Here is a 112,502-nt window from a genome sequence, read left to right as displayed (position 1 = left end):
CGACGTGGTCGGAGAGTTCCTCGGCCGCCGGAGGCTCGCCCGAGGGCACGATCCACGCGACGATCCGCTCGCCGAGGTCGTCGTCCGGCTCGCCGGTGACCGCCGCTTCGGCGACGCCGGGGTGCTCGAGCAGCGCGTTCTCGATCTCGCCCGCGCCGATCTTGTAGCCACCGCTCTTGATCAGGTCGGTGGCCTTGCGCCCGACGATCTTCACGTACCCGTCGGCGTCGCGCGTGGCCATGTCGCCGGTGCGGAACCAGCCGCCGTCGAACGCGGCCGCGGTCGCGTCCGGCCGGTTGAGGTACCCGGTGAACAGGTTCGGGCCGCGGACCTGGATCTCGCCGACGCTCTCGACGTCGTCGAGCACCTCGCCGGCGTCGCCGACCAGCCGCAGCTCGACCCCCCGCAGCGGCACGCCGACGGTGCCGGGCTTGCGCTCGCCGTCCGCGCGGACGCTGGTGTTCATCAGCGTCTCGGTCATGCCGTAGCGCTCGACGACCTGCTGGCCGGTCGCCGCGGTGATCCGCTGGTGGTCGTGCACCGGCAGCGCCGCGGACCCGGAAACCAGGAGCCGCGCCTTCCGGAGCGCTTCGGCCAGCGCGGCGTCGGAGCCGACCTCGCCGGCGATCCGGTGGTACATGGTCGGGACGCCGAACATCATCGTGGCGCCGTTCGCCAGCTCGCGTGCGACGCCCTCGGTGGAGAACCGGCCGAGGTGGCGCACCGAACCGCCGCGGCGCAGCGGGCCGAGGATGCCGAGGATCAGCCCGTGCACGTGGAAGAGGGGAAGCGCGTGCACGAGGACGTCGTCGGCCGTCCAGCCCCAGGCGTCCTCCAGGGCGTCCAACGTTGTCGCGAGCGCGCGCCGGGGGAGCACGACGCCCTTCGGCGGCCCGGTGGTGCCCGAGGTGTAGACGATCAGCGCGGGCGACTCGGCGTCCGGTTCGTCCGCGATCGGCGCTTCCCCGCCGGTCAGCGGGATGTCCTGCCGGGGCAGTGCGGACAGGCCGGACGGCAGCTCCACGCCGGGTTCGGCCAGGACGAGCGCCGGTTCGCTGTCGGCGAGGATGTGGGCGAGCTCGCGTTCGCCGATCTTCGGGTTGAGCGGCACCGCCGGCACCCCGGCGAGCAGCGCGGCGACGACCGCGACACTCGTGTGGAGGGTCGGCGTCGCCCACACCGCGACCCGGCCGTCCGGCAGGTCGCGGGCGAGACCGCCGGCGATGGCGGCGAGATCGTCGTAGGTCAGGGCGTGGTCGCCGAAGCGCAAGGCTTCCTTCGCGGCACCGGCGACGAGCGTGGGGAACAACGGGTCGGGCACCGCGGGGACCTCCCAGTGTCGGACTCCATCCGCACGTTACCGTGCCGATCCGTCCCCTGCAGCAAGCGGCCGAAGGCGCTGGTCGTAGGCTGGGACACCGTGTTGGTACTGGCGATCGATACCTCGACCCCGGCGGTCACCGCGGGCGTCGTCGCGCTGGACGGCGGCTTGGTCGAGACGCGCGGTGACCGTGTCACGGTCGACCCCCGCGCCCACGGAGAGCTGATCACGCCGCACGCGCTGGCTGCCGCCGAAGCCGCGGGCGTCACCCTCAAGGACCTCGACGCGATCGTCTCCGGCGTCGGGCCGGGGCCGTTCACCGGCCTGCGCGCCGGCATGGCCACCGCCGCCGCGCTCGGCTACGCGCTCGGCATCCCGGTGTACCCGGTCTGCAGCCTGGACGCGCTGGCCGCCGACGTCCCGCCGGGGGACAACGCTTTCCTCGTGCTGACCGACGCCCGGCGCCGCGAGGTCTACTGGGCCGCCTACGACGCGCAGGGGCGCCGCACCGACGGCCCGCACGTCCAGCGGCCCGCCGACCTCGGCACGGACATCGAGGTGGCGGCCGGCGACGGTGCTCTGCTGTACGCGGACGCGCTCGGCGTCCGGCCGGTCGAGCCGCGCTTCCCGTCGCCCGCCGGGCTGGTGAAGGTCGCGCAGGCCGCGTTGCTGGCGAAGGAGCCGCCGGGCCCGCTGACGCCGTTGTACCTGCGGCGCCCCGACGCCGCCGAGCCCGCGGCGCCGAAACGGGTGACCGCTCCGTGAGACTCGAGCCGCTGCGCCGCATGGACATCGCCCGGTGCGTGGAGATCGAGAAGATCCTGTTCCCCGGCGACGACCCGTGGAGCGCCCGCGCCTTCCACTCGGAGCTGGACGCGGGCAACTTCTACCTGGCCGCCCGCCCGGACGAGGGCGACGAGCTGCTCGGGTACGCCGGGCTGGCCGTCGTCGGGCGCCGCCGCGGCGAATACGAGGCGACCGTGCACACCATCGGCGTCGCGCCCGAGCACCAGGGCCAGGGCATCGGCAAGGCGCTGCTGCAGGCGCTGCTGGCGCGGGCCGACGAGTTCGAGGCACCGGTGTTCCTCGAGGTCCGCACGGACAACACGACCGCGCTCGGCCTGTACGAGCGCCACGGCTTCGAACGGCTCGGCATCCGGAAGCGCTACTACCAGCCTTCCGGCGCCGACGCGTACACGATGGTCCGCCCGGCGCGGACGCGAGACGGGGTGGCGGGCTGATGGCACGCATCATCATGGGCATCGAGAGCTCGTGCGACGAGACCGGCGTCGGCCTGGTCCGCCTGCACGACGACGGCACGGTCGAGCTGCTGGCCGACGAGGTGGCCTCCAGCGTGGAGCAGCACGCGCGGTTCGGTGGCGTGGTGCCCGAGGTCGCCAGCCGCGCGCACCTGGAGGCGATGGTCCCGACGACCGAGCGGGCGTTCGCCACGGCCGGGCTGTCGATGTCCGATGTGGACGCGATCGCGGTGACGGCCGGGCCGGGCCTGGCGGGCGCGCTGCTGGTCGGCGTCTCGGCGGCCAAGGCGTACGCGACGGCGCTGGACGTGCCGCTGTACGGCGTCAACCACCTCGCCGGGCACATCGCGGTGGACACGCTGCAGCACGGCCCGTTGCCGACGCCGTGCCTGGCGTTGCTGGTTTCCGGTGGGCACACGCAGTTGTTGCGCGTCGACGACATCGCGTCGTCGATCACCGAGCTCGGGTCCACTGTGGACGACGCGGCGGGGGAGGCGTACGACAAGGTCGCGCGGGTGCTGGGCCTGCCGTACCCGGGTGGGCCGCCGATCGACAAGGCGGCCAAGAACGGGAATCCGGCGGCGATCGCGTTCCCGCGTGGGATGACCGGCCCGCGGGATGCTGCGTTCGACTTTTCCTTCTCCGGTTTGAAGACCGCGGTGGCGCGTTGGGTGGAGGGTGCCGCGCGGCGGGGCGAGGAGATCCCCGTGGACGACGTCGCGGCGTCGTTCCAGGAGGCTGTCGCGGACGTGCTGACGGCCAAGGCGATTCGCGCGGCCGAGGAGCAGGGGATCGACACCATGGTGATCTCCGGTGGCGTGGCGGCGAATTCGCGTCTCAAGGAGTTGGCGGCGGAGCGGTGCGCGGCGGCGGGGATCTCGTTGCGGGTGCCTCGGCCGCGGTTGTGCACGGACAACGGTGCGATGATCGCGGCGTTGGGCGCGCATGTGGTGGCGGCGAAGCGCCCGACGGCGCCGTTGGAGTTCAGCGCCAACCCGGCGTTGCCGGTGAACGTGGTGTCGCTGTAGTTACTGGGAGGCCGAGGGTGAGCCGGCTTTCCCCGCCACCCCGAAGCCTGATTGTGACTACGGCCGACGGCGCCGCGTCAAGGCGGGAAAGCGTGCCTTGACCCGGCGCCGTCGGCCGTGTTGTGGCTTCGGATCGGGGTTGCGGGGGGTGTGGGTGTCGTGGTCCGGTTGGCGAGGCTGCCGCGGGCGGGTTGCCGTGCGGGGTATTGCCGTGGGGCGGGTTCGCGCTACGAAGCCGTCGCCGGGGCCACGGCCCGTACGCCCAGCAGTTCCTCGATCGCCGCCACCGCCAGCGCCGCCGCATTCCCCTGCCCGTAAGGGTTGCCCACCTGGGCCGGGCGCAACTCTCCGCTCAGCAGGCGCGCCGCCAGGTCCACGATCCGGGGCGTGTCCGTGCCCGCCAGCCACGCGCAGCCCGCCTCCACCACCTCCGCGCGCTCGGTCACGTCGCGCAGCACGACCACCGGGGTGCCGAACGTCGGGGCCTCCTCCTGGATGCCGCCCGAATCCGTCAGGACCAGGGAAGCCAGCCTCAGCGCCCGGACCAGGTCCGGGTACTCCAGCGGGTCCGTCACCGTCACCCGGGGGAGGCCGGCCAGCGCCGCCTCCACCTGGGCGCGGACCTGGGGGTTCGGGTGCGCCGGGAACAGCACCTGGACGTCCGGGTGCTCGGCCACGATCAGCTGGACCGCCGCCAGGGTGCGCTCCAACGGCTCGCCCCAGGACTCCCGGCGGTGGGACGTCACCAGCACCAGCCGCTCGCCGGCCTCCGCGAGTTCCATCTCCAGCAGCGCCAGGGCGGTGTCGCGGGCCGGCAGGTCGCGGGCCGCGATCTCCAGCACCGCGTCGACCACCGTGTTGCCTGTGACCGCGATCTGTTGCCGCGCAACGCCTTCCGAGCGCAACGCCGCCGCCGCGCCGAGGGTCGGGGCCAGGTGCAGCGCCGCGATGCGGGACACCATCTGCCGTGCGCCCTCCTCCGGGAACGGCGCCGCGAGGTCGTGCGTGCGCAGCCCCGCTTCCAAGTGGACCACCGGGATGCCCAGCCAGAACGCCGCCAGGGCGCCGGCGAGCGTCGTCGTCGTGTCGCCCTGGACGACCAGCGCCGCCGGGGAGTGGCGGCGCAGCGCGTCGTCGAGCGCCGGCAACAGGCCCGCCACCAGCTCGGCCTGGCTGCCCGTCACCCGCGGTGGCACGTCGAGCCACGCGTCCACGGCCAGCCCGAACGGCTCCAGGGCCTGCTCGACCATGCCCGGGTGCTGCCCGCTGTGGACCACCACCGGGCGCAGCACCGGATGCGCCGCCAGCGCCAGGGCCAGCGGCGCGAGCTTGACGGCTTCCGGCCGCGTCCCGGCCAGCAACATCACGTCCACCCCGCGTCGCCCCTTCTCCACATCACTCAGTGTCCAGCAAATTTCGACCCGCGGGGCCGCCGGCGTGCGAGGGGCACACGCCGGCGGCCCGCTTCCTCAATCCCGCGCCCGGGAGAGACGGCGGTTGCGGCGGTGGACGGCGATCAGCGCGACGGTCCCGAGCAGGACCAGCAGCACGCCGACGGCCAGCCACCACCCGATGTCGGCACCGGTGGCGGCGAGGGTCCCGACCCCGCCACCGGCCACGCCGACTCCGGCGCCCGGCATCTTGTACATCCGGACCTCGCTCAGGCCTGCGCGGAACGACGGCGGAAGATGCGCGTCCCGACCGGCACCGCGACGGCGCCGAGCAGGCCGAGCCCGATCCAGAGCCCGGCGCCGGACGCCAGCGGCATCGGCGGCGCGGCCGGGCCGCAGGTCGCCGACGACACGACCACGTCACCCGAGCCGAGCGCCTTGAGCCCGCCGCCGAGCAGCTTCACGTGGACGGCGTTCACGGTGAGGCTGCCGTCGGAGTTCTTCACCTGCTCGTTGAGGATGATCGTCGCGACGTTGAGGTCGCCGAGACCGACCTTGATCTGCGTGTTCGCCGCCGGGGCCGCGTCGACCGCGCCGACGCTGCCGAGGTTCGCGCCGACCAATTTCGTGCTGCCTTCGACACCCTTCTGCGTCGCGGTGCAGACGGCCTCGACGAGCTTGATGCCGACGTTGCCGAGCGCCGCCTTCAGCAGCGGCAGCCCGACGTCGGCGGTGCTCGCTTTCGCCGTCACCGCACCGGAATTCTCGTCGCGCTCGGCCTCGGTGTTGATCGCGCCGGCGGTGAGGACGCCCTTCAGGTCGACCTTCGCCAGGCTGCTGCTGGCCGGCCCCGCGGTGCTCGCGGCCGCGAACGGACCCGCCTTCACCGCTTCCTGGCCGAGCAGCTTGACGTCGACCTTGACGCCGTACGCGGACCCGTCGCCGGGGGCCGCCGAAGCGGGGGCCGCGCCGGCGAGCACGACGCTCGCCACGACCGCGGCGAGCAGGCCGCCGCGGCGCACGAGGGAGCTCTTCATCAAGTGGTCCTCCGAATTCGCTGGATTTATCCGGGGTGCGTGACGGCGGCGCGGATCGAACTCGCTGGCCTCGACTCGGCACGCGGATCGACTATCGCGAAGACCGCGCCGAATAGCACACATAATTTCCCGAATCACCGGATCGGGTAAGGCTTGCCGCTGTTTCCGCTGGTCGTTTTCGGCATCACTCGATCGGCGGAACAAGTTCGGCGAAGGTCCAGCCGATTGGGGCGGCGTTTCCACCCCTCCGGGTGGAAACGGGCGGCACACATGTCCTACGCTCGCCGGTGCCCGCAACTTGATCGGGAAATCGACACCGAGAGGAACGTCGTGGCGGTAGCGAGCGCTCCGAACTCAGGAATGGCACGGTTTCCGCTGGTCGCGGCGCTGGGTGCGCTGGCCGCCGCGGGGGTCGTGGTGGTGCTGGCCGAGCGGTTCTACCGCGAACTGGAAGTGCGGCTCGCCGGCGCCATCCTCGATCTGTTCACTACATCGGGTGGCTATGTGGTACCCGATCGGGAATCTGTTTACTTTGGGTTGACGAGCGCTGCTCCGTTCGGGTTGAGAATGACGCCGGAATGTTCGTCGGCGTTCCTTTTGCTCCCGCTGCTCGTTGTGACGATGGTCATGCTGTACTTCCGGCCGTCGAATGCGCGGCGCCTGTTCTTTTCGCTCGGCATTTCGGCGCTCGTCGTCGTACTGGTGAACCAGCTCCGCATTCTGACGATCGTCGGGCTCGTGCACGCCTTCGGCACCGACGAGGGCTACTACTGGGGCCACACGCTGCTCGGTTCGATGGTCAGCGTGTTCGGCGGCGCCGTTTCGATCGTCCTGTTCGTCTGGCTGGCCACGCGGAAGAAGAAGGCATGAGCGTCAAGGTCCTGCTGGCGATCACGCAGGCGTTCGCGCTGACCATGAGCGTGGCGTTCCTCGTCTACGTCGTGGTGATCGTGGTGCCGTACCTGCGCCGCAAGCCCGGCCCGGCCGGCGACCCGGACGGCTTCACCTGGCACTTCTTCGTGCCGTGCCGCGACGAGCAGACCGTGATCCGCGAAACCGTCCGCTACCTGCGGACGAACTTCCGCCGGGCGCACGTCTGGGTCGTCGACGACGACTCGGAGGACCGCACCGCCCGCGTGGTCCGGATGCTGTGGCGGCGCCACGGCGGCTACGACCCGTACCTGCACCTGGTCCCGCGCGTGCGCCCCGAAGCCCGGACCGGCAAAGGCGACGCGCTCAACGCGGCCTACCGCGCCCTCAACGACTGGATGGGCCCGGACGCGAGCCGCGACGACGTCGTCGTGGTGGTCGTCGACGCCGACGGCCGCCCGGCCCCGAACTGCCTCGAGGTCTGCGCGGCGGACCACCTCTTCGGCGACCCGGGGATCGGCGCGGTGCAGCTCGACGTGTGGATGGGCAACGCCGACACCCCGCCGCCGGGCCGCAACCCGGTGGGCCGCTGGTTCGGCCTGAAGCTCGCGCAGCTGCAGGACCTGGAGTTCCGCACGGCGATCGCGGCGATCCAGACGTCCCGCGGGTTCACCGGCACGATCTCCATGGGCGGCAACGGCCAGTTCACCCGCCTCACCGCGCTGGATTCGATCGCCGGCGACGCCGGGGAGCCGTGGCGTGGCTCGCTGCTGGAGGACTTCGAGCTCGGCGTCCACCTGCTCACCGCGGGCTGGCGCACCGGGTTCACCCCGGATTCCCACGTGTCGCAGGAAGGTCTGTACAGCCTGCGGCGGTTCCTCGTGCAGCGCACGCGGTGGGGCCAGGGCACCATGCAGTGCGCCCGGTACCTCCGGCGGATCTGGGATTCCCCGCACGTCAGCACGCTCGGCGCGGCGGAGATGATGTACTACCTGGCCCAGCCGTGGCTGCAGCTGCTCGGCTCGCTGCTGTACCCGATCCCGTTCGTCCTGCTGGTGGTGGGCACCGCGGGCGACCCGGCGCAGATGTGGACGTGGTTCACCGGCGGCGCCTGGATCCTGTTCGCCATCTACGGCTCGTTCGGGCTGCTGCCGTTCCTCGTCTGGGGCCCGATCTACCAGCTGAAGTGCTTGCGCAGCAAGAATATCCTGCGCGGGCTGGGGATGGGCTTCGCCTACGCCGCGTACATCTACACGTTCTACGTGACGTCGTGGCGCGCGTTGTTCCGGCTCGTCCGCGGGCGCAACGGCTGGGCGAAGACGCGCCGCAACACCGAGCAGGCGGCCGGGGTGAAGGTCGCGCTCGACGCGTGAGCGCGACCTCCACCGGAGCGGTCAGAACGCCGGGACGATCCGGACGTCGTCGGCCTTGACGAAGGCGATCCGGTGCCCGAACTGGATCTGGACGTACTTGAGCTTGCCCTTCACCACCACGTGGCCGGCCGGGTCGAAGGTGGTCGCCCAGTAGTACTCGGAGCCGACCGTCCCGCCCGAGGAGTACTTCTGGCCCGCGGAAAGCGTGTACGGCAGCGGCGTGATGGCCTGCACGGTGACGCCGGCCGGGTACGCCTCCGGCTCGGGGTAGGCGCGGCCGTACACCGGCACGGTCGCGAGGCCGGGCTTCGGCGTCACGACCCAGCCGATCGCGGGCTTCGCGACCCGGGCGTTGCGCGGGTTGTGGAACCAGCCCTTCTGGCCGAGGTACCAGATCGCCGTCCAGTCACCGCGGACCTCGGCGACGGCGTACCGCTGCCCGGTCGCGACCCGGCTGCCGACGTCGGAGACGTCCATGGTCGACGGCGTCCCCTTCGGGTGCAGGCCGACGTCGACCAGCAGCGGCGAGGACTCACTCGGCTCCGAGTGCAGCACGACGGCCTCCGAGCCGCGCGGGGTGCACGGCGTCCCGGGGCTGTCGCACCCGGTGAACGCGGGCTGGTTCTTCGCGAAGTCCGGGTCGATGGTGACCAGCGACGAGCCGGGCAGGCCGAACCCGCCGAGCGGCGCGCCCAGCAGGTCGAAGTAGTGCGACCAGTCCCAGTAGGGGCCCGGGTCCCAGTGCATGCCCGCGATCGTCGACGGGACCGTGCCCGGCACGTTGTCGTGCCCGATGATGTGTGCGCGGTCGAGCGGGATGCCGTACTTGCGCGCGAGGTAGCCGACGAGCTTCGCGCTCGCGCGGTACATGGCCTCGGTGTACCAGGTGCCCTTCGCGGCGAAGCCCTCGTGCTCGATGCCGATGGACTTCGCGTTGACGTACCAGTTCCCGGCGTGCCAGGCGACGTCCTTGGTCGGCACGTGCTGGGCGATCAGGCCGTCGGCCGACCGGATGGTGTAGTGCCAGCTGACGTACGTCGGGTCCCGGACGAGGTCGAGGACGTTGGCCCAGTAGCCCTCGGTGTCGTGGATGACGATGTGGTCGATCTTCTGGCTCTCGGGCCGGTTCGCGAGGTCGTGGTTGCCGTAGTCGTCCTTCGGCAGCTCCTGGTACGGCGCCGGGACGGACTCGCAGGTGACCCGGCGCGGGCACTCGACGCCGGCCGGCGTCCGGTCGGCGTGCTGCGGGACGACGACGTCGGGCGTCGGGGCCAGCGTGACCTGCTGGCCGTCGTCCGTGGTCCGGGTGGTGCCGGCCTTGATCGTGTCGAAGACCTCGTCGGCGAAGGTCTGCGCCGCGGCTTGGTCCGTGGAGCCGCTGTAGCGCGCGACGGCGGTGTACCAGTTGCCGTCGGTATTGTACTTCGCGAGGAGGGCCGCGCCGCCGCGGATGTTCTGGGCGGGGTTCGTGCGCAGCGTTTGTGCGTCGGTTCGGAGCAGCCGCGCGGCCTCGTCGACGGTCTGCAGCGTGGGCGGCGGGGCAGCGGGCCCGGCCTGCGGGCGCACGGCCGGGCGGGCGTCGTCGCCTCGGGCGTCTTCGGTGCCCTCGTCGTGGTGCGTGCCGGCGACGCCGGCCGCGCGGAGGTCGGTGAGGTGCATGGGGCCGTAGCCGGCCGAGGTGCTGGGCGTCCCGGCGTTGGTGTCCCACCGCGACTCGAGGTAGGAGACGCCGAGGAGGACGTTCTCCGGGACGTTGAACTCCTTCGCGGCGGCGGCGAAGTCGCGTTGGCGTTGGCCGGCGGGATCGGCGTGCGCCGGAGCCGCGGCCAGGCCGGCGAGGAGGGCGACGGCGGCCGCGACGGCCGCGGTTCTCGGGACGGGGTGGGACATGGGCATGAACCCCCAGGGTGCAGGTGCCAGAGGTGAGAACTTAACCAGAAACTCACCCCGGGAGGTAAGAGGCCGCGGGTGCGTCACGCGCCGATCGTGGGTGGCGCGGTGGGTCTTTCGTCGGAGAAACGTGCTGGGCCGCGGCGACCGCGTGGTCGGTGCCCGGGCGGGCGGCGGGTCCCGCGTCACCGATGCCGGTCCCAACGGGGGTGGGAATCGGGAGGTTCCTGCGGACGGGTCGGGTCACCCGCCCGCACGAGGGGGCGGGGCGGGTCGGTTCGGCCCGCGCATAACCGCCGGTCAGGTGGTCGGCGGGGGCTATCGTGCCCGTCGGGTGGACCCTCCTTGCGGAGCTGGCACTCACGTGGCTAGAGTGCTAAATGCACGGCCCGACAGCCCCGGCACCCGCGACGGCGGGGGTGGTAGAGCCGTAACCACATCCTGCCAACGCTTTCGACGACCGTGGAGGTCAACCCGGTGAGCGTGAACATCAAGCCGCTCGAGGACAAGATCGTCGTCCAGACGAGCGAGGCCGAGGAGACGACCGCTTCCGGCCTCGTCATCCCCGACACCGCCAAGGAGAAGCCCCAGGAGGGCAAGGTTCTGGCCGTGGGCCCGGGCCGGATCGACGACAAGGGCAACCGCGTCCCGCTCGACGTGAACGTCGGCGACGTCGTCATCTACTCCAAGTACGGCGGCACCGAGGTCAAGTACAACGGTGAGGACTACCTGATCCTGTCCGCCCGCGACGTGCTGGCCGTCATCAACTGACGTCCGCTCGCAGCGCATGACGCCCCGGGCCCCGCAGAACACCGGGGAGCGGGGCGTTTTTGCGTCCAGAGAAAGGTAAGCGGAACACGCTATGCCCAAGCAGATCAACTTCGACGAGGACGCTCGTCGCGCGCTGGAGCGCGGGGTGAACAAGCTCGCCGACGCGGTCAAGGTCACCCTCGGCCCGCGCGGCCGGCACGTCGTGCTCGACAAGAAGTTCGGCGGCCCGACCATCACCCTCGACGGCGTGACCGTCGCCCGTGAGGTCGAGCTCGACGACCCGTTCGAGAACCTCGGCGCGCAGCTCGCCAAGAGCGTCGCCACCAAGACCAACGACGTCGCCGGCGACGGCACCACCACCGCGACCGTGCTCGCGCAGTCGCTGGTGAAGGTCGGCCTGCGCAACGTCGCGGCCGGCGCCAACCCGACCTCGATCGGCCGCGGCATCGAGGCCGCCGCGGAGAAGGTCATCGAGGTCCTCAAGGCCAAGGCCACCCCGGTCAAGGGCCGCGAGAACATCGCCCAGGTCGGCACCGTGACCTCCCGCGACGCCAACATCGGCGCCCTGCTCGGCGAAGCCGTCGAGAAGGTCGGCGAGGACGGCGTCATCACCATCGAGGAGTCGTCGACCCTGGCGACCGAGCTGGTGATCACCGAGGGCGTCCAGTTCGACAAGGGCTTCCTCTCGGCGCACTTCGCGACCAACCCGGAGGAGCAGAAGGCGATCCTCGAGGACGCCTACGTCCTGCTGCACCGCGAGAAGATCTCGGCGCTGGCCGACCTGCTGCCGGTGCTGGAGAAGGTCGTCGAGGCCAAGAAGCCGCTGCTGATCATCGCCGAGGACGTCGACGGCGAGGCGCTGTCCACCCTCGTGGTGAACTCGCTGCGCAAGACGATCACCGCCGTCGCGGTCAAGGCGCCGTTCTTCGGCGACCGCCGCAAGGCGTTCCTGGACGACCTCGCGGTCGTCACCGGCGGCGAGGTGATCTCCGCGGAGATCGGCCGCAAGCTGTCCGACGTCGACCTCGGCGCGCTGGGCAAGGCCCGCCGCATCGTCGTCACCAAGGACGACACCACGATCGTCGACGGCGCCGGCTCCAAGGACGCCATCGCGGGGCGGGTCGCGCAGATCCGCAAGGAGATCGAGACGACCGACTCCGACTGGGACCGCGAGAAGCTGCAGGAGCGGCTCGCGAAGCTCGGCGGCGGCGTCGCGGTCATCAAGGTCGGCGCGGCCACCGAGACCGAGCTGAACGAGCGCAAGCACCGCATCGAGGACGCCGTGGCTTCGACCAAGGCGGCCGTCGAGGAGGGCATCCTGCCCGGCGGCGGTTCGGCGCTGGTCCACGCGGTCAAGGAGCTCGAGGGCGGCCTGGGCCTCTCCGGTGACGAAGCCACCGGCGTGCGGATCGTCAAGGACGCGCTGGTCGCGCCGCTGTTCTGGATCGCGACCAACGCGGGCCACGAGGGTGCGGTCATCGTCAACAAGGTGCAGGAGCAGGGCTGGGGCCAGGGCTTCAACGCCGCCACCGGCGAGCTCACCGACCTGCTGGCCGCCGGCATCGTCGACCCGGTCAAGGTGACCCGGTCCGCGGTGGCGAACGCCGCCTCGATCGCGCGTCTCGTGCTGACGACGGAGTCGTCGGTCGTCGAGAAGCCGGCCGAGGAAGAGCCCGCCGCGGCGGGCCACGGCCACTCGCACTGATTTTCCGGCGAAGCGGGGCGGCACTCCCTCCGGAGTGCCGCCCCGCTTTCGTGCTTCGAAGGGCACGGAGGGCGGCACCCCACCCGGTGCCGCCCTCCGATGTCTGTGGCGCGCTCAGCCGCCGGACATGCTGAGCGCGCGTTTGTCCGATTTGATGATGTGCTCCCGTTCGGACTCCGAGAGCCCGCCCCAGATGCCGTACGGCTCGTGCACCGCCAGCGCGTGGCTGCGGCACATCTCCAAGACCGGGCAGCTCAGGCAGACGGCTTTCGCTCTGGCCTCCCGCCGTGCCCGCGCCGGGCCGCGCTCGCCGTCCGGGTGAAAGAAGGACGCGCTGTCCATCCCCCGGCACGACCCCTCGAGCTGCCAGTCCCACATGTCGGCGTTGGGTCCTGGGAGCCTGCGCGTGTCTGCCATCCTGACCGCCTCCGTCATCCGGTCGATGCCGCTAGCTGCTCTGCTGTGGTGCCAATACTCCATTCGGTGCAACGGCGGTAACGTTAGAAGCGCGCCAATAGTTGTTCAAGCGATCCGGCCCGATTCAGCCGTTAGGCATCCCCCGGATGTGTGAGCAGGGCTTTCGCCTCCGGTTGCCGACCGCGCTGGGTGCCTGGATATTGAGGCTCGTGGGAGCTGGGTCGGGCACCGAAGAACCCACCCTGCCGGTGGCCTCGGTCGCCCGCCGGCTCGGGGTCGCGCCGTCCACCCTCCGAACCTGGGACCGCCGCTACGGGCTGGGGCCCAGCCGGCACACCGACGGCCGCCACCGCCGCTACGGCACCTCCGACATCGGCCGCCTCGAACTGATGCAGCGAGCGCTGCTGAGCGGCGCGTCCACGGCCGAGGCGGCGCGCTACGCCCTCGAGCAGATCCCCCGCTCCGGACCCCCGCAGCCGGAGGAGCCCGGCGAACTGCCGGGGTCTTCGGTCGAGGACGACGGTCACGAGGTCCGCTCCCGCCTCGCGCGGAGGCTGAGCACGGCGGCGCTGGCCATGGACGTCGGCGCGGTCCAGCGGATGCTCGCGGACACCATCGCCGAGCTCGGCGTCCTCCCGGCGTGGACCGGCGTGATCGAGCCGGTGCTGTCGGCGCTCGGGGCGCGCTGGCGCGGCGCGAGCGCGGGGGCGGAGGTGGAGTACCTGCTCGCGGAGTGCGTGTTCGCGGCCCTGGTCCGCGCGACCCCGGTGCTCGACGAGCCCCGCAACACCCGCCCGGTCCTCCTCGGCTGCGTCCCGGACGAGCGCGACTCGATGCCGATGTACGCGCTGGCGGCGTCTCTGGCGGGGCGGCGGATCGGCGCGCAGCTGTTCGGGGTCCCGCTGCCGGCCGAGGTGCTGGCGGTGGCGGTCCGCCGCAGCGCGCCGGCCGCGGTGGTGCTGTGGGCCCACGGCCGCGGGGTGGCGGACGCACGCCTGTTCGCCCGGGTTTCGCGGGGCCGTCAGCGGAGCCGGTTGTTCGCGTGCGGCCCGGGCTGGGACCCGGCGGGCCTGCCGGACAAGGTGGAGCTGCTGACGGACCTCCCGAGCGCGGCGGACCGCATCGAGCACGTGCTGGTCGGCGGGCGCCGGTGAGTTTTGTCGGTGGGAACCGCTAGAAAGGACGGGTGCACGAACCCGCCCTGAGGGCCGCCGCGTTCGGGAGCGACCCGCTGCCCGACCCCGCGATCGTGCGCGGGTCCGCAAGCCCGCGAGAGCAATTGCTGGCGGCCATCGTCCTCGGAGCCCAGGGAAGGTACGCGGCGGCGGCGACGCTCCTCGGCGAGCTGAGGCGAGAGGGTGACCCGGTGCTGGCATCGCTCGCCGCCAGCACCCTCGCATCGCACCGCCGCCAGCTGGGCGGCCACCGCCTGGCCCGCACCCTCGACGGCGAGGCTTTGGCCAAGGTGGCCCACCTGGAGACCAAGCCCGACCCCGCCGGCCGTGCGCTCGGCCGCGATCTCGAGGGCTCGGACGCGACGGCCGCCGCCCGCCGCCCCGGGAGCTGGGCCGCCTTCGGCGCAAAGGCGGCAGCCCGCGGTCCGGAAGCCGCCATCAGCCGCGACCCCGGTGCCTCGGATGCGGAGGCCGCAGCCCTTCGTCTCGGCGCCGCAACCGGCCGCGACCCCGACGGCTCGAACGCGGAGGCCGCCGCCCACCGCCCCGAAGCCGCCACCGGCCGCGAAGGCGAGACCGCCCCCGGCGCAAAACCCACCCCCCGCCGTCCCGAAGCCGCGACAAGCTCCGACCCCGACGGCCTCGACGCCGCCGGCGCCAAAGCCGATGCCCTCCTCGGCCTGGCCGCCGACAACCTCGCCCTCGGCCGCCTCACCGCCGCCCGCCGGCTCGCCGAGCTCGCCGCCGCCGAAGACACCAGGTGGCGGGCCACCGTCCGCGGCGGCTGGGTGGGCGCCGAAATCGCACTCGCCGCAGGTCAGGGCGCCGATGCTGTCCCGCACGCCCGGCGCGCTTTCGAAACCGCGCAAGCCCGCGGCGCGCGGCGGCACGTCGTGAAATCCGGGATTGTGCTGGCCGTCGCCCTGAGCGCGGCCGGCGCTCCCGATCACCGGAAGATTTCGGACGACCTTGTCGGAAATGCAATGGCGACGGCGGAGGAATGCGAACTCCTTTCACTTTCGTGGCCGGCGGCGCTCGTCGCGGCCGACCTGCGCCCAGGACACGCCGAGGAGTATCGATTCAGAGTGGCGCAGGTGTTGCACGCAGTGTTACGAAGCGCAGATCCTTGCGGGAGGAGGGTTGCGGGGGAATCACCATGGGTCCCCGTCCCGGGTGGTTGAGCCGTCGGAATGGGGTGTTCCGGCATCCGGGCTAAGAAACTTCAAAAAAAGCCACCGGATCGTGTCAAGGTTCGGGCTAAAGCGTCCGATAGGGGAAGAGGAATGTCACCCGGCTGCAGGAAGGAAACCCCGTGACGACGGTCTTGATCTGCGACGACCGACGCAGTGTCCGTGAAGGGCTCACCCGAGTGATGTCCGCGGTCCCTGGGGTCAGTCGCATCGACTGCGTAGCGCACGGTGACGAGCTGCTGGCCCGGTACTCCCGTCAGCCCGTCGACGTCGTGCTGGTCGGGACGCAACGCGCGGTCCCGACGGGTGTCGAAGCCACCCGGCGGCTCGTCTCGGCCAACCCCCAGGCGAACGTCATCGTCTTCGGCGCCCCGGACGACGCGGGCAGCATCGCCGCCGCGATCGCCGGCGGTGCCCGCGGCTACCTCCGCTGGGACGCGTCCCGGCCGGAGCTGGTCGCCGCGCTGGCCCACACCCTGGCGAGCACCTCGGTGCCCGCGCCCCGTCAGCCGTCCGACCCGGGCGTCCAGCTGACCGAGCGCGAGCTTCAGGTGCTCCGCGGGATGAGCCAGGGCAAGAGCAACGGCCAGATCGGCCGCGAGCTCTACCTGTCCGAGGACACGGTCAAAACGCACGCCCGGCGGCTGTTCCGCAAGCTCGGCGTGCGCGACCGCGCGCAGGCCGTCGCCCACGGCTTCCGCCGCGGCCTGGTCAGCTGACCTGCCGCTCTCCCCGTTCCTGACACGGCCGGTTCACAGGTGACGACGGGCCAGGGCGCACCGCCCTGGCCCGCACCTATGTGGTCCCCATCACGCTCCGGCGCTCGATCCGGCGGATTCCCGCCCCGCCACTCCGCCCCTCCGGCGGATCTCGTACCCGCAGGCCCGTTCGCTCGTTGAATCGGCGACCTCGACCGCGGGTTCGCAGGACGACCCGTACTTTCGCTGCTCCGGCAGCCGCGGCGCGCCCGGGCACACCGCGCGCGCCGGTCCGGAGCGAGCCGACGGTACGGTAGCGGTCACCGGTGCGCGGTGGAGGCGACCACGGGCCGGGTTCTTTGCCCACCTACACGTAACACTGGGACTGTTGTCTGCGATGGCCAATGTGGGGGATGGACTGGATGAGCCGGTCGCCGCTGCTGTCGAGGGAGATCCCCAGGCAGTGGAGCGGCTGCTGGCTGCTATCCGTCCACTGGTAGTGCGGTATTGCCGCGCCCGGGTTGGCAGGCAGGAGCGATCGTTCGCTTCGGCGGACGACGTTGCGCAGGAGGTGTGTCTCGCGGTGCTAACGGCATTGCCCTCGTACCGCGATCAAGGCCGCCCTTTTCTGGCCTTCGTCTACGGGATCGCCCAGCACAAGGTGGCCGACGCGCACCGCGCGGCGGCGCGGAACCGGGCCGAGCCGGTGGCCGAGATCCCCGACGAGGTCGAGGGCGGGGTCGGCCCCGAGCAGCGGGCGCTGCAAGGTGAGCTGAACGAGCGGATGTCCCAGTTGTTGCAGGTGCTGCCGGACAAGCAGCGGGAGATCGTGGTGTTGCGCGTGGTCGTCGGCCTGTCGGCGGAGGAGACCGCGGACGCGGTCGGCTCCACGCCCGGCGCCGTCCGCGTCGCCCAGCACCGCGCCCTCGCGCGGCTGAGAAAGGTCCTGGCCGCGGAGGAGGTGATCTGAGTGACCGGTCACGAGAAGAGATTCGAGCCGGACGACGTCTTCGGCAGTGGCCTGACGGCGTCGGAGGCGGAGTTCGCCGCCGACCTGTCGGCCGTCCAGGCCGACGACGCGCTGCTCGACGCGCTCGGCGGGTCCGACCCGGCACTGGCCGACGGTCTCGGCGACCAGGAGCTCAACGCGTTGCTGGTGGCGTGGCGAAGAGACATCGACAGCGAGCCGCTGGCCGAGCTGGTCGACGTCGACACCGCCGTGCGCACCGTCAGTACTGCCGCTCTCGCGAAGCGGCACGCTTCGAGCGGACGCCGCCGCAGGCTGCTCGTCCCGGTCGCCGTCGCCGCCGCCGTGCTGGCGATCGCGTTCACCGGCACCGGGCTGGCCGCGCGCTCCGCACAACCCGGCGACACGCTGTGGGGCCTCGCGAAGGTCCTGTACGCCGATCACACCCGTTCCGTCGAGGCGGCCGCGACTGCGAAGCTCGACCTCGAAAAGGCCAACCTCGCCATCGCCGGTGGCAACCTCGACGCCGCCCGCCAGGCCCTCCAGGACGCCCAGGCCGCCCTGTCGCAGGTCACCGACGAGGAGAACCGCGACCAGCTGATGGAGCAGCACCGGCAGCTCGCCGCTCAGCTGACGAACCCGGACGCGCCGGTCCAGGGCCCGATCCAGACGTCCCTGCCGTCGGCCACGCCAGGCGCACCGACGAGCCAGGCCCCGCCGGCCGGCTCGGCCTCGTCCCTCCCCGGCAGCGGCAGCGGAACCACGAGCCTGCCGGGCAGCGCAACCCCGACGCCGACCCCGCCACCGCCGACCACGACCCCGCCGCCGACAACGACTCCGCCGCCGCCGACCACCACCGGCGCCACCGGCAACGAGCCGGGCACGCCGCGCAGCGAGTCCGCGGGCGGCCAGTCGCAGGGCGTCGGCGAGACGCCGTAACAGCAGCCCAACCCGGCAGCGGTCAGTGACACCACGACCGCTGCCGGTCAGCACGCCCTGGCCGCAGCGCAAGGCGCCGAGCTGCGAGCCCGCCGCCGACCCCGCCAGCGTGGCGAGTCCGCGGGCGGGCCACGCTCAGCGCGAGCCCGGCGCCGACCGCGGCTCCCACTCCGCCGACCAGCACCGGCGCGACCGGCAACGGGCCGGGTTCGCCGCGCGGCGAGCGCCGCCCCCGCCCGCGCGGCGAGCGCCGCCCCCCGCCCGCGCGGCGTGCCCGCGTCGGGCAGCGGGAAGCGCAGCCCCGCCGCCGAGCTGCGAGTCCGCCGCCGACCATGACCGCTGCCGAGCAGCGCGCCCCGGCCGCGCCCGCGGGCGGGCAGCGCAACGAGCGGCCCCCGCTCGCGCGGCGGCCAGAGGCCGCAGCAAAAAGCCCTGGTGAGGAACCTCACCAGGGCTTTCCCGCAGCCAGCCGAAGGACCGCTCAGTACGCGCTTTCGTTGGCCGTCACGCCGTCCGCGAACCCGCGGCAGTAGTCCCAGCTCACGTAGTCGCCCGGGTTCGGGTCGTAGGCCGGCTCGTGGGGGCGCATCCGGCCGTCCGCCAGCAGCTGCTCGAGGCTGGCTCGGAGCAGGTGCCAGTCGTGGTAGTGGGGTTCGTCGCACTCGCCGCAGTCGACCACGATCCCGCGGACCCCGCGGGGTTCGAGGAGGGCCTGGTACACGGCCAGATCCGAGAGATCGGCCAGCAGTTCGGTGCGTTCGGAGTCGCTGATCGGCTCGTCCAGCCGGTCCTCGGGGTCTCCGAATGCGCGGGCCGGGTCGTCCGGGTCGTCCGCGAACGGGTCTGGAGGCAGGACATCGTGCGCCACGGCCTGCACGGTACCGGGCCGCCCACCGCCCGGGGCGGGCGGGGAGCGGCGGATATCATGAGGGGAAGGCTCCGAGTCGCCACAGCGACACGCTCATCCCGCGCCAGGAAGGCCCTTCACCCGCTATGACCAGCGACGGCACCACCGCCCCCGTTCCGGCCAAGTTCGCCATGCTCGGCCTGACCTTCGACGACGTGCTGCTGCTGCCGGCCGAATCCGACGTCGTCCCCAGCACCGTCGACACGAGCTCCCGGCTGACCCGGAACATCACCCTCGGCGTGCCGCTGGTGTCCGCGGCGATGGACACCGTCACCGAGGCGCGGATGGCCATCGCCATGGCCCGCCAGGGCGGCATCGGCGTCCTCCAGCGCAACCTGCCGATCGACGAGCAGGCCGCCGCGGTCGAGGTCGTCAAGCGGTCCGAGGCCGGCATGGTCACCGACCCGGTCACCTGCGCGCCGGACGCGACGCTGGCCGAGGTCGACGCCCTGTGCGCCAAGTTCCGCATCTCCGGCGTGCCGGTGACCGACGCGGCCGGCACGCTGGTGGGCATCATCACCAACCGCGACATGCGGTTCGAGGTCGACCACAGCCGCCCGGTGTCCGAGGTCATGACGAAGGCGCCGCTGGTCACCGCCCAGGTCGGGGTGTCGGCGGACGCCGCGCTCGGCCTGCTGCGCCGGCACAAGATCGAGAAGCTGCCGATCGTCGACGGCGCGGGCAAGCTCCGCGGCCTGATCACGGTCAAGGACTTCGTGAAGACCGAGCAGTACCCGAAGGCGACCAAGGACCCGGACGGCCGGCTCATCGTCGGCGCCGCGGTCGGCGTGGGGGTAGACGGCCACAAGCGCGCGATGACGCTGGCCGAGGCCGGCGTCGACGTGCTGATGGTCGACACCGCGCACGGGCACTCCCGCGCGGTCGTCGACACGGTTTCGCTGCTGAAGAAGGAGCTGGGCGAGTCGGTCGACATCGTCGGCGGCAACGTCGCCACCCGCGCGGGCGCGCAGGCGCTGGTCGACGCGGGCGCGGACGGCATCAAGGTCGGCGTCGGCCCGGGCTCCATCTGCACCACCCGGATCGTGGCCGGCGTCGGCGTGCCGCAGATCTCGGCGATCTACGAGGCCGACCAGGCCGCGCGCCCGGCGGGCATCCCGGTGATCGGCGACGGCGGCATCCAGTACTCCGGCGACATCGCGAAGGCCATCGCGGCCGGCGCGTCCACGGTCATGCTGGGCAGCCTGCTCGCCGGCACCGCCGAGTCCCCGGGCGACCTGATCCTGGTCAACGGCAAGCAGTTCAAGGTCTACCGCGGCATGGGCTCGCTCGGCGCGATGCAGTCCCGCGGCCAGGGCAAGTCCTACTCGAAGGACCGCTACGCCCAGGACGACGTGCTCAACGAAGACAAGCTGGTTCCCGAGGGCATCGAGGGCCGGATCCCGTTCCGCGGCCCGCTGGCCAACGTCGTGCACCAACTGGTCGGCGGCCTGCGCGCCGGCATGGGGTACGCGGGGGCCGAGACGATCGCGCAGCTGCAAGAAGCGCAGCTGGTCCGGATCACCGCGGCCGGGCTCAAGGAAAGCCACCCGCACGACATCACGATGACCGTCGAGGCCCCGAACTACACGACCCGCTGAGTCACGGCCGGCAGCGCGGCCCGCACTCGGAACCGATCCGAAGTGCGGGCTTCTCGCTGTGTCACCGTGACCTAGCGTGCTTACCGTAATCGGCCTATCGCCTGGCGTGGTCGCCGTGGTGTGCACTAGGACGCATGACGGCCGGCCGGTTCACCCGCGTGCTGCGCAAGGTGTTCTTCACGGCCGTCGCCCTGGTGTCCCTCTTCCTGGGCGGCGTGGTGTGCCTGATGTGCCAGGCCCTGGCCGGCCGGGACGCGCCGACCTACCGCGTCGAAGGGCACGTGGTGTCCCACACGCGCGGCGCGCTCCCCGTCGGCGGGTACGCGGACGCGGAGAGCCACACCGTCGAGGTCGACGCCGCGGGCGGCCGGCACTACCGCGTCACGGCGGTGGATTCCGGCCTCGACCTGCCGGCCGGCCAGCCGGTGACGCTCGACGTGTCCACCGCGGACGGCAGCATCGCCTACCTGCGCGCGGGCGGCGGCGTGGTCGACCTGCGGTCCGGCGTGGTCCGGCCGGTCCTGTTGATCGTCGCCAGCCTGCTGGCCCTGGGCGCGGTGTACTTCGGCGCGGTCCGGCTCAACGTCTACCCGCCGGTGGCCACCTGGCTGGCCCTCGCGCTGGGGGCGCTGCTGGCGCCGATCGCGGTGTTCGTCCGGGTGTGAGCGTGTCCGGAAAATTCCTGCTGGCGGCCGCGCTGTGCCTGGAGATCTCCGAAGTCGGGCGGGCGGTGCGCGCGATCGAGGTCCGGCGGCACCGCGTGCCGGCCGACACCGAAGACCTCCGGATCTTCTTCGCCGCGCTGTTCGGGGCCGGGCTGCTGGGCGGTGTTCTGGTCTTCGTGTCCGGCAGCGGCCGTCCCGTGGTCGCGGCGGTGCTCGCGGCGGCGGCCGTGGTGGTGGGCGTCCTGCTGGTGGTCCCGCTGTTCTAACCCCCGTGCGCAGGTCACCCACGCGGCCTAGCGACAATGGGGCACGGCAGATTGTCGTCGTCGGAGGAGGCTTCACGTGCGGGACCTGGTCGAGATCGGGATGGGCCGCACCGCGCGGCGGGCGTATGACCTCGACGACGTCGAGATCGTGCCGTCGCGGCGGACCCGGTCGTCTTCGGTGGTGTCCACCTCCTGGCAGATCGACGCCTACCGCTTCGACCTGCCGCTCGTCACGCACCCGACGGACGCGATCGTCTCGCCCGGCACCGCGGTCGCCGTCGGCGAGCTCGGCGGGCTGGGCGTGCTCAACGCCGAAGGGCTCTGGGCGCGGCACGCGAACGTCGAGGACGCCATCTTCCAGCTCGTCCGCGCGGCCGAGGACCTCGAAGACCCGACCGCCGTCGGCCGCGTGCTGCAGGAGCTGCACGCCGCGCCGATCCGGCTCGACCTGCTGACCGAGGCGATCAAGACGGTCCGCGAGTCCGGTGTCACGGTGGCCGCGCGCGTCAGCCCGCAGCACGCCGCCGAGCTGACCCCGGACCTGATCGCGGCCGGCGTCGAAATCCTCGTCGTCCAGGGCACGATCATCTCCGCCGAGCACGTCCAGCGCGACGCCGAGCCGCTCAACCTCAAGGAGTTCATCGGCCGCCTCGACGTGCCGGTGATCGCCGGCGGCGTCAGCGACTACCGCACGGCGATGCACCTCATGCGCACCGGCGCGGCCGGTGTCATCGTCGGCCACGGCTACACGCCGGGCGTGACGAGCACCGACCGCGTCCTCGGCATCGGCGTCCCGATGGCCACCGCGATCATCGACGCCGCGGCCGCCCGCCGCGACTACCTCGACGAGACCGGCGGCCGGTACGTGCACGTGCTCGCCGACGGCGGCATGACGGTGTCGGGCGACATCGCCAAGGCCATCGCGTGCGGCGCGGACGCCGTCATGCTCGGCTCCCCGCTGGCCGCCGCCTCGGACGCGCCCGGTCAGGGCCTGTACTGGACGGCGGCCGCGGCGCACCCGTCCCTGCCGCGCTCGCGCGTGGCGGCCGGCCCCGACTACGCCGTCGACCTCAAGACCCTGCTGTTCGGGCCCTCATCGGACGCGGAAGGTGTGGTGAACCTGTTCGGGGCGCTGCGCCGCGCGATGGCGAAGACGGGTTACTCGGACCTCAAGGAGTTCCAGCGGGTGGGCCTCACCGTCCGGCGGTGAGGTGGCCGAGGAACGCGGCGAAAGCCGCCGCGGAGTAGACGAGGACCGGCCGGGGCGCCGCTTGCTTGGTGTCCCGGACCCCGACGACGCCGGGACCGGTGCCGATCTCGACGCAGGCGTTCTCTTCGAAGTGGCTGTGGCTCGACTTGCGCCAACCGGTGAGCGTTCGTGGGCTCATCGTGGTGTCTCCCGCCCTTGTGCCCCGACCGGCGGTGATTCGCCGACGTGGACATCGACCATTGTTGAGATTACCCACTGTTGTCGTCAGACAACCATAACCGGCGAGTAACTTACCTCTGGTCAGAACGCGGAGCCGGAGTTACGCTCCAGGTGTGACTGCCAGTAACACCACCACCAGTGCGGGTGGCCCCGACTACGACGTCGTCGTGGTGGGGTCGGGGTTCGGCGGCAGCGTCGCGGCGCTGCGGCTCACGGAGAAGGGCTACCGGGTGGCCGTCGTCGAGGCGGGCCGCCGGTTCGCCGACGACGAGTTCGCGAAGACGTCGTGGGACCTCAAGCGCTACCTGTGGGCGCCGCAGGTCGGCTGCTACGGCATCCAGCGCATCCACATGCTCAACGACGTGATGGTGCTGGCGGGCGCCGGTGTCGGCGGCGGGTCGCTGGTCTACGCGAACACGCTGTACCGGCCGCTCAAGCCGTTCTACCGCGACCGGCAGTGGGCGCACATCACCGACTGGGAATCCGAGCTCGCGCCGCACTACGACCAGGCGAGCCGCATGCTCGGCGTCGTCACGAACCCGACCATCACACCGTCGGACGTCGTGATGCGCGAGGTCGCGAAGGACATGGGCGTCGCCGATTCGTTCCACGCGACGCCGGTGGGTGTCTACTTCGGAAAGCCGGGCGAGAAGGCGGCGGACCCGTACTTCGGCGGCGCCGGCCCCGAGCGCGTCGGCTGCACCGAGTGCGGCTCGTGCATGACGGGCTGCCGCGTCGGGGCGAAGAACACGCTGGTCAAGAACTACCTCTACCTGGCCGAGCAGGACGGCGCCCATGTCATCCCGCTGACCACGGTGACGTCGGTGAAGCCGATCGACGGCGGGTACGAGGTGTCGTTGAAGAAGACCGGAACGACCTCGAAGCGGTTCCGGACGACGATCACGGCCGAGAAGGTCGTCTTCGCCGCGGGGACCTGGGGCACGCAGAACCTGCTGCACAAGATGAAGGACACGGGCACGCTGCCGCGGCTGTCGCGCCGGCTCGGCGAGCTGACCCGCACGAACTCCGAGGCGATCATCGGCGCGGCCCGCACCGACGTCGACGAGAGCCGGAACTTCAGCCGCGGCGTCGCGATCACGTCGTCGATCCACCCGGACGACAACACCCACATCGAGCCGGTTCGGTACGGCAAGGGCAGCAACGCGATGAGCCTGCTGCAGACGATCGCGACGGACGGCGCCTCGCCGGTGCCGCGCTGGCGGCAGGCCGTCACGTTCATGGCGAAGCACCCGATCCAGGCGGCGAAGCTGCTCAACGGCTACCGCTGGAGCGAGCGCACGGTGATCCTGCTGGTGATGCAGAGCCTGGACAACTCGATCACGACGTACACCCGCCGCGGCCTGTTCGGGCGGCGCAAGTACACGTCCAAGCAGGGCCACGGAGAGCCGAACCCGAGCTTCATCCCGGCGGGCCACGAAGCCAACGAGCGCACGGCCGAGCACATCGGCGGCATCGCGGGCGGCACGTGGGGCGAGATCTTCGACATCCCGCTGACGGCCCACTTCATCGGCGGCGTCCCGATCGGAGCGTCGGCCGACGAGGGCGTGATCGACCCGTACCACCGGGTGTTCGGCTACCCGGGCCTGTCGGTGGTCGACGGCGCGGCGATCACGGCCAACCTGGGCGTGAACCCGTCGCTGACGATCACGGCCCAGGCGGAGCGCGCGTTCTCGTTCTGGCCGAACAAGGGCGAGGAGGACCTGCGGCCGGCCCAGGACGCGCCTTACGCGCGGCTGGAGCCGATCGCGCCGAAGAACCCGGCCGTCCCGGCGGACGCACCCGCCGCTCTGCGCCGGTCCTAGACTCGGGGCCGTGACGGCATCCGAGAAGGCACACGCCCTGCTCGACGGGGTCAGGAAGCTCGACGACGAGTGGGCGCGGGCCATCGGTGGCCTCGGCGAGCCCGAGCTGCGCGCCCCCAGCGCGTTGCCCGGCTGGTCGCGGGCCCACGTCCTCGCGCACGTCGCCCGCAACGCCGATGGTCTGCAGAACCTCCTGACCTGGGCGAACACCGGCGTCGAGACCCCGATGTACGCCAGCCCGGAAGCCCGCGAGCGGGACATCGAAACCAGTGCCCAGCACGGGGCCGCCGACCTGCTCGCCGACTTCGTCGCCTCCGCCGGGCGCTTCGAGCAGTACGCCGCCGCCATGCCGGATGACGCCTGGGCGCGCGAAGCCCGCAACCGGCAGGGGTTGCCCGTCACCGGGGCCGTTGTGGCGCGGATGCGGCTGTCCGAATTGGCCATCCACCTCGCCGACCTCGACCGCGGATACGACCTGGACCGGGTGCTCGGGCTGCTCGGGCCGCTCACCGAGGACGTCGTCCAGCACGCCATCGCCTCCCGCGGTGCCCACCTGCCCTCGCTCCGCCTGGTCGCCGACGGGTTCGAATGGACGATGGGCGCCGCCCCGAAGGCGACCGTACGCGGGTCGGCCGGGGCGCTGCTGGCCTGGCTCAGCGGGCGCTCCGACGGCGCCGGCCTCGAAGGGGACGTGCCGCGGATTCCCGCCTGGGCGTGATCGGTCCGCTCCGTCCGGTGAACGCCTTGCGCCCGCTCTACACTGGGCGTTCCCGGCACCGAGGAGTCCGCTGTGGACAGTGAGCACGACCAGGGGCGGCCCGGCGTCCCCCGGAGGGCGTTCCTGCGCATCGCGGGCGTTTCGGCCGCCGGTGCCGTCGCCGCCGCGTGTGGGCCGGAGCAGCCCGCGGCCCCGGTCGCGTCGACCGCTCCGGCGCCCCCGCCGACCGCCCCGTCCGCCAGCGGCCTGCCCACCGGGCCGCCGAACTGGGACGACCTGCGCACCAAGCTGACCGGCAGCCTGCTGCGCCCGGGCACCGACGGCTACGACACCGCCAAGCACGGCTTCAACCAGCTCTTCGACGGCAACAACCCGGTCGCCGTCGCGACCGTGGCCACCGCCGAGGACGTCCAGGCCTGCGTCCGGGCGACCGCCGGGCGCGTCACCATCGCCGCGCGCAGCGGCGGCCACAGCTACGCCGGCTACTCCGTGCCCCAGAGCGGGCTGGTCATCGACGTGGCCGCGCTGAACAAGGTCGACGTCCAGGGCGGCAAGGCGGTGATCGGCGCCGGCGCGAAGCTGAAGGACGTCTACGCCGGGCTGGCGCGGGCCGGGCGCGTGCTGCCCGCCGGGACCTGCCCGACGGTCGGGATCGCCGGGCTGACCCTCGGCGGCGGCATCGGCGTGCTCACCCGCAAGTACGGCCTGACCTGCGACCACCTGAGTTCCGCGCAGGTCGTCACGGCCGACGGCCGGCTGCTCACCGCTTCCGCGGGCTCCGAGCCGGACCTGTTCTGGGCCCTGCGCGGCGGGGGCGGCGGCAACTTCGGCGTCGTCACCGAGTTCACCTTCGACACCGACCCGGTGCCGCCGGAGCTGACCGTGTTCTCGCTGCGCTTCCCGGCCGGGTCGGGCGCCGGCGTGCTCGCCGCGTGGCAGCAGTGGATCGCCGCGATGCCGCCGGAGCTCTGGGCGAACCTGGTGCTCTCGGGCGGCTCGCCGGTGCAGTGCCGCGTCGGCGGCTGCTACGTCGGGGACGCCGCCGGGCTGAACACGCTGCTCAACAACCTGACCACGAACGCGGGCGCCCGGCCGGCGCAGCGCGTGGTGAAGACCCTGGACTACCTCGGTGCCATGAAGTACTTCGAGGGCAGTTCGAACCGCCAGTCGTTCGTCGCGTCCTCGCGGATCATCACCACCCCGGTCGACGCCGCGAAGGTCGTCGCGGTCGCGGACGGCAAGCCGGGTATGGACCTGCTGATCGACAGTCTCGGCGGCGCGGTGGCCGGGCCGGCCAAGGACGCCACCGCGTTCTGGCACCGCGACGCGCTGGCCAGCGTGCAGGTCTACGCGAGCGCGACGGCGAAGACCCGGGCGAAGGTCACGCAGACGATCGGCGACGCCGTCGCCGGGCTCGCCGCGGCCGGCGCGGGCGGCGGGTACGTCAACTACATCGACCCGGCCCTGCCCGACTGGAAGACCGCCTACTACGGCGACAACGCCAAGCGGCTGCAGGACGTCGCGCACAAGTACGACCCCAACAACGTGTTCCGGTTCGGGCAGGGCGTGGTCAGCTAGAGGTCGATGCCGGTGAAGACGGTGACGCGCTCTTCGGTCAGGTCGTGCATCGCGGCGAGCACGCCTTCGCGGCCGACGCCGGAGCCCTTCACGCCGCCGTAGGGCATCTGGTCGGCGCGGTAGGACGGGACGTCGCCGATGATCACGCCGCCGACCTCCAGCTCGGCCGAGGCGTGGAAGGCCAGCTGGACGTCCGTGGTGAAGACGCCGGCCTGCAAGCCGTACGCCGATTCGTTGACCGAGCGGAAGGCCTCGTCCACACCGTCCACAATGGACACCGCGAGCACCGGTCCGAAGATCTCCTCGTTCCAGGCCTTGGTGTCCGGCGGGACGTCGGTGAGCAGCGTCGGGACGACGGTCGCGCCGTCGCGGGTGCCGCCGGTGAGCACCTTCGCGCCCGCCTCGACGGCTTCGTCGATCCACGCGACGATCCGTTCGGCGGCGGCCTCGTCGACGACCGGGCCGACGTCGGTGTTGCGGTCGTAGGGGTCGCCCGTGCGCTGCGACTCGACCGCTTCCACCAGCGCGGGCACGAACTCCTCGGCCACGGCGGCGTCCACGATCACTCGCTGCACCGCGATGCAGGACTGGCCGGCCTGGTAGTTGCCGAAGGTGGCGATCCGGTGCGCGGCGCCTTCGGGGTCGGGCCAGTCGCGCAGCACGACGGCCGCCGCGTTGCCGCCCAGCTCGAGCACGACGTGCTTGCGCGGCGCCGCGTCCTTGAGCGACCAGCCGACCGGGCCGGAGCCGGTGAACGACACGACCGGCAGCCGCGGGTCGGCGACGAGCGCCTGCGTCTCCTCGTTTCCCAGCGGCAGCACGGAGAACGCGCCCGCGGGCAGGTCCGTCTCGGCCAGGATCTCGCCGAGGACCAGCGCGGACAACGGCGTCCGCGGCGCGGGCTTGACGATGATCGGCGCGCCGATCGCCAGCGACGGCGCGACCTTGTGCGCGACCAGGTTGAGCGGGAAGTTGAACGGCGCGATGCCGAGCACCGGCCCGCGCGGGACGCGGCGGGTCAGCGCCAGCCGCGCCTCGCCCGCGGGGTCCGTGTCGAGGCGCTGGACATCGCCGGTGAAGCGGCGGGCCTCCTCGGCGGCGATCCGGAACACCGACACCGCGCGCTTGACCTCGGCTTCGGCCCACTTGAGCGGTTTGCCGTTTTCGGCGGTGATCACCTCGGCGATCTCCTCGGCACGCGCGGCGAGCCCGCGGGAGACGTGGTCGAGCGCTCCCGCCCGGACGTGCGCCGGCGTGCCACGGAGTTCGCGCGCGGCCGAGGCCGCGGCGGCCACCGCGCGTTCGACCTGGTCCGGCCCCGGCACGGCGACCGTGGCGACCTCGCTGCCGTCGTACGGGTGGTGCACGACGAGGGTGGTGGCGCCCGCTTCGGGACGGCCGGCGATCCAGGCGGGACGCGGCTCGGGGGTGATCATGTCCATGCGTACCAACGTAATGCGGGCGGCGCCGCGATCGAGTGACCCCCACCCGGACGGGTCACGGCTTGATGAGCACCTTCAGCGCTTCGCGGTCCGCCATCGCGCGGTAGCCGGCGGGGACGTCCTCGATGCCGATGGTCCGGTCGAAGACCCGGCCGGGCCGGTACTTGCCGTCGAGGACGTCCGGCAGCAGTTCGGGGATGTAGTGCCGGGCGGGGGCGACGCCGCCGGTGACGGTGACGTTGCGCCGGAACAGCGCCGGGCCGATCGGGCCCTCTTCGTACTGCGGGACGCCGACGCGGCTCACCGAGCCGCCCGGGCGCACGGCCCCGACGGCCATCTCGAACGCGGCCTTCGTGCCGACGCACTCCAGGACGGCGTGCGTGCCCTCGCCGTTCGTCAGGTCCCGCACCTTCTCGATACCCTCCTCGCCGCGTTCGGCGACGACGTCGGTCGCGCCGAACTCGCGGCCGAGGTCGGTCCGCGCCTGGTGGCGTCCCATGAGGACGATCCGTTCGGCGCCCAGCCGCTTCGCGGCGAGGACGGCGGAGAGACCGACCGCGCCGTCGCCGATCACAGTGACGTTCCGGCCCGCGCGCACGCGGGCCTTCGTCGCGGCGTGGTGCCCGGTCGGGAAGACGTCGGACAGCGTGAGCAGCGACGCCAGCAGGTCGTCGTCCTCGGTGTGCGGGACCTTGACGAGAGTGCCGTCGGCCTGCGGCACGCGCACCGCCTCGCCCTGGCCGCCGTCGACGCCCTTCGCGCCCCAGAACCCGCCGTGCAGGCAGGACGTCTGGAGTCCCTCCCGGCAGAACTGGCAGGTGTTGTCGGAATAGACGAAGGGCGCGATGACGAGGTCGCCCTTCGTGACGGTCGTGACGTCCGCGCCCGTCTCCTCGACGATCCCGAGGAACTCGTGCCCGATGCGCCGGCCGTGCTCGCTCGGCGCCATGTCGGCGTACGGCCAGAGGTCGCTGCCGCAGATGCAGGACCGCACGACCCGCAGGATGACGTCGGTCGGTTCGGTCAGCTTCGGGTCCGGGACGGTCTCGACCCGCACGTCGCCGGCGCCGTAGATGACTGTTGCTCGCATACTGGGGGCCTTCCCGTGGCGGTTCGTGACAAACGTCGGGGGTGCGACCGCGGTGGCGCGCCTAGATTTTCGGCCATGACCACGCACACCGCATCCCGCAACCCGTTCGGGGCCCTCGCCCGGGCGGGCCGCCGCCCGTACCTGACCGCCGCGGTCTTCGCGGTGACGCTGGCCTGCGGGATCGCGCAGCTGGCCCACCCGCCGCTGTACGAGGCAATGCACCGCGACGCCACGCGCATCGACGCGGGCGAGTGGTACCGCCTGGTCACGGGCATGTTCTTCCAGGACGGCCGGGCGTTCGGCCTGACGTCGAACCTGCTCTGGCTGGCGGTGTTCGGCACGCTCGCCGAGCGCGTGTTCGGCCGGGTCCGCTGGCTCGTCCTGTACTTCGGCTGCGGCCTGTTCGGGCAGGTCATGAGCTACGTCTGGCTCAACCCGGTCGGCGCGGGCAACTCGATGTGCGTGGCGGGCCTGATCGGCGGCCTCGCGGCCGTGGTCATGGTGGCTTCGCGCCGCTACGGCGTGGTGCTGCCAGTCCAGTTCCGGATCATGGCCTTCGCGGTGCCGGTGCTGGCCGTGGCGGACACGATCGCGCACGACAACCACGGCCTGCCCGCCCTGCTCGGCCTGGCGCTGGGCTTCCTGTTGCTACCGGCTCCGGTAAAGGTCGCGCAGCAGTAGCACCTCGGCGCAGTGGTGGATCATCTCGCGGTGGATGTGCAGCACCAGCGTGGCCATCGGGTACTTCGCGTACGGGCCTTCCGCCGGTCCGCACGGCCGGGCCAGGGCCTCCTCGTCGAGCGATCGCACCCCGGCGACCCACTGCGCGTAGAGCTTCTCGAGCTCGGCGAGTGCCTCGGCGGCCGTCCCGGGGTAGGGGTAGGTGTGGTAGCCGATCGGTTCGCCGCCGAAGTGCGCCGCGATCCGCGCGCCGAGCACGCCGACCAGGATGTGGCCGAGCCGCCAGGCGATCGTCGTGACCGGCGGTGGCGTCGGTTCGGGGTAGACCCAGTCGATGGTGAACGGGCCGGTCCCGGGTTCGTCGCCGGACTTCCGCGGCCGCACGGTCCAGCAGCCCGCGACCGGCTCCCAGAGGTACTCGTCGTCGGTGAGTCCTCCGAGCTTCGGGCGCGTGTACACCGTCCAGTGGAAGTCGAGCTGGTCGGTCAGTTCCTTCGTCCAGTTCACGGCCATACCGGGCACCGTAGGCCGGATCGAGGACAGGGGCGGCCCTGAATCCCGGGTGACCGGGCCCACCTGGGACGATGGTGGGGAATCCCGCTTCTCGCCAGGAGGTCGCCAGGTGCCCAACCCCACCGGTCCGGTTCTCGTCGTGGACTTCGGGGCGCAGTACGCGCAGCTGATCGCCCGGCGCGTCCGCGAGGCACAGATCTACTCGGAGGTCGTGCCGCACAGCGCGTCCACCGAAGAGATCCTCGCGAAGAACCCCGCGGCCATCATCCTTTCCGGCGGTCCTTCGAGCGTGTACGCCGAAGGCGCCCCCGGCATGGACCCGAAGCTCACCGAAGCCGGCGTCCCGATGTTCGGCATTTGCTACGGCCACCAGCTGCTGGCCAGCGCGCTCGGCGGGGTCGTCGAGCCGACCGGCGTGCGCGAGTTCGGCCGCACCGAGGTCCGCGTCACCGGCGACGGCGGTGTCCTGCACGCCGGCCTGCCCGCGCACCAGCCCGCCTGGATGAGCCACAACGACAGCGTCACCAAGGCTCCGGAGGGCGCGGTCGTCACGGCGTCCTCGGACGGCGCCGCGGTCGCCGGCTTCGAAGACGTCGAGCGCCGCTTCGCCGGCGTCCAGTACCACCCGGAGGTCGCGCACTCGCCGCACGGCCAGGAGGTGCTGCGCCGGTTCCTGCACGACATCGCGGGCATCAAGCCGCAGTGGACGACGTCGTCGATCGTCGAGGAGCAGGTCCGGCGGATCCGCGACCAGATCGGTGATGGCCGGGCCATCTGCGGCCTGTCCGGCGGCGTCGACTCCGCCGTGGCCGCGGCTTTGGTGCAGCGCGCCATCGGGGACAGGCTGACCTGCGTGTTCGTCGACCACGGCCTGCTGCGGGCGGGGGAGCGCACCCAGGTCGAGCGCGACTTCGTCGCCGCCACCGGCGTCAACCTGGTGACCGTGGACGCGCGCGAGCGGTTCCTCGACGCGCTCGCCGGCGTCACCGACCCGGAGCAGAAGCGCAAGATCATCGGCCGCGAGTTCATCCGCGTCTTCGAACAGGCCGAGCGGGACCTCAAGGCCCAGGGCGACTACAAGTTCCTGGTCCAAGGCACGCTCTACCCGGACGTCGTCGAGTCCGGCGGCGGCGAAGGCACGGCGAACATCAAGAGCCACCACAACGTCGGCGGCCTGCCGGACGACCTGGAGTTCGAGCTGGTCGAGCCGCTGCGGCTGCTGTTCAAGGACGAGGTCCGGCGGGTCGGCTCGGAGCTGGGCCTGCCCGAGACGATCGTGCAGCGCCAGCCGTTCCCCGGCCCCGGCCTGGGCATCCGGATCATCGGCGCGGTCGACCAGGAGCGCGTGGACACCCTGCGCGCGGCCGACCTGATCGCCCGCGAGGAGCTGACGGCGGCCGGGCTGGACCGCAGCATCTGGCAGTGCCCGGTGGTGCTGCTGGCCGACGTCCGCAGCGTCGGCGTCCAGGGCGACGGCCGGACCTACGGCCACCCGGTGGTGCTGCGGCCGGTGTCGTCGGAGGACGCGATGACCGCGGACTGGACGCGCCTGCCCTACGACGTCCTGGAGCGGATCTCCACGCGCATCACCAACGAGGTCGCGGAGGTCAACCGGGTGGTGCTGGACGTGACGTCCAAGCCGCCGGGCACCATCGAGTGGGAGTGAGTCCACTGTAGACAAGGCTCGAGGCCCCGGCGTGGGATCCGGGGCCTCGAGGGTTCTCGGGGAGGGTCAGCGCCGCCGCTTGCTGCCGAACGACGCGCCGAGGAGCATCAGCCCCACGAACACCGCACCGCCGGCGATCACCCAGCGGAAGTCGAACGAGGGCAGCCAGCTCGCGCCGTCCGAGAGGACGTACGCCGACACCAGCAGCGTCGCGATCCCGAAGATCAGGGTGAAGACGTCCACGCCACCGCGCTTCGCGGGCTGGGTGTCGGCCGGGTTGTCGTAGGCGTAAGGGTTCTGGTCAGTCACGCCGCACCTCCACGTTGCCCACGCTGTTCGAAACCTTCAGGGTGATCTTCTGGCCGCCGACGCCGTCGGGGCCGTTGTCCGTGCCGGTCAGCGCGCCCTGGCTGATGCCGTCGGTCGAGCGGTTGAAGCACCGCGCCTCGCCCGCACCGGTGTGGCAGTCGAAGGTGACGTCGGCGTTGGCGGGCACGAGGACGGTGGTGTCGCCCGCGCCGTTCGACACGGTCGTCGAGTACGGTGCGCCTTCGGGCAGCTCGGTCAGGTCGAGCCGGATGTCGCCGGCCGCGTGCTGGTAGAGCGGCTTCAGCTCGGCGGCCGCCTGCGGGGTCTCCCGGATGTCGCCGACGCCGCCGCGGATGTCGAAGTTCTTGAACGGCGAGGTCGTCAGGACCAGGCCGGCGATGGCCAGCGGGATCGCGAGCCCGATCAGGCCGCGGCCGCCGCGGGCGAACGCGCCGGCGACCAGGCCGATCCCGACCACGCCGAGCACCAGGCCGATGATGTGCTGCGCGTCGAACCAGCCGGCGCCGTTCAAGCCGGCCAGCACCCCGGCGCCGGCGGTCACCACGGCCAGCGCGAACGTCGCCGAGCCGACCTTCGACCGCGGCCGCCGTTCCGGCGCCTGGTAGGACGGCGACGGCGTGGGCTCGTGGACGGGCGGCGTCGCATCGGGGAGGTCCCAGCCGGCCGGGTCGGCGGCGAGGGGGTCCCAGCCGCGCGCCGGTGTGGGCGCCTCGGCGGTGTCGGTCATGGTGAAGGCTCCGTTTCCGGTGAAGGCCGGGTACGACGTCCGCGCGGCGACCGGCGCGGGGCGGTTCAGGTGGCCGCGGCTGCGGTGCAGCAGGTAGAGAGCGGCGGTGATGAGCGCGCAGCTGATCAGCCCGCCGCCGTCGAACCACGACCCGGTGATCGAGCCCCCGGCGCTGACGACGGTGAGGACCATGAGCACGACGGCGAACGCGGGCGACACCGAAGACCGGCCGCGCCCGATCAGGCTCTCGAAGCCGGAGACCTCGTCGCTCTCGCCGGGCAGGAACAACCACCCCAGCAGGTAGAAGGGAATCCCGAAGCCGCCGAAGATCGTCGTGACGACGAGGGCGATCCGCACGACGACGGGATCGATGCCGTACCGGTACCCGATGGCGGCGGCCACCCCGGCCACCTTCCGCCCGGCGTGCGGCCGCCGGGGCCGGCTGACCCAAAAGTCCTTGACGGTCTCCTCGAAGCCGTTCAGGACCCCCGGCTTCTCACTCGCACCACTCATACCGAGAAGCATGCGGCACCCGGGTCGGCGGGACATCCGGGATGGTCCCTGAGGTTTCCCCTGGCTCCCTGGATCAGGGGTTTCCCGGATGGAACCGCCTCCCCGTGCGTGTGACCATGGACGGCGTGCAGGAGTCCCTCGACCACGTTCCCGCCGAGCAGGCGATCACCACCACCGGCCCGGTCGCGCCCAAGATGTTCCGGCGCCGGTCCGGGCGGGCCATCGCCGGGGTCGCCGGTGGGCTCGCCGATCACCTCGGGGTGCCGGTCCTCTGGGTGCGGACGGCGTTCGCCCTGCTCGCCGCGCTCAACGGCGCCGGGCTGCTCGCCTACGGGCTCCTCTGGGTGTTCGTCCAGCAGCAGTCCGAGGAAGCCGCGGACGCGCCGAAGCCGAAGGAGCGCCAGCAGGCGTTCGGCCTGATCGCGCTGGGCGTCGGCCTCGCCGTCGCCAGCGGGACGCTCACCGGGTTCATCAGCGGCTGGGTCGCGGTGCCGCTGGCCGTGGCCATGATCGGTCTCGCGGTCGTCTGGCGGGAGGCCGACGAGTCGCAGCGCCGCCGCTGGCGGGTCGGGGCGAAGGACGGCTTCGCGGGCGCCTTCCTCGGCGGGGGCGGCTGGTCGGCCGCCATCCGGATCGTCGCCGGGGTCGCGCTGGTGATCACCGGCATCACCGTCGTCGTGCTGCGCAGCGGCACCCTCGACCAGGTCCAGTTCGCGCTGATCGCGGTCCTCGCCACGCTGATCGGCGTCGCCGTGCTGACCGTGCCGTTCTGGCTGCGGCTGGTCCGCGACCTCTCCGACGAGCGCAAGGCCCGCATCCGCACCGACGAACGTGCCGAGATCGCCGCCCACCTCCACGACTCCGTGCTGCAGACGCTCGCGCTGATCCAGAAGCAGAGCGAGCAGCCCCGCGAGGTCGCCCGGCTGGCCCGCAGCCAGGAGCGCGAGCTGCGCGGCTGGCTCTACGGCCCGAACGGCTACGGCAAGCCGGCCGAGAAGGTCGAGGAAGCGACCGGCCAGCTGTCCGAGGCGCTCGCGACGGCGTGCGGCGAGGTCGAGGACACCTTCGCGATCTCGGTCGGCCAGGTCGTCGTCGGCGACGCCGAGCTGGACGAATCCCTGGTCGCGCTGGTCCAGGCCGCCCGCGAGGCGATCGTCAACGCGGCCAAGCACGCCGGCGTCGACGAGGTGAGCGTGTACGCCGAGGTCGAGCCGACGTCGGTGACGGTGTTCGTCCGCGACCGCGGCAAGGGCTTCGACCCCGACCTCGTCCCGGACGACCGCCACGGCCTCGCCGACTCGATCCGCGGCCGGATGACCCGCCACGGCGGCACGTGCAAGGTCCGGACGGCGCCGGGCGAGGGCACCGAGGTGCAGCTCGCCATGCCGGTGAAAGCGGGCAAGGGAGCGGCGTGAGGCGGCTATGCTCGACGACGTGACTGACACCCAGCGCGAACCGGTGAAGGTGTTCCTCGTCGACGACCACGCGCTGTTCCGCGCGGGGGTGCGCACCGAGCTCGACTCGATCACCGACGAGGTGCGCGTGGTCGGCGAGGCCGGTTCGGTGGCGGAGGCGGTCGCGGGCATCGCCCGCACGAAGCCCCAGGTGGTGCTCCTCGACGTTCACATGCCCGACGGCGGCGGCGCCGAGGTCCTGCGCCGGGTCCGCCCGGAGCTGCCGGATGTGGTGTTCCTGGCCCTGTCGGTGTCCGATGCGGCGGAGGACGTCATCGCGGTCATCCGAGCGGGCGCGCGCGGCTACGTGACGAAGACGATCTCGTCGAAGGAACTGGTCCGAGCGGTGGTCCGCGTCTCGGACGGCGACGCGGTGTTCTCGCCGCGCCTGGCCGGGTTCGTGCTGGACGCGTTCGCGGATCGCCCGGGTTCGGCGCCGATCAACGACCCCGAGCTGGACCTCCTGACGCCCCGCGAGCGCGACGTCCTGCGCCTGCTGGCGCGGGGGTACGCGTACAAGGAGATCGCGTCGGAGCTGTTCATCTCGGTGAAGACGGTCGAGACGCACGTTTCCAGCGTCCTGCGCAAGACCCAGCTGTCGAACCGCTACGAGCTTTCCCGCTGGGCCTCCGACCGCCGTCTCGTCTGAGGGGTCAGTCCGCCAGGGGAGCGAGCGGCCGCGACGCACGCCCGGTGGTGTCGTCACCAAGCTCATCAGCCTGGTCACCGGGCCCGGCCGCGACCACTCGCTCCGGCTTCTGCAGCCGCGTCAGCGCCACGCCGCCGAGCACGACCACCATCCCCGCGATCACCCGCAGGTGCAGCTGCTCGCCCAGGAACACCGCCCCGAGCAGCACCGAAACCACCGGCAACAGGTACCCGACGACCGAAGCCGCCACCGCGCCCTCGCTCGCCAGCAGCTGGTAGTTCAGCGCGAACGCGATCCCCGTCGAGCCGATGCCCAGCACCAGCACCGCCAGCAGCGGCCCCGTCGACACGTGCACCGGCGCGAACCCGCCCGCCGGCAGCGCGAGAACCAGCATCCCGCTGGCCAGGAGCATCTGCCCGGCCGAGATCGCGTACGGCGAAGACGTCGAGGAAGACAGGTACTTGCCCTCGTAGACGAACGCGAAGCCGTAGCTCGCCGCCGCCGCGAGGCACGCCAGGGCGCCCCAGCTCAACAGCCCCGACGCCTGCCACGGCGCGAAGATCAGCAGGATCCCGCCGAGACCCACGACCAGCCCGGCCAGCCGGGTCCCCGTCATCCGCGACGACGTCCCCATCAGCGGCGCCGCGAGCAGCACCCACAGCGGCGTCGTCGAGTTGAGGACGCCGGTGATGCCCGAATCGACCGTCGTCTCGCCGATCGCGAACAGCAGGAACGGCAGCGCGTTGTGGAAGAACGCCGCGACCGCCAGGTGGCCCCACGTCCGGCGGTCGCGCGGCAGCCGCGCCCGCTGCAGGCGGCACAGCACCAGCAGCATCGCGGCACCGAGCACCAGCCGCGCCAGCACCAGCTGCACCGGCGAGAACATCCCCAGCCCCAGCTTGATCCAGAAGAAGCTCGAGCCCCACATCAGCGCCAGCGCACCGATCCTGAGCAGGGTCTTCGTCTCGCCCACCCCAGTCCTCCTTCGACAGCCGAGGCCAGCTTCGCCCGGACCAGACGTAAGGACAAGCGAAATTAACTGCATGAACACTTAAGCTGAGCTGTACGATCGGGGCATGCTCGACGTCCGCCGCATGCAGGTCCTCCGTGCCGTCATCACCAGCGGGTCGATCACGGCCGCGGCCCGCAACCTCGGCTACACGCCGTCCGCGATCAGCCAGCAGCTGTCCGCGCTGGAACGCGAAGCCGGCACCGAACTGCTCGAACGCGTCGGCCGCGGCGTCCGCCCGACGGCCGCGGGCGCGCTGCTGTCCGAGCACGCCGAGACGCTGAGCGCCGAGCTCGCCAAGGCCGAAGCCGCGCTCACCGAGCTCAAGGAGGGCCGCACCGGGCGCGTGGCCATCCGCTACTTCGCCACCGCCGGCGCGTCGCTCGTCCCGCCCGCCATCGCCGCGGTCCGCCGCGAGCACCCCGGGGTGCGCCTCGACCTCAAGCTGGTCGAGCTCGACGACCCGATCCTCGACGTCGAATCCGGCGACGCGGACGTGGCGATCACCGTCTTCCCCCGCAAGACCCCGCCCGCCAAGGGCATCGAGCTGGTGCACCTGCTCGACGACCCGTACCGGGCCGTGCTCCCGAAGGCCCACCCGCTCGCCCGCAAGCGCGTGCTGGACCTCACCGAATTCGCCGAGGAGTCCTGGGTCGGCGTCGACGGCCTGCCCGGCATCTGCCGCGACATCCTGCAGGGCGCCTGCGCGTCCGCCGGCTTCGCGCCGAACATCGTGGTCGAGTCCGAGGACTACCAGACGGCGCAGGGGTTCGTCGCCGCCGGCATCGGCGTCGGCCTGATCCCCGAACTCGGGCTCGGCGCGCAGCACCCGGGCGTGGTCGTCCGCCGGATCCGCAATCCCGAGCCGGTCCGCGCGATCCACGCCGCGGTCGCTTCGCGGGCCTCGGGCCACCCGGCCGTCCGCACGCTGCTGGCCGCCATGCGCGCGGCGACCGCCAAGGTGGCCTAGACGAAGAACAGCTCGGTGACGAGGATGCCGACCAGCACCGCGGCGAGGATCGCGGCCACGGTGACCAGCGTCTTCTTCGACACCGGCAGGTTCCACGCCGGGGCCTGGGCCTGCTGGGGGCCACCCGGCACCGGCCGCGGCGCGTAATGCGTCGGCGGCGGCGCCACCGGCTGCATCCGCTGGGTCTCCTCCGCCCCGGCGTAGTGCGGCGCGGACACCGGCATCGGCTGCTGGAACTGCGGCCCCGACGGCGGCATCGGCGGCCCCGCGGCCGCCAGACCCGGGTTGAAGGGCGGCGGCGGGGGCGGGGGCGGCTGCATCCCGGGCGCGGTCGGCGGGATGAACGCCGTTTCGCGGCCTTCGGTGATCGCCTTCAGCGAGTGGACGGTGTCGGCCATCGTCGGCCGCGTGTCCGGGTCCAGGCGCAGCATCTTGCGCAGCGCTTCGGTCAGGACACCGGAGTTCTGCGGTGGGCGTTCGGACGACTGGCCGTCGTCCCCGAACGGTGGCACACCTTCGACGGCGGTGTAGAGCGTCGCGCCGAGGGAGAAGACGTCCGCCGCCGGCGTGCCCGGCAGCCCGCGCGCGACCTCGGGCGCCACGTACGCCGCGTGCGGCCCGCCGCCGCTGATGCCGATGTCGGTGAGCTTGACGCCGCCGTCATCGGCCAGCAGCACGGTGCCCGGCTCGAGGGTGCGGTGCACGAACCCGGCGCCGTGGATGGCCGCGAGGGCGTTGCCGAGCTGGATGCCCAGCTGCGCCGCCTGGTCGGGGGTGAGCCGGCCGTGCTCGGCGAGGAACGTCGCCATGCTGCGCGACGGGATGTACTCCATCACCAGCCAGACGTCCTGGCCGTCCGGCAGCACGTCGAACACCTTGATCGCGCACGGGTGCTCGATCCGGGCGGCGTCCTTGCCTTCCTGCATGGCGGCGGCGCGCGCCTGCTCGGCGCGTTCGCCCGCGCCGACCGGCAGGTACATCCGCTTCATCGCGACGGTGCGGAACAGCCGCGTGTCGAACGCCAGCCACACGATGCCGGCGCGGCCGCGGCCGATCGGCTGGTCCAGCCGGAACCGGCCGCCGACGATGGTGCCTTCGGAACTCAAAACTGACCTCGGGGCATCAGGTACCGGCTCCCGAAGGAGTGGTGGGCGTAACGGGCGTGGTGGGCGTCGTTTCCGGAGTCGTCTCAGCAGGTGTCGTCGTCTTCGGCGTCGTCGACTTCGGCGTGGTGGTCGCCGGTTCGGTGTTCCGCGACGTCGTGGTCTTCTTCGACGACGAGGTCGACTCGGTCACCGGAGGCGGCACGTCGGCCGTGCTGACCTCGTCGGTCGAGGTCGGTGTCGGCGTCTCCGAAGTCGCGACCGGCGACGGCTTGCTGCTGGACACCGGCGCGGCCGGTGCCTCCGGGTTGTTCGGGCTCAGCAGCCAGACGACGAGCGCGACCAGGCCCACGACCACGACACCGCCGATGATCGCCGGGCGCTTCCAGGCGCCGGGCTTGCCCTCGTCGTCGTCGACCGGGCTCATCTGCGGACGGGACCGGACCGGGGGCGGCGGGGGCCCGTCGTCGTAATCGTCGTAGTCGTCCTCGTACCCGCCCTGCTCGTGCGGCGGCACGGGGACGGCGCGGGTGGCGGCCAGGCCGGGCGGGACGCCCCCGGCCGCGCGGTGGTCGTCCTCGTAGTGGTCGTACCCGTCGTAGTCGTCCTCCGGGTAACCGGTGGCCTCCGGGTAGTCGTCCTCGTCGTAGAACGGGACGGCCTGCGTCGGCGCCCCACCGCCGCCGCCGAGCAGCGTGCCCGAGTGCCCCGCGGGGATCTCGTCGAACATCTGCGTCGCGTTCGGGTCGGCGGCGGCTGCTGCCCCGAGGACGCCGGCGGACGGCGCCATCATGGTCTCGTCGGCCGGGCCGCCGAGCGGCGTCTCGCCGCGGGCGACGGCCGCGAGCAGCTCCTCGCACTCCTCGGCGGTCGGCCGGTGCTCGATCTCCGGGTGCAGCAGCACGGCCAGCACGCTGGCCAGCGGCCCGGACTGGCGCGGCGGGTTGATCTGCCCGGCCGCGACGGCGTGCAGCAGGCTCAGCGTGTTCTCGGACAGCCCGAACGGCGGCTGGCCCTCGCACGCCGCGTAGAGCGTCGAGCCGAGGGAGAAGACGTCGGACTCCGGCCCCGGCTCGCCGCCGATGGCGACCTCGGGGGCCAGGTAGGCGGGGGTGCCGGCGATCATCCCGGTCTTGGTGACCGTGACGTCGTCCTTGGCGCGGGAGATGCCGAAGTCGGTGATCTTCACGACGCCGTTGCCGCCGAGCAGGATGTTGCCCGGCTTGATGTCGCGGTGCACGATGCCGACCGCGTGCGCCTCGCGCAGCGCCGCGGCGACCTGGGCGCCGATGCGCGCCACCTCGGTCGGCGGCAGCGTGCGGCGCTCCTGCAACACGGCGGCCAGGCTGGTGGAGTTGAGGTACTCCATGATCAGGCACGGCTGCCCGTTGTCGTCGGTGACGACGTCGAACACGGAGATCGCGTTGGGGTGGTGCAGCCGGGCCGCGATCCGGCCCTCGCGCATCGTCCGCTGGCGGGCGTCCTCGGCGTCGTGCTGGTCCAGGTGCGGCTGGAGCAGGAGCTGCTTGATGGCCACGGTGCGGCCCAGGACCTCGTCGTGCGCCTGCCAGACGGCCCCCATCGCGCCCGTGCCGATCCGGCCGACGATGCGGTATCGATCGGCGACCAGACGACCCTCGTCGCTCACGCGACCTCCCTTTGGGCTCCGGCTTCACCAGGGCGTGCGGATCGGTGCCTGGTGACGCGGCCACGAGCACGCCGCTTCGCTGGAGCGTATGCACATGTCGTGGGCTCTGAGCCGGTTTTTCCGAGACCGGCCCGTGACAAGGCTAGGCGCTCACTCTGCGCACACGAATCCGGCACGGGCACTTGAACCAGGGGTGAAGGGGTGATCGCCGTGGGCTACATGTACTGGGCCGAGACCAGCTCGGCTTCGGTGATCAGCCCACCGGTGTCAGCCACCCGGAACAGCTGGGTGACGCGCACCAGCGCGCCGTCCGGCCGGTGCAGCGTCGCGACCGCGAGGATCGAGCCGTCCGGCTGCATCTGCGTGTCGGCTTCCTGGACGTCGATGGCGTCCATCGCGCTCCAGGTGCGGACCAGCTCGCCGGCCGTGCCGTCGACCAGCGCCGGGCTCAGCAGCGCCAACGCGCCGGAGGGGTCGCGGGCGATCGCGGCGTAGAAGTCCTTGACGGCCTGGATCTTGCGGCTGGTGCTGCGCGCGTCGGCGGCCTTGTCCGGGACCGGGTCGGCCGCGGCCGGTGTGGGCTGGGTGCGCGGGGTGCCGTTCGCCGGCCGGGCGGACGGGGTGTCCTCGGCCTGCGACGTCGCCGGGCTGTGCCGCTCCGGCGCGCTGCCGCCGGCCTGGTGCTGCGGGACGGCGAGGCCGCCGAGCTCCGCGGCGCCGGTGAACCCGGCGGGCGTGGACTGCCCGCCGGACGGGGCGGCGGCGCGGTGCGAACTGGTCAGCATCGGCGCGGCGACCACGGCACCGGCGACGAGCGCGCCCGCGGCGACCAGCCCGGTCAGCTTCGCGCGGCGCGCGAACCGGCTTTCCGGCTCGCCGGCCTCTTCGGCCTGCTCCGGCTCGCGGACCGGCTCGGTCCGGGCGGGCAGGAACCGCTGCGGGTCGCGGAAGACCTGCTCCAGGTGGTCGCGGTCGGCGTCGGCGACACCGTCCAGGATGTCGGCCGGGATGACGTCCTCGACGCGGACGGCGTGGGGTGACTCACGCCGTGTGCGCTGCCGATCAAGCACGAAAGTCCTCGCTCTGGGTTCCGGGGACGGGCACTCGGCCGTTCGGCCGGGCTCCCGTTGGTCCGGTCGGCCGACTCGTGGCCGGTTTCCGGATTCGTTGTCGTCAGGTAACCCTGTGCGGACGGCGACCACCAGGCTCTGTCGCCGGAATGCCGTCGCGATACGACGAGCGGCAGCTTATGTCACCCACCCGGACCAGGCATAACCGCTCGGCGCACCGCACGTGCATCGGAACGGGCGAACCGCACGTGCAGGTCCGGCTACTGGCCGTCAGCGGTGATCTTGTCGCCGTCGCCGAAGGTCAGCGTGCGTTCCTCGACCGTCTTGGTCCCGTCGGTGTGGGTGACTTCGACGGTGTTCACGGTGACGCCGCGCTGCTGGTCGATGCTGACCTTCTTGACTTCGAAGTAGGCGATGCCGGCGTAGCGGTCGGCGAGTGCCTGCGGCCCCTGGTCGTGCAGCCGTCCGGTGGTCACCGACGACGCCGCGGCCGGGTCGGTGGTGACGGTGTTGAAGAACTTCTCCGAGTTGTCCCCCATGGTCTGGGCGTCCGGCGGGAAGGAGTACCACCACGGCGGCTTGACCGGCGTCTCGCGCTGGGCGGGCGTGACCGGCGGCTTCCGCGGCGCCGCGCTCGGGACGGCGGGGCCGGTGGTCGCGGTGCCGGGGGAGGCGGTGCCGGCGTCGGCCGGGGCAGTGGCGTCGTCGACCGGCCCGCCACCCCCGCCACTCTGGGCCTTCCCGCTTTCCGGCGGCGCGGCGCTCTCCGGCCCGGCCCCGGAGCCGCCCTGCGTGGGCGGCCGGTGTTCCTCGGTGGGATCGGCGATCGTCGGCACGCCCTGGTAGCCGGGCCAGGCGCCCTGCACGGCCTGGTCCACCGGCGGCTTCCCGACCAGGAAGGACCCGGCGCACAGCAGCCCGACGACCACGGCACCGGACGCGCCGGTGGCGAACCAGGCCGCCTTCCGCCAGGTCTTGGGTGGCGTCACGGAGGCGGGCACGGACCCGATGGTGAAGCCGCCGAGGCCGTCGATGGGAGGAGCGGAGTAGACGCGGACGTCGTCTTCGTCGAGGTCGACGCATCGGGGAGCGGGGGCGGCCAGCGAGACGCGCGTCCGCCGGGCGACCTGCTCGGCATGGGTCTCGGCGACCGGCGTTTCGTCCGGCTCGCTGTCTTCGTCGCCGATCGGGAGACTCCCGTGCGCGGCCGGGAAGAGCGGAGCGGCGGGCCGCCGGTCACGCGGCTGCGGAAGGGGGAGCAGCCCGGAAACGGGCGCATCCGGTTCGGCGCTCACGCCCCGAAAAGGGCGGCTGTCCACCTCCGGCCCGGCCAGCCGGCCGGAGAAGCCGGAGATCTCGGCGGGGTATTGGTGGCAACGCCCATCCGACGGCCCACCGTGAGGTTGGTGCGGCAAGGCATAGGCCTCGCCGGGCCCGTATGAGAAGCCGGGCTGCGGCGACCCGTAGGCCCCGCTGTCGTGTGTCTCGCCGGGCCCGTATCGGAAGCCGGGCTGCGGCGACCCGTAGGCCGCGCCGTCGTGGGTCTCGCCGGGCCCGTACCGAAGGCCGGGCTGTGGCAACCCGTAGGCCGCGCCCTCGTGCGTCTCGCCGGGCCCGTACCGAAGGCCGGGCTGCGGTAACCCGTAGCCACCCTCCGGCGCGTGCCGCAACCCCGGCTCCGGCGCACCGGCCGCGTGGTGCCGCACCGGGCGGTGCTGCGGCAGCGGCGGCGTCCAGCTCTCCGCGCCGCCGCGCCGGTGCCGCCCGGGATGAGCGGGCGCCGCACCGCGTCCGTGGAACTCCGTGCCTTGGCTCATGTGGGCTCGACCACCCGGCAGTGCGGTCCTGACGCCATCCGGCGGCACGACGACCCGATCGGAGCACCCTCACGCGCGGAATCCCGTTCGGAATACTGCGCAAATGCACGCGCACGCGACAGCGGGCGCGCGGGGCCACTGCCCCCGCGCGTCCCCCGGGCATCGCCCGACCCAGACGCAAGGGTCCTCACAACGTCAACCCTAGGAGCATCCGGTGGAGAAAGTCGCCCCCAAACCTGCAAGTTGCAGAGGTTTCACTCGGTCGGGCGCGACCGAACGGGCGATGGTGACGCTGCGAAGTTTCACGCAGCGCCATCGCCCCTGATCAGGGCTTTCAGCCTCCCGTGCGGTAACGGTCCCGCGTGGACTGCAGCGCCTTCGTCGCCACCACACCGCTACCCGCGGCGACGATGATCGCGAAGACGTCCAGCGTCGGTCCCCCGGCCGTGAGCAACCAGGCGAACAGCGAGGCCGCGGTGGTACCGCCGGCAACGGCCCACCTGCTCTTGACGTACTGCGCGACCGGAGTGCCCCCGGCCCGCTTGCCCGCCGCGTTGTTGAGCAACGCCAAATACCCCACATGGCCCAGCGCGGCCAGCACGCTCGCGAGCGCGACGATGACGGCGATGAGGTTCACGAGCCAGTCCATGGCTCCAGTCTGCCCGCACGGGGGCCGCCGGTGCCTCGGGGAAGTCCCCGAATTCGGGCAACCGTTACCGCCCGAGCCGCCCGCGGCCCAGGTTCAGCAGCGCCATGGCCAGCTGCCGGCCGTCCGGGCCGAGCTCGCGGTAGCGCGCGAGCACGTCCATCTCGCGGTTGTAGACGATGCGCGTGCCGCCCGCGGCCATCCGCGCGGCCCCGATCGTCTTGGACACCTCGACCCGGCGTTTGACCAGCCGCAGGATCTCCTTGTCCAGGTGGTCGATCTCCTGCCGGAGCGCCGCGATGTCGTCGCCCGCGGGGGTGTGTTCGGCGGGCTGGCCGTCGGCGTTCGTCGCGTGTGCGTTCATCGGGACCTCTTCCTCGAGACCCGGACCCGGCCCCGAGACGGCGACAGCCCCGGGGTCCGTGGACTCCGGGGCTGGCGTGATGGCGGTTCGGGCACTACGCGATCACAGGAGCCGGAGTCCGGGTCCCGTAAAAAAATCGCTCCGCGTGGTGCCGCATGAGATCAGTATGGCACAGCGGTGTGCAGCCGCTCCCGCACCGAGCGCACCCGGGCGTGCACCAGGAGGCTCAGCCCGAGCCAGAAGAGCGGGAAGGCCGGCCAGAAGAACCCGGCGCCCAGCACGACCCAGCGGACGAGCACCAGCGCGGCGATCGCGGCGACGACGGCGGCGTGGACGCGCAGCGCGGGGTGCCGCCGCAGCGCGGCCCGGCTCAACGGGAAACCGGGCGACGGCGGCGCCGGCCGCGGCAGGTCGGCGGTCAGCGCGGCGAGTTCGTCGGTGAACCGCGCGGCGTAGACGCGGCTGAGGCGCTCTTCGACCTCGTCGAGGGTGAGCCGGCCCTCGGAGCCGGCGGTCTGGACGGTGGTGGCGACGCGTTCGCGATCGGCGTCGGCGGCCCGGATCCGGGCGGAGCTGGTGTCTTCCATGTCCACCGATGCTCCGCGCGCGGGGGCCGCCGCGCGTCGGACGCCGGGCGACATCCGGCGGTACGCCCGCCGCCGTACGGGAACCGCGCCCGGACACACCCGACGACTTTGCCGGGCCGGCACCCACCCGGGGTAGCGTGGACGCCACGATGGACACCCTCTTCGATCTCCCCGCCGCGACCCCTGTGCGCAAGCCCGCCGCCGGCGGGCAGGCCGAGCTGCTCGACGACCTCAACCCCGCCCAGCGCGAAGCCGTCACCCACGCCGGTGGCCCGCTGCTGGTGGTGGCGGGTGCCGGATCGGGCAAGACCCGGGTGCTGACCCGCCGGATCGCGTACCTGCTCGGGCAGCGCCGCGTGCACCCCGGCGAAATCATGGCGATCACGTTCACCAACAAGGCCGCCGCCGAGATGCGCGAGCGCGTTGCCGCCCTCGTCGGGCGCCGCGCGAACGCCATGTGGGTGTCGACGTTCCACTCGATGTGCGTCCGGATCCTGCGTCGTGAAGCCAAAACGCTGGACATGTCGTCGAGCTTCTCCATCTACGACTCCGACGACACCAAGCGGCTGATCACCCTGGTGGCCCGGGACCTCGACATCGACCCGAAGCGCTACGCCGCCCGCACGCTCGCGGTGCACATCTCGAACCTGAAGAACGAGCTCACCGACCCGGAGACCGCGGCGGCGAACGCGGGCAACGACCTCGAGCGCCGCGTCGCCGAGGTCTACGGCGAGTACCAGCGGCGGCTCAACCAGGCCAACGCCTTCGACTTCGACGACCTGATCATGCGCACGGTCTCGCTGCTGCAGGCGTTCCCGGACGTCGCCGAGTACTACCGGCGGCGCTTCCGCCACGTCCTGGTCGACGAGTACCAGGACACGAACCACGCGCAGTACACGCTGGTCCGCGAGCTGGCCGGGACGGCGCCGAACGAAGCCGGTGTCGAGCCGGCCGAGCTGGTCGTCGTCGGTGACGCGGACCAGTCGATCTACGCCTTCCGCGGCGCGACGATCCGGAACATCGAGGAGTTCGAGCGGGACTTCCCGAACGCGCACACCATCCTGCTGGAGCAGAACTACCGCTCCACGCAGACGATCCTGTCCGCGGCCAACGCCGTCATCGAGCGGAACCCGAACCGCCGCGCCAAGCGGCTGTGGACGGATTCGGGCGACGGCGAGAAGATCGTCGGCTACGTCGCGGACAACGACCACGACGAAGCCGCGTTCGTCGCGGGCGAAATCGACGCGCTGGCGGAGAAGGGCGAAGCCGACTACTCCGACGTCGCCGTCTTCTACCGCACCAACAACCAGTCCCGCGTCTTCGAAGAGATCTTTATCCGGCTCGGCCTGCCGTACAAGGTCGTCGGCGGCGTGCGGTTCTACGAGCGGCGCGAAGTCCGCGACATGATCGCCTACCTGCGCGTGCTGGCGAACCCGGAAGACACGGTCAGCCTGCGGCGCGTGCTGAACGTGCCCAAGCGCGGCATCGGCGACCGCGCCGAAGCCGTCGTGGCGACCCACGCCGAGCGCGAGCGGATCTCCTTCGCGCAGGCGCTGCGGGACGCCGTCGAGGGCAAGGTGCCGCTGCTGAACCCCCGCTCGGTCAAGGCGATCGGCGGTTTCGTGGCGCTGCTCGACGAGCTGGGGACGCTGGTTTCCGACGGCGCCGAGGTGCACGACGTCCTGGAAGCCGTGCTGGACAAGACCGGCTACCGCGTCGAGCTCGAGGAGTCGGAAGACCCGCAGGACCACACGCGGGTGGAGAACCTGGACGAGCTCGTCACCGTGGCCCGGGAGTTCACCGAGATCACCGCCGAGGTGGTCGCGGACGAGAACGCCGAGCTGGTCGTCGAGGAAGGCGTTCCGGCGCCGGGCTCGCTGCCGGCGTTCCTCGAGCGCGTGTCGCTGGTCGCGGACGCGGATTCGGTGCCCTCGCCCGACGGCGGCGAGGAGGGCGACGGCGGCGCGGGCGTGGTCACGCTGATGACCGTGCACACCGCGAAGGGCCTGGAGTACCCGGTGGTGTTCTGCACCGGCTGGGAGGACGGCGTCTTCCCGCACATGCGCGCGCTGGGCGACCCGACGGAGCTGGCCGAGGAACGGCGGCTCGCGTACGTCGCGATCACGCGGGCCAGGAAGCGGCTGTACGTCTCGCGCGCGATCACGCGCTCGGCGTGGGGTCAGCCGTCGATGAACCCGGCGTCGCGGTTCCTCGACGAGCTGCCGCCGGACCTGGTCGACTGGCGGCGGCTGGAGCCGTCGAGCAGCGGCTTCGGCTCGTTCGGTTCCGGTTCCCGCGGCACCCCGCGGGCGGCGACCACCTGGGGCGGCCGGCGGTCTTCGTCGCCGTCTTCGTCGGGAACGCCGTCGTTCGGCAAGGGCTGGAAGGACACGGTGGCGCTGAAGCTGGACGTCGGCGACCGGGTGAGCCACGACAAGTACGGCCTCGGCACGGTGATCTCCTGCGACGGCGTGGGCCCGCGCGCGACGGCCACGATCGACTTCGGCCAGGCGGGCAAGGTCCGCCTGATGCTCATCGGCAGCGTCCCGATGGTGAAGCTCTAGCCCGGCCGCCACTCGTCCGAGTGAATCCGGCGGCGATCTCCCCGATCGCCGCCGGAATCGTCGTACCCGCCCGGTACAACTGACCCCGTCATCGAACAAAGGTTCGACGGAGGGGGTAGTGTGGTGTGGACGCGGTGCTGTTTGGGCTTCTGGCCGAAGGGGTACAGAAATACCTGCGAGGAGTCCTGGGGTCGACGGTTCCGGATCGGGGTCGGGAGCCTTCGGGGGCTTCAGGAAATCCTTCGCCTGCGGGAGCGGAGGCGTGCCGGCTGGCCGCCGCCTGGCGAGCGTTGCTCAGGCAACACGAGCTCGGCGCGGACGGGCGTTGTGTCACCTGCGGCCGGGGACGCCGCTGGACGACCAGGGCTCGGAGTGCCGCGCGTGTCCGCTCCGCGGGGGGCGCACGGGGAGCTGTGCCCTGGGGTTGGTTGCCGGTCCGCCGCCCGGCGGAGCTGTGCACGGTGTGGCAGATCGCGGTGGCGTACTTCATCCGCCGTTCACCGGGCGGCCAGCGGTAGGTCGTTTCGGGCGCTGAGGCGACTGTGGGCGGCGTTTGGCGGCCCCGGAGTGGTTCGGGTCGTCCGACTGCTCTCGGCTCGATCTGGGGCGTTTCCGGTGATCCGTGTGATCGGCAGCGGCTTCCGCGCGGCTCGTGCCCGCGGGGATGCGATCTCGCCGGAACCGCTTGGCGCGGCCCGCACTCGCGGAGAGGTGCACTCGCCGGAACCGCTTGGTGCTGCCCGTGTTCGCGGCGAAGTTCCCTCGCCGAACCAGCGCGATGCCATCCGGCGTTCACCCGCTGACCAAGACTTACCCGATCCGGGTGTTTGTGTTTGGCCCTCAGCGGTGAACCTTGATCTCGTGACCGGTTCCAGCACCCGAGCGGCTCGGCGGAGCGCGTGCCTTCAGCGCCCTGCGCCGGGTGTGCCCGCCTGCGCTGTCCCGGCCGGAGCGGACGCTCGCTCTACGGCCGGGGTCCCGCCGCTGGTGCCTGCTCCCGCGGAGGGAGCGAACGGATCAGAGAACGATGCCGCGCGCGGCCAGCCAGGGCCGGGGGTCGATCTTCTTGGTGCCGTTCTGCCACACCTCGAAGTGCAGGTGCGGGCCGGTGCTCTGACCGCGGTTGCCGATCTCGGCGATCTGCTGGCCGCACTTGACCTTCTGCCCCTCCTTGACGGAGAAGCTGTTCATGTGGCCGTAGACCTGGATCGTGCCGTCGTCGAGCTGGATCCGCACCCAGAGGCCGAAACCGCTGGCCGGGCCGGCCTCGATCACGGTGCCGTCCGAGGCGGCGTAGATCGGGGTGCCGATCGAGTTGGCGATGTCGATGCCGAGGTGGCTCGTGCCCCACCGGGCACCGAAGCCCGAGGTGAAGGTGCCGTGCGCGGGCAGGCAGGTCTTCGGGCGAGCGGCTTCTTCGGCGGCCTTCTTGGCGGCGTCGGCTTCGCGCTGCTCGCGGGCCTGCGTGACAGAAGCGCTGTCAGCGAGCTTCGCGGCTTCGGCGGAGGCGTCGACGGCGTGGCCGGTCGGCAGGAGTTCCGGGGCGCCCCCGGAGCCCGCACCTCCCGCGGTCAGCGAAGCGCTGGCGTCCTGGCTGTTGGCCAGGGGGGTGACGGCGGTGTTCGAGTCGGTGACTGTCTTGAGGGTCGAGCCCGCAGCAGCGGCGGCGAACGCACCAGCCGCAACAGCGGCAACCACGACACGGCCGCGAAGGGCCGAAGAGGGCGGGGCGATGCGGTGCGCACCCCGGACACGGACGACCGCGCCTTCGAGCGCGTCCTTCAGTGCCGGGGAAGGAGCTTGGCCGCCGGGGGAGCGGTGTGAAGCCAAGACAGGGCCTTCCATCGTCGGGGAGCCGGGTCGAGGACTGCGGGCGGGGGAACCCGGTGAGCCAACCTCGGGGGTGGTTTGCTCGGCGTCCTACTTCGTGACCTGACTGTAATGGGGACCCCGGGACAGTAACGAAGGGGTACCGCTGTCGGCAAGACGTGCCCCCGCTGTCGGCCGATCGGGTGGAACCGCCACGCCGCTCACCTGTGGAAATCACCCAAAGTTAGAGGGGGTTTACGGCGTTCGGTGTGACTTGCCTTACAGGCGGAAAGGGTGGTGAAGACCCGCCAGAGGGCGCAACGGGGTCTCGGAAGCCCCCGAAGCCCGGAATAACGAATTGCGACGCGGGGTTGAAGCACCTTCGACGACTCGCGCCCGCCAACGGGTCCGCCGCGGTCCGAACTTGCTAGCGTCGCGGGCAATATGCCCCCACGCGCAGAGCCCCCCACCGGAAGCACCCCAGGCCCCCGCCAGAACCCCGCGGCGCGAGGCATGGGCGAAGCGGCCCAGAGCCCGCCCGACACCGGTCCAGCCGAGCCGAACCCGGACGCCGAAGCCCGGAGCACCCCGGAGCCGGACGCGCCCACACGGCCCGTCCCCGCCGCGGCCGGCGTACCGGGCGAACCCGAAAAACCCGCTGCTCAAGCGGCCGGCCAGGCCGACTCCGACCCACCCACGCGGCCGGTGCCGGCAGCCGGAGGGGTGTCCAGCGCACCAGAAAAGTCCGCCGAATCCGACGCGCCGACGAGCCCCGTCCCCGCCGCGGCACGTATACCCGTCGTGCCCGAAAAATCCCCCACGTCACCGCGCGACTCCGCCAAGCCCGCCTCGCCCCCTGCCGAGGCCGGAGACACCGCGCGCTCCGCCTCCGGCAAAGCCGCAGCCGGCGAGTCCTCCGCTGAGGTCGGAATCCCTGCGCACTCCGCCTCCGGCAAAGCCGTAGCCGGCAAGCCCGCCGCCGGGGTCGGAATCCCTGCGCACCCAACCCCCGGCAAAGCCACCGCCGGCGAGCCCGCCGCCCGGGCCGGCCGAGCCGGAAACCTCACGCACCCAACCCCCGGCGAGCCCGCCGACCCCTGGGCCGACGAAACCCACCCCTCCACCGCCCTGAAAACCGCCCTCACCCTGGCCGCCCTTGGGGCCGCCGCCCTCACCGCCGCCGCGTTCGTCTCCGTCTCGCCCGCCGCCGCCCCCGGGTTCACCAGCTGGCCGTGGCTCGCCCTCCTCGCCATCGCCCCCGCGGCCGCCGCCGTCTGGTTCGCCACCAGGAACAAGCCCGGCATAGGCGGCGGCCTCGTCCTCGGCCTGGCCGCCCTCGCCCCCGGCCGGCTCGTCCTCGACCTCCAGTTCGCCGTCAACGGCCCCCTCACCATCCGGCCCGAGCTCTACCTGCCCGACCGGTTCCTCGGCAGCTCCGCCGTCGGCGCCGGGTTCTGGCTGCTCGTCGCCGGGCACCTCCTGACCGCGGCCGCCGGTGTGGTCGCCTGGCGGGCCCTCCGGAACCACGACGAACCCGAACGACGGCGCTGGCGGCTGCTCGTCCCGCTGCTCGCCGTCGTCGCCGGAGCCGGGCTGCTCACCGCGCCCGTCCACTCCGACAACGGTTTCCTGCTCGCCCGCGCCGCCTTCGAAGGCCCCTGGCCCGCCCTCGGCGGCTACCTCCTCCTCGCCGCCGCCCTGCCGCTGGCCGCCGCGCTCGCTCTCGCCGCTCCGGCCGAGCAGGTCGCCCGGGGTGCGCTCGGCGGGCTCGCCGCCGGTGCCTTCGCCGTCGCCGCGCCGCCGGTTCTCGCCGGGCTCTTCCGCGCCGACCTGCACGTCACCTGGGGCCCCGCCCTCGCCCTCGTCGCGACGGCGGTCATCGCCGGCCTCGCGGGCACGCGGCTCACCGAAAGCACCAAGAAGGCCGAGACCGGCGACGCCAAGCTCCCCGGCCTCTTCTGGTGGCGGCTCACCACCGGCGTCCTCGGCCTCGCCACCGCGATCGCCGCGCTGATCGGCGCCTTCGCCCCGCAGGTCGCCGTCACGGCGCTGAACCCGGGCGCCGTCACGCCGGTCAGCGCCGCCGCCGACAGTCCCGCGCGCTGGTTCCTGCTGGTCGCGGCGCTCGTGCTCGCCGTTCCCGCGGCCGGCGTGCTCGTCCCGAAGACCGCCGCCATCGCGCGGTCGGTGCTCGGGGTCGCCTGGGCGGGAATCGTCCTGGCCGGCACGGCCGTCCTCAACACGGCTCTGACCGCCACCCAGGCCGGCAACCTCGCCGGCTTCGGGGGCACGGCCGCGCCCGTCTTCACCTACGACCTCGGCGCCGGCGCAGCCTGGACGTTCGCCGCGCTCGTCCTCGCCGCCTTGGCCGCACTCGCCGCCGCGGGAACCGGAGTCGTCGAACGCGAAGACGCGGGGCAAGGAACAAGCGAGAGCAACGTCCTAACACCGGTGGCGGCCGGCGCGATCCTGGCGGTCGCGGCGTTCGGACTGCCGGTCTTAGCCGTCCCCGGCTACGTCGCCGCGGGCTTGTGGTCCAACCTCGACACGCCATCGTGGGGACTACTGACGGCGGCCGTGGTGGTCGTCGGCGCCGCCGCGCTGGCAACGCGATCCCGGCCGAAGCCCGCGGCCGCCCTGTTGGCGGGAGCGGCCTTGCTCACCGCGCTGCACGCCGCAGAGTTGCCGCTAGTCGGCGGCGCACTGGGCGGCGCCAGCCCGGCCACCGGCTTCTGGGTCGCGCTGGCCGCAACGGCCGCGCTCCTGCTCGCCGCCGTCATGGCCGCAGCCGGGGACCGCCGTGCACGCTGACGGGCTGGAGGCCACCAGCCCCCGGCCTCCAGCCGACGCCGCCCACCCCGACCAGCCGGGCGACTCCACCCACCCGCACCCGCCGCCGGGCGACGCCGACCCCCACCAACCGCTGAGCGACGCCACACCCCCCAACCAGCCATCCACCCACACCGCACCCCGCGCACGTCTCCGCGTCCTCCTCGTGGAGTTCGCCCGCCCCGACCCGGCAGCCATCACGCTCGCCCGCACCCTCCGCGACGAAGGCATGGAAGTCATCCACGCCGGCCCCCTGGACACCCTCGAGCAACTCCGCGCCACCGCCGACCAAGAGGACCCGGACGCCGTCGGCGTGCTCGGCGCGGGACCTCCGCCCGGGCTCGCCGAGGCCTTGAACGGCGTTCGGGTCCTCCCCACCCGAGACCCCGGAAAAGCCGTGGAATGGTTGCGCGGTGGGCGGTCTCACACCTCGGGAACACCGTCTGACCGCGTACGGTGACCGACTTCACCAGGTGCGGAGTCCCCTGCGTCTGCGCAGGTCGCTAACCTCGACTGGTCCGACAGCGCGGTCCGGCAACGGACCACCACAGTGGCGTGTCGTCAGGAGACTGGAGTAGTGGACCTCTACGAGTACCAGGCGAGGGATCTCTTCGCCGCCCACGGAGTACCGGTTCTGCCGGGCTCGGTGGCTAGCACCCCCGAAGAAGCCAAGACCGCCGCGGAGCAGATCGGCAACCAGGTCGTCGTCAAGGCGCAGGTGAAGGTCGGCGGCCGCGGGAAGGCGGGCGGCGTCAAGCTGGCCCAGACGCCGGACGAGGCGAAGGAGAAGGCGGAAGCCATCCTCGGCCTCGACATCAAGGGCCACATCACGCGCCGCGTGCTGGTGGCCGAAGCCTCGGACATCGCGTCCGAGTACTACTTCTCCTTCCTGCTGGACCGCGCGAACCGCACGTTCCTGGCGATGGCGTCCTCCGAGGGCGGCATGGAGATCGAGCAGCTCGCGGTCGAGCGCCCCGAAGCGCTCGCGAAGATCCCGGTCGACGCGATCGCCGGTGTCGACAAGGCGAAGGCGCTCGAGATCCTGAAGGCCGGCAACTTCCCGGCCGACATCATCGACGAGGCCGCCGACGTCGTGGTGAAGCTCTGGGAGACCTTCGTCTCCGAGGACGCCACCCTGGTCGAGGTCAACCCGCTGGTCCGCGACCCGCAGGACAAGATCATCGCCCTCGACGGCAAGGTCACCCTCGACGAGAACGCCGACTTCCGCCAGCCGGGCCACGAGGCCCTGGTGGACAAGGACGCGGAGAACCCGCTCGAGGCGAAGGCCAAGGCCAAGAACCTCAACTACGTCAAGCTCGACGGCCAGGTCGGCATCATCGGCAACGGCGCGGGCCTGGTCATGTCCACTTTGGACGTCGTGGCCTACGCGGGCGAGAAGCACGGCGGCGTGAAGCCGGCGAACTTCCTCGACATCGGCGGCGGCGCGTCGGCCGAGGTCATGGCGGCCGGGCTGGACGTCATCCTCAACGACACCGACGTCAAGAGCGTCTTCGTCAACGTCTTCGGCGGCATCACCGCCTGCGACGCGGTGGCGAACGGCATCGTCGAGGCCCTGAAGATCCTAGGCGACGAGGCCACCAAGCCGCTGGTCGTCCGCCTGGACGGCAACAACGTCGTCGAGGGTCGCCAGATCCTGGCCGACGCGAACCACCCGCTGGTCACCGTGGTGGACACAATGGACAACGCGGCCGACAAGGCTGCCGAGCTCGCCGCGGCAGGTGCGTGAGATGTCGATCTTCCTGAACGAGAACAGCAAGGTCATCGTCCAGGGGCTCACCGGCTCCGAGGGCATGAAGCACGCCACCAAGATGCTGAAGTCCGGCACGAACATCGTGGGCGGCGTCAACGCCCGCAAGGCCGGCCAGACCGTCACCATCGAGGGCAAGGACCTCAAGGTCTTCGGCACCGTCGAAGAGGCCATCAAGGAGACCGGCGCCGACGTGTCGGTCATCTTCGTGCCGCCGAAGTTCGCCAAGGACGCGGTCATCGAGGCGATCGACGCCGAGATCCCGCTCGCCGTGGTGATCACCGAGGGCATCCCGGTGCACGACTCGGCCTACTTCTGGGCCCACGCCGTCGCCAAGGGCGGCACGACCCGGATCATCGGCCCGAACTGCCCCGGCGTGATCAGCCCGGGCAAGTCGAACGCCGGCATCATCCCGGCCGACATCACCGGCCCCGGCTCGATCGGCCTCGTGTCGAAGTCCGGCACGCTGACCTACCAGATGATGTACGAGCTGCGGGACATCGGCTTCTCGACCGCGGTCGGCATCGGCGGCGACCCGATCATCGGCACCACGCACATCGACGCCCTCGAGGCGTTCGAGGCCGACCCCGAGACCAAGGTCATCGTGATGATCGGCGAGATCGGCGGCGACGCCGAAGAGCGCGCCGCGGCCTACATCAAGGAGAACGTGACGAAGCCGGTCGTCGGCTACGTCGCGGGCTTCACCGCGCCCGAGGGCAAGACCATGGGCCACGCCGGCGCCATCGTCTCCGGCTCCTCCGGCACGGCCGCCGCCAAGAAGGAGGCCCTCGAGGCCGCCGGCGTCAAGGTCGGCAAGACCCCGAGCGAGACCGCCGTCCTCGCACGTGAGCTGTACAACAACCTGGGCTGAGCCCGGGACGTAACTCCTGGTAGGGCCGGGCACCCACACGGGTGGCCGGCCCTCCCTCGTTTCGGTAGGAAACCGCGCGAGGTATTCACACGTCTGGTGGGCTGGCGGCCGCGGAGTGCGCTAGCGTTCTGCGCACACCAGCCGCCTCGTCTTTCCCCGGGCGCCCGTGCGCGCCCGGGGTGCCGGTCGAACCGACAGGAGTGCATCCGATGACCTTCCCCAGCGGTGGGCCCGGCTACCCCCAGCAGGGTGGCGGCCAGCAGCCCCCCGGACCGCCGTCCAGTGGCTTCCCGGCGCAGCAGCAGCCGCCGCACTCGCACCAGGCGTCCGCCGGTGGCGCGGGCCTGCCGCAGAACCTGCCGCTGCTGCTCGCCCTGGTCGTCGCCGGCCTCGGCCTCGTGCAGTACTTCCTCGGCTTCTCCGACAACGGTGAAGTCGGCCTCGGCGGGACGTTCCTGCTCGGCGGCGGCCTGCTCGCCGGGATGACCGCGCTGCCCAAGGGCCCGAAGACGCTGCCGTTCGCGGCGCTGTTCAGCGTCCTCGGCGCGCTCGAGGTCCTGGACACCCTGGTCGGGATGCAGACCTCGCCCGGCATCGTCACCGTCATCCTGATCCTGGGCATCCTGCAGATGCTCGCCGCGGTCGCCGCGCTGCTGATCGCGCACGACGTCATCAAGCCGCCGGCGCCGAAGCCCGCCGCGCCCTCCTACGGCGGTCAGTACGGCCAGCAGCAGTTCGGCCAGCAGGGGCAGGGGCAGGGCCAGCAGTTCGGCCAGCCGGGCCACGGGCCGGGGCCGGTCGCCCCGACCGGCGAACCGTCGGCGCCGTTCTCGCAGCCGGGTCAGTACGGCTCGCCCAACCCGCCGTCGACCACCCCGCCGCCGGGCCAGCAGGCCACCACGTACGCCCCGCAGCAGGGCTCGTTCTTCCAGCAGCCGCCGCCGGAGAACCCGGGCACGCCGCCCGGCGGCTTCGGCAAGTCGAACTGACGCAGCCCCACCCCGGACACCCGCTGTGACGCTCCGTGTCACAGCGGGTGTTTCGCGTCCGGGAGACCCGACCGGGTGAGCTCCCGCGCCCGGCGGCGGCGTGGCTCACCCGGACGGAGCAGCCCGGATGTCAGGGTGCGGATCATGGATCTGCTCACCGAAGAACCCCACCCGCCGGGTGACGAGGTGGGCGCACCCGAACCCGTCCGGGCGTCCCGGGTGCGGGTGCTGCTGGCCGCCGCCCTCGGCCCGCTGGTCACCGGCTACGCCGCCGTCGCGACCGTGCTGACCCTGGTCGCCCTCACCGCCGGCCGCGCCGCCTTCTCCGACACCGGCGTGCTGCTGGCCGCCGGTCCCGGCTGGCTCGCCGCGCACCAGGTGCGCCTCGGCATCGCCGGCCACCCGCTCGGGATGCTCCCGCTGCTGCCGACGCTGGGTGTGGTCGCGCTGGCCGCGCGGACGGCGTCCGGCGCCGCCCGCCGCCTCGGCTGCCGGTCGTTCCGCGAAGCCCAGCCGGTGCTGCTCACGATCACCGGCGCGCACGCGGTGTTCGGGCTCGTCCTAGCCCTCTGCGCGCAGGGCTCGCCGGTGACGGCGAACCCCTTCGCCGCCTTCGTGGTCCCCGGCCTGCTCGCCGGAGCGGGCTCGGCCGCCGGCATCACCCGGTCGTGCGGGCTGCCGGACGCCGTCGCGGACCGCCTCGACCCGCTCGCGCTGCGCGGGCTGCGCGTCGGCGCGATGAGCCTGGCCGTCCTGGTGGCCTGCGGTGCCGCCGTCTTCACCGTCGCGACCGCACTGTCGTGGGCGACGGTGTCCGACACTTACGAACCCGGGCTCGGCACCAGTTCCGGGCTCTTCCTGCTCTCGCTGCTGTATCTGCCCAACGCCGTGACGGCCGCGCTGTCCTTCGTCACCGGGCCCGGGTTCTCGATCGGGCCGCTCACCGTCGGCATGTTCGGCTACCACGGCGCCGCCGTGCCCGCCGTCCCGCTGCTCGGCGGCCTGCCCGAGCACCACGCGGCCTGGTGGCCGGCACTGCTGGTGCTGCCCGCCGCGGCCGGTGCGCTGGCCGGCTGGTCGCTGCGCAAGGTGGACGCCGATCCGGCACAGCGCATCCGCGCGGTCGCGGTCGCCGGTGCCGTCGTCGCGCTCGGCTGCGTCGTGCTGGGCACGCTCGCCGGCGGACGGCTCGGCGACGGCCCGTTCGACCCGGTCAGCGTCCCCGTCGGCGTCGCCTCGGTCGTCGCGTTCTGCTGGATCGTCATCCCGGGTTCGTTCGTCGCCTTCTTCGCCGGCGAGCACGAGCCGCCCGCGCCGCCGCCCGAAGCGCTCGAAGACAACGAAGCCTTCCAGGACGCCGACGACATCGACCCCGAAGAAGCATCCGAAGCCGTCGAGGAACTCGAAGCGGCCGGAGAGCCGTCCGAAGAGGACGACGAGTTTTCCACCGAGGACGCGGAATTCGAAGCCGAGGCCGACGCCGAACTCGGCCTCGACGAACCCGCCGAAACCGCTCCCGGCCCGGACGGGGCTGTGACCGGAGGCACCGAGACCTGCGGCGACGTCGAGCCGGACGAGGGCGACCGTTAGGGTTTACGTGACCTGGTGAAGCGCCGTGCGCCCGGCTGCGCACCGCCCGCGGCAAGGAGCCCGCTCTGTCTCAACGGTTGGAGCTGCCCACCCCGGTGAAGCTCGTCGTGCTCGCGTCGGGCTCCGGCACCCTCCTGCAGGCGGTGCTGGACGCCACCGGCCGGTCCGGCTTCCCGGCCAAGGTCGTCGCCGTCGGCGCCGACCGCACCGGCATCGAAGCCCTCACCCGCGCCGAGCGCCTGAGCATCCCGTCCTTCACCGTCCGCGTCGCCGACCACCCCGACCGCGCCGCGTGGGACAAGGCGCTGACCGAGGCCGTCGCGGCGTACCGGCCCGACCTCGTCGTCTCGGCCGGGTTCATGAAGATCCTCGGCGAGCAGTTCCTCGGCCGCTTCACGGTGATCAACACGCACCCGGCGCTGCTCCCGTCCTTCCCCGGGATGCACGCGGTCCGCGACGCCCTCGAAGCCGGTGTCAAGGTCACCGGCTCGACCGTGCACTTCGCGGACGCCGGGGTCGACACCGGGCCGATCATCGCCCAGGAAGCGGTCGTCGTGGAGCACGACGACGACGAAGACGTCCTGCACGAACGGATCAAGGCCGTCGAACGCAGGCTGCTGGTGGAAACGATCGAGCGACTCGGCCGCGGTGGCTGCACCGTGGACGGACGAAAGGTGACATTTCGTGAGCACTGACCTGGGACGGCGCCCGGTCCGCCGGGCGCTGATCGGCGTCTCGGACAAGGCGGGCCTCCTGGACCTCGCGACCGGCCTGCACGCGGCCGGCGTCGAGATCGTCTCCACCGGCGGGACGGCGAAGGCCATCGCCGACGCCGGTGTCCCGGTCACGCCGGTCGAGCAGGTCACCGGCTTCCCGGAGTCGCTGGACGGCCGCGTCAAGACGCTGCACCCGAACGTGCACGCCGGGCTCCTGGCCGACCAGGGCAACCCCGACCACGTCGAGCAGCTGCGGAAGCTGGACATCGCGGCGTTCGACCTGCTGGTGGTGAACCTGTACCCGTTCGCGCAGACGGTCGCGTCCGGCGCGAGCCCCGAGGACTGCGTCGAGAACATCGACATCGGCGGCCCGGCGATGGTCCGCGCGGCGGCGAAGAACCACGGCAGCGTCGCGGTCGTCGTCGACCCGGCGAGCTACGGCTGGGTGCTCGAGCGCGTCGCCGACGGCGGCTTCGAGTTCGAAGACCGCAAGCGCCTCGCGGCCCGGGCGTACGCGCACACGGCGGCGTACGACACGGCTGTCGCTTCGTGGTTCGCCAGCGCGTACGCACCCGCGGACGACGCCGGCTTCCCGGACTTCCTCGGCGCCACCTGGGAACGCGCCGACGTCCTGCGCTACGGCGAGAACCCGCACCAGAAGGCCGCGCTCTACAAGAGCCAGAACCCGGGCCTGGCGCACGCCGAGCAGCTGCACGGCAAGGCCATGTCCTACAACAACTACGTCGACACCGACGCCGCCCGCCGCGCCGCGTACGACTTCGCCGAGCCCGCCGTCGCGATCATCAAGCACGCCAACCCGTGCGGCATCGCGATCGGCGCGGACATCGCCGAGGCGCACCGCAAGGCCCACGCCTGCGACCCGGTCTCGGCCTACGGCGGCGTCATCGCGACGAACCGGCCGGTCAGCCGCGAGGCCGCCGAGCAGATCGCCGAGGTCTTCACCGAGGTCGTGCTGGCTCCCGACTTCGACGCCGAAGCCCTGGAAATCCTGCAGCGCAAGAAGAACATCCGCCTGCTGAAGCTGCCGGCGGCCCCGGCGTTCCCGGTCGAGTTCCGCCCGATCTCCGGCGGCGTCCTGCTGCAGACGGCCGACGCGATCGACGCCGACGGCGACGACCCGGCGAACTGGACGCTCGCCACCGGCACCGCGGCCGACGAACCGACCCTGCGTGACCTCGAGTTCGCGTGGCGCTCGCTGCGCGCGGTCAAGTCCAACGCGATCCTGCTGGCCGCCGACGGCGCGACCGTCGGCGTCGGCATGGGCCAGGTCAACCGGGTCGACTCGTCGCGGCTGGCGGTCTCGCGGGCCGGCGATCGGGCCAAGGGCTCGGTCGGCGCGTCGGACGCGTTCTTCCCGTTCCCGGACGGTCTGGAGGTGCTGGTCGAGGCGGGTGTCCGCGCGATCGTGCAGCCCGGCGGCTCGGTCCGCGACGCCGAAGTCATCGCGGCCGCGGAGAAGGCGGGCGTCACGATGTACCTGACGGGGACGCGCCACTTCGCGCACTGACCCCCGCGCTTCGAGAGGGAGGGCTCGATGCAGCAACCGCCGTACGGCCACGGTCAGCAGGGGTACCCGGGCTATCCGCAGCAACAGCCCGGGTACCCGCAGCAGCAGCCCGGGTACCCGCCCCAGCAGGGCTATCCGCCGCAGGGTTACCCGCCTGGCTACCCGCCGCCCGGGTACCCGCCCGCGGGGTACGGCGCGCCGGTGCCACCGCCGAAGAAGAAGCGGATGGGGCTGATCTTCGGCATCATCGGCGGTGTCGTCGTGCTGCTCGGCGCGGGCATCCCGTTGAGCATCGTCGCGAGCGACTACTACGCGAGCACCGGCGCGGCGCCGTCGTCGTCGCCGGTGCCCGCCGAGTGCCAGGTCCCGGCGCCGGTGCTGGAGAAGGCGGGCTTCCCGAGCTTCGTCCTGGCCGGCCAGGGCACCGAGGACCTGCCGGGCATCAAGCAGCAGGGCTGCAGCTGGAAGCCGGGGCCGGACGAGAACGTCCGCGACGCCACCATGCACGTCCAGATCACCCGGTACTCGGGGGAGAGCGCGCGCGAGCAGGCGAACGACCTGTTCACGCCGAAGGCGCCGCCGATCCCGCCGACGGAAGTGCGTGGCCTCGGCGACAAGGCCCTGCTGGTCCGGCTGGCCACCGACAGCGCGTTCAGCGGCTCCGAGCTGCACGTCCTGAAGGGCACGACGGTCGTCGTCCTCGAGGTGTCCGGCTGGGACAAGGGGTTCTTCTCGAACTCGCCGATGCCGCAGCAGGAAACCGACGCCGCCGTGCAGGCGGTCGGCGCGGAGATCGTCAAGAAGCTGTCGCGCTAGGCGGGCGCGGGCAGCGCCTTGCAGAGCGCGACCGGGAACTTCGGTGCGGCCGCCAGGATCTCCGCGCAGCCGGCGGAGCGCACCTGCGCGAACGACGTCCACCCCGCATCGCTCCAGCGGAAGGCGCTGCGGGCGCCCTCGAGGTCGACGACCAGCCACGACGGGTCGCAGGCGCGGGTGGTGCCCGGGCCCGCGGCGCCGGCGGCGGACACCGCGGCGCCGATCCACGCGGGGTCGCAGTGGTCGGCGGGCGGGGCGCAGGCGCCCTGGCGGTCGCAGTGGCCCCAGCCCGCACCGAGCTTGTGCCAGGCGTTCCCGGTGTCGGCGTTGAGGATGACCGTCCGGTCCGCGATCGGGTCCGCCGTCGTCAGCGGCACCTCCGCGGGCACCTTGTCCTGGCAGCCGCCCGCCGCGGGGCGCGTCGAGTAGACGACGTCGGCGCGGATGTCGGTCTTCGCCTCCACGACCTGTTCGATCCGCGGCTCGCGGACGCAGCCGGGGTCCTTGCCGGGCAGCGCGACCTGCACGAACAGGCTGTGGTCGTCCGAGCCGGGGCGGATCCCGGTGACGTCGGCGCGGAACGAGCGCCACTCCGCGCCGATGGTCGTCGGCGCCGGGGCCGCGGCCGTGGCGCCGGGCACCCCGCAGGCCGCCGTTCCCACCGCCACCAGCACGCCGACGACCGCCAGGATCGGCCGTCTCAGCGGTCCTGTCATCGCCACCCCCCGAAGTCCACCGGGGAATCTAGCCGACGCCGCAGCGTCAGGCGGCCGGACCGGGTTTTTCGCTGAGGGTGACGTCCTTCTCCAGGTAGACCGCGTCGCGGATGTGACCATCGGCGGCGGGCGCGTCGGTGAGCCGATAGCCGGCCCGCTGGTACATGGCGATGTTGCGAGCGCTGCGCGCCCCGGTGAAGAGGGCGAACCGGCGGGCTTCGGCGGGCGCGTGCTCCTCGGCGTGGGCGAGCAGCCGGCGGCCCAGCCCGCGGCCGGCGAGGTCCGGCGCGACCATCAGCCTGCCGAGTTCCCAGCGGTCGCCGTCGAGCCGGGCGCGCACGGCGCCGATCAAGCGGTGGTCCTGCCGGAGCACCCACACCGACCAGGTCTTCGTCCAGTCGCGCACGTCTTCGAGGGTTTCGTGCAGCGCGGGGATGTCGAGGGTCTCGTTGAGGACGGCCTCCTGGACCCAGCAGCAGCGTTGCAGGACCAGCAGTTCCGGGACGTCTTCGGGGCGGGCGTCGGTGAGCTCCACGCCGCCTGTCTAGCGATCGGTGGGCGGGCGGGGCAACTGCATTAGCTCCCCACGAGTGGGTGACTTGACACCTCGGGTGGTTCGCGGTTGACTGGACTACGTCGAACAGATGTTCGACACGAAACCGCCGCCTTCCCCGCGGCGAACCAGTGCCGTCGGTCGCGTTTTTGGGAGAGGCTCGGCCGCCGGCACCAGTCCGTGGTGGGGAGGTGCGTGCGGTGACCGCTGTGGTGGAGCCGCCGGTGGCCCGGCTGGCGGCCCTGCCCGGGGTCAGCACGGCGAGCCGGGTGGCGGCCCAGGCCGAGCGGGCCAGGGCGACGGGAAGGGTGCTCCCGGTCGTCCCGGCGCTGGCCGGGCTGCTGCCCGACACCGGGCTCCGGCGCGGGAGCACGGTGGCGGTCCACGGGGGGACATCGCTGCTGCTCGCCCTCCTCGCCGCGGCCACGGAAGCGGGTTCGTGGGCCGCGGTGGTCGGCATGCCATCCCTGGGTGTGGCGGCGGCCGCCGAGTACGGCGTGGACCTGACCCGGCTGGCGCTGGTCCCGCGTCCGGGCGCGGAGCTCCCGGCGGTGGTCGCGGCCTTGCTGGACGGCGTGGACCTGGTGGCGGTCCAGCCGGAGACGGTCCTGCCGGCGGTGGCCCGGCGCCTGTCGGCCCGAGCCCGCCACCGCGGCGCGGTCCTGCTGGCCGCGGGAGCCTGGCCCGCGGCGGACGTGGAGCTCTCGTGCCGCCGCTCGGCCTGGTCCGGCCCCTCGGCCGGGTACGGACACCTTGAATCGCGCCAGGTGCAGGTCCGGTCCCACGGCCGCGGCGCGGCCGCCCGCCCCCTGACGGCCACCTTCGACCTCCCACCCGCCACCCCGCACCCCACCCCCTCGTTCATCCCCACCCTCGACGAGGCCACGGCATGAACCCCACCCGCCCACCCCAACCCCCCACCCACCCGTGTCGACCCTCCAGTCACGTGTGTCGACCCTGCAATCACGTGTGTCGGCTCCCCAGTCACGTGTGTCGACCCTTCAGTCACGTGTGTCGACTGCCCAATCACGTGTGTTGCCTCCTTAATCACGCGAAATGCCTCGCCGATCACGTGTGTGGCCCCTCCGGTCCCAATCGCGCGAGATCGGCTCACGCGAGCCGGCCGCTCGCCCACGAGAGCCGACCCACCGCGCGCCCGCGCACACGAGCGATCCGGCCCCTTGCCCACGCGCGCTCGCCACACCACCACCACCACCACCCGCGTCGGGGTGGCGGCCGGATCCGGGAGGCCACATGACCGTCCCGGCCCAACGCGCCACCCCCGACGTCCCCACCCGGATGCTCGTCCTGTGGTGCCCGGACTGGCCCGCCGTCGCGGCCGCCGCCGTCGGCGGGGTTGCCGCCGACCTGCCCGTCGGCGTCTTCACCGCCAACCGGGTCGTCGCCTGCAACGCCGTCGCGCGGCGCAGCGGCGTCCGGCGGGAGATGCGGCGGCGGGATGCCCAGTCGAACTGTCCGGAGCTCGCCGTCTTCGCCGCCGACGACGGGCGGGACGCCCGCCTGTTCGAGGCCGTCGCGCGGGCGGTCGAAGGGCTCGTCGTCGGGGTCGAGGTCGTGCGGCCCGGCCTGGTTGCCGTCCCCGTCGACGGTGCCGCCGGCTACTTCGGCGGGGAACACGCGCTCGTCGAACGGCTTCTCGACGAGGTCGCCGCCGCGGCCGGGGTCGAGTGTCAGGTCGGCGTCGCCGATGGACTCTTCGCCGCGACGCTCGCCGCGCGGTGCGGTGAGTTCGTCGAACGCGGGCACGCTGCCGACTTCCTCGCGACGCTGCCGGTCACCGAACTCGACCAGCCCGGCGCCGACCGCGCGGAGCTCGTCGACCTGCTGCGCCGCCTCGGGCTGAAGACGCTCGGCGCGTTCGCCGCTCTGCCGGAACGTGACGTCGCCAACCGCTTCGGCGCGGACGGGCTGCTCGCGCACCGGTTGGCGCGCGGCCGGTCCGAACGGCCGCCGCTGCGTCGGCGGCCCCCGCCTGAACTGAGCCTCGCCGAGGAGTTCGACCCCGTCGTCGAGCGAGTCGACGTCGCGGCGTTCCTCGCCAAGGGGCTCGCGGCGCGGTTCTGCGCGGGCCTCGCCGCACACGGCCTCGCCTGCACCCGGCTCGGCATCTACGCGGTCACCGAAGAAGGCGAACACCTCGGCCGGGCGTGGCGGTGCGCCGAACCGCTGACCCCCGCCGGCGTCGCCGATCGCGTGCGCTGGCAGTTCGAAGGCTGGCTGCGCGCCGCGCCCGGGCAGCGTCCGACGTCCGGCGTCGTGCGGCTGCGGCTCGAACCCGAGGAGGTCGTCGAAGGCCGGTCGCTGCAGCTCGACCTGTGGCGCAACGGCGGCACCGACGAGACCGACGAGCGAGCGGCCCGCGCGTTCGTGCGGGTCCAGGGCCTGCTCGGCCCCGAAGGCGTGCTCACCCCGGTGCTCGACGGCGGCCGCGACCCGGCGGGCCGAGTGCGGCTGGTGCCGTGGGGCGACCCGCGCGAGCGGACGACGCCGCCGGACGCGACCTGGCCGGGACGCCTGCCGTCCCCATCCCCGGCGACGGTCCTCGCCCGGCCGGTCCCGGCGCAGGTCTTCGACGACGGCGGCCGCGCCGTCGGGATCACCGCGCGCGACCAGGTGACGTCGCCGCCGCGGAGGCTCAGCATCGCGGGCGGCGCGGGCCGGGAGGTCGTGGGCTGGGCGGGCCCCTGGCCCCTGGCGGGCGACCGACGGCGGCCGGGTCCGCCCAGAGCGCGGCTGCAGCTGGTGCTGGTCGGCGAAGGGGAGGAGCCACCCGAAGCGGTGCTGGTGCACTGCGCAGGCACGGAAAATCCACTGTGGACGGTCGAGGGAGTGTACGACTGAGCATGGACGAGGACTACGCACGAAAGCTGCGCGACTGGTTGCGAGCCGAGCCCGGCCCCACACCCCGAGGGGCTTCGGAGGAGCGCGAGTGGCTGCGCGAGATTCCCGAGCCCGCAACGGAAGAGCAGGCGGAGAGGTGGACGGTCCGCGGACACCTCCCGCAGACCCCCGCCGACGACGACTGGGTCTGCCCGGTGATCGCCCTCCCGGTCCCGCGCCCGTCGCGGGAGAACGGCTGCCGCCTCAGCGGGATCGAGCTCCACTGGACCCCGCCACGCCGCATCAGCGACGTCGAGGCTCGCTCGAGGTGGAACCACCCGACGAACGCCGACCGCCGCGCCGACGCGAGCCGCATCAGCGACGCCGAGGCCCGGTCCCGCTGGAGCCACCCGACCAACGCCGACCGCCGCGCCAGCGACGCCGACGCCCGGTCCCGTTGGAACCACCCGACCAACGCCGACCGCCGCACCGAAGCACTCGAAGCGACCTCGAACAGCGACGCCGACACGAACCAGCGCGCCCCCATGAGCGAAGCCGAAGCCCGGTCCCGCTGGAACCACCCGAGCAGCTGGCACCGTCGCCGCCGGGCCGCCGAAGACCGGCCTGACCAGCCCGGGGGTCACTGAATGGGCTGGAACAACCCGCCCGTCCGCTGGAAGGACCTCGCCCGCACCCTCGCCGGCGGGCTCCCTCCCGGCGATCACGGCGACAGCCCCGCCTGGGGCCGGCGCCGGGAGGGCTACCGGCGTCCCGGCGACCTGCCCACCCGCCGGAACGACGATGGCGCCGAGGCCGTCCGCGTCCCCTACGCCGAGCTGCACTGCCACTCCAACTTCAGCTTCCTCGACGGTGCCAGCCACCCCGAGGAGCTCGTCGAAGAGGCCGCGCGGCTGCAGCTCGACGCCATCGCCCTCACCGATCACGACGGCATGTACGGCGTCGTGCGGTTTGCCGAGGCCGCGCGGGAACTCGGCGTCGACACCGTCTTCGGCACCGAACTCAGCTTCGGCCTCCCCGGCCCGCAGAACGGCGTGCCCGACCCCGAAGGCGAGCACCTCCTCCTGCTCGCCCGCGGCGACCAGGGCTACCGCGCCCTCTGCCGCGCCATCACCGCCGGCCAGATCCACCACCAGGCCGAAAAGGGGCGGCCCGTCTACGACCTCGGCGCGGTCGCCGAGGAGGTCGCCGGGCAGTGCGTGGTGCTGACGGGCTGCCGCAAAGGCGCGGTGCGCTCGGCCCTCGTCACGCACGGCCCGGCGGCCGCGGCCGAAAAACTCGAGGAACTCGTCGACCGCTTCGGGCGCGACAACGTCTACGTCGAGCTCACCGACCACCGCCAGCCCCTGGACAGCACCCACAACGACCTCCTGACCCAGCTCGCCGACGAACTGCACCTGCCCACCGTCGCCACCACCGCCGCCCACTACGCGCGGCCCGAACGCGCTCCGCTCGCCGATGCCCTCGCCGCCATCCGGGCCCGGCGGGGCATCGACGAACTCGAAGGCTGGCTGCCCGCCGCCGGCACGGCCTTCCTGCGCAGCGGCGCCGAAATGGACGTCCTGTTCCGGCGGTACCCCGGCGCGGTCCGGCGCAGCGCCCTGCTCGGCATGGAATGCGCGTTCCCGCTGAAACTGATCGCCCCCGAACTGCCGCCCTTCGACGTCCCCGAGGGGCACACCGAAACGACCTACCTGCGCCACCTCACGACAGAAGGCGCGAAGGAACGCTTCGCAGGCAAGCCCCACGAGGAAAAGGCCAACCAGCAGATCGAGCACGAGCTGGCCATCATCGAAGAGCTCGGCTTCCCCGGCTACTTCCTGATCGTCTGGGACATCGTCCGGTTCTGCAACGACCACGACATCCTCTGCCAGGGCCGCGGCTCGGCCGCGAATTCGGCCGTCTGCTACGCGCTCGGCATCACCAAGGTCGACTCCGTGGCCTACGAACTCCTCTTCGAGCGCTTCCTCGCCCCGGACCGGGACGGCTACCCCGACATCGACCTCGACATCGAGTCCGACCGCCGCGAGGAGGCCATCCAGTACGTCTTCCGGAAACACGGCCGGCTCCGGACCGCCCAGGTGGCCAACGTGATCACCTACCGCGCCCGGTCCGCCGTCCGCGACGCCGCCCGGGCGCTGGGCTACTCACCCGGCCAGCAGGACGCCTGGAGCAAGCAGATCGACCGCTGGGGTTCGCTGCAGAGCACCGAAAAGGACCACGACCACGACATCCCGGACGAGGTCGTGCAGCTCGCCTTCGCCCTGGAGGACTTCCCGCGGCACCTGGGCATCCACTCCGGCGGCATGGTCATGTGCGCCGAGCCGGTGAGCCAGGTCGTCCCGGTCGAGTGGGCGCGGATGGAGAACCGCAGCGTCATCCAATGGGAGAAGGAAGACTGCGCGGCCGCGGGGCTGGTCAAGTTCGACCTGCTCGGCCTCGGCATGCTGTCCGCGCTGCACTACATGATCGACCTCGTCGAGGAGCACAAGGGCGAGAAGGTCGACCTCGCCGAGCTGGACCTCGCCGACGAGAAGGTCTACGACATGCTCTGCCGCGCCGACGCGATCGGCGTCTTCCAGGTGGAGAGCCGCGCCCAGCTGGCGACGCTGCCGCGGCTGCAGCCCCGCGAGTTCTACGACCTCGCCGTCGAAGTCGCGCTGATCCGGCCCGGGCCGATCCAGGGCGGCTCGGTGCACCCGTACATCCGCCGCAAGCAGGGCCGCGAGAAGTGGGCCTACGACCACCCGCTGCTGGAAAAGGCCCTGCACAAGACCAAAGGCGTGCCGCTGTTCCAGGAACAGATGATGCAGATCGCGCTGGACGTCGCGAACTTCACCGCGGCGGAGGCCGACCAGCTGCGGCACGCGATGGGGTCGAAGCGCTCGGACCGGAAGATGGACCGGCTGCGGCAGCGGTTCCTCGCGGGCGCGGCCGCGAACGGCGTCGAAGACGAACTCGCCGAGAAGATCTTCCTGAAGCTCAAGGCGTTCGCGAACTTCGGCTTCCCGGAGAGCCACGCGCTGAGCTTCGCGCACCTCGTCTTTTCGAGCGCCTACTTCAAGCTCTACCACCCGGACGCGTTCCTGGCCGGCCTGCTGCGCGCCCAGCCGATGGGCTTCTACTCACCGCAGTCGCTGGTCGCCGACGCGCGGCGCCACGACGTCACCGTGCACGGCCCGGACATCAACCGCAGCCTCCCGCACGCCACCCTGGAGGCGGGCACCGGGAAGTTCCACGACGTGCGCACCGGCCTGAGCACCGTCCGCAAGATCGGCGAGGACCTGGCGAAGCGGATCGTCGCCGAGCGCGCGGAAAACGGCGAGTACCGCGACATGGCCGACGTCGCCCGCCGCGTCCGGCTGACCACGCCGCAGATCGAGGCGCTGGCCACGGCGGGTGCGTTCGCCGGCTTCGGCGGGGATCGCCGCCAGGCGCTGTGGACCGCGGGCGCCGTCGCCGGCGAACGCCCCGACCGGCTGCCCGGCCTGCTCGGCGCCGCGGCCCCGGTACTGCCGGGGATGGACGGGCTCGACGTCGCGGCGGCGGACGTCTGGGCCACCGGCGTGTCGCCGGACAGCTACCCGACCGAGTTCATCCGCGACCGCCTCGACGAGCTCGGCGTCGTCCCGGCGAGCGGCCTGGCGGACCTCGAAGACGGCGCGCGCGTGCTGATCGGCGGCGCGGTCACGCACCGGCAGCGCCCCGCGACCGCGGGCGGCGTCACCTTCCTCAACATCGAGGACGAAACGGGGATGGTCAACGTGATCTGCACGCTCGGCCTCTGGCAGCGCTACCACCGCGTCGCGCGCAGCAGCCCGGCGCTGCTGATCCGCGGGGTGGTGGAGAAGGCCGACGGCGTGGTCAGCGTCCTCGCCCACCGCGTCGAGCCGCTGCCGATGCGCATCAAGGCGAAGTCACGGGACTTCCGGTGAGGGGCGCCGGACGACCGTGATGATCTCCGGGCTCGTGCCGGTCACCGGTGCGCGGTCCCAGTCGCCGTACTGCTCGTCGACGACCAGCCCGGCTTCCTCGATGAACGCGTTCAGCGAAGGGACGTCGAGGAAGCGCAACGTGCTCTCGCTGTACTTCGGCGCGTCCCAGTTCGGGCTCTCGTAGGTGGTCTTGAAGCTGACGTACCCGTTCTCGAACGGACCGGCGTCGTTCCACGAGCGGACGTCCCCGGCCTCCCAGACGTGCGCAGGCGTCCAGCGCTCCCAGCCGCGGGCGGCCGGGTTGCGCGTCTCGAAGGCGAACCGGCCGCCCGGCTTCAGCGCGCGGTGGATCGCCGAGAACGCCATCCGCAGCTCGTCGTCGGTCAGCAGCACCTGGAACGCGTGCCCGCTCATCACGGCGAAGTCGAACTCCCCGTCCCACGACACGATCGACAAATCGCCGTGCACCCACTCGATGTCGGCCCGGCGGCGGGCCTGGATGAGCATGCCCTCGGCGGGGTCGAGGCCGACGAGCCGTCCGGTGTGGCCGGACTCGCGCGCCCAGTGCAGCAGTGAACCGGTGCCGCAGCCGACGTCCAGCACGGACTCGGCGGCCATGATCATCGGCAGGTAGAACGCGAAGTCACCGCTGCTCGCGCGCGGGTTCAGCGCGTCGTAGAGCGAGGCGAGGAAGGGATCGACGTAGTCGTGGTCCGGCATCCCCGCCACGGTAGTGGCCGGGCCCGGCAAGATCATCCGGTTTTCGGTGCCAGCCCCAGCAGTTCCGGGTGCACGGCCAGCTCCCGCCAGTACGAGCCGGGGTCGGCCAGCAGGCGCCGGCGGTCGAGGTCGAGCAGGCCGGACACGCTCGCGACTTCGGCGACGAGCGTGCCGTCCGGCGCGTGGAACTCCTGGGCCACCCGGGAGGTTTTCCCGTTGCCCCACCGGAATTCGCAGCTGACGTCGACTTCGCCGTTCGGCGGCAGCTCACGGTGGAACCGCACGGTCGTCTCCAGGTTGACCGGCCCGATCCGGCGCGCGGTCAGCCCGGCCGGGTCGATGCCGGCGGCCTGGAGGCACGCCCAGCGCGCGTGGTCGGCGTAGGCGAGGTAGGCCGGGCCGCGGACGTGGCCGTTGACGTCGATGTCGTCACAGCGCACCGGGATCGTGACGTGGAAGGTCATGCCCGCGATCGTGGCCCGGCGCCGCGGCCGCCGTCTGGAACTTTTCGGCCACCCGCACCAGGGCGGCGGGCGAAGAGCCGGAGAGCCGCCGGCACTCGCGGCCGAGGTGGGACTGGTCGGCGTACCCGAGGTCGGCGGCGACCCGGGCCAGCGACGTCCGGTGTGCGGCGAGCGCGTCGAGCCGGCGCAGGAACCCCTGGAACCGCCGGACGCGCTGCAGGTGCTTCGGCCCGGCCCCGACGGAATGGACGAAGTGCCGCCGCAGCGCGCGTTCGCTGACGCCGAGCGCGTCGGCGACCTCCGCGGTCCGGGACGTCACGCCGAGCGCGCGGACCGCGGCGAGCACCCGCCGGTCCGGCGCCGCCCTCCGCCGGGCGACGAGCCGTTCGAGAACGCCCCGCTGAATCCGCGGATCTCCTGATGCGGCAAGGATTTCCTCGGCTCGGCGGACACCCGGGCCCCAGAGGTCGCGCAAGGGGGTCGCGCCCGCGGGCAGCTCCGGCATGGCCGTGCCGAGCACGGCGGCCGCGGCCCCGCACCGCAGCCGCACGCCGACCCGCGACGACGACGCCGGAACCCACAGCCGCAGCGGAGCGCCGACGGTGACGACGACCGTGAGCGCGGCGCCGTCCCAGACGAGGTCGGCGCACCCGTCGGGTAGCACGCGCAACGGCCGCGCCCAGCCGGTGCGCCCGTGCCAGCCGCAGGCGAGGACGTCCGCGAGCGCGGAGGGCGGCGCCACTTCGCGGTACACCGACCGCGCCGCCACCGGCCGCAGCGGAACTCCCATGCGACCAGTATGCAGCGGTCAACCACTGACCTATTTCGATTCTAGGTTCGGAAACCCGAACCGAGGAGGAAACAGATGGTCAACCCCGTTCCCGAGGGCTACACGACGGTCACCCCGTGGATCATCGGCCGCGACACCGCCGGCCTGCTCGACTTCCTGAAGGCCGCCTTCGACGCCGAAGAACTCGGGCGGGTCGTGGGCGAGGACGGGAAGATCGGGCACGCCGAGGTGCGCATCGGCGACGCCGTGGTGATGGCGTTCGACTCGCCCGACGGCTGGGACCCCACCCCGGCCTTCCTGCGGCTCTACGTGCCGGACAGCGAAGAAACCCAGCGGCGCGCGATCGCGGCCGGCGCCACCGAGATCACCCGGCAGACCGTGCTGTTCTTCGGCGACCGCGTCGGCCGCGTGCGCGATCCCTTCGGCCACCTTTGGTGGATCCAGACGCGCCTGGAGGACCTCGACGAAGCCGAGCTGGCGCGGCGCGCGCAGCTGCCCGAGTACGTCGAGGCGATGAACTACGTCCAGGGTGCGAAGCCCTAGCCGCGGGTGTGGCACCCTGGGGCCGTGCTGGAGACGGGGGAGGACTACCGCGAAGCGGTGCTGTCCGGGCAGTGGTGGGAAAAGCGGCGGTTCACCGGCTGCGACTTCACCGGCGCGGACCTGAGCGGGCTGCGGACGCGCGGCTGCACGTTCGACGACTGCGTCTTCACCCGGGCCGACCTGTCGCGGTCCCGGCACGACGCGTCCGCGTTCCGCTCCTGCACCTTCGACCGGACGGTGCTCGCCGAGAGCCGCTGGACGGCGTGCTCGCTGCTGGGTTCGTCGTTCACCGAGAGCGGGCTCGCCGGGATCGCGCTCACCGAGTGCGATCTCTCCCTCGCCTCGCTGGCGAAGGCGCGGCTGCGCAAGCTCGGGCTGTCGGGCCTGCGGTTGCGGGAGGCCAACCTGATGGAAGCCGACCTCTCCGGCGCGGACCTGCGCGGCAGTGACCTGACCGGCGCCCGCCTCCACGGCGCGAAGCTCGAAGGTGCCGACCTGCGTGGCGCACGGCTCGACGCGAACGCCCTGGTCCAGGCCGACCTGAGGGGCGCGGAGGTCGACGTCGAAACGGCGATCGCCTTCGCTGCCGCGCACGGGCTCGTCGTCCGCTGAACCGGCGAAGGCCCCGGCAGTGCCGGGGCCTTCGCGGAAATTCAGTCGATCGGGGGTTCGCCCGGGTCGAGCTCGATCAGGTCGCCCTCGGCCAGCAGCTCCTCGATCGACGCCGGCAGCAGGTACGCCGACCCGCCGCCCGGCTGGTTGAACCACGGGATCGCGACGCCGGCCAGCGTCTCCAGGGGCCGCTGCACCCGGTAGACGTGGTAGGGGCGGTTGACCCACTCCGGCACCAGCGACCGCTCGGCGAACGGCGTGCCCGCCGCGTACGTCAGGTTGCCGTTCGGGCCGCCGAAGCGGTCCAGCTCGCTGCCCGCGGGCAGCTCGCGCAGCTCCTTGCCGCGGAACAGCGTCAGCGGCGGCTCGCCGGCCAGCGGGCCGATCGGCCACTGCTGCTGGCCACCGCCGCCACCGCCGTTGACGGCCGGGCGGGCCGGTTCCTCCCGGCGCGGCGGCGCGGGCGGAACGGCCGGGGCGGGCGGCGGCACCGGCAGCACACCCTGCGGCACCGGGGCCAGGACGGTCGGCGCCGACGGCGGTTCACGCCGGGGCGGCGCGGGCGGCGGGCCGGCCTGCTGCGCCACCGGCGGCGGCCCGGCCGGGACCGGCGCGGGCTGGCGCGGGGGCGCCGGCGGCTCGTCGTCCTCGAGGTCGCCGAAGAGCTCCTCGGCGCTGGTGAACGCCGTCTGCTCCTGCGGCGGCACCGGCTCGGGCTTGCGGACCGGGTACGAGCCGGTCGCGACCTCCGGCGACAGCGTCGCGACGACCCGCTGCGGCGCCGGCTCCGGTTCGGGCTCGGGTTCCGGCTCCGGCGCGGGCGGCTCCTCGGCGGGCACGTGGCCCTCCGGGTTGAGCAGGACCTTGCCGAGCATGAACGCGGCCGCGTCCTCGGCGTCGCCGAACACCGCCGGGTTGCTGAGCTTGCCGTCGTACCAGCCGACGCGCCAGCCGTCCTCGACCTCTTCGACGCTCCACCCGTGCTCGGCGGGTGCGCCCAGCTTGTAGCCGCTTTCGGGGACGTCGAGCTCGTCGAGCTTGGTCTGCAGGCCGGCGAGCACCGGGTGGTCCGGCGTCTCGCGCCGCAGCGCCCGGCGGCCCGGACGCGGCGGAGCGGGCGGCTCGGCCTGGGCCTCGGGGGCCGGCGGCTCGGGCACCGGCAGCACGCCGGGCACCTCGGGCTGGGTGATCATGGTCGGCGGACCCGGGTCGAACGCGGGCTGCTCCCGCCGCGGCGGCGGGAAGGCGGCCTCGTCCTCCGGCCGGGCCGGCGGCTGGAAAGCGTGTTCGTCTTCGTGCCGCTGCGGCTGATCGGGCGGGAACGAGTCCTCCGGCCGCGGCGGCTGGAAGGCCGCGTGCGCCGGGTCCTCGTCGTGCCGTGGCGGCTGCCCGGGCTGGAACGCGTCCTCTTCGCCGGGCTGGAACGCGTCGTCGTGACCGGGGGCTTGGAACGCGTGCTCGTCGTCGTGGTGCGGCGGCTGGCCCGGCTGGAACGCCTCGTCCTGGCCGGCGGCCTGGAAGGCGTGCTCGTCCTCGTGCCGCGGCGGCTGGAAGGCCGCGTGCGACGGCTCTTCGTCCTGGTGGGCCGGCTGGAAAGTGTGTGCCGGCTCGTCTGCCTGTCCGGTGTCGAAGGCGTGCCCGGCTTCGTCGGCCGGACCGGCGTCGAACGCCGCCTGCTCCGCCGGCGCCTCCTCGCCGTCGCGGGGTTCCTGCCCGATCGGCTGGTCGGGGACGTACTCCGCGGTCTCTTCGAGGTCGGGCACCCGGCCCGGCTCCGGCGACGAGCCGTTCGACGCCGCCGCGTGCTCGGGGTGGGCGTACTCCTCGTCCTCGGCGAAGCGGTCTTCAAACTCCTGCTCGTCGTAGCCCTCTTCGGCGTACTCGTGCTCTTCGGCCGGCGCCTCCGGCTCGGCGGCTGCGTGCGCCTCCACCGGCGCGGGCGGCTCCTGGTGCTGCTGCGGCGGCGCCACGGGCGGGGGCGCGACGGGCGGCGGCCCCGCGGGGGCCTGCTGCACGGGCGGCTGGGGCGGCGGGCCCTGCGGCGGGGGACCCTGCGGCGGCGGCCCGGCCGGGCGCTGCTGCTGGGGCGGCGGCTGGTGACCCCGGGTCAGGTACGCGGCCGCGCCCTGCAGCGTCGGCTCGTCGACCGGCGGCAGCGTGAACCCGACCGAGCGGACGTGCTCGACGAGGTCCGGTTCGGGCGAAACGCCGTACTTGTGCAGGTAGAAGTTGACGGCGGCGGGCCAGATCCACTGGCCGTCGCTGTGGAAGGCGACCGGGACGGTCGCTTCCGGCGTCGCGGCCAGGCGGTCGATGTCGTAGCCGCGCTCGGGCACCACCAGCGGGGCGCGCTCCAGGTACTCCAGCAGGCGGTCCTGCTCGTCGACCTCGAGGTCGGGCCGGTTGATCACCGGGCGGCCGGCCGGGCCGACGGTGTCGAAGATCCGGGCGATCCGGAAGTGCGGCCCCGGCTGCTCCGGGCCGAGCCCGGACATCCGCCGGATCAGCCATTCGGGGACGTTCTCCTCGGTGCGCGGGAACATCCGCAGCTCGTCGGAGTAGGCCTGGGGCGGCGGCGCGAGGTTCCACACGGGTTCGTCGCGGTTGTACTCGAGGTTGTAGCTGGACGGGTGGTCCAGCTGGTAGCGCGCGTTGAACCATGTTCCACGGCCGTCGCGGTACATGCCGCCGCGGAGCCTGCCGAACAGGGTCGCGATGTCGTGGGTGGCGAGCCATTCGTGCACCGTGCCGTCCTCGGTCACGATCTCGCCGGTCAGCTCGTGGTACCTGCCGACGGCTCGGTACTCCGCGGTGACCTTGCGCCAGTCGCGCGGGGCGGCACGGAGCAGGGCAAGTCCGATCTGCTTGACCAGGGTGTCCTGCTCGGTCGCGTTCAGCTGCGTCGTCGGTTGTGCCACCCGCACATTTTGACTGCTCGCGCGCGCGAGTGCACCCCGCATGTGGGTTTTGCCGCCCGGTCACCCGGTGGCACCGGGCCTGACCTCGGGTGATGCGACGTGCGGTAGGTCACAGCTTGATCGCGGGCACCGTCGCGATTGGACCGTGTGGGGTAGCGATCAGTCTACGGGCTGCGACCAGCCGCGCCTGGAAGCGACGCGCGGGGGTCGCTTTGCCAGAATGGGGCGCGTGACGGCGAAGATTCTCGACGGCAAGGCCACCAAGAACGCCATTTTCGCGGAGCTCGAGCCCCGCGTCGCGGCCCTCGCCGCGAAGGGGGTGACGCCCGGTCTCGGCACTGTCCTGGTCGGCGACGACCCGGGGTCGCACTCGTACGTGCGGATGAAGCACGCCGACAGCGGCAAGATCGGGGTCAACTCGATCCGCCGGGACCTGCCGGCCGACATCACCCAGGAGAAGCTCGAAGCCGTCATCGACGAGCTGAACGCCGACCCGGCCTGCCACGGCTACATCGTGCAGCTGCCGTTGCCGAAGCACCTGGACGCGAACCGCGTGCTGGAGCGCATCGACCCGGAGAAGGACGCCGACGGCCTCGCGCCGGTCAGCCTCGGCCGGCTCGTGCTGGGCCAGCAGGGCGCGCTGCCGTGCACGCCGTACGGGATCATCGAGCTGCTCAAGCGCCACGGCGTCGAGCTGAACGGCGCGCGCGTCACCGTGGTCGGCCGCGGCATCACCGTCGGCCGCACGCTCGGCCTGCTGCTGACCCGCCGCAGCGAGAACGCCACCGTGACGCTGTGCCACACCGGCACCCGCGACCTCGCCGCCGAGGTCCGCCGCGCCGACGTCGTGGTGGCCGCGGCGGGCGTGCCGGGGATCATCACGCCGGACATGGTGGCGCCGGGCGCCGCCGTGCTCGACGTCGGCGTGTCCCATGTGGACGGCAAGCTCACCGGCGACGTCCACCCGGGAGTCGCCGAGGTCGCCGGCTGGATCTCGCCGAACCCGGGCGGGGTCGGCCCGATGACCCGGGCGATGCTGGTCAGCAACGTCGTCGAAGCGGCGGAACGCTCGGTCCAGGGCCGATGACGATGACCGAGGAGCGGCGGGAGGTGTCCGGTCACCGGCCCTCCCGCTTCAGCCAGCTGCCGTTCGCGGCGGTGCTGCTGGTGGTGGCCGTCGCGGCGCTGCGGATCTTCCAGTACCACTGGCGGGAGGGCGCGGCGCTGATCGGCGCCGCGCTCCTCCTCGCCGCGGTGTTGCGGGCGGTCCTGCCGGCGGCCCGGGCGGGCCTGCTGGCCATCCGCGGCAAGCTCGTGGACGTGGTGACGTTCACGGCCCTGGCGGCGGCGGTGCTGTACGTCGCCCTGACGATCACCGGCGGCCCGCTCGGATCTTCTTAGGACGCCAGGGCGAGTTCCCGTCGTTCGGCGCGGGCTTCGCGGCGGTCCAAAGTGCCCGAGACGACGGCCAGCGTCAGTCCGAACACCGCGAGCAGCGCGCCGACCCAGTTCGGGGCGACCAGGCCGAGCCCGCCCGCGATGACCAGCCCGCCGAGGTAGGCCCCGATCGAGTTGGCGATGTTGAACGCGGACTGGACGGCGGCCGACACCAGGGACGGTGTGCCGCCCGCCTTCTCCATGATCCGCGCCTGCATCATCGGGCCGATCATGAACCCGGCCACGCCGACGAAGAAGATCGTGATCGCCGCGCCGATCTTGCCCTGCGCGGTGATCGTGAAGATGCCCAGCACCGACGCCAGCGCCAGCAGCGCGATGTACAGGCTCGGCATCAGCGCGCGGTCGGCCAGGCGGCCGCCGAGCAGGTTGCCGATCGTCATGCCGACGCCCGCCAGGGACAGCAGCAGGGTGACGTTCGACGGCGAGTAGCCGGCGACGTCGGTCAGCATCGGCGTGATGTAGGACAGGCACGCGAACACGCCGCCGAGGCCGAACGTGACGATCGCCAGCGCCAGGTGCACCTGCGGCCGCTTGAACGCGCCCAGCTCGTTGCGCAGCGACGCCTCGGCGGCGGGCTTGCCCTGGTGCGGGACGAGCTTCGCGATGGCCGCGATGGCGACCAGGCCGATCACGGCGACGACGCCGAAGGTGGCGCGCCAGCCGACCTGCTGGCCGAGCAGCGTGCCCAGCGGCACGCCGATGACGTTCGCCAGGGTCAGGCCCAGGAACATCAGCGACACGGCCTTGGCGCGCTCGCCCGGGCCGACGAGGCTGGAGGCGACGACCGCACCGGCGCCGAAGAACGCGCCGTGGGGCAGGCCGGCGAGGAACCGGAACGCGACGCCGAACTCCTGGTTCGGCGAGAGCGCGAAGAGGGCGTTGCCCAGCGTGAACAGGCCCATCATGGCCAGCAGCATGGTCTTGCGCGGCAGCCGGACGGCGACCGCGGTGAGCAGGGGGGCGCCGACGACGACGCCGAGGGCGTAAGCGGAGATGAGGTGGCCGGCAGCCGGGATGTCGACGCCGAAGTCGGCGGCCGCCTGGGGCAGCACGCCCATCATGACGAACTCGGTGGTCCCGATGCCGAAAGCTCCGATGGCGAGCGCGAGCAGCGCGACGGGCACGGCACTCCTTCCAAGGTGGGTAAACGATTACTCAGCCGATCTCTGGATCGGTTCAGTACGGGGGCATAAAGAAAGACAGCCGATCGGCCCCAGCGCCGTGAGCTGCCTTCGCCCAGTCCAACAAGCGAGGGGGCCCGTTGTCATCCCGATATCGGGTGACGATCCACACCGTAACGCCGTGATCAGCGCTGAGCGGCCAGGACGCCGTTCAACAGGCCGGGGAACAGGGCGTCGAGATCGTTGCGGCGCAACGAGTTGAACCGAGTGGTGCCTTCCTGGCGGCCGGCCACGACCCCGGCCTGGCGCAGGATGCTCAGGTGGTGGGTGATTGTGGACTTCGTCACCGGCACGGTCAGCGCCCCGCACGCCACTTCGTGCTCGGTGGCCGCCAGCTGCCGGACGATGGCCAGCCGCACCGGGTCGGCCAGGGCGCGCAACACCCCTTCGACGGTGATCTCCTCCCGGGCCGGGTGGGCGATCGGGGGCAGGGTGTCGGTCTTGGCCATGGGGCCATTGTACGACGCCGGTCGAAATTCGGGGGCGAGTCGTAGTACGGTGACTGTCGAACTACGACGTTCATCGAACTTATCCCTGCTTCGCTTGGGGGCCCAGCCCATGTCCGCACCTGCCCAGCCGAGGATTTCGGTCCTCGCCTTCGGCGCCTTCGGCGTCGGGACCAGCGGTTACATCGTCGCCGGGCTGCTGCCCGCGCTGACCGGCGAGCTGCACGTCTCGGCCACGGCCGCGGCGCAGCTCGTGACCGCTTTCGCCATCGCGTACGCAGTCGGCTCGCCGCTGTTCGCCGCGGCCACCGGCACCTGGGAACGCCGGACGCTGCTGGTCGCCGCGCTCGTCGTCACCGGCGCCGGCAACCTGTTCGCCGCGCTCGCGCCCGGCTACGGCTCGCTGCTGGTCGCCCGGGTGGTGACCGCGGTCGGCGCCGCGGTGTTCACCCCGGCGGCGAGCGCGGTGGCGGCCGAGCTGACCGCGCCGGAACGCCGGGGCCGCGCCGTCGCGCTCGTGTTCGGCGGCCTGACCGTCGCGCTCATCTTCGGCGTCCCGCTCGGCAGCCTCATTTCCCAGCACCTCGGCTACCGGACGGCGTTCGCGCTGGTCGCCGCGTTTTCGCTGGTCAGCGCGCTGGCCGTGCGCCTCGCGCTGCCCACGGTCGCCGCGCCGCCGCGGGTGGGCCTGGCCGAGCGGTTCGCCGCCGGCCGCGACCCGCGCGTGCTCGTCATGCTGGCCACGACGGTGCTCGCCTGCCTCGCCGCGTTCATGGTCTACACGTTCGTGTCACCGCTGCTGGCCGCCACGGCGGGCGTGCACGGCACGACGGTGACGGTGCTGCTGTTCTGCTACGGCGTCGGCGGCGCGATCGGCAACTTCGCGGGCGGCCGGGCGGTCGACCGCTGGGGCTCGCGGGCGCCGCTGCTCGTGGTCACCGTGGCCATCACCGCGGTGATGGCGTTGCTGCCGCTGACGACGGTGACCCCGGTCGCGGCCGGCATCTCGCTGTTCGTCTGGGGGCTGGCGACGTGGTCGTTCAACCCGCCGGTGCAGCACCGCCTGATCGAGCTGTCGCCGGGCCACGCCGGGCTGGTGCTCTCGCTCAACGCGTCCGCGATCTACCTCGGCGTCGGCCTGTCCGGCGTGGTCGGCGGCGCGGTGCTGTCGAGCGGCGGCCCGCGGTTGCTGCCCGAGGTCGCGGCCGCGCTGACCCTCGTCGCCCTGCTGCTGGTGGGCTCGGCGTGGGGGCGGGTCCGCGAGCCTCGGGAACCGGTCGCCGTCTAATCGGCGTGCGCCTGGACCTCGCAGTCGGGGCCGGGGTACACGAGCCCTTCGTGCCCGTCGGCGAACCGCACCAGAGATAGGGCGGTGCGCCGTCGGGGCCCCGGACTTCGAGGATCTCGCCGCGCTGCTCGGCCGCTCCGACGGTCCGGCCGTGCACCTGGATTTCGTCGCCTACTCCTGCGTGCATGGGCTTCACCTCCGGGTCCAGGGTAGGAGCGGAAATCCGTCCCGTGGACCCCGCGAACGGGTTAGAATCCCCGGCATGATCAGCGAATCCGGAGGCGCCGCGCCTCGGCGCCGGTGAGCCCTTCGGTCCGGGTCCGCACGCCCCGAGAGCTGCGGAAGTCCCGGCGGAGCAAGGCACATTCCTGTTGGGGGCACCTGGTGGCCGCCCCGCTGTGGCCGTTGCACGGCGCGAACCTCGGCACGCTCCTGCGCACCTGCGACGCCGTCGGCGCGTGCCTCGCCGTGCCGCGGTTCCCGTGGGTGCCCGAAGCGTTGCGGAGGGGGAACACGTTGCGGCGTCCGGCCTGCGTGCACTGGGTGCACGACCCACCGGCCTGGCTGGCCCGCGAACGCGCGGCGGGCACGAAGGTGGTCGGCGTCGAGCTGGCCGAGGAAGCCGTCCGGCTGGCCGACCTGCCCGCCGCCCGCGGCCGCACGATCGCCGTGCTCGGCCACGAGCAGACCGGGATCCCGCCGGAGGCGCTCGACCTGCTCGACAGCGCTTTCGGGGGTCCGGGTGGCGAAGCCCCCGGCCCGGGGCGGAGCCCCGGTTGTCACAGCGTCGTGGAGATCCCGATGGTCGGCACCGGTGCCAGCCTGAACGTCGCGGTGGCCGGGAGTCTCGTGCTCTACAAGCTGGCGGGCCTGCTGTGACGAGTCTGAAGTGGACGGTCGCGGAGAACGCTGCCTGGTGCGATCTGGTGTGCGGCGGGGAGTTCGGCCCGCGGGCGTGGACTTCGCCGTCCCGCACACCGGAGTACTACCCGGACGCGGTGACGCTGACCCCGGACGCCACCGCCGCCGACATCCTCCCGTTCGTCGACGCCTCGGCGGGGTGTTCGGTCAAGGACAGCTTCGCGACCTTGGCGTTGCCGGGGTTCTCGGTGCTGTTCGAAGCCACGTGGATCGCGTGCGGGCCGGGCGTCCCCGAGCCGGGCTGGCGGCGGGTGACCGAGCACGGCTTCCCGGTCGACGCCTCGGTGGCGGTGCTGTCCCGCGGCCCGGCGCTGGTCGTCGCCCACCGCGGCGAGGAGGTGGTGGGGCTGTCCAACTTCGCGGGCCCGGCCTCGGCGTGGCCCGGCGCGGTGGCAGCGGTGGCGGCCGCGTTCCCGGGCCTCCCGGTGGTCGGCTACGAACACGGCGACGCGCTGCGGATCGCGCTGGACCACGGCGCTTCGGCGCTCGGACCCCTGCGCGTCTGGGTGCGTTAGCCGGCCTGCGCGGCGGCCTTGGCGGCCTTCTTGAACGCGCGCACCTCGGCGAGGGTTTCGGCGCTCGTGACGTCGGCGATCGACCGGCGCGAACCCCGGTCGCCGTACGCGCCGGCCGCCTCGCGCCAGCCCTTCGGCTGGATGCCGCGCTGCTTTCCCAGCAGGGCCAGGAAGATCTTGGCCTTCTGCTCCCCGAACCCGGGCAGGGCCTTGAGCCGCTTGAGGACCTCGGGGCCGTCCGGCTTCGGGCGGCCGTCGAGCCAGAGCCCCTCGGTGCGGCCGTCGTACTTCTCGATGATGTGCTGGGCGAGCGCGTGGACGCGGCGGGCCATCGAACCGCCGTACCGGTGGATGGCCGGCGGCACCACACAGAGCTCGACGAACTCCTCGAGGTCGGTCGCGGCGATCTTCGCCAGGGAGAACCCGTCCATCCGGATGGCGATCTTCCGCGGGCCCATGAAGGCGTGCTCCATGGGGAACTGCTGGTCCAGCAGCATGCCGACGAGCAGGGCGAACGGGTCGTCGTTCAGCAGCTCGTCGGCCGCCGGGTCGCCGGTCAGGTGCAGTTCGCGCAGCATGCCGTCATCTTGACACAACGACCCGTCTTCCTACGTGCTCTCCCGCTCCGGTAGGTGCGCAACGACCAGCGCGACCGTCGCGATGAGGAAGTTCTGCAGCGCCGGCTGCAGCCCGTTCCACTTGTCCGACTGCCACATCTGGAACCACTCGCCGCCGATGGCGAGGAAGCCGACGCCGAACAGCAGCACCCACATCACCCAGCCGAGTGTGGACAGGCGCCGGGCCGAGGCACTCCCGCGCAGCCACGCCACGAACGCCGCGATCAGGACCAGGGCCGTCAGCGTCTCCCACGCGATGATCACCACGTACGCCGCGTTTTGCAGGCCGGTGCCGGTGATCGCGCGCCACATCGTGTCCGGTGAGCGGAACGTCGTGTCCATGGCGAGGACGTGCTGGACGAAGGCCTGGTTCGTGCCGAAGTCGGTGATGTTGCCGAACGCGATGAGCGCCATCTGGAGCGCGGTCATGCCGGTGAGGACGACGACCGCGAACCGCAGGCCGCCGAACCTGGCGAGGAACCCCATGTCCGGATCGTAACGACGTCGTCACCGGGTTTTCGCGTAGTGCGACGGCGTCGTGCCCAGGTACCGCTTGAAGTGCCGGGTCAGGTGGGCCTGGTCGGTGAACCCGGCCGCCGTCGCGACTTCCGCGGCCGGGGTGCCGTCGAGCAGCAGGCGGCGGGCCCGGTCCACCCGGCGGCCGGTCAGGTACCGGTGCGGCGGCAGGCCGAACCGCGCCCCGAAGCAGCGGACGAGGTACGCCGGGTGCGCTCCGAGCGTCTCGCCCGCTTCGGCCAGCGTCAGCGCTTCCGGCAGGCGCGCGTCCAGGAGATCCCGGAGGTCGTCGGCCAGGCCGCGCTTCGGCTCGTGCGACGCCGGCTTGCCCAGGTGGGTGCGCAGGCGGTCGGCGACCAGCACCAGCCGGCTCTCGGCCTCCAGCGCGTCGCCTGGCTCGGCGAGGGACTCGTGGAGCTGGTGGATGCGGGTGCGCAGGAGGCCGTCGGCGAGGCTCGGCCGGTCGACCGCCGCGCCGATCAGGTCTTCGCCGAGCACCGGCGTGTCCAGGTAGAGCACGCGCTTGCGGAAGCCGTGGCTGGTCGCGGCGCGGCCGTCGTGGGCGACGTTCGGCGGCAGCAGCGTCACCGCCGGGCCGAGCGCGCCGTGGTGGTGGCGGTCGAGGTCGTAGCGGATGACGCCGTCGTCGACGATCAGCAGCGTCCACGTGTCGTGCGTGTGCAGGGGGTAGGCGTGCGTGGTGAAGCGCGCGTGGAAGACCTCGGCGATCCCCGGGACCGCCGGCCGCCAAGCCGCGACGTCCGCCATGTCAAGAACGTACAAGACGCGGCCGTCGCGCCCGGGTGATCGTGACCGGCATGAGTTCCTTCGACACGAAGATCGCCGTCCTGCTCCGCGACGACCTGGCGTCCTGGCAGCGGCTGAACGTCACGGCGTTCCTGGTGAGCGGCATCGCCCACGTGACGCCCGAGCTGATGGGCGAGCCGTACGCCGACGCCGACGGCACCGAGTACCTGCCGATGTTCGGCCAGCCGGTGCTGGTCTTCTCCGGGACGGCGGCCGTCCTCACGGCGGCCCACGCCCGCGCGCTGGGCCGCGGCCTCCGGTTCTCGATCTTCACCGACGAGCTGTTCCACACGGGCAACGACGCCGACAACCGCGCGGCGGTCCGCGAGGTGCCGGGGGAGAAGCTGGCGCTGGCCGGGCTGGCGGTGCACGGGCCGAAGAACGCCGTCGACAAGATCCTCAAGGGCGCGTCGCTGCACCGTTGAGTAAAACCCCCTGTCCCCCGGGAGGGTGAGCTGCCAGGCGGCCGGACTGGGCTCGGCCCTCGTGCCAGTCGCCTCGGCGGACCCCCTGCAGACGGTCGACTACACCTCGGAGCAGGGCGCCTGGCCGCTGGAGGGCAGCGCCCACTACGTGGCTCCGGGCGACGAGATCGCCGTGTGGGAGTACAACGGCGTCCTGAAGGTCGATGTCCAGTCGGGGCTGAAGGACCTGCGTGTCGAGCTGAGTGCGCCGACGGGGGAGACCCTGCACACCGGCACGTACACCGGCGCGCGGTTCCGCTGGCAGAGCGACCAGGAGCTGACCACACCGGGCATCTTCGTCTACACCCACGGCAACGTCTGCAGCGAGGCGTACGCCGACTTCACGATCGACCGGCTCGACCTGGACGCGAACGGCTGGGCGACCGACGTCGACCTGACGTTCGTCCAGCACTGCGGCAGCCCGGACGCCCCGGCCACCCGCGGTGAGGTCCACTTCCACGCCTGAGTCAGGGGGCCGTCGCGTGCACCACGAAGACGCTGCGGATGCGCTCGCCGTCGTCGGCGGTGAACGTCCGCGCTGAAGCGTCCACGAAGCCCGCCGACGAGGCCAGCGCCGCGGCGCCGGCCTCGTCGAGCGGGAACGACAGGTCGTCCGGCACGAACGCGGCGAACGGCCCCGACGGCTTGAACCGCGCCCCGGACACCACCGAGAACGCCAGCCGCCCGCCCGGCTTCAGCACGCGCAGCCAGTCCGCGAACGCCACCGCGCCCAGGAAGTGCAGCGAGGACGCGCACAGCACCACGTCGGCCGAGTGGCCGGGCGCCGGCATCGGCACCGCCGGTCCGACGCGCCACTCGATCCGCCCGTCCGGGTCCTGCGCGGGCGCCTTCGCCTCGGCCCGCGCGACCATGGCCGGCGACAGGTCGACAGCCAGCACGCGCGTGGGCTTCAGCTGCAACGCCGCGTACGCCGCGAAGCCGGTCCCCGTGGCGACGTCCAGCACGAGTTCCGGGCCGGACGGCAGCGGCTCGACCAGCGCGGCGGCCACCGAGGCGTGGAACGTGTCGTCGTCGTAGTGCTCGGCTGTACCGTCGAAAAACGCGGCCCGGGATTCGTCGCTCACGAACCCAACCTAGCCAGGCCCACCAGCGGTTTTCAGGCGGCGACGGCCGGCGAACCCGAGGTCCGCGCGGTGGTACCAGGCCAGCTCGCCGTCCCCTTCCAGCCAGCACAGGAGCACGTCGGTGCCGTCCAGCTCCGCCGGGAAGTCGACCAGCAGCGGCGCGAACCCCTTGAGCTCGGCGCCGGTGCGCTGGACCGTCGTCATCAGGTCGTCGAGGCGGGCCTGCGCGGCCTTCCACTCGGGCAGGCCGCCCAGCTCGGTGGCCCGGCCGCCCGGTCGCAGCGACGCCGCGAGCTCGGCGGCGTCGGCGCGGACGCGCACGAGTTCGTCGAGGACCGGGAGCAGGCGCGCCAGTTCGGCGCGGGCCTCGGCGACGGTGAACAGTCCCATCCGCCGATGATGCCACCGGCGTGGGTCAGCCTTCGCGCCGCCGCCGGACCAGGGCGTTGGCCAGTCCGCTGCCGACCAGCAGGAAGCCGACGCCGAGCAGGCCGCCGATGAAGAGGAAGTCCATGACGCCGTAGGCGATGTCGCTCTTCGGCATCAGGTTGACCAGCCGGAACCCCCATTCGGGCATGGCCATCGCGGCGACGCCGGGCAGCACGCCGTAGATCAGGCCGCCGAGGATCGGGCCGACCGCCGACAGGGCGCCGAGCGCGGCGACGACCAGCAGCAGGATCGCCCCGCCGGCCAGCAGCGCGATGCCGAGGGCGTCGCGGTTGGTGCTCAGCGTGGCCTGGATCAGCTGCTGCTGGCGCAGGCCGCCCCAGCTCAGCAGGCCGAGCGCGACCGGCGTCAGCACGAGGCCGCCGAGCGCGCTGACGACGTGCGCGGCACCGCGGCGCGGCCGCTCGTCGAGCACGTCACCGGGCTCACCGGAATCCTGGTAGTCGTTCTCGTAGTCGTCTTCGTAGCCGGCGTACCGATGGGTCGACATGGCCGTCACCTCCCGCATCAAGAATTCACGGGTGGCATCGTGCCCTGGTTCACGCCCGAAAAGCGATGGTCGCTCGGCAAGCGGTCGGATCGGGCCGTGCCCGGTGACCCGCGCCACAAAGCGCGGGTGGAGACTTGATGCCGACCACTACTTGAACCATCCAGGTGCGTCAAGCAGTACGCTTGTACCGCTACCGGCGAGACGTATCGAAGAACGCGAAGATCCGCGGAAGGAGCACCGCTGCTCATGGCCAAGATCAAGGTCCAGGGCACCGTCGTCGAACTCGACGGCGATGAGATGACCCGCATCATCTGGCAGTTCATCAAGGACAAGCTGATCCACCCGTACCTGGACGTGAACCTGGACTACTACGACCTGGGCATCGAGGAGCGGGACCGCACCGACGACCAGGTCACCATCGACTCCGCGAACGCCATCAAGAAGCACGGCGTCGGCGTCAAGTGCGCGACCATCACCCCGGACGAGGCGCGCGTCGAGGAGTTCGGCCTCAAGAAGATGTGGCTGTCCCCGAACGGGACGATCCGCAACATCCTCGGCGGCGTGATCTTCCGCGAGCCGATCGTCATCCAGAACATCCCGCGGCTGGTGCCGACCTGGACGAAGCCGATCATCATCGGCCGCCACGCCCACGGCGACCAGTACAAGGCGACCAACTTCAAGGTCCCCGGCCCCGGCACGCTGACCATCAGCTTCACCCCGGAGGACGGGTCGGAGCCGATGGAGTTCCAGGTCGCGAAGTTCCCCGAGGGCGGCGGCGTCGCCATGGGGATGTACAACTACCGCAAGTCGATCGAGGACTTCGCGCGCGCGTCGCTGCAGTACGGCCTCGACCGCGGCCTGCCGGTCTACATGTCGACCAAGAACACGATCCTCAAGGCCTACGACGGCATGTTCAAGGACGTGTTCCAGGAGATCTTCGACGCCGAGTTCAAGGCCGACTTCGACAGCAAGGGCATCTCCTACGAGCACCGCCTGATCGACGACATGGTCGCCGCGGCGATGAAGTGGGAGGGCGGCTACGTCTGGGCGTGCAAGAACTACGACGGTGACGTCCAGTCCGACACGGTCGCGCAGGGCTTCGGCTCGCTCGGCCTGATGACGTCGGTGCTGCGCACGCCGGACGGCCGGACCGTCGAGGCCGAGGCCGCGCACGGCACGGTCACCCGGCACTACCGCCAGCACCAGCAGGGCAAGCCGACGTCGACCAACCCGATCGCGTCGATCTACGCCTGGACCCGCGGCCTCGAGCACCGCGGCAAGCTGGACGGCAACCAGGAGCTGATCGGCTTCGCGAACAAGCTGGAGCAGGTCGTCGTCGAGACCGTCGAGAGCGGCCAGATGACGAAGGACCTCGCGCTGCTCATCAGCAAGGACCAGCCGTGGCAGACGACCGAGGAGTTCCTCGCGACGCTGGACGACAACCTGGCGAAGAAGATCGCCCAGGGCTGAGTTCGTGCTCTGAGGGCCCCTCCCCGGTTCGCCGGGGAGGGGCTTTCTCTTTGATCACACGGGGTGACGTCGCTGGCGCCTCCGGGTGGTTGCGTCGTCCGGCGCTGCCGTCGGGGTAAAGGATTGCCTACCCTTGGCGTGGGGACGGGCTCGCGGGTTGGAGGAAGGCATGTCGAAGAAGACTCTGCTCATCTTGGGCGCGCTCGTCCTGATCGTCATCGTGTACGTGAACTCGTCGGGCAAGCAGGCGTCGGGAGCGTCGGCCACCGGCTGCAAGGTGACGGTGACCGCGGACGTCCTCAACGCCCGCGAAGCGGCCGACGGCAACGCCAAGGTCGTCGGCAAGTACCTGCGTGACGCCCAGTTCGACGTCCTGCCGGGTGTGCAGGCCGGCTTCCGGAAGGTGGCCGACAACAAGTGGGTGGCCGCCGAGTTCACCCAGCCCGTCGCCGGCTCCGCCTGCTGAGGTTTCACAGGCCGATCAGGTCGGCCGCGAGCGTGACGACGCCAAAGGCCGCGGCTGACAGGCCGAGCGTCCGCGCGCGTTTCGGGTCCCGTTTCGCGGCGGCGCGCCAGTAGAGGCCGATCCCGACCGCCAGCATCAGCAGTTCGACGACGGCCGAGACGGCGGGCAGCCGCCAGAGCCCGAAGCCGAAAACGGGCAGATCACCGGCGTTGCCGGGCAGGATCGGCAGGTCGGCGCGGTGCACGACGAGGTCGAGCAGCCAGTGCGAGAAGACGACCCCGCCGAGCACGAGCCCGGCTTCGCGGCCGAGCCACTTGGCGGCGACGGCGCCGAAGAGCGCGGCGAGCAGGAGCGCGCCGACGAGCGAGTGCGTGTAGTCGGCGTGGATGACGCCGCCGCCGTAGCCTTCGCCGTCGATCGTCTCGACGCCGCTCAGGTAGAGCGGCACGAAGACGACGTCGAGCCAGGCGGTGGCGAGCATGAGCGTCCACACGGGAATGGCCGGACGGCCCGCCTTGACGGCGGCGGCCAGCCCGAAGTGCCCGGCGATCATCGGCGGGCCTCCGTCCAGGGGAAGCGCGTGTCGAGCACGCCGAGCCCGACGGTGAAGAGGAGGACGGCGAGGATGAAGGTCATCGTTTCTCCGGGTGGTTCGTCGCGTAGTCGGTGAGGCCCTGGACGAGCATCTTCTTGAGCACTTCGAAGCTCTCGCCGACGTCTTCGGGACGCCCGAAGCCACCGGAGGCTTCGAGGCTCGCGAAGCCGTGAACGGCGGCGCGGATGCATCGCGTGGCGTGGACGGATCGGGCGTGATCGAAGCCGAAGGGCCGCAGGACGGCGAAGACGACTTCGGCAACGGCATGGGTGGCGGCGCTGAGCTCCACGTCCCCCTGATCGGGGGCGGCGGTCAGGGCGTGGGTGCGGTGCGGGTGGGCTTGCAGGTAGTGCCGGTAGGCGTCGGCCAGGGCGGCAACGGCGTCCCCGCCCTCCCGCCCGGTGGCGGCGTTCTTGAGGGTTTCGGCCATTTCTTTGACGACCCGGAGGTCGATGAGCCGCCGAAGGTCGGCGAGGTTCTTGACGTGCTTGTAGAGCGAGGGCGCGGCAACCCCGGCACGGTCGGCGACCTTGGCCAGGGTGAGCTCGCCGGGCCCGCCTTCATCGACGAGGGCGATCGCCAGCTCGACCACGGCATCGGTGGTCAGGCCGGCTCTAGGCGACATGATGGCTACTTGGCATAGCTTTAAAGCTAATGACCGTAGCTTGGGCGGTCAAGGCCCGGTTTTTGTCGGTGGTGGGTGCTAGAACTGATCACGTCGAAAACCGCAGGTGGCGGCCGTTGGGGGCCGTTGGGGGCCGTTGGGAAGGAGGGGACGTCCGGGGGCGGGCGACAACTGAATCGCGGCATGGGCCGGGGTGTCCGCGGGGTCTCCAGGGGGAGTCTCGCGGGCCGAGTGGCGCAGGGGATCGAGCCTTGGGGACGTGCTCAGACGGGGGTCGGGGCACGAGGGACGATCGTCGGTGCCGGGGTGCCGGGGTGCCGGGGTGCCGGGGTGTCGGGGTGCCGGGGTGCCGGCTGGGCGGGCGAGCGCGGCGGTGGCTGGGTGAGGCGCTTAACCGGGCGCTACGGCCGGTCGGTCGGGCGAGGCGGTCAGCCGATCGCGAGGCGGCGGTCAGCCGGTCGCGGCAGCGGCTGGCCGGCGGCGGTCGGCCTGACGGGTGAGGCGGCGGTTGGCCGACCGGGCGTGGCGGTCGGCCGGGCGCGGCGGCGGCTGGCTGGGCGGGCGCGGCGGCTGGGTGAGGCGGCGGCTGGTCGGTCGGCGAGGCGGCGGTCAGCCGGTCGGGCGAGCCCGGTCGGTCGGCGAGGCGACGATCAATCAGCCGGGCCTGCACTCCATCAGGCGTCAGAGCGCGATGACAAGGTCCTCCTCCGCGACCACCACCTCGCCACGGAACTCGCCCCGCGCCTCCTCGGCTGCCGCGGCGCGGTCGGTGCCGGGCCAGAAGTGGGTGAGCATGAGCCTTCGCGCTCCGGCCTTCTCCGCCCAGTGGCCCGCCTCCGAGGCCGTCATCAGGTAGCGGGGCTCGCCCTCTGGCGGTGGGGTGCGGAGGGTGGCGTCGCAGATGAACAGGTCCGTATCGCGCCCGAGCTCGGCCAGCGCCGGCGACGGGCCCGTGTCACCCGTGTAGGCGACGGTCAGCCCGTCCGCAACCAAGCGCACCCCGAAATTCGGCTGGTGGTGCGGCAACGCGTACGACGTCAGCCGGAACGGCCCGACGTCGGCCGCCTCGCCGAGGTCGTGCACCTCGAAAAGCGCCATCGGATGCGGCCTGGGCTCCATCGCCTCGAGCCTCCGGATGGTCCCGGGCGTGCAGTGCAGCGGCAGCCGTGCCGAAGGCGCGTCGACCTGGACGGTGTAGTGCCACGCGCGCCCGAGTGCGCTCACGTCGGCGCAGTGGTCGGGGTGCTCGTGCGTCACGATCACCGCATCCGGCAACCCGCCGCGGCAGTGCGCGAACAGCCGCGGCGCGGTGCCGTACCCGAGGTCGAGGACGACGCGAAACCCGTTGTGCGACAACAGAAAACCGGCGCAAGCGCGTCCGGGCTCCGGCCACGCGCCACAACTGCCGAGCACAGTCAGATCACCCATGCGCGGCAGTCTGGCAGAACCGGCACAGCGCCTGCCGCCGGTCACCTCACCGGCCCCGCGGCCCGGACATTCCGCCGGGTAGCGTGCAGTCCGTGCTGACCGTCTCCACCGTGAACGTCAACGGCCTCCGCGCCGCCGCCAAGAAGGGCTTCATCGAGTGGCTCGCCGCCACCCAAGCCGACGTGGTCGCCTGCCAGGAGGTGCGGGCCGAAGCCAGTCAGTTGCCCGCCGCCGTCGTCGAACCCGAGGGGTGGTTCTCCGTGCACGCCCCCTCGGCCGCCAAGGGGCGCAACGGCGTTGCCGTCTACAGCCGCGTCGAGCCCGAAGAGGTGCGTGTCGGCTTCGGGGAGCCCGAATTCGAAGACAGCGGGCGGTACCTCGAGGTGCACCTGCCGAACGTCGTCGTCGCAAGCCTCTACCTGCCCAGCGGGGACGTCGGCACCGAACGCCAGGACGAGAAGGAACGCTTCATGGCCGCGTTCCTGCCCTACCTCGTCGAGCTCCGGGCGAAGGCCGCCGCCGGCGGACGGGAAGCCGTCGTGGTCGGGGACTGGAACATCGCCTACGACACCGTCGACCTCAAGAACTGGCGCGGCAACCGCAAGAACTCCGGCTTCCTGCCCGAAGAACGCGCCTGGCTCGGCCGCGTCTACACCGAGGCCGGCTTCACCGACGTCCAGCGCCGGCTCGATCCCGAAGGCCCCGGCCCGTACACCTGGTGGTCCTACCGCGGCCAGGCCTTCGACAACGACTCCGGCTGGCGCATCGACTGCCAGCTCGCGACGCCCGGCCTCGCCGGGAAGGTCGTCGACGTCGTGGTCGAGCGAGCGGCCGCCTACGACCAGCGCTGGTCCGACCACGCGCCCGTCACCGCGACCTACGACATCGACTTCCCCCGGTAGGACGCTCAGCAGGAGAGGTTGCCGCCCGTCGGGACGCCGAGGATCCCGGCGAACCGCGTGTACAGGTCGATCCGGCTCTGCACCTGGGCCGGGTTGCCGCCGTTGCACTCGATCGAACCGTTGATGCTGCGGATGGTCTCGCCGAAGCCGCGCCCGTTGACCATCGCGTCGTGCGGCGTCATCGTGCCGGGGCCGCTCTGGGTGTTCCAGTACCAGAGCCCGGTCTGCCACGCGACCGCCGCGTCCCGCTCGACCAGGTACGGGTTGCCGAGCAGGTCGATGCCGAGCGCGTCACCGGCCGCCTTGTAGTTGAAGTTCCAGCTCAGCTGGATCGGGCCGCGGCCGTAGTACGCCGCGGTGCCCGCCGGGCAGCCGTACGGCTGGCTGGTGTCGCAGTAGTGCGGGTAGTTCGCGGTGTTCTGCTCGACGACGTACACCAGCCCGCCGGTTTCGTGGCTGACGTTCGCGAGGAACGCGGCGGCTTCCTGCTTCTTCACCGTGTCGTCGCCGGTGTTCGCGAAACCGGGGTAGGCCGACAGCGCCGCGGTGAGGCCGCTGTAGGTGTAAAAGGTGTTGCGGCCCGGGAACATCTGCCCGAACTGCGCTTCGCTGACCACAAAGGACGCAGCGGAGGCGACCGGGGCCAGTGCGACGGCCGTGACGAGCGCGCTCATCGCCACTCCGGCGCGCTTCAGGAAGCGGGTGATCGCCATGCGGAACTCCTCTTGTCACGCCGTCCGGGCGCGGTCCGGACGGACTCGGCAACTACTCCAAGAGGTATAGACCAATCACTATCCGGTGAAAAGTTTTCCGAACAGGTGGACGCGATCGGAGCAGCGGGCACTGCGGCGAACGTCGCAGCGTGAGCGGATGCTGCGAAGAACGGGTGACCCTCGATCGGACACTGTCCGGTCATGCTCTACTTCAAGTAGTAGCGACTTCACCCACCCGGGTGGCGAAAGTGAACCCCGGGGGCGCCGGAAGCGTATTACGGAATGAGCGCTACCCTCGCTTCCGAGTTGATCAGAACCGGCAGGTCTTGACACGCTCGGTAGTTTTCTGACCAGTAGCACGCAACGTCTCACTCGGATGGGTGAGCGTTACTCGCGGGAGGCACTCCGGTGCGCAACCCAGGTCGAACCCTGTTGCGGTCCACCCTGCGCGGTTCCCGCGCGGCCGTGGTGGTCGCGCTCGTCCCGGCGGGCTTGCTCCTGGCCGGCGGCAGCGCGTTCGCCGCCGACACGACGACAGCGCAGGCCGACACCAACGTGGAGGCCTTCGGCGTGCTCGGCCCCGTCGGGCTGGTTGCGGTCGCGCTCGGCATCGTCGGCATGACGCTCGGTGTGCTGCGCCAGCGCCGCAAGACCCGGCTGGCCGAGGCCGCCCCCGCGGTGCCGGAGGTGCCCGACCCGGTCACGGCGATGGCCGAAGCCGTCCTCGGCGAGCCCGACGCGACGCCGACCCGCCCGTTCCTCACCCAGCGCCCGAACGCCTGAGGGCCCTCCGCGCCCGCCGCTCGTCCCGGCCTGGAAGAATCCTGACGTGTCCGAAGAGCAGACCGTCGCAGAGCGCCGCCCGCGGGTCCTGTCCGGGATCCAGCCGACCGCCGACTCGTTCCACCTCGGCAACTACCTCGGCGCGCTGCGCCAGTGGGTGAAGCTGCAGGACACGCACGAGACGTTCTACAGTGTCGTCGACCTGCACGCGATCACGGTGGAGCAGGACCCGAAGGTGCTGCGCCAGCGCACCCGCGTCTCGGCCGCGCAGCTGCTCGCCATCGGCATCGACCCGCAGCGCAGTGCCCTCTTCGTGCAGAGCCACGTCCCGGAGCACGCGCAGCTGAGCTGGGTGCTGGAGTGCCAGACCGGCTTCGGCGAGGCCGGCCGGATGACGCAGTTCAAGGACAAGTCGGCGAAGCAGGGCTCCGACCGCTCCAGCGTCGGCCTGTTCACCTACCCGGTCCTGCAGGCCGCGGACATCCTGCTCTACCAGGCCGACGCCGTCCCGGTCGGCGAGGACCAGCGCCAGCACCTGGAGCTGACGCGCGACCTCGCGCAGCGCTTCAACAACCGGCTGGGCAAGACGTTCGTGGTGCCGGAGCCGTACATCATCAAGGACACGGCCAAGATCTACGACCTGCAGGAACCGACGGCCAAGATGAGCAAGTCGGCGTCCAACGTCAACGGCATCATCGAGCTGCTCGAGGACCCGAAGCGCTCGGCGAAGAAGCTCCGCTCGGCGGTGACGGACACGGGCCGCGAGGTCAAGTTCGACGCGGAGAACAAGGCGGGCGTCTCGAACCTCCTGACGATCTACTCGGCCCTGACCGACCGGACGATCCCGGACCTCGAAGCGGCGTACGAGGGCAAGGGCTACGGCGACCTGAAGAAGGACCTCGGCGAGGTGTTCGTCGAGTGGGTGACCCCGATCCAGGAGCGCGCCAAGTCCTATTTGGACGATGTCGCGGAGCTGGACAAGGTCCTCGCCGCGGGCGCCGAACGAGCGCGCGAGGTGGCATCGAAGACGCTGGCCAAGACGTACCAGCGAATCGGGTTCCTGCCGCCGGTGCGGTGAAGCTGATCCTGCTCAACGGCCCGCCGGCCAGCGGCAAGTCGACGCTGGCCCGGCGCTACGCCGACCACCACCCGCCGGCGCTGGCCCTGGACGTGGACCGCATCCGGGCGATGCTCGGCGCCTGGCGATCAGCGCCGGGCGAGGCCGGCCGGCTCGCGCGGGAGATCGCCCTGGCGGCGGCGCGGACGCACCTCGGCGCGGGGCACGACGTGGTGGTGCCGCAGCTGGTGGCGCGGGCCGGGTTCCCGGAACGGCTCGAGGCGCTGGCGGCCGAGTGCGGGGCGACTTTCCACGAGGTCGTGTTGCTGCCGGGGCGGGAGGAGGTCCGCCGCCGCTTCGCCGCGCGTGGTTCGTCGGAGATCGAGTCGGCCGTGCCGCTGACCGAGCGGGAGCTGGATGAGGCTTACGAGGCGGTCGCCGCGTTCGCGGCACGTCGAGGGGCGCCGGTGCTCACCGCGGTGGACGCCTATCCCGCGCTGCTGACCTTGGTCACGTGATGTGGCGCTCGCCTTGACCCGCGGCGGGCGTGGATCACGAATCTCCCCCACGCCGGCCGCTCGCGTTGCGGGGTTCACCTTGCGTGGTTAGCGTTTCACGGTGGCGACTGAAGAAAAGGAAAAGCTCCTGCCGCGGTTGCGGCGGAAGTACCCGTGGCTCGATCACCTCATCCGGGCCAACGATGCCTTCACCGAGCGGTACGGCAACCACTACGCCGCCGCCATCACCTACTTCAGCGTGCTCTCCGTCATCCCGATCCTGATGGTCGCCTTCGCTGTTGTGGGGCTGGCCGTCAACAACGATCCGGACATCATCCGGCAGATCTCCGACGGCATCAAGAAGTCCGTGCCCGGGGGGCTGCAGACCCTCGTCACCGGGATCGTCGACGCCGCGCTCAAGTCCGGGAGCGGGATCGGGATCTTCGGTCTGCTCATCGCCCTCTACTCCGGCGTCGGGTGGATGTCGAACCTGCGGGACGCCCTCACCGCGCAGTGGGGCCAGGAAAAACAGCCGCAGCCGATCGTCAAGCAGACGCTCAAGGACCTCGTTGCGCTGATCGGGCTCGGGGTCGCCCTCATCGTCTCCTTCGCGCTGACCGCGATCGGCGGTGGTGTGGGGCAGTTCCTGCTCGAACTCGTCGGGCTCGAACACGCCACCTGGGCGATCGTCCTGCTCCGGGGCGCCACCATCGTCCTCGGGCTGGCCGCGAACACCCTCGTCTTCCTCTGGGTGATCGCCCGCCTGCCCCGGGAACGCGTCGCGCTGCGCAGCGCCGTGAAGGGCGCCGTGTTCGCCGCGGTCGGGTTCGTCGTGCTGCAGCAGGCCGCCACGATCTACCTGGCCAGCGTGACGAAGTCGCCGGCGTTCGCGCTGTTCGGGCCGGTCATCGGCCTGCTCGTGTTCGCCAACCTCGTCTCGCGCTTCCTCCTGCTCGTCACGGCCTGGACCGCGACGGCCAAGGAAAACGAACGCAAAGTCATCTCGCCCCCGCCGCCGGTTCGGCTCGAACAGAACGTCACCCTCCAGCGCGGGCCCGGCCTCGGCGCCGTCGCCGGGGCCTTCAGCGCCGGTGCGCTGCTCGCCTGGCTGGGTGGGCGCCGCAAGTCTTGACAGCCACGCGCCCAGTAAAGAAACTGAACCGGTAAGAAATCTGAACCGGAGGGTTTCGTGCTGCTGGACGCCGCCCGCGAGTGTGCCGACCTCGCCAAGACCCTCGCCCCGGTCACCGAGCGGCAGCGCGCCCTGCCGCCCGAACTGGTCGCGAAGCTGACCGACGCCCAGCTGTTCCGCACCGGCGTCCCCGGCTACCTCGGCGGCCCCGAAGCGCCGCCCGCCGTCAGCCTCGAAACCGCCGAGACGGTCGCCCGCGGGGACGCCTCCGCCGGCTGGCGCGTCTCGATCGCCGTGACCAGCAGCCTGCTCTCGGCCTACGCCCCGCGGAAGTGCGCCGAGGAGGTCTTCGGAGACCTGCGCACGGTCGCCGCCGGGGTCTGGGCGCCACGCGGGAGCGGCCGGAAGATCGACGGCGGTTACCTCGTCACCGGCCGATGGGCCTTCTGCAGCGGCATCCCGCACGCCGACTGGCTCTTCGCCGGGTTCGTCCACGAGAAGGCGCTCTACGTCGCCGCGTTGCCGAAGGCCGACATCGCGGTGCTCGACACCTGGCACACCAACGGCCTGCGCGGCACCGGCAGCCACGACTGCGTCGCCGACGACCTGTTCGTCCCGGATCACCGGGTCTTCTCGGTGCTGGCCGGTCCGCCGCCGGAAGCCGTTGCGCTGCACCGGTTCCCGCTCTTCGGGTTCTTCGCGCTGTCCGTCGCGGCCGCCGCGCTGGGCAACGCGCGCGGCGCCATCGACGACCTCGTCGAACTCGCCTCGACGCGCACCCCGCTCGGTTCCAGCCGGTCGCTGGCCGAGCGGTCGGCGACCCAAGCCGCCGTCGCGGAGGCCGAAGCGGCCCTGCGTGCCGCGCGGCTGCTCTTCTACACGAGCATCGACGACGCCTGGCAGGCCGCGCAGGGCCGCGAACCGGTCCCGGACGCGCTCAAGCTGGGCCTCCGGCTCGCTGCGACACACGTGACGCGTACCGCCGCGAAGGTCGCCGAGAGCATGTACGACCTCGGCGGCGGCGCGGCGATCTACGAGACTTCGCCGTTGCAACGCCGGTTCCGCGACGCGCACACCGCGACCGCCCACTTCCAGGTCAACCCGGCCAGCTACGAGCTCTCCGGCAAGCTCCTGCTGGGCGTCCCGGCCCGGACGGAACAGCTGTGACCGGCTTGGAGCACCGGTTCACGGCGGACTCGGTCGGCCGCGCGCTCGACCTGGTCGGCGAGCGGTGGAGCCTGCTCATCCTGCGGGAGGCGTTCTTCGGCGTGCGCCGCTACGGCGAGTTCGCGCGCAACCTGTCCATCCCACGCCCGACGTTGTCCGCGCGGCTGAAGACCCTCGTCGACGCCGGTGTGCTCGAGCGGGTCGACCCGGTGCCCGAATACGTGCTGACCGCCGCCGGGCGGGACCTCTTCGGTGCCGTCGTCACGCTCATGCAGTGGGGGGACCGGCACCTCGCCGGCCCCGAGGGACCACCGGTCCTGTTGCGGCACCACGACTGCGGGGAGATCGGCGGGACGTACGTCGCCTGCGGCCACTGCGGCGGCGCGATCGCCACCGATCGGGTGACGCCCGAGCCGGGGCCCGGTTTCCGCTAGCCCGCGGCCTTCTTGCGCTGGTGCCCGACCACGAACCCGCCGACGATGATCAGGAACACCACCAGCGTGATGATCCAGCCGGTGACGCCGAACGGGTCCTCCTTCGCCGCCGACGCGGCCGAGGACGTGCCGCTGTTGCCGGTGCCGCCGTCGGCGAGCACGGACGGATCTTCGCTCGACGGTGTCGCGGCCGGTGCCTGGTAGGTGATCTGGCCGACCGGCACGGCCCGGTCCTCCTCGAGCGCGAAGCCGTAGTCGAGCAGCTTCGCCGCCTGGTCGACCACCTTCGTCGGCTTCTGCTCGGCGCGCAGCATGACGACCGCGAGGCGCTTGCCCTTGCGCTGCGCCGCGCCCACGTAGGTGTGCCGGGCGTCGTCGGTGAAGCCGGTCTTGCCGCCGAGGAAGCCGGGGTAGACGCCGAGGAGCTTGTTGTCGTTGAAGATCGGGATGGCCGGTTTGCCGCCGGTCGCCGGGATCTCGAAGCTCTTCGTCGCGACGACCTTCGCGAACTCCGGCTGCTTCATCGCGTAGTGGAAGATCAGGCTGAGGTCGTAGGCCGAGGTCGACATGCCCGGCCCGTCCAGGCCCGAGGGCGTCGCGGCGCGCGTGTCGAGCGCGCCGACCTTCGCGGCCAGCGCGTTCATCTTCGCCACCGTGGCGTCGACCCCGCCGAGCACCGTGGCGAACGCGTGCGCGACGTCGTTGCCCGAGTGCATCAGCAGGCCGTGCAGCAGCTGGTCGACGGTGTACCGGCCGCCGGCGACGAGGCCGACGCAGGTGCACTCCTGCTCGGCGTCCTCCTTCGTCGCGACGATCGGCTGCTGCGGGTCCAGCTGGGTGACGACGACCAGCGCGAGCAGCGTCTTGATCAGCGACGCGGGCCGCTGCCGGGCGTGCGGGTCCTTCGCCGCGACCACGGCGCCGGTGTCGAGGTCCTGCACCACCCAGGACGCCGCGGTGTTGCCGTCCGGCGGGTTGAGCGCGCCGTCCGGGGTGATCAGGCCGCATTCGGCCATCCGGGGGCCGCCGACCGGGACCGCCGGCACCGCCAGCGGCGCCGGGGCCTGCTTGCCCGGCGCGGGCTTCTCCGACGTGTCGACCGGCGGCGGGGGTGCCTGGCGGTTCGCGCACTGACCCTGTTGCGGCGCCGCGGCCGCCAGCGCCGGCGAGCTCAGGGCCAGGAGGGCGGCGGCGAGCGTCGTCGTGAAGACCTTGAGCGACCGGGAAACAACGGAGTGCACCCACGCAATCTAGCGTCGCGACCGCCGCCGCATACTACGGGGCATGCGCATTTCACGCGGCACCTCGCTGTTCCTGCTGGCCTTCGGTGTGTGGTCGTGGATCATCTGGATCACCTTCGCCAAGAACCTGTGGGACAGCGACCGGGCCTGGACCCCCGACGGCTCGCCCACCGCCTACTTCGTGGTGCACGCCGTGCTGACCGTCGTTTCGTTCGTGCTCGGCACGATCATCGGCGTGCTCGGCTGGCGCGGCGTCCGGGCGACCGCGCGGGTCTCCTCCTGACTTTGGTCGGTGGCGCGGCTTCCGGGGCCGGTTTAGGTTGACGCCACAGACCCTGGAGGTGGAATGTCCCGTTTACGTCGAATGGCGGCCCCGCTTGCGCTGGCCGTCGGAGGCGGCCTGTTCGCGGTGGCCCCGGCTGCGGAGGCCGCGCCGGTTGCCTGCGACACGACGAGCACGCCGTACACCTACGTCGTGACGTACCAGCCGGGCACCCGCGCGTCGGCCGTCGACAAGGAGCTGGCGGCCAAGTGCGGCACGAAGGTCGCGTACTACGCGCCGATCGGCGTCGCGATCGCCAGCTCGCGCAATGCGGACTTCCAGCAGAAGATCGGCGTCTACCGGGCCTATTCGGGCGCCAAGGACGTGGCCTCCCAGGGCGCCGCGGCCTCGGCCCGTTCGCTGGGCGCGGTGCGCACGCTGGAGGACACCCGCTCGGTCGCCGCGGCCGGTGACCTGTCCGCGCAGCAGTGGGACATGAAGGCGATCCACGCGCCGGAAGCCAACAAGATCTACCAGGGCAGCCGCGCGGTGACGGTCGGCGTGCTCGACTCGGGCATCGAGGCAACGCACCCGGCGCTCAAGGCGGCCCTCGACGTTCGTTCGTCGGCGGGCTGCGTGACGGGCGCGCCGGACCTGACGCCGGCCTCGTGGCAGCCGACGACTTCGGACCACGGAACGCACGTGGCGGGCACGATCGCGGGCAAGGACCCGGCGGCGGGCTTCACGGGCATCGCCCCGGGCGTCCGGCTGGCCTCGGTGAAGGTGGTCAACGACGCGGGCTACATCTTCCCGGAGTCGGCGGTCTGCGGCTTCGTCTGGGCGGCGGAGCACGGCTTCGCGGTGACGAACAACAGCTACTACATCGACCCGGGGATGTTCTACTGCCCGAAGCAGCCGGGAGACGCGGCGGCGTTCGAGGCGATCCGCAGGGCGGTGGCGTACTCGACGCACCGAGGAGTGCTCAACGTGGCGGCGGCGGGCAACGACAGCTTGGACCTGACGAACCAGACCACGGACAAGAACCGCCCGCACCCGGTGGACGCGTCGTGCGCCATCCTCCCGGGCATGGCTGACGAAGTGGTGACGGTGTCCTCGGTCGGTTACGCGGGCACGAAGTCGGACTTCAGCAACTACGGCGAGATCGAGGTAACGGCCCCGGGCGGCGCGTTCGAGCAGTCACCGCCGGAAGGAGCGGGCCCGGCCTGCCCCCTGTCATCGGTGGTCGGCGGCCAGTACGGCTCGAAGTGCGGAACATCGATGGCATCCCCCCACGCGGCAGGGGTAGCGGCGCTCCTGGCATCGAAGTTCCGCGGAGCATCCCCGAGGTTCCTGACGCAGATCCTGGAGAGCGAAGCGGACGTGGTGAAGTGCGCATCGACGGAAGAGGCGTGCACAGGCCCGGCGAAGAACAATTCGTACTACGGCCACGGCTTGGTGAACGCCCTGGACGCAGTCCGCTGACGCAGAAATAGAGGAGCTGGGTGGTCATCCCGTCGCCTGAGGCCGTCAAATCACTTTGAGCCGGGCCCGCAACCCACAGCGCGGGGCTGGCTGACGACGCGGGCTTGCGGGCCCGGCTCAAAGTGATAGGCCTCGTTCAGGCGACGGGATGACCACCCTGCGGCCCACCTCCTCAACGTGGGTTGACAGCGGTAGCCGGTGGTCATCCCGGAGCCTGCCTGTCCGGCGAGGACGCTTTTGTCTTTCTGCCGCGGCAGAAATCTTTGCCGCGGCAGAGCGGGTCCGACCTCCCCCGCCCCTCCGGTGGGATTCTCAGTCGGCGACCGGGTGTGTCAAGGCGGGAAAGCGTGCCTTGACACACCCGGTCGCCGACTGAAGAGAAGGCTGGGATGAGGGGCGGGGGAGGTCTGGTGACGTCGTTGGTCTCCTCGCGCTCCCGGCCGCCGGTTCGCGTGTGGCGATGCCGTGGCCGGCCTGCTCCCCCGGCCGCCGGTTCGCAGGTGGCGACGCCGTGGCCGGCCTGCGCCCCCGGCCGCCGGTTGGCGATGCCGTGGCTGCCTTGCGCCGCCGGCCGCCGGTCGCCGGTCCGGAGGTGGCCTGTGGTCGGCCGCCGCTGCGATCGCCGGTTCACAGCCCAACCCGGCTCGCGCCCCCCGGCCGCCGGTCTGCGGGAGGCGATGCCGTGGCCAGCTCGCGCCTCCGGCCGCCGGTTCACAGCGCCCCCCGGCTCGCGCCCCCGGCCGCCGGTCCGGAGGCGGCCGCCCCCGGGCGCCTCCGCTGATCAAACCGAGTTGGCCAGATGCGCCAAAGCCGACCGCAGCACCTGCCGGACCTCCGGTGGCAGCCCCGCCAGCTTTCGGTCCTCCACCTCCCGGATCGCGGACCGGACCGCCGCGTGCCGGGTGGCTCCCTCCCGCGTCAAGTGGACCACCCTCGCCCGGCGGTCGGCCGGGTCCGGCTCACGGACCACCAAGCCCTCCGCCTCGAGCGCGTCCAGCAACGCGATCAAGCGGGTCTTGTCGTAGCGGATCTGCTGGGCCAAGACCAGCTGGCTGGGCGCCGATCCGGCGGCCAGGGCCGTCAGCACCACGTACTGCCACATCGAGAGGCCGTGCCTCTCCAGCACCGGCCGCTCGGCTTCGGCCAGGTTGCGGCCCGCCCCGGCGCAGAGGGCTCCGAGATCGTCGTCCTCGTTCACCGGTGGGATTTTACGCTTCGACAAATCATACGCAGGTGCGTATCGTTTCCGGCATGACACTGGGACGCGCCGAAACCCGCACCATCTCCGTCGCCGCTTCGCCCGCGCGGGTCGTCGAATACCTCGGCGATCCGCGGCACCTGCCCGAATGGGCGCCCGGGTTCGCCAGCGCCGTCGACCACGAGCACGACGACATCTGGCGCGTCCACACCGAACGCGGCCCGCAGCGGGTCTCCGTGCGGGTCGCGGCCGAACACGGGGTCGTCGACGTCGTCAGCGCCGACTCCCCCACCCTGGGCCTGTTCACCCGCGTGGTGCCGAACCTGGCCGGCGCCGAACTGATCTTCAGCCTGTTCTTCCCCCCGGACACCGACCCGTCGGCGGTCGACGCGCAGATGGCGGTCGTCGGTGAGGAACTGCGGGCCGTGCGCGAGCGCGTCGAGAGCCACCGGTGAGGAGGAAAGACCCGCGAGTCAGCCCGCCGCGCAGAGGACGCCGTTCAGGGTGAACGCCGTCGGCAGGATGTTCGGCCCGCTGTAGTCGGCCGTGAACCCGACGTCCACCCCGGCCGCCGGCGGGGCCGACGACGAGACCGTCACCGTCGTGCCGTTCTGCGCCCAGGTTCCGCTCCAGCCGCTGGTGAGCTTCTGCCGGGCGGTCGGCCAGGTGAACGTCAGCGTCCAGTCCCCCACCACGCCGGTGCCGGTGAGGTGGATGCCGCCGACGAAACCGCTCGCCCAGTCGGTGCTGTCGGTCAGCCGGACCGTGCAACTGCTCGACGCCGGCGCGCCGGTCGTCAACGTCAGCGGCGGGGAGGCCGCGGACACGTTGCCGGCCGTGTCGCGCGCCAGGACGTTGACCGTGTACCGGCTGCCCGGCACCAGGTTCCCGACGCCCAGGGACGTGCCGGTGGTCTCGCCCCACTGCTCGCTCACCGCGCCGACCTGCCGGTAGACCTCGTACTTCGCGATCGGGTGGGCGCCGGGCGCGGCCGCGGGCCAGCTGATCGTCGCCGTCCGGTCGGTCGCCGTGCCGGTCGGCTGCCCGGGCTTCCCGGGGGCGGCGGCCGCCGCGGTCGCGGGGTGCAGCACCACCGTGGTCAGCGAATACGGCGGCAGCGTCTGGGACGTGCTCGTGCCGCTCGTGGCACTACCGATGGACGTCGCGCCGTTGGTCAAGGTGAACACCTGCGGCGCGCCCGCGGCCGGCGTGTAGCCCGCGTAGTCCAGCGTGACCGCCCTGGCCTGGTCGGGGTCCTTGTTGAGCAGCAGCACGGCGAGGTCGCCGTTCGGGCGGCGGACGGCGTGCGCGCCGACGAGCGGGTCGTCCGCTCCCGCGCGGACGAACTGGTCGCCGGGATGCGCGAAGGTGCTCAGCATCTTCAGGCCGTAGTAGGGCGCGAACGGGGTGTTGAGCGGGGGTTCGCAGCCGCCGCCGTCCAGGCACGTGCCGCTGGAGAGCAGGCCGCCGTCGCCGTAGTCCGGGTAACCGGCCACTGTGGACAGTTTGGTCGGCCCGTTGTGCGTGTCCCACCAGTCGATCGTGAACACGCCGTTCGCCAGCAGCGAGCTGTAGGTGTCGGCGGCGAACAGGGCACCGGGCTGGGTGTTCATGCCGACCGGCGTGTTGGTCTCGGTCATCGAGATGCCGATGCGGCCGGAGTTCGGGCCCGCGTACCGGGCGATCTGCTCGCGCGTCAGGTAGATCATGTCGTCGATCTGCTCCGGCTTGGCGAGCGCCTCCGCCGCCGTCGAGCCGGTGGGGTACCAGTGCAGGATGACGAAGTCGATGTGCGGGCCCGCGATCGAGAGCACGGTCTGGTTCCAGCTCGCGGTGTCACCGGCACCGACGATGGCGTCGGGCCAGTTCGCCGGGGTCGTCAGCACCGCCCCGATCTTCACCGACGGGTCGGCGGCCTTCATCGCGTCGGCGTAGGCGACGACGCCGTTGGCGTAGCCGGTCGGGCTCTTGTCCGCGTGGTTGTCGGCTTCCCAGTTCGCGCCGTAGTGCCCGTTGCCGTACAGCTCGTTGCCGATCTCCCAGTACTTGACGCCATACCCCTTGGTGACGTTGGCGTACCGCACCCAGTCCGCGGCTTCCTGCGGGGTGCCGGTGCCGTAGTTGGCGATGATGATCGGCTGGGCCCCGGCTCTCCGGACGCCGCCCATGAAAGTGTCGAAATCGGTGTTCGGCGCCACGTACCCGCCCGGCGCGGTGTTGTCCTTCCAGTGGTAGATGTCGCCGTAGGACCCACCGGGGTAGCGCATCGTGCGGACACCGGCGGCGCCGAAGAGGTCGGCCACCTCGTCGGTCCCCAGCTGGCTGTCCCAGACGGCGTGGTTGATGCCGATCCCGGTGTCCGGCATGGTCGCCAGCCCGGCTCGGGCGTTGACGGTGACCGTCGCCGCGGGCGTGGTCGCCGCCCCGGCGGTGCCGGCGGCCGGAACGGCCGCGGCGAGCACGGCGATCACCGGCCACGCTGCCCAGCGCAGACGTCGAGCTGTCATGAAGGTCCATCCTCACTCGTCGGGCACGAACGGATGACTGGGAGCGCTCTCAGCGAGAGAACCACCGAGGGGGCCCGAAGTCAACGGAAGCACTCGAATTTTGAGGAACGATCGTTCTTGACCGATCGTTCCTCAAAACGCTAGGGTTCCGGCATGGGCAGGCGGAGAGCGTTCGACGAGGACGAAGTGGTGCGCAGCGCCGTGAAGTTGTTCGGTGGCCGCGCGTACGACGGGGTGTCCGTCGACGACCTCGTGACCCACCTCGGCGTGCACCGCAACAGCCTGTACAAGACGTTCGGCAGCAAGCGCGGCCTCTACCTGATCGCCTTGCGTCGCCACCTCGCCGACGACGTCCGGCCGTTGACCGAAGCGCTCGCCGCGGCACCCGATGCCGCGACCGCGCTGCAGCTCGTCACCGCGGCCGACCTCGGCCTGCTGCTGCTCGCGGTCGTCGAACGGGCACCGGCCGACGAGGAGGTGGCCACCGAGGTGGCCGCGGCGCTGGCCGCCATCGACCAGGCGATCGCCGACGCGCTCGGCCTTTCCCCCGCCCTCGCCGCCGCCCTCACGGCGGCCGCGCTGGGCATCCTCCTGCGCGGCAACCCCGGCGGGGTCGGCGCCGCGCTCACCCAACGCTTCGATTCTTCCGACTGACAAAGGAAACCACCATGGCACTGGTCCACATCGACGGCGACGACCTCGTGGTCGTGATCGAGGGTCTCGACAAGCTCTGGGCCTTCAAGAGCAGCCTCACCATCCCGCTGGCGAACGTCCGCGGCGCGACCGCGGACCCGGGCATCGCCGCCGATCCCAAGGGGATCCGCGCGCCGGGCGCCCACCTGCCCGGCGTGATCACGGCGGGCACGTTCCACCTCGACGGCGAAAAGGTCTTCTGGGACGTCAAAGACGCGTCGAAGGCCGTCGTGATCGAACTCGCCGACGAGCGCTACGCCCGCCTGGTCCTCCAGGTCGACGACCCGCGCGAGACCGTCGCGCTGGTCGAGAACACCCTGGCCCGGAAGAAGTAGACCGATGATCCCCCACCTCGCCGCGGCCGTGCTGTCGCTGGCCGTCGTGACCGCCACCCCCGCCGAGGCGGCACCGCGTCTGGTGCCCGCCGCCGACCGCGAAGTCGTCTTCACCGTCGACGGAACGGCGACGTACGGCACCCTGCACATTCCCGCCCACCGTCCCGGGCAACGGCTGCACGCCGCACTGCTGCTGCCCGGCAGCGGCCCCACCGACCGCGACGGCGACCAGCCACCCCACGCGACCCCGAACACCCTGGCGCAGGTGGCCGCCGCGCTCGGCAACGACCGGGTCGCCACCTTGCGGTTCGACAAGTACGGCACCGGCCGGACCGGGCTCGGCGCCTACCGCGATCACCCGGAAACGCTCGACTACCCGGCGTTCGTCCGGCAGGCCACGGCTGCCTACCGGGTGCTGCGCAACCAGCCGGAGACCGACCCGCAAGCGCTGATGGTCGTCGGGCACAGCGAGGGCGCGATGACCGCGCTGCTGCTCGGCGGCACCGCCCGCCCGCGCCCGGCCGGCGTGGGACTGCTGCAGCCGCAGGCGATCCGCCTGCTGGACCTGGTCGCGCTGCAACTGCACGCCCAGGTCGCCGATGCGGCCCGGCAGGGCCAGCTCACCCCGGAGCAGCGGAACACCATCGACGCGGCGATCGACGCCGCCGTCACCGCCCTACGCGAACACCGGCCGGTCGACCCCACCGGCCTGCCGCCCGCCGTCGCCCAGCTCTTCACGGCCTTCCAGGGCCTGAGCAGCCGGTTCGTGGACAGCGACGACGCCGTCTACCCGCCGGACACCGCGGCAGCCCTGCGGCCGGGGACCAGGGTGCTGCTGACCTGCGGCACCGAAGACGGGCAAGTCCCCTGCACCACAACGGATGCCCTGACCGCCGCGCTGCGCCGCGCCCACGCGGGCGGGCCGGGCCGGGTGCCCCTCTCCGGAGTGGATCACCTCCTGCACGACGCCGAGCACCAGGACAGCCTCGCCCCGGCCGTGCTCACGGCCCTGCGCCGGTTCGCCGGGTGACTTCGGCGGCCAAAGCTTGTCAGACAGTTGTCTGATGCGGTTAGACCGTTGTCTATGAACATGCGTGGTGGAACCGGCCCGGCTCGGCGGCGTTGCAGGACTTCTCCGAGAAGGGATTCGCGGGGGCTCGGGTGCGGGACATCGCCGAGCGCGCTGGGGTCAGCAAGGACCTCATCGCCTACCACTTCGGCGGCAAGGAGGGCCTGTACCGGGCGGTGCAACGGGCCTGGCTGCACCGCCGCGACGGATTCGCCGAACCCGGCTTGCCGCTGGCCGAGAGCCTGGCGCGCTACCTGCACGACGCGTTGAGCGACCCCCGGCCGATGCGGCTGCTGGCCTGGCGCGGGCTGCGCCACCGGCTGTAACGCGGTGAGCTGGGCAGCGACCTCGATCCGGCCACCCTGCAGCTTCTCCTGCTCGGCGCGGTCGCTGCCCCCGCCGTGTTCGGCGACGTCGCTCACCGGCTGTTCGGCGTCCACCCCGGCGAGCCCGAATTCGAGAACCGCTACCGCGCCGAGGAGCAGGGGATTCTGCGTGCCCTACGGGGGCGGGAAGAACACTTCTCGGCCGAGCTGATCCGGTGACGGTCACCGGAAGTCGCGCGAGGGGCCGGTGCGCACCGCCAGTTCGAGGTTTTCGATGCGGTCGGCCACCAGCGTGACCACACCTTCGCTCGCCTGGACCTGCCCGCGGACGAGCAACGCGGCGCTCGTGCGGGCCACGAGCAGCTGCCGTCGCCACAGTCCCGGCGAGACCAGGACGTTGGCCATCCCGGTCTCGTCTTCGAGGTTGAGGAACGTGATGCCGCCGGCCGTCGCCGGGCGCTGGCGGTGGGTGACCGCTCCGCCCACCCACACGCGTGTTCCGTCTTCCGTCCGCATGAGCTCGGCGACCGTGATCGCGCCGCGCTTGTCCAACAGCTCGCGCAGGTACTCCACCGGGTGGCTGTCCGGGGAAACGCTCGTCGCCCACAGGTCCGCCGCCGTCACCTCCAGCCGGGTCATGCCGGGCAGCGCCGGGGCGTCGAGACCGGGTGCCAGGCCGGGCAGGTGACCCGGCCGGGTCGCCGCCGCCGCGCCGGCCGCCCACAGGTCCTGGCGCCGGTCGCCGCCGAAGCCGCTGAACGCCCCGGCCGTGGCCAGCGCCTCCGCGGCGTTCCTCTTCAGCCGCACCCGGCGGGTCAGGTCGCCGATGCTCGTATACGGTCCGTGCGCCTCCCGTTCGGCCACCACCAGCGTCGCCACGTCCTCGCCGAGGTGGCGGACCGCGGCGAGACCGAGCCGGAGCGCGACGCCGCCGGTGCTGGCGGCGTCCGGTTCCAGGGTGGCGCCGGCGAGGCTCGCGTTGATGTCCGGCTCGCGGACGCGGACGCCGTGGCGGCGGGCGTCGGCGACCAGCGATTGCGGGCTGTAGAAGCCCATCGGCTGCGCGCGCAGCAGCCCGGCGCAGAACGCGGCCGGGTAGTAGCGCTTGAACCACGCCGACGCGTACACGAGCAGCGCGAACGACATCGAGTGCGCTTCGGGGAAACCGTAGCCGGAGAAGGCGTGGATCTGCTCGAAGATCCGGGTGGCCAGCTCGCGGTCGAGGCCGTTGGCGGCACAGCCCCGGAAGAACCGCGCCATCAGGGCCTTCATCTTGGCGCTGGACCGCTTGGCGCCCATGGCCCGCCGCAGCTGGTCGGCCTCGGCGGCGGTGAACGAGGCGACGTCGACCGCCATCTGCATCACCTGCTCCTGGAACAGCGGCACGCCGAGGGTGCGGTCCAGTGACGCGGCCAGCAGCGGGTGCGCGTGTTCCCACTCCTCGTCGCCGCGGCGACGGCGGATGTAGGGGTGCACCGAGCCGCCCTGGATCGGGCCGGGCCGGATCAGCGCCACTTCGACGACCAGGTCGTAGAACTTCCGGGGCCGCAGCCGCGGCAGCGTGGCCAGCTGGGCCCGGGATTCCACCTGGAACACCCCGACGGCGTCGGCTTCGCAGAGCATGTCGTAGACCGCCGGGTCGGCGAGGTCCAGCTTCCCGATGTCCACAGTGGATCCGTGGTGCTCGGCGACGAGGTCGATCATGTGGTGCAGCGCGGAGAGCATGCCGAGGCCGAGCAGGTCGAACTTGACCAGCCCGACGGTCGCGCAGTCGTCCTTGTCCCACTGCAGGATGCTGCGGTCCTTCATGGTCGCCCACTCGACCGGGACCACTTCGGACACCGGCTGCTTCGAAAGCACCATGCCGCCGGAGTGGATGCCGAGGTGGCGCGGGAAGTCCTCGATCCGCGCGGCCAGGTCGAGGACGTCGTCCGGGATCGACCCGGCCGCCTGCTGCCTGGTCGCGGCGACGCCGCCCCAGCGGTCGACGAGTTTCCCGTAGGCGTCCTGCTGCCCGGGGCTGTGGCCGAGCGCCTTCGCCGCGTCGCGGATCGCCGAGGGCGCGCGGTAGGTGATGACGTTGGCGACCTGCGCGGCGTGGAACCGGCCGTGTTTCTCGTAGACGTACTGGATGGCTTCCTCGCGGCGGCCGGACTCGATGTCGACGTCGATGTCCGGCGGCCCGTCCCGCTCCGGCGCGAGGAACCGCTCGAACAGCAGGTTCCACCGCACCGGGTCGGCGTGACAGATCTCCAGCGCGTAGCAGACCGCGGAGTTCGCGGCCGATCCACGGCCCTGGCACAGGATGTCCGCCTCCCGGCAGAACCGGACGATGTCCCAGACGACGAGGAAGTAGCCGGGGAAGCCGAGCTTGCCGATGACGGCGAGTTCGTGCTCGAGCTGGGCGTAGGCCTTCGGGTTCTCCTCGCGCGTGCCGTAGCGCTTCCGCGCGCCCCGCCAGGTCAGCTCGGTCAGGAACGACATCTCGTCGTGCCCGGCCGGGACCGGGAACGGCGGCAGGTCCGGCGCGACCAGCTGCAGGTCGAACGCCACTTCGACGCCCAGGACCGCGGCCCGGCCGACCGCGCCCGGGTAGCGGCGCTCGAAGCGGCGCCGCTGCTCCATCCCGGACCGCAGGAACGCCTGTCCCGACGGCGGCCGCCACCCGTCGAGGTCCTCGGCCGACCGCCGGGCCCGGACGGCGGCGACCGCGTCCGCCACGACGGCGTCTTCCGGGCGGGCGTAGTGCACGTTGTTGGACACCACCGTCGGGAGCCGGAGGTCCTTGGCGAGCGCGTCGAGGAGGTCGTTGGCGGCTTCGTCGGCAGGCAGCCGGTGGTCGATCAGCTCGACGGCGACGTGCGACCGCCCGAACCGGTCCACGAGCCGGGCCAGCTCGGCCCGCGCGGCGGCCGGGCCCTGCCGCGCGAGCGCCTGCCGGACGGCCCCCTTGCGGCAGCCGGTGAGGACGACGACGTGCCCGGCCAGCTCGTCGGCGAGCTCGTCGAAGTCGTAGACGGGCCGTCCCTTCTCCCCGCCGGCGAGCTGGGCGCGGGAGATGACGCGGCACAGCCGGTGGTAGCCGGTCTGCTGCCGGGCGAGCACGAGCAGGTGCGACCCGGCCGGATCGGGCACCCCGCCCTGCGGCGCGGGCAGCCCGAGCGAAAGCTCGGCCCCGAACCCGACCCGCACCCCGAGCTCCCGCGCGGCGTCGTTGAACCGGACGGCGCCGTACAGGCCGTCGTGGTCGGTGAGGACGAGCGCGTCGAGCTCGAGCCGCGCGGCCTCCTCGACGAGCGTCTCGGGGTGCGAGGCGCCGTCGAGGAAGCTGAAGTTGGAGTGGACGTGCAGCTCGGCGTAGGGCGCCCGGATCCGGTCGCCGCCGTCGTCGCGGCCACGCCGGTCCACGAGATCGGGTGGCGCACCGGCGTACCCCTCCCGCTTGCGCGACCACGCGGGGGCGTCGCTGCCGTCCCCGGGAACGGGCGGCCGCCCGGAGGCGATCCGCTCCACTTCGGACCACGGCACACGCGGATTGTTGAACGCCAAAGCAGGCTCCCACCGATTTCGCTGTGGGGAAGCCAGCGACTACTGTTCGAACACACGATCGACCACTGTGGTCCGATCCTGCGCCGGGCGCGCGGCCGGTGTCAACTGTGGACGGACCGGAGTCACCTCGGTCACAGCACCCGTTCGACCGTGAACGCCCGGGTCAGCCGCACCGTCATCCGCCGGTGGTGCAACCCGGCGTCGACGACGTCGACGGCCGCCCACTCGACGGTGGTGACGACCTCGCGGACCACGCGCGGGGCCGCCGTCGCGCGGGCGGGCGGCGCGGTCGCCACGACCGCCGCGGCGCTCAGCAGCACCGCCGCGAGCCGGCGCGCGGGCTTCGCGGTCAAGGCCGGCCGCGGCACACGGATCCGGCCTTCGTGCTGGTTCCCATCGTGGTTCTCCCCTCGCCGGTCCGCACTCGGCCGGCGACGGGAGCCTGGCAGCGTTCACTGCAACCGCACTGCAGTCTTACGGAACGTCGCCGGTCGGAGGTACCCTCGCCGTGGGGAGGGGGCGATTTGCGTGCCTGATGTCCGATTCGGCGTGCTCGGGCCGATCACGGCCTGGCGCGGCGCGGCCCCGGTCGAGGTGGGGTCCGCCAAGTGCCTCCGGGTGCTCGGGGTGCTGCTGCTGCACGCGAACCGGCGGGTGGACCGCGAGCAGATCATCGAGGGTGCCTGGGGCGGGAAGCCGCCGCGGAGCGCGGTCAACCTCGTCCAGAAGTACGTCGGTGACGTGCGCCGGTCACTGGAACTCGACGACGGCTCGCTGCAGACCGTCGGCACCGGGTACCTGCTGCGGGTGGCCCCCGGCCGGCTCGACAGCGACCGGTTCGCGGCCGGGCTCGACCGGGCGCGCGAAACCCGCGGCGACGGGGACCTGGCCGCCGCCCGGCAGCACCTGGCCGAGGCGATGACGCTGTGGCGCGGGCCCGCCTTCAGCGGCATCGACACCCCGGCCGCCGCCACCGAACGCGCCCGGCTGGACGAGTACCGCCTCGGCGCGCTGGAAGACCTCGCCGAGCTCGACCTGCTGCGCGGGGAGCACGCGCCGGCCATCCCCGAGCTGTCCCGGGTCACCGGCGAGCACCCGTACCGCGAACGCGCGCGGGAGCTGCTCATGCTCGCGCTCTACCGCAGCGGCCGCCAAGGCGACGCGCTCGCCGTCTTCGACGACATCCGGCGGCTGCTGGCCGAGGAGCTCGGCGCCAACCCCGGGCCCGGCCTGCAGCGCGTGCATGCCCGGATCCTGCGCGCGGACCCCGCGCTCGACCTGGTCACCCACGAACGACCACGGCCGATCGCGCAGCTGCCCGCCGACATCCCCGACTTCACCGGCCGGGCCGGCCCGCTGGGCGAGCTGCTGGACCTGCTGGCCGGGCGCCGGGTGGTGGTCGTCGCCGGCGCGCCCGGGACCGGGAAGTCGGCGCTCGCCGTGCGCGCGCTCCACGACGCCCGCGACGAGTTCCCCGACGGCCAGCTCTACCTCGACCTCGCCGGCACCTCCGCGGTCCCGCGCGACCCGGCGGTGCTGCTGGCCGAACTGCTGCGCGCACTCGGCGTCACTGATGCGGTCATGCCGCCCGGCCTGCACGAACGGGCCGCGCTCTACCGGTCGCGGCTGGCCGGTCGCCGGATGCTGGTGCTGCTCGACGACGCCGCCGGTGCCCAGCAGGTGCGGCCGCTGCTGCCGCCGTCCGGGGGCTGCGCGGTGGTCGTCACCAGCCGGCACCGGCTGGCGGACCTGGCCGGCGCCGAGCACGTCGAGCTGGACGTGCTGTCCACCGAAGACGCCCTCGCCCTCTTCGCCCGCATCGCCGGGGCGGAGCGCGTCGAGCGGGAACCGGAGCAGGCCGAGGAGATCGTCCGGTTGTGCGGCCGGCTCCCGCTGGCCATCCGGATCACCGGGGCGAAGCTCGCGAGCCGGCGGGCGTGGACCCTGCAGGTGCTGCGCGATCGCCTGGCGGACGAATCCCGGCAGCTGCGCGAGCTGCGGGTCGGCGACCTCGACGTGCGGGCCAACTTCGACCTGAGCCTGCGGCTGCTTCCCGAGGACGCCGTCCGGGCATTCCGGCTGCTGGGGTTGCTGGGCGCGGAAACGCTGCCGGCGTGGGTGATCGGCCCGCTGCTGGGCCGGCACGTCCCGGACGACGTGCTGGACGCGCTGGTCGACGCCTACCTCGTGCGCCTGGTGACGACCGACCGCGCCGGCCAGCCGCGGTACCGGCTGCACGACCTGTTGCGCGCGTACGCGTCGGAAGGCGCGCAGGAGCACTACTCGCTCGAGGACCGCCGGGCGGCGGTGGAGCGGGTCCTGGCCGCGTGGCTCGCCCTCGCCGAGCAGGCCCGCGACCTGTGCTACCCCAGCCTCTTCCGGCCGGCCCCGGGCCGCTCGCCGCGCTGGGCCCCGGACCACACGGTCGTCGACCCCATCACCTGGTTCGACGCCGAACGCGGGACGCTGCTGCGGGCGATCGAACTCGCGGCGGCCTGGGGCCTGGACGAGGCGGCCTGGGAACTGGCGGTCGCCGCGGTGCCGTACTACGACCACCGCAGCCTGTACCAGGACTGGAACCGCAGCCACCGGATCGCGCTGGACGCCACCGTCGCGGCCGGCAACACCCACGGCGAAGCGGCGTTGCTGCAGGGGCTGGGCCAGGTGCACATCTACCTGGACGAGATGACCGAAGCCCGCAACGACCTGCACCGGTGCGTGAAGCTGTACCAGTCCATCGGCGACCGGCGCGGCGAAGGCCTCGCGCTCGCGAGCCTGGGCACGGTGCACCGCGTCCGCGGCGAACTCGACGCGGCGCTGGCCGTCGACAAGGAGGCGCTGGAGCACGTGGTGGCCGCCGGACACGGCCAGGCGGAGGCCCAGCTCCGGACGGCCATCGGCATCATCGGCTTCGAGCAGGGAGCCGGTGACGCGGGCCCGTGGATCGAGGAGGGCTTGCGGATCGCCCGCCGCCTCGGAGACCGCCACCGCCAGGCGGTGATCCTCCGCACCCTCAGCCGCTACCACCTGGAGACGGGCGACACCCCGGCGGCGCTGCGCAGCCTCACCGAAGCGTTGACGATCTTCAGCGAAATCAGCGACGAGCGCTGCGGAGCGCACACCGACCAGCGGCTCGGCGCAATCCACGCGGAGCTGGGCGACCGGGTGAGGGCGGAGTCGGCCCTCCAACGCGCGGCACACGTGTTCCGCGCCAACGGCGACCGCAGCAACGAGGCGGCGTGCTGGCAGCAGCTGGGCGAGCTCGAGAGGGATCTGGGAGACCCGGCCGCCGCCCGGCGTCACCTGGGGTTGGCGGTGGAACTGTGGCGGGCGGTCGGTCTGCCGGAGCGGGCGGAAGAGGTGGCGGCCACGTTGCCCGGGACGGCCGGCTGACGCCGGCGTTCGGTGTGGCCGGGCGCCTACCCCAGCTCGCCGACTGCCGTGGCCGCGGC

Annotated in this window: 109 protein-coding genes and 2 pseudogenes (1 of these 111 cut by a window edge); 65 read left to right on the top strand and 46 right to left on the bottom strand. The window is 72.3% G+C overall.

What is annotated here, in order from left to right; translation table 11 throughout:
- Positions 1-1,321, bottom strand: partial view of an acyl-CoA synthetase gene (locus H5965_RS02510; RefSeq protein ID WP_310967621.1) — the 5' portion only. It extends 104 nt beyond the left edge of the window; only the first 1,321 of its 1,425 coding nucleotides appear in the window; it begins with the start codon at positions 1,319-1,321; its stop codon lies beyond the left edge, outside the window.
- 99 nt (positions 1,322-1,420) lie between these two features.
- On the opposite strand from H5965_RS02510, the gene tsaB reads away from it, so the two are divergent.
- From tsaB to tsaD, 3 genes are read left to right on the top strand one after another with little or no spacing between them, the layout of a single operon-like run.
- Entirely contained in the window at positions 1,421-2,086 is a 666-nt protein-coding gene (gene tsaB / locus H5965_RS02505) for a tRNA (adenosine(37)-N6)-threonylcarbamoyltransferase complex dimerization subunit type 1 TsaB (RefSeq protein ID WP_310967619.1), read from the top strand.
- The gene (gene rimI, locus H5965_RS02500; protein WP_310967618.1) at positions 2,083-2,562 is read left to right on the top strand and encodes a ribosomal protein S18-alanine N-acetyltransferase; all 480 of its coding nucleotides are present in this window, start codon (positions 2,083-2,085) and stop codon (positions 2,560-2,562) included. The genes tsaB and rimI overlap by 4 nt, the downstream gene beginning before the upstream one ends.
- Complete coding sequence (gene tsaD, locus H5965_RS02495; protein ID WP_310967616.1) at positions 2,562-3,608, top strand: tRNA (adenosine(37)-N6)-threonylcarbamoyltransferase complex transferase subunit TsaD; 1,047 nt, start codon at positions 2,562-2,564, stop codon at positions 3,606-3,608. The genes rimI and tsaD overlap by 1 nt, the downstream gene beginning before the upstream one ends.
- A 227-nt stretch (positions 3,609-3,835) precedes the next feature.
- On the opposite strand, the gene wecB is transcribed toward tsaD, so the two are convergent.
- The 3 genes from wecB to H5965_RS02480 form a co-directional block, all read right to left on the bottom strand.
- The gene (gene wecB, locus H5965_RS02490; protein WP_310968479.1) at positions 3,836-4,981 is read right to left on the bottom strand and encodes a non-hydrolyzing UDP-N-acetylglucosamine 2-epimerase; all 1,146 of its coding nucleotides are present in this window, start codon (positions 4,979-4,981) and stop codon (positions 3,836-3,838) included.
- A gap of 96 nt (positions 4,982-5,077) precedes the next feature.
- Positions 5,078-5,257: an LPXTG cell wall anchor domain-containing protein gene (locus H5965_RS02485; protein WP_310967614.1), complete on the bottom strand. Its 180-nt coding sequence runs from the start codon at positions 5,255-5,257 to the stop codon at positions 5,078-5,080.
- A gap of 11 nt (positions 5,258-5,268) precedes the next feature.
- Positions 5,269-6,036, bottom strand: a complete 768-nt coding sequence (locus H5965_RS02480) for a choice-of-anchor P family protein (RefSeq protein WP_310967613.1) — start codon at positions 6,034-6,036, stop codon at positions 5,269-5,271.
- 360 nt (positions 6,037-6,396) lie between these two features.
- Between H5965_RS02480 and xrtP the strand changes: the two genes are divergently transcribed.
- Positions 6,397-6,906: an exosortase P gene (gene xrtP / locus H5965_RS02475; RefSeq protein WP_310968478.1), complete on the top strand. Its 510-nt coding sequence runs from the start codon at positions 6,397-6,399 to the stop codon at positions 6,904-6,906.
- The gene (locus tag H5965_RS02470) at positions 6,903-8,279 is read left to right on the top strand and encodes a glycosyltransferase family 2 protein (RefSeq protein ID WP_310967611.1); all 1,377 of its coding nucleotides are present in this window, start codon (positions 6,903-6,905) and stop codon (positions 8,277-8,279) included. Before xrtP ends, H5965_RS02470 begins: the two co-directional genes overlap by 4 nt.
- 21 nt (positions 8,280-8,300) lie before the next feature.
- Here H5965_RS02470 and H5965_RS02465 read toward each other — a convergent pair whose 3' ends face one another.
- A complete protein-coding gene (locus H5965_RS02465) occupies positions 8,301-10,169 on the bottom strand; it encodes an N-acetylmuramoyl-L-alanine amidase (RefSeq protein WP_310967609.1) in 1,869 nt (622 codons plus the stop codon).
- Positions 10,170-10,646: 477 nt separating this feature from the next.
- Here H5965_RS02465 and groES point away from each other — a divergent pair, with 477 nt between their 5' ends.
- A complete protein-coding gene (gene groES, locus H5965_RS02460; protein WP_004559922.1) occupies positions 10,647-10,940 on the top strand; it encodes a co-chaperone GroES in 294 nt (97 codons plus the stop codon).
- A 91-nt stretch (positions 10,941-11,031) separates the two neighbouring features.
- Positions 11,032-12,645, top strand: a complete 1,614-nt coding sequence (gene groL / locus H5965_RS02455) for a chaperonin GroEL (RefSeq protein WP_310967607.1) — start codon at positions 11,032-11,034, stop codon at positions 12,643-12,645.
- Between the two features lie 114 nt (positions 12,646-12,759).
- On the opposite strand, the gene H5965_RS02450 is transcribed toward groL, so the two are convergent.
- The gene (locus H5965_RS02450) at positions 12,760-13,062 is read right to left on the bottom strand and encodes a WhiB family transcriptional regulator (protein WP_033261506.1); all 303 of its coding nucleotides are present in this window, start codon (positions 13,060-13,062) and stop codon (positions 12,760-12,762) included.
- Positions 13,063-13,310: 248 nt separating this feature from the next.
- Between H5965_RS02450 and H5965_RS02445 the strand changes: the two genes are divergently transcribed.
- The 6 genes and pseudogenes from H5965_RS02445 to H5965_RS02425 all read left to right on the top strand — a co-directional run bounded on the left by H5965_RS02445 (position 13,311) and on the right by H5965_RS02425 (position 18,031).
- Complete coding sequence (locus H5965_RS02445) at positions 13,311-14,216, top strand: MerR family transcriptional regulator (RefSeq protein WP_396136873.1); 906 nt, start codon at positions 13,311-13,313, stop codon at positions 14,214-14,216.
- A 92-nt stretch (positions 14,217-14,308) separates the two neighbouring features.
- Positions 14,309-14,533, top strand: a pseudogene (locus H5965_RS46105) (hypothetical protein); the annotation flags it as partial.
- On the top strand, positions 14,528-15,418 hold the full coding sequence (locus H5965_RS02440) for a hypothetical protein (protein ID WP_396136872.1): 891 nt from the start codon (positions 14,528-14,530) through the stop codon (positions 15,416-15,418). The pseudogene H5965_RS46105 and the gene H5965_RS02440, both read left to right, overlap by 6 nt.
- A gap of 131 nt (positions 15,419-15,549) precedes the next feature.
- Positions 15,550-16,146 (top strand): response regulator transcription factor, encoded by a 597-nt coding sequence (locus H5965_RS02435; RefSeq protein WP_003073605.1) that lies wholly within the window; start codon positions 15,550-15,552, stop codon positions 16,144-16,146.
- 376 nt (positions 16,147-16,522) lie between these two features.
- Positions 16,523-17,095 carry a sigma-70 family RNA polymerase sigma factor gene (locus H5965_RS02430; protein ID WP_026468912.1) on the top strand — a complete coding sequence of 191 codons (573 nt, stop codon included), beginning with the start codon at positions 16,523-16,525 and terminating at the stop codon, positions 17,093-17,095.
- Positions 17,096-18,031 (top strand): anti-sigma-D factor RsdA, encoded by a 936-nt coding sequence (locus H5965_RS02425; protein ID WP_310967586.1) that lies wholly within the window; start codon positions 17,096-17,098, stop codon positions 18,029-18,031.
- A gap of 481 nt (positions 18,032-18,512) precedes the next feature.
- Here H5965_RS02425 and H5965_RS02420 read toward each other — a convergent pair whose 3' ends face one another.
- Positions 18,513-18,908 carry a DUF5319 domain-containing protein gene (locus H5965_RS02420; protein ID WP_003073549.1) on the bottom strand — a complete coding sequence of 132 codons (396 nt, stop codon included), beginning with the start codon at positions 18,906-18,908 and terminating at the stop codon, positions 18,513-18,515.
- Positions 18,909-19,024: 116 nt separating this feature from the next.
- Here H5965_RS02420 and guaB point away from each other — a divergent pair, with 116 nt between their 5' ends.
- From guaB to H5965_RS02400, 4 genes are all read left to right on the top strand, one after another.
- Positions 19,025-20,536: an IMP dehydrogenase gene (gene guaB / locus H5965_RS02415; RefSeq protein ID WP_310967583.1), complete on the top strand. Its 1,512-nt coding sequence runs from the start codon at positions 19,025-19,027 to the stop codon at positions 20,534-20,536.
- A gap of 134 nt (positions 20,537-20,670) precedes the next feature.
- Positions 20,671-21,201, top strand: a complete 531-nt coding sequence (locus H5965_RS02410; protein ID WP_310967581.1) for a hypothetical protein — start codon at positions 20,671-20,673, stop codon at positions 21,199-21,201.
- Between the two features lie 2 nt (positions 21,202-21,203).
- Entirely contained in the window at positions 21,204-21,467 is a 264-nt protein-coding gene (locus H5965_RS02405) for a hypothetical protein (RefSeq protein WP_310967580.1), read from the top strand.
- Positions 21,468-21,543: 76 nt separating this feature from the next.
- Positions 21,544-22,677, top strand: a complete 1,134-nt coding sequence (locus H5965_RS02400; RefSeq protein ID WP_013222686.1) for a GuaB3 family IMP dehydrogenase-related protein — start codon at positions 21,544-21,546, stop codon at positions 22,675-22,677.
- Here H5965_RS02400 and H5965_RS02395 read toward each other — a convergent pair.
- Positions 22,661-22,855 (bottom strand): DUF397 domain-containing protein, encoded by a 195-nt coding sequence (locus tag H5965_RS02395; RefSeq protein ID WP_310967573.1) that lies wholly within the window; start codon positions 22,853-22,855, stop codon positions 22,661-22,663. The two genes, H5965_RS02400 and H5965_RS02395, sit on opposite strands and share 17 nt — an antisense overlap.
- A gap of 154 nt (positions 22,856-23,009) precedes the next feature.
- Between H5965_RS02395 and H5965_RS02390 the strand changes: the two genes are divergently transcribed.
- The 3 genes from H5965_RS02390 (at position 23,010) to H5965_RS02380 (ending at position 27,015) form a co-directional block, all read left to right on the top strand.
- Entirely contained in the window at positions 23,010-24,719 is a 1,710-nt protein-coding gene (locus tag H5965_RS02390) for a GMC family oxidoreductase (protein WP_310967572.1), read from the top strand.
- A gap of 10 nt (positions 24,720-24,729) precedes the next feature.
- Positions 24,730-25,437, top strand: a complete 708-nt coding sequence (locus tag H5965_RS02385) for a maleylpyruvate isomerase N-terminal domain-containing protein (protein WP_310967571.1) — start codon at positions 24,730-24,732, stop codon at positions 25,435-25,437.
- Positions 25,438-25,509: 72 nt separating this feature from the next.
- Positions 25,510-27,015, top strand: a complete 1,506-nt coding sequence (locus tag H5965_RS02380; RefSeq protein WP_310967569.1) for an FAD-dependent oxidoreductase — start codon at positions 25,510-25,512, stop codon at positions 27,013-27,015.
- On the opposite strand, the gene H5965_RS02375 is transcribed toward H5965_RS02380, so the two are convergent.
- Together H5965_RS02375 and H5965_RS02370 are read right to left on the bottom strand one after the other, a co-directional pair.
- Positions 27,012-28,457, bottom strand: coding sequence for an aldehyde dehydrogenase family protein (locus H5965_RS02375; protein WP_310967568.1), 1,446 nt, complete (start codon positions 28,455-28,457; stop codon positions 27,012-27,014). The genes H5965_RS02380 and H5965_RS02375 overlap by 4 nt on opposite strands.
- 55 nt (positions 28,458-28,512) lie before the next feature.
- Positions 28,513-29,547, bottom strand: coding sequence for a zinc-dependent alcohol dehydrogenase family protein (locus H5965_RS02370; protein WP_310967566.1), 1,035 nt, complete (start codon positions 29,545-29,547; stop codon positions 28,513-28,515).
- Between the two features lie 75 nt (positions 29,548-29,622).
- On the opposite strand from H5965_RS02370, the gene H5965_RS02365 reads away from it, so the two are divergent.
- Complete coding sequence (locus tag H5965_RS02365; protein WP_310967565.1) at positions 29,623-30,228, top strand: rhomboid family intramembrane serine protease; 606 nt, start codon at positions 29,623-29,625, stop codon at positions 30,226-30,228.
- Here the strand turns inward: H5965_RS02365 and H5965_RS02360 are convergent.
- Positions 30,196-30,741: a DinB family protein gene (locus H5965_RS02360; protein ID WP_310967564.1), complete on the bottom strand. Its 546-nt coding sequence runs from the start codon at positions 30,739-30,741 to the stop codon at positions 30,196-30,198. The genes H5965_RS02365 and H5965_RS02360 overlap by 33 nt on opposite strands.
- A gap of 109 nt (positions 30,742-30,850) precedes the next feature.
- Here H5965_RS02360 and guaA point away from each other — a divergent pair, with 109 nt between their 5' ends.
- Complete coding sequence (gene guaA, locus H5965_RS02355; RefSeq protein ID WP_310967562.1) at positions 30,851-32,407, top strand: glutamine-hydrolyzing GMP synthase; 1,557 nt, start codon at positions 30,851-30,853, stop codon at positions 32,405-32,407.
- A 66-nt stretch (positions 32,408-32,473) separates the two neighbouring features.
- Here guaA and H5965_RS02350 read toward each other — a convergent pair whose 3' ends face one another.
- Both H5965_RS02350 and H5965_RS02345 read right to left on the bottom strand, forming a co-directional pair.
- Positions 32,474-32,716 (bottom strand): hypothetical protein, encoded by a 243-nt coding sequence (locus H5965_RS02350; RefSeq protein ID WP_310967560.1) that lies wholly within the window; start codon positions 32,714-32,716, stop codon positions 32,474-32,476.
- Positions 32,709-33,977 carry a PspC domain-containing protein gene (locus H5965_RS02345; protein WP_310967558.1) on the bottom strand — a complete coding sequence of 423 codons (1,269 nt, stop codon included), beginning with the start codon at positions 33,975-33,977 and terminating at the stop codon, positions 32,709-32,711. The genes H5965_RS02350 and H5965_RS02345 overlap by 8 nt, the downstream gene beginning before the upstream one ends.
- 110 nt (positions 33,978-34,087) lie before the next feature.
- Here H5965_RS02345 and H5965_RS02340 point away from each other — a divergent pair, with 110 nt between their 5' ends.
- Positions 34,088-35,392, top strand: coding sequence for a PspC domain-containing protein (locus H5965_RS02340; RefSeq protein ID WP_310968477.1), 1,305 nt, complete (start codon positions 34,088-34,090; stop codon positions 35,390-35,392).
- 7 nt (positions 35,393-35,399) lie between these two features.
- A complete protein-coding gene (locus H5965_RS02335) occupies positions 35,400-36,080 on the top strand; it encodes a response regulator transcription factor (RefSeq protein WP_086672798.1) in 681 nt (226 codons plus the stop codon).
- A 4-nt stretch (positions 36,081-36,084) separates the two neighbouring features.
- Here H5965_RS02335 and H5965_RS02330 read toward each other — a convergent pair whose 3' ends face one another.
- A complete protein-coding gene (locus tag H5965_RS02330; protein ID WP_310967556.1) occupies positions 36,085-37,053 on the bottom strand; it encodes a DMT family transporter in 969 nt (322 codons plus the stop codon).
- Between the two features lie 103 nt (positions 37,054-37,156).
- On the opposite strand from H5965_RS02330, the gene H5965_RS02325 reads away from it, so the two are divergent.
- A complete protein-coding gene (locus H5965_RS02325; protein WP_310967553.1) occupies positions 37,157-38,059 on the top strand; it encodes a LysR family transcriptional regulator in 903 nt (300 codons plus the stop codon).
- Here the strand turns inward: H5965_RS02325 and H5965_RS02320 are convergent.
- The 7 genes from H5965_RS02320 to H5965_RS02290 form a co-directional block, all read right to left on the bottom strand.
- Positions 38,056-39,165: a serine/threonine-protein kinase gene (locus H5965_RS02320; protein WP_310967551.1), complete on the bottom strand. Its 1,110-nt coding sequence runs from the start codon at positions 39,163-39,165 to the stop codon at positions 38,056-38,058. The two genes, H5965_RS02325 and H5965_RS02320, sit on opposite strands and share 4 nt — an antisense overlap.
- A gap of 16 nt (positions 39,166-39,181) precedes the next feature.
- A complete protein-coding gene (locus tag H5965_RS02315) occupies positions 39,182-40,810 on the bottom strand; it encodes a serine/threonine-protein kinase (RefSeq protein ID WP_310967549.1) in 1,629 nt (542 codons plus the stop codon).
- 215 nt (positions 40,811-41,025) lie between these two features.
- Entirely contained in the window at positions 41,026-41,880 is an 855-nt protein-coding gene (locus H5965_RS02310; RefSeq protein ID WP_310967547.1) for a hypothetical protein, read from the bottom strand.
- 260 nt (positions 41,881-42,140) lie between these two features.
- On the bottom strand, positions 42,141-43,175 hold the full coding sequence (locus tag H5965_RS02305; protein ID WP_310967545.1) for a hypothetical protein: 1,035 nt from the start codon (positions 43,173-43,175) through the stop codon (positions 42,141-42,143).
- Positions 43,176-44,031: 856 nt separating this feature from the next.
- Positions 44,032-44,346: a hypothetical protein gene (locus H5965_RS02300; RefSeq protein ID WP_310967544.1), complete on the bottom strand. Its 315-nt coding sequence runs from the start codon at positions 44,344-44,346 to the stop codon at positions 44,032-44,034.
- A gap of 64 nt (positions 44,347-44,410) precedes the next feature.
- The gene (locus tag H5965_RS02295; RefSeq protein ID WP_310967542.1) at positions 44,411-44,707 is read right to left on the bottom strand and encodes a chorismate mutase; all 297 of its coding nucleotides are present in this window, start codon (positions 44,705-44,707) and stop codon (positions 44,411-44,413) included.
- A 161-nt stretch (positions 44,708-44,868) separates the two neighbouring features.
- Positions 44,869-45,294 (bottom strand): DUF1707 domain-containing protein, encoded by a 426-nt coding sequence (locus H5965_RS02290; protein WP_310967541.1) that lies wholly within the window; start codon positions 45,292-45,294, stop codon positions 44,869-44,871.
- A gap of 149 nt (positions 45,295-45,443) precedes the next feature.
- Between H5965_RS02290 and pcrA the strand changes: the two genes are divergently transcribed.
- Entirely contained in the window at positions 45,444-47,858 is a 2,415-nt protein-coding gene (gene pcrA / locus H5965_RS02285; protein ID WP_310967540.1) for a DNA helicase PcrA, read from the top strand.
- Positions 47,859-48,875: 1,017 nt separating this feature from the next.
- On the opposite strand, the gene H5965_RS02280 is transcribed toward pcrA, so the two are convergent.
- Positions 48,876-49,556, bottom strand: coding sequence for a M23 family metallopeptidase (locus H5965_RS02280; RefSeq protein ID WP_310967538.1), 681 nt, complete (start codon positions 49,554-49,556; stop codon positions 48,876-48,878).
- A gap of 912 nt (positions 49,557-50,468) precedes the next feature.
- Here H5965_RS02280 and H5965_RS02275 point away from each other — a divergent pair.
- From H5965_RS02275 to H5965_RS02240, 8 genes are all read left to right on the top strand, one after another.
- On the top strand, positions 50,469-52,478 hold the full coding sequence (locus H5965_RS02275; RefSeq protein ID WP_310967536.1) for a hypothetical protein: 2,010 nt from the start codon (positions 50,469-50,471) through the stop codon (positions 52,476-52,478).
- Positions 52,479-53,073: 595 nt separating this feature from the next.
- Positions 53,074-54,243, top strand: coding sequence for an ADP-forming succinate--CoA ligase subunit beta (sucC, locus tag H5965_RS02270; RefSeq protein WP_310967535.1), 1,170 nt, complete (start codon positions 53,074-53,076; stop codon positions 54,241-54,243).
- A gap of 1 nt (position 54,244) precedes the next feature.
- Complete coding sequence (gene sucD, locus H5965_RS02265) at positions 54,245-55,135, top strand: succinate--CoA ligase subunit alpha (RefSeq protein WP_310967533.1); 891 nt, start codon at positions 54,245-54,247, stop codon at positions 55,133-55,135.
- A gap of 209 nt (positions 55,136-55,344) precedes the next feature.
- Positions 55,345-56,124: a DUF5336 domain-containing protein gene (locus H5965_RS02260; RefSeq protein WP_310967532.1), complete on the top strand. Its 780-nt coding sequence runs from the start codon at positions 55,345-55,347 to the stop codon at positions 56,122-56,124.
- A gap of 135 nt (positions 56,125-56,259) precedes the next feature.
- Positions 56,260-57,714: a DUF6350 family protein gene (locus tag H5965_RS02255; protein ID WP_310967531.1), complete on the top strand. Its 1,455-nt coding sequence runs from the start codon at positions 56,260-56,262 to the stop codon at positions 57,712-57,714.
- Between the two features lie 77 nt (positions 57,715-57,791).
- Positions 57,792-58,409 (top strand): phosphoribosylglycinamide formyltransferase, encoded by a 618-nt coding sequence (gene purN, locus H5965_RS02250; protein WP_310967530.1) that lies wholly within the window; start codon positions 57,792-57,794, stop codon positions 58,407-58,409.
- Positions 58,399-59,958, top strand: a complete 1,560-nt coding sequence (gene purH / locus H5965_RS02245) for a bifunctional phosphoribosylaminoimidazolecarboxamide formyltransferase/IMP cyclohydrolase (protein WP_310967529.1) — start codon at positions 58,399-58,401, stop codon at positions 59,956-59,958. The genes purN and purH overlap by 11 nt, the downstream gene beginning before the upstream one ends.
- Before the next feature lie 27 nt (positions 59,959-59,985).
- Complete coding sequence (locus H5965_RS02240) at positions 59,986-60,774, top strand: hypothetical protein (RefSeq protein ID WP_310967527.1); 789 nt, start codon at positions 59,986-59,988, stop codon at positions 60,772-60,774.
- Here H5965_RS02240 and H5965_RS02235 read toward each other — a convergent pair.
- Both H5965_RS02235 and H5965_RS02230 read right to left on the bottom strand, forming a co-directional pair.
- Positions 60,771-61,490, bottom strand: a complete 720-nt coding sequence (locus H5965_RS02235; RefSeq protein ID WP_310967525.1) for a hypothetical protein — start codon at positions 61,488-61,490, stop codon at positions 60,771-60,773. The two genes, H5965_RS02240 and H5965_RS02235, sit on opposite strands and share 4 nt — an antisense overlap.
- 46 nt (positions 61,491-61,536) lie before the next feature.
- A complete protein-coding gene (locus H5965_RS02230) occupies positions 61,537-62,025 on the bottom strand; it encodes a GNAT family N-acetyltransferase (RefSeq protein ID WP_310967524.1) in 489 nt (162 codons plus the stop codon).
- A 218-nt stretch (positions 62,026-62,243) separates the two neighbouring features.
- Between H5965_RS02230 and H5965_RS02225 the strand changes: the two genes are divergently transcribed.
- The 4 genes from H5965_RS02225 (at position 62,244) to H5965_RS02210 (ending at position 68,837) form a co-directional block, all read left to right on the top strand.
- Entirely contained in the window at positions 62,244-62,936 is a 693-nt protein-coding gene (locus H5965_RS02225) for a hypothetical protein (RefSeq protein WP_310967522.1), read from the top strand.
- A 406-nt stretch (positions 62,937-63,342) separates the two neighbouring features.
- Positions 63,343-64,905, top strand: a complete 1,563-nt coding sequence (locus H5965_RS02220) for a DNA polymerase Y family protein (protein ID WP_310968476.1) — start codon at positions 63,343-63,345, stop codon at positions 64,903-64,905.
- Positions 64,906-64,907: 2 nt separating this feature from the next.
- Entirely contained in the window at positions 64,908-65,531 is a 624-nt protein-coding gene (locus H5965_RS02215) for a hypothetical protein (protein WP_310967520.1), read from the top strand.
- Complete coding sequence (locus H5965_RS02210) at positions 65,532-68,837, top strand: error-prone DNA polymerase (protein WP_310967518.1); 3,306 nt, start codon at positions 65,532-65,534, stop codon at positions 68,835-68,837.
- On the opposite strand, the gene H5965_RS02205 is transcribed toward H5965_RS02210, so the two are convergent.
- Genes H5965_RS02205 through H5965_RS02195 form a run of 3 tightly spaced genes read right to left on the bottom strand, consistent with a single transcriptional unit; the run spans position 68,820 to position 70,811 of the window.
- Positions 68,820-69,557: a methyltransferase domain-containing protein gene (locus tag H5965_RS02205; protein WP_310967516.1), complete on the bottom strand. Its 738-nt coding sequence runs from the start codon at positions 69,555-69,557 to the stop codon at positions 68,820-68,822. The genes H5965_RS02210 and H5965_RS02205 overlap by 18 nt on opposite strands.
- A gap of 32 nt (positions 69,558-69,589) precedes the next feature.
- Complete coding sequence (locus H5965_RS02200; RefSeq protein ID WP_310967515.1) at positions 69,590-70,021, bottom strand: acyl-CoA thioesterase; 432 nt, start codon at positions 70,019-70,021, stop codon at positions 69,590-69,592.
- Positions 69,987-70,811 carry a helix-turn-helix domain-containing protein gene (locus tag H5965_RS02195; protein WP_310967514.1) on the bottom strand — a complete coding sequence of 275 codons (825 nt, stop codon included), beginning with the start codon at positions 70,809-70,811 and terminating at the stop codon, positions 69,987-69,989. The genes H5965_RS02200 and H5965_RS02195 overlap by 35 nt, the downstream gene beginning before the upstream one ends.
- A 75-nt stretch (positions 70,812-70,886) precedes the next feature.
- Here H5965_RS02195 and H5965_RS02190 point away from each other — a divergent pair, with 75 nt between their 5' ends.
- Together H5965_RS02190 and H5965_RS02185 are read left to right on the top strand one after the other, a co-directional pair.
- A complete protein-coding gene (locus tag H5965_RS02190) occupies positions 70,887-71,354 on the top strand; it encodes a VOC family protein (protein ID WP_310967513.1) in 468 nt (155 codons plus the stop codon).
- Between the two features lie 24 nt (positions 71,355-71,378).
- Complete coding sequence (locus H5965_RS02185; RefSeq protein ID WP_310967512.1) at positions 71,379-71,966, top strand: pentapeptide repeat-containing protein; 588 nt, start codon at positions 71,379-71,381, stop codon at positions 71,964-71,966.
- Between the two features lie 41 nt (positions 71,967-72,007).
- Here the strand turns inward: H5965_RS02185 and H5965_RS02180 are convergent, their stop codons facing one another.
- A complete protein-coding gene (locus H5965_RS02180) occupies positions 72,008-74,890 on the bottom strand; it encodes a glycohydrolase toxin TNT-related protein (protein WP_310967511.1) in 2,883 nt (960 codons plus the stop codon).
- A 223-nt stretch (positions 74,891-75,113) separates the two neighbouring features.
- Here H5965_RS02180 and H5965_RS02175 point away from each other — a divergent pair, with 223 nt between their 5' ends.
- Both H5965_RS02175 and H5965_RS02170 read left to right on the top strand, forming a co-directional pair.
- Positions 75,114-75,971 (top strand): bifunctional methylenetetrahydrofolate dehydrogenase/methenyltetrahydrofolate cyclohydrolase, encoded by an 858-nt coding sequence (locus tag H5965_RS02175; protein ID WP_310967510.1) that lies wholly within the window; start codon positions 75,114-75,116, stop codon positions 75,969-75,971.
- On the top strand, positions 75,968-76,285 hold the full coding sequence (locus H5965_RS02170; protein WP_310967508.1) for a DUF3017 domain-containing protein: 318 nt from the start codon (positions 75,968-75,970) through the stop codon (positions 76,283-76,285). Before H5965_RS02175 ends, H5965_RS02170 begins: the two co-directional genes overlap by 4 nt.
- Here H5965_RS02170 and H5965_RS02165 read toward each other — a convergent pair.
- Together H5965_RS02165 and H5965_RS02160 are read right to left on the bottom strand one after the other, a co-directional pair.
- On the bottom strand, positions 76,282-77,466 hold the full coding sequence (locus H5965_RS02165; protein ID WP_310967506.1) for an MFS transporter: 1,185 nt from the start codon (positions 77,464-77,466) through the stop codon (positions 76,282-76,284). The genes H5965_RS02170 and H5965_RS02165 overlap by 4 nt on opposite strands.
- A 182-nt stretch (positions 77,467-77,648) precedes the next feature.
- Entirely contained in the window at positions 77,649-77,972 is a 324-nt protein-coding gene (locus H5965_RS02160) for a metalloregulator ArsR/SmtB family transcription factor (RefSeq protein WP_310967505.1), read from the bottom strand.
- 109 nt (positions 77,973-78,081) lie between these two features.
- Between H5965_RS02160 and H5965_RS02155 the strand changes: the two genes are divergently transcribed.
- Complete coding sequence (locus H5965_RS02155; RefSeq protein WP_310967503.1) at positions 78,082-79,257, top strand: MFS transporter; 1,176 nt, start codon at positions 78,082-78,084, stop codon at positions 79,255-79,257.
- Here H5965_RS02155 and H5965_RS02150 read toward each other — a convergent pair.
- Positions 79,254-79,444 (bottom strand): annotated as a pseudogene (locus tag H5965_RS02150) (DUF1918 domain-containing protein). The gene H5965_RS02155 and the pseudogene H5965_RS02150 overlap by 4 nt on opposite strands.
- A 197-nt stretch (positions 79,445-79,641) precedes the next feature.
- Between H5965_RS02150 and H5965_RS02145 the strand changes: the two are divergent.
- The gene (locus tag H5965_RS02145) at positions 79,642-80,136 is read left to right on the top strand and encodes a TrmH family RNA methyltransferase (protein ID WP_310967501.1); all 495 of its coding nucleotides are present in this window, start codon (positions 79,642-79,644) and stop codon (positions 80,134-80,136) included.
- Positions 80,133-80,693 (top strand): hypothetical protein, encoded by a 561-nt coding sequence (locus H5965_RS02140; RefSeq protein WP_310967499.1) that lies wholly within the window; start codon positions 80,133-80,135, stop codon positions 80,691-80,693. The genes H5965_RS02145 and H5965_RS02140 overlap by 4 nt, the downstream gene beginning before the upstream one ends.
- On the opposite strand, the gene H5965_RS02135 is transcribed toward H5965_RS02140, so the two are convergent.
- From H5965_RS02135 to H5965_RS02125, 3 genes are read right to left on the bottom strand one after another with little or no spacing between them, the layout of a single operon-like run.
- Complete coding sequence (locus H5965_RS02135) at positions 80,690-81,271, bottom strand: HhH-GPD-type base excision DNA repair protein (protein ID WP_310967498.1); 582 nt, start codon at positions 81,269-81,271, stop codon at positions 80,690-80,692. The genes H5965_RS02140 and H5965_RS02135 overlap by 4 nt on opposite strands.
- 30 nt (positions 81,272-81,301) lie before the next feature.
- On the bottom strand, positions 81,302-81,796 hold the full coding sequence (locus H5965_RS02130) for a DUF2165 domain-containing protein (RefSeq protein WP_310967496.1): 495 nt from the start codon (positions 81,794-81,796) through the stop codon (positions 81,302-81,304).
- Between the two features lie 21 nt (positions 81,797-81,817).
- Positions 81,818-82,594, bottom strand: a complete 777-nt coding sequence (locus H5965_RS02125; RefSeq protein ID WP_310967494.1) for an AraC family transcriptional regulator — start codon at positions 82,592-82,594, stop codon at positions 81,818-81,820.
- A gap of 50 nt (positions 82,595-82,644) precedes the next feature.
- On the opposite strand from H5965_RS02125, the gene H5965_RS02120 reads away from it, so the two are divergent.
- Positions 82,645-83,058, top strand: a complete 414-nt coding sequence (locus tag H5965_RS02120) for a DUF2000 domain-containing protein (RefSeq protein ID WP_310967492.1) — start codon at positions 82,645-82,647, stop codon at positions 83,056-83,058.
- Between the two features lie 61 nt (positions 83,059-83,119).
- Positions 83,120-83,563, top strand: a complete 444-nt coding sequence (locus H5965_RS02115) for a hypothetical protein (RefSeq protein WP_310967491.1) — start codon at positions 83,120-83,122, stop codon at positions 83,561-83,563.
- 1 nt (position 83,564) lies between these two features.
- On the opposite strand, the gene H5965_RS02110 is transcribed toward H5965_RS02115, so the two are convergent.
- The 3 genes from H5965_RS02110 to H5965_RS02100 are packed head-to-tail and all read right to left on the bottom strand — an operon-like array spanning position 83,565 to position 85,119.
- The gene (locus tag H5965_RS02110; protein WP_310967490.1) at positions 83,565-84,182 is read right to left on the bottom strand and encodes a class I SAM-dependent methyltransferase; all 618 of its coding nucleotides are present in this window, start codon (positions 84,180-84,182) and stop codon (positions 83,565-83,567) included.
- A gap of 9 nt (positions 84,183-84,191) precedes the next feature.
- Positions 84,192-84,572, bottom strand: a complete 381-nt coding sequence (locus tag H5965_RS02105; protein WP_310967488.1) for a DUF2203 domain-containing protein — start codon at positions 84,570-84,572, stop codon at positions 84,192-84,194.
- Between the two features lie 25 nt (positions 84,573-84,597).
- Complete coding sequence (locus tag H5965_RS02100; RefSeq protein ID WP_310967487.1) at positions 84,598-85,119, bottom strand: hypothetical protein; 522 nt, start codon at positions 85,117-85,119, stop codon at positions 84,598-84,600.
- Positions 85,120-85,365: 246 nt separating this feature from the next.
- On the opposite strand from H5965_RS02100, the gene H5965_RS02095 reads away from it, so the two are divergent.
- Together H5965_RS02095 and H5965_RS02090 are read left to right on the top strand one after the other, a co-directional pair.
- A complete protein-coding gene (locus H5965_RS02095) occupies positions 85,366-86,589 on the top strand; it encodes an NADP-dependent isocitrate dehydrogenase (RefSeq protein WP_310967486.1) in 1,224 nt (407 codons plus the stop codon).
- Between the two features lie 169 nt (positions 86,590-86,758).
- Positions 86,759-87,055 (top strand): SH3 domain-containing protein, encoded by a 297-nt coding sequence (locus H5965_RS02090; RefSeq protein WP_310967484.1) that lies wholly within the window; start codon positions 86,759-86,761, stop codon positions 87,053-87,055.
- Between the two features lie 4 nt (positions 87,056-87,059).
- Here H5965_RS02090 and H5965_RS02085 read toward each other — a convergent pair whose 3' ends face one another.
- From H5965_RS02085 to H5965_RS02075, 3 genes are all read right to left on the bottom strand, one after another.
- Positions 87,060-87,608 carry a permease gene (locus H5965_RS02085; protein WP_310967482.1) on the bottom strand — a complete coding sequence of 183 codons (549 nt, stop codon included), beginning with the start codon at positions 87,606-87,608 and terminating at the stop codon, positions 87,060-87,062.
- 79 nt (positions 87,609-87,687) lie between these two features.
- Positions 87,688-88,275 carry a TetR/AcrR family transcriptional regulator gene (locus H5965_RS02080; protein WP_310967480.1) on the bottom strand — a complete coding sequence of 196 codons (588 nt, stop codon included), beginning with the start codon at positions 88,273-88,275 and terminating at the stop codon, positions 87,688-87,690.
- Between the two features lie 681 nt (positions 88,276-88,956).
- Positions 88,957-89,703 carry an MBL fold metallo-hydrolase gene (locus H5965_RS02075; RefSeq protein ID WP_310967479.1) on the bottom strand — a complete coding sequence of 249 codons (747 nt, stop codon included), beginning with the start codon at positions 89,701-89,703 and terminating at the stop codon, positions 88,957-88,959.
- Between the two features lie 83 nt (positions 89,704-89,786).
- On the opposite strand from H5965_RS02075, the gene H5965_RS02070 reads away from it, so the two are divergent.
- On the top strand, positions 89,787-90,605 hold the full coding sequence (locus tag H5965_RS02070; RefSeq protein WP_310967478.1) for an exodeoxyribonuclease III: 819 nt from the start codon (positions 89,787-89,789) through the stop codon (positions 90,603-90,605).
- A gap of 5 nt (positions 90,606-90,610) precedes the next feature.
- Here H5965_RS02070 and H5965_RS02065 read toward each other — a convergent pair whose 3' ends face one another.
- Positions 90,611-91,279, bottom strand: coding sequence for a chitinase (locus H5965_RS02065; RefSeq protein WP_396136871.1), 669 nt, complete (start codon positions 91,277-91,279; stop codon positions 90,611-90,613).
- A 471-nt stretch (positions 91,280-91,750) separates the two neighbouring features.
- On the opposite strand from H5965_RS02065, the gene H5965_RS02060 reads away from it, so the two are divergent.
- From H5965_RS02060 to H5965_RS02035, 6 genes are all read left to right on the top strand, one after another.
- Positions 91,751-92,101, top strand: a complete 351-nt coding sequence (locus H5965_RS02060) for a hypothetical protein (protein ID WP_310967474.1) — start codon at positions 91,751-91,753, stop codon at positions 92,099-92,101.
- A gap of 46 nt (positions 92,102-92,147) precedes the next feature.
- Positions 92,148-93,179: a tryptophan--tRNA ligase gene (trpS, locus tag H5965_RS02055; protein WP_310967472.1), complete on the top strand. Its 1,032-nt coding sequence runs from the start codon at positions 92,148-92,150 to the stop codon at positions 93,177-93,179.
- Positions 93,176-93,676, top strand: coding sequence for an AAA family ATPase (locus H5965_RS02050; RefSeq protein ID WP_310967471.1), 501 nt, complete (start codon positions 93,176-93,178; stop codon positions 93,674-93,676). Before trpS ends, H5965_RS02050 begins: the two co-directional genes overlap by 4 nt.
- A gap of 100 nt (positions 93,677-93,776) precedes the next feature.
- A complete protein-coding gene (gene yhjD, locus H5965_RS02045; protein ID WP_310967470.1) occupies positions 93,777-94,787 on the top strand; it encodes an inner membrane protein YhjD in 1,011 nt (336 codons plus the stop codon).
- A gap of 57 nt (positions 94,788-94,844) precedes the next feature.
- Positions 94,845-95,954 (top strand): acyl-CoA dehydrogenase family protein, encoded by a 1,110-nt coding sequence (locus tag H5965_RS02040; protein ID WP_310967467.1) that lies wholly within the window; start codon positions 94,845-94,847, stop codon positions 95,952-95,954.
- Complete coding sequence (locus tag H5965_RS02035) at positions 95,951-96,388, top strand: helix-turn-helix domain-containing protein (RefSeq protein WP_310967465.1); 438 nt, start codon at positions 95,951-95,953, stop codon at positions 96,386-96,388. The genes H5965_RS02040 and H5965_RS02035 overlap by 4 nt, the downstream gene beginning before the upstream one ends.
- Here H5965_RS02035 and H5965_RS02030 read toward each other — a convergent pair.
- Complete coding sequence (locus tag H5965_RS02030) at positions 96,385-97,629, bottom strand: D-alanyl-D-alanine carboxypeptidase family protein (protein ID WP_310967464.1); 1,245 nt, start codon at positions 97,627-97,629, stop codon at positions 96,385-96,387. The genes H5965_RS02035 and H5965_RS02030 overlap by 4 nt on opposite strands.
- A 43-nt stretch (positions 97,630-97,672) precedes the next feature.
- Between H5965_RS02030 and H5965_RS02025 the strand changes: the two genes are divergently transcribed.
- Positions 97,673-97,912 (top strand): SCO4848 family membrane protein, encoded by a 240-nt coding sequence (locus H5965_RS02025; protein WP_310967462.1) that lies wholly within the window; start codon positions 97,673-97,675, stop codon positions 97,910-97,912.
- A gap of 63 nt (positions 97,913-97,975) precedes the next feature.
- The gene (locus H5965_RS02020) at positions 97,976-99,373 is read left to right on the top strand and encodes a S8 family peptidase (RefSeq protein ID WP_396136853.1); all 1,398 of its coding nucleotides are present in this window, start codon (positions 97,976-97,978) and stop codon (positions 99,371-99,373) included.
- Between the two features lie 781 nt (positions 99,374-100,154).
- Here H5965_RS02020 and H5965_RS02015 read toward each other — a convergent pair.
- A complete protein-coding gene (locus tag H5965_RS02015; protein ID WP_310967459.1) occupies positions 100,155-100,571 on the bottom strand; it encodes a MarR family transcriptional regulator in 417 nt (138 codons plus the stop codon).
- A 53-nt stretch (positions 100,572-100,624) separates the two neighbouring features.
- Between H5965_RS02015 and H5965_RS02010 the strand changes: the two genes are divergently transcribed.
- Positions 100,625-101,026, top strand: a complete 402-nt coding sequence (locus H5965_RS02010; protein ID WP_310967458.1) for an SRPBCC family protein — start codon at positions 100,625-100,627, stop codon at positions 101,024-101,026.
- A gap of 18 nt (positions 101,027-101,044) precedes the next feature.
- On the opposite strand, the gene H5965_RS02005 is transcribed toward H5965_RS02010, so the two are convergent.
- Complete coding sequence (locus tag H5965_RS02005) at positions 101,045-103,078, bottom strand: cellulose binding domain-containing protein (RefSeq protein WP_310967457.1); 2,034 nt, start codon at positions 103,076-103,078, stop codon at positions 101,045-101,047.
- 153 nt (positions 103,079-103,231) lie between these two features.
- On the opposite strand from H5965_RS02005, the gene H5965_RS02000 reads away from it, so the two are divergent.
- The 5 genes from H5965_RS02000 (at position 103,232) to H5965_RS01980 (ending at position 105,720) form a co-directional block, all read left to right on the top strand.
- Positions 103,232-103,732, top strand: a complete 501-nt coding sequence (locus tag H5965_RS02000; protein WP_310967455.1) for a TetR/AcrR family transcriptional regulator — start codon at positions 103,232-103,234, stop codon at positions 103,730-103,732.
- A 14-nt stretch (positions 103,733-103,746) separates the two neighbouring features.
- Positions 103,747-104,106, top strand: a complete 360-nt coding sequence (locus tag H5965_RS01995; protein ID WP_310967454.1) for a hypothetical protein — start codon at positions 103,747-103,749, stop codon at positions 104,104-104,106.
- A gap of 4 nt (positions 104,107-104,110) precedes the next feature.
- Entirely contained in the window at positions 104,111-105,136 is a 1,026-nt protein-coding gene (locus H5965_RS01990) for an alpha/beta fold hydrolase (protein WP_310967453.1), read from the top strand.
- A gap of 92 nt (positions 105,137-105,228) precedes the next feature.
- Positions 105,229-105,501: a TetR family transcriptional regulator gene (locus tag H5965_RS01985; RefSeq protein WP_310967451.1), complete on the top strand. Its 273-nt coding sequence runs from the start codon at positions 105,229-105,231 to the stop codon at positions 105,499-105,501.
- A 75-nt stretch (positions 105,502-105,576) separates the two neighbouring features.
- Complete coding sequence (locus tag H5965_RS01980) at positions 105,577-105,720, top strand: hypothetical protein (RefSeq protein ID WP_310967450.1); 144 nt, start codon at positions 105,577-105,579, stop codon at positions 105,718-105,720.
- Between the two features lie 3 nt (positions 105,721-105,723).
- On the opposite strand, the gene H5965_RS01975 is transcribed toward H5965_RS01980, so the two are convergent.
- Complete coding sequence (locus tag H5965_RS01975) at positions 105,724-109,050, bottom strand: error-prone DNA polymerase (RefSeq protein ID WP_310967448.1); 3,327 nt, start codon at positions 109,048-109,050, stop codon at positions 105,724-105,726.
- A 131-nt stretch (positions 109,051-109,181) separates the two neighbouring features.
- Complete coding sequence (locus H5965_RS01970; RefSeq protein WP_310967446.1) at positions 109,182-109,403, bottom strand: hypothetical protein; 222 nt, start codon at positions 109,401-109,403, stop codon at positions 109,182-109,184.
- A gap of 175 nt (positions 109,404-109,578) precedes the next feature.
- On the opposite strand from H5965_RS01970, the gene H5965_RS01965 reads away from it, so the two are divergent.
- The gene (locus H5965_RS01965; RefSeq protein ID WP_310967444.1) at positions 109,579-112,443 is read left to right on the top strand and encodes a BTAD domain-containing putative transcriptional regulator; all 2,865 of its coding nucleotides are present in this window, start codon (positions 109,579-109,581) and stop codon (positions 112,441-112,443) included.
- The last annotated feature ends 59 nt before the right edge of the window (positions 112,444-112,502 follow it).

Source organism: Amycolatopsis sp. 505 (assembly GCF_031625235.1).
Taxonomy (GTDB): Bacteria; Actinomycetota; Actinomycetes; order Mycobacteriales; family Pseudonocardiaceae; genus Amycolatopsis.
The sequence above is the reverse complement of the archived record's forward strand: the minus strand, read 5'-3'. Positions and strand labels throughout refer to the sequence as shown.

What these genes read in the sequence shown, in the direction of transcription:
- H5965_RS02470 (WP_310967611.1), top strand. Translation starts at nt 6,903, where the DNA reads ATGAGCGTCAAGGTCCTGCTGGCGATCACGCAGGCGTTCGCGCTGACC.
- H5965_RS02325 (WP_310967553.1), top strand. Translation starts at nt 37,157, where the DNA reads ATGCTCGACGTCCGCCGCATGCAGGTCCTCCGTGCCGTCATCACCAGC.
- H5965_RS02010 (WP_310967458.1), top strand. Translation starts at nt 100,625, where the DNA reads ATGACACTGGGACGCGCCGAAACCCGCACCATCTCCGTCGCCGCTTCG.
- H5965_RS02365 (WP_310967565.1), top strand. Translation starts at nt 29,623, where the DNA reads ATGACCACGCACACCGCATCCCGCAACCCGTTCGGGGCCCTCGCCCGG.
- H5965_RS02100 (WP_310967487.1), bottom strand. Translation starts at nt 85,119, where the DNA reads ATGTCGACCCATCGGTACGCCGGCTACGAAGACGACTACGAGAACGAC.
- H5965_RS02240 (WP_310967527.1), top strand. Translation starts at nt 59,986, where the DNA reads ATGCAGCAACCGCCGTACGGCCACGGTCAGCAGGGGTACCCGGGCTAT.
- H5965_RS02480 (WP_310967613.1), bottom strand. Translation starts at nt 6,036, where the DNA reads ATGAAGAGCTCCCTCGTGCGCCGCGGCGGCCTGCTCGCCGCGGTCGTG.
- H5965_RS02300 (WP_310967544.1), bottom strand. Translation starts at nt 44,346, where the DNA reads ATGGACTGGCTCGTGAACCTCATCGCCGTCATCGTCGCGCTCGCGAGC.
- tsaD (WP_310967616.1), top strand. Translation starts at nt 2,562, where the DNA reads ATGGCACGCATCATCATGGGCATCGAGAGCTCGTGCGACGAGACCGGC.
- H5965_RS02335 (WP_086672798.1), top strand. Translation starts at nt 35,400, where the DNA reads ATGCTCGACGACGTGACTGACACCCAGCGCGAACCGGTGAAGGTGTTC.
- H5965_RS02465 (WP_310967609.1), bottom strand. Translation starts at nt 10,169, where the DNA reads ATGTCCCACCCCGTCCCGAGAACCGCGGCCGTCGCGGCCGCCGTCGCC.
- H5965_RS02000 (WP_310967455.1), top strand. Translation starts at nt 103,232, where the DNA reads ATGGGCAGGCGGAGAGCGTTCGACGAGGACGAAGTGGTGCGCAGCGCC.
- H5965_RS02125 (WP_310967494.1), bottom strand. Translation starts at nt 82,594, where the DNA reads ATGGCGGACGTCGCGGCTTGGCGGCCGGCGGTCCCGGGGATCGCCGAG.
- H5965_RS02025 (WP_310967462.1), top strand. Translation starts at nt 97,673, where the DNA reads ATGCGCATTTCACGCGGCACCTCGCTGTTCCTGCTGGCCTTCGGTGTG.
- H5965_RS02375 (WP_310967568.1), bottom strand. Translation starts at nt 28,457, where the DNA reads ATGGACATGATCACCCCCGAGCCGCGTCCCGCCTGGATCGCCGGCCGT.
- H5965_RS02155 (WP_310967503.1), top strand. Translation starts at nt 78,082, where the DNA reads ATGTCCGCACCTGCCCAGCCGAGGATTTCGGTCCTCGCCTTCGGCGCC.
- H5965_RS02105 (WP_310967488.1), bottom strand. Translation starts at nt 84,572, where the DNA reads ATGGGACTGTTCACCGTCGCCGAGGCCCGCGCCGAACTGGCGCGCCTG.
- H5965_RS02065 (WP_396136871.1), bottom strand. Translation starts at nt 91,279, where the DNA reads ATGAGCGCGCTCGTCACGGCCGTCGCACTGGCCCCGGTCGCCTCCGCT.
- H5965_RS02075 (WP_310967479.1), bottom strand. Translation starts at nt 89,703, where the DNA reads ATGGGTGATCTGACTGTGCTCGGCAGTTGTGGCGCGTGGCCGGAGCCC.
- H5965_RS02195 (WP_310967514.1), bottom strand. Translation starts at nt 70,811, where the DNA reads ATGGGAGTTCCGCTGCGGCCGGTGGCGGCGCGGTCGGTGTACCGCGAA.
- H5965_RS02235 (WP_310967525.1), bottom strand. Translation starts at nt 61,490, where the DNA reads ATGACAGGACCGCTGAGACGGCCGATCCTGGCGGTCGTCGGCGTGCTG.
- H5965_RS02170 (WP_310967508.1), top strand. Translation starts at nt 75,968, where the DNA reads ATGACGATGACCGAGGAGCGGCGGGAGGTGTCCGGTCACCGGCCCTCC.
- H5965_RS02360 (WP_310967564.1), bottom strand. Translation starts at nt 30,741, where the DNA reads ATGGCCGTGAACTGGACGAAGGAACTGACCGACCAGCTCGACTTCCAC.
- H5965_RS02205 (WP_310967516.1), bottom strand. Translation starts at nt 69,557, where the DNA reads ATGCCGGACCACGACTACGTCGATCCCTTCCTCGCCTCGCTCTACGAC.
- H5965_RS02005 (WP_310967457.1), bottom strand. Translation starts at nt 103,078, where the DNA reads ATGACAGCTCGACGTCTGCGCTGGGCAGCGTGGCCGGTGATCGCCGTG.
- H5965_RS02395 (WP_310967573.1), bottom strand. Translation starts at nt 22,855, where the DNA reads ATGAGCCCACGAACGCTCACCGGTTGGCGCAAGTCGAGCCACAGCCAC.
- H5965_RS02450 (WP_033261506.1), bottom strand. Translation starts at nt 13,062, where the DNA reads ATGGCAGACACGCGCAGGCTCCCAGGACCCAACGCCGACATGTGGGAC.
- H5965_RS02370 (WP_310967566.1), bottom strand. Translation starts at nt 29,547, where the DNA reads ATGCGAGCAACAGTCATCTACGGCGCCGGCGACGTGCGGGTCGAGACC.
- H5965_RS02120 (WP_310967492.1), top strand. Translation starts at nt 82,645, where the DNA reads ATGAGTTCCTTCGACACGAAGATCGCCGTCCTGCTCCGCGACGACCTG.
- H5965_RS02345 (WP_310967558.1), bottom strand. Translation starts at nt 33,977, where the DNA reads ATGAGTGGTGCGAGTGAGAAGCCGGGGGTCCTGAACGGCTTCGAGGAG.
- xrtP (WP_310968478.1), top strand. Translation starts at nt 6,397, where the DNA reads ATGGCACGGTTTCCGCTGGTCGCGGCGCTGGGTGCGCTGGCCGCCGCG.
- H5965_RS02260 (WP_310967532.1), top strand. Translation starts at nt 55,345, where the DNA reads ATGACCTTCCCCAGCGGTGGGCCCGGCTACCCCCAGCAGGGTGGCGGC.
- H5965_RS02290 (WP_310967541.1), bottom strand. Translation starts at nt 45,294, where the DNA reads ATGGAAGACACCAGCTCCGCCCGGATCCGGGCCGCCGACGCCGATCGC.
- H5965_RS02295 (WP_310967542.1), bottom strand. Translation starts at nt 44,707, where the DNA reads ATGAACGCACACGCGACGAACGCCGACGGCCAGCCCGCCGAACACACC.
- H5965_RS02485 (WP_310967614.1), bottom strand. Translation starts at nt 5,257, where the DNA reads ATGTACAAGATGCCGGGCGCCGGAGTCGGCGTGGCCGGTGGCGGGGTC.
- H5965_RS02090 (WP_310967484.1), top strand. Translation starts at nt 86,759, where the DNA reads ATGTCGAAGAAGACTCTGCTCATCTTGGGCGCGCTCGTCCTGATCGTC.
- H5965_RS02135 (WP_310967498.1), bottom strand. Translation starts at nt 81,271, where the DNA reads ATGCTGCGCGAACTGCACCTGACCGGCGACCCGGCGGCCGACGAGCTG.
- H5965_RS02220 (WP_310968476.1), top strand. Translation starts at nt 63,343, where the DNA reads ATGCTCGTCCTGTGGTGCCCGGACTGGCCCGCCGTCGCGGCCGCCGCC.
- H5965_RS02210 (WP_310967518.1), top strand. Translation starts at nt 65,532, where the DNA reads ATGGGCTGGAACAACCCGCCCGTCCGCTGGAAGGACCTCGCCCGCACC.
- H5965_RS01990 (WP_310967453.1), top strand. Translation starts at nt 104,111, where the DNA reads ATGATCCCCCACCTCGCCGCGGCCGTGCTGTCGCTGGCCGTCGTGACC.
- H5965_RS02430 (WP_026468912.1), top strand. Translation starts at nt 16,523, where the DNA reads ATGGCCAATGTGGGGGATGGACTGGATGAGCCGGTCGCCGCTGCTGTC.
- H5965_RS02130 (WP_310967496.1), bottom strand. Translation starts at nt 81,796, where the DNA reads ATGGGGTTCCTCGCCAGGTTCGGCGGCCTGCGGTTCGCGGTCGTCGTC.
- guaB (WP_310967583.1), top strand. Translation starts at nt 19,025, where the DNA reads ATGACCAGCGACGGCACCACCGCCCCCGTTCCGGCCAAGTTCGCCATG.
- H5965_RS02215 (WP_310967520.1), top strand. Translation starts at nt 64,908, where the DNA reads ATGGACGAGGACTACGCACGAAAGCTGCGCGACTGGTTGCGAGCCGAG.
- H5965_RS02200 (WP_310967515.1), bottom strand. Translation starts at nt 70,021, where the DNA reads ATGACCTTCCACGTCACGATCCCGGTGCGCTGTGACGACATCGACGTC.
- H5965_RS02190 (WP_310967513.1), top strand. Translation starts at nt 70,887, where the DNA reads ATGGTCAACCCCGTTCCCGAGGGCTACACGACGGTCACCCCGTGGATC.
- H5965_RS02080 (WP_310967480.1), bottom strand. Translation starts at nt 88,275, where the DNA reads ATGTCGCCTAGAGCCGGCCTGACCACCGATGCCGTGGTCGAGCTGGCG.
- sucD (WP_310967533.1), top strand. Translation starts at nt 54,245, where the DNA reads ATGTCGATCTTCCTGAACGAGAACAGCAAGGTCATCGTCCAGGGGCTC.
- H5965_RS02085 (WP_310967482.1), bottom strand. Translation starts at nt 87,608, where the DNA reads ATGATCGCCGGGCACTTCGGGCTGGCCGCCGCCGTCAAGGCGGGCCGT.
- H5965_RS01995 (WP_310967454.1), top strand. Translation starts at nt 103,747, where the DNA reads ATGGCACTGGTCCACATCGACGGCGACGACCTCGTGGTCGTGATCGAG.
- H5965_RS02020 (WP_396136853.1), top strand. Translation starts at nt 97,976, where the DNA reads ATGTCCCGTTTACGTCGAATGGCGGCCCCGCTTGCGCTGGCCGTCGGA.
- H5965_RS02095 (WP_310967486.1), top strand. Translation starts at nt 85,366, where the DNA reads ATGGCCAAGATCAAGGTCCAGGGCACCGTCGTCGAACTCGACGGCGAT.
- H5965_RS02160 (WP_310967505.1), bottom strand. Translation starts at nt 77,972, where the DNA reads ATGGCCAAGACCGACACCCTGCCCCCGATCGCCCACCCGGCCCGGGAG.
- groL (WP_310967607.1), top strand. Translation starts at nt 11,032, where the DNA reads ATGCCCAAGCAGATCAACTTCGACGAGGACGCTCGTCGCGCGCTGGAG.
- pcrA (WP_310967540.1), top strand. Translation starts at nt 45,444, where the DNA reads ATGGACACCCTCTTCGATCTCCCCGCCGCGACCCCTGTGCGCAAGCCC.
- H5965_RS02410 (WP_310967581.1), top strand. Translation starts at nt 20,671, where the DNA reads ATGACGGCCGGCCGGTTCACCCGCGTGCTGCGCAAGGTGTTCTTCACG.